We start from the raw sequence: 110,325 nt of genomic DNA, 5'->3' as shown, positions 1-110,325 counted from the left end.
GATCCGGTGGAGCTGGTTCATCTGATTCATTGTCTGAGTCGTTTTGATTCATGTCTATGCGTCACGTTGTCGCACTCAACCATGACCGGCCATGCGGGTCAAGTCTCCCATAACGCCTCGGTATGGCTCCCTGTAGGAGCTTCCGGAGAGTCGGTGATTTATTCTGATTCGCACACTTTCCGACCTTGGTGAGGCCTGTTGGGCACCGTGGGGTTTGTGTGGCTTGTGGGTGGGCCGGGCTCGATCATGCGTTGGTTACGCTCCGCATGTCCACTGTTTCCGAACGTATCCGGATGACTCCGGAGGGGTCGGGGTGGCCGTTCGGAGTCATCCGAGCGCTGCGCACTTTCGTCGCTCAGTTCGTGACCGCGTGCCGTACGACGGCTCCGGAGGAGCAGATCGAGCCGCCGTCGCGGGAGTATCTGCTCCGCGTCTTCGGCAGGAGCGGCATCCGGGTGCTGTTCGCGAGCGACGTACGCGATCCTCGCCACCGCATGCGCCTGGCCATGTTCTTCTACCGCCTCGCGGGCGACGGCGGGCACGTCGAGGGGCGAACCTCAGTGAACAAGCGCGCGTTGCTGCTGTCGGCCCCTGGAAACGACGAAGGGAGCCCCTTGTAATCAAGGAACTCCCTGGTCAAACTGTGCGCGGCCGACAGGAGTTGAACCCGTAACCTTCTGATCCGTAGTGAGAACACAATCATCTAGGACCGTCCGAACCCGTCTTCCAGGCCTGCTCGGCCAGGCTCTGTGAGGTCTCTCAATCCATGATCGTCCATAGCCGTGCAGACCTGTGGTTAGCATCCGCGTTAGCAAGACCACGCAAATGATGTCGGGTCAGGTCTGCGGCTGAGCGCGCTTCGCCCGGTCGCGCACCACTGCGGCGCCCAGCAAGCGGTCATAAAGAACCCGGCCATCTTGATCGAGGAGTATCCACAGCCCGCCCACGAGGAGACACCACAACCCGACGTCGGGGACGAAGGCGAGCAGAGGGAAGACCAGCACGCGGAGCGCGGTCCTGCCCGCGCCCAGCCGTCCGCCCGTCCGCGCGGCGATGATCCGAATGCCCAGCAGTCGCTTGCCCAGCGTTCGCCCCCACAGAGCGTGCTGCACCCAGGAGTAAAGGAACAACCCGGCCAAGATGGCCAATTCCGCGGGCCTCGGGCTGCTCCGGAACACGTACGCGTCGGCCCGCTCCAGAAGTCCAGCTCCCATATGGACTTTGAAGCCGACGTCGATCAAGGGCCAGGCCGCCCCCACGACAGCGCTGAGGACCGCAACAACGATCAGATAGTCGACCAGGGCCGCCACCGGCCGACGCCACACCATCCCGGCCTGTGATTCCTCCGACTCGTCCCCGGTGACGGACCGCATCACCCGCGACGCGGCGAACACCAGCACTGCGGCCACCACGAGACACAGCTGAGTGATCCCCCACCCGCCGGCCGCCTCCCTGAACCAGCCGGCGCTGAACAGAGAGATCGCCTCACCGCAGCCTCTCCGATAGCTGGACAACGAAGCGAGAGGTTCGATGACCGCAATCAGGACGAGGAGCCCCACCACCCGTCGGCCTATCACCCCAGGATCCCTACGGCCGAGACACGCGAGGAGCCCGAGAAGGACCACGAGAGCCGGAAACGCCCACCCCTCCGTGGTCTCCATGACCGCTTGGAGATCACGGCGCAGCGGAGCAAGCGGTGACAGCGTCGTTCCACCGTTGAACAGGCACACGAGCCCATAGATATCCCCAGAGGCTCCGATGGTCTCCTCACGATCGAGTGGCTCGCGCCCCAGTTCCCAGGTCGGCAAGACGGCGACGGCCGCACCCGCCACCCACACCAACAGTGCTGATCGCGATAACCGGGAGCACTGCGGCACGATGATCCTTTCGTCCTGGGAGCGTCACCCTACGATGCCCGGCACGCAGGACAGACCCGATGGCAAGATCTGGCACCGCACCAGGCGCTGAATCTAGCTGATGCCCTCGTAGATCTGGGTGATCTCCGATGCCATAGCACGCCACCTGGGAAACCGACTCGATCATGTAGCTGAGCAGGGATTACGCTTGCGAGCACTTCGCATTACTTGTCGCTGGTTCCGGTGCTCCCACGGAACAGCAACGGAACAGAGTAGGAGATCGCTTCATGGCGATTCACGAGAAGGGCTCAGGACTCACCGAGGTCGACAGCATCACCCACCGCTGGCACGTCCAAGCCCACCTACTCCCGAGGAAACAGTTGGGAGCCAATGACCTTAAGTGCTGCGGTCGCGACATTCACGCAAGATCAGCACGATCCACCCGTGAAACCCCGAGGTAAGACTCCAGTGCCTGCTTGATGACCTCGTACGGCGTGCAGGCGAGCTGTCGCGCGTGCTCATGGAGCCATGCTTCCAAGTCGAGAGGGAGGTACTTCGACCGGTTGTCGAGGTTCTCCAGCTTGGTAACCCAGCGGCAGTTGTCGGGCGAGTAGCCGAGATCATTGTCGATTCGGTCGAGCTCCTTGCCTTCGACATAGCCGTGCCTCATTGCCCAGTCCCGGAACTTCTCGAAGCTGTTGACCCACTCCGTGCAGACCGTGATCCCCCGTCCGGAGTAACGATGAGCTCCCCTGATGTTGGGGTTGGAGCAGCGCTGCTTCATAGCGGACCAGGCCCGGTAGAGCGGCGTCTCAGACTCACCGTGGGTGCGGCGCCTGGCCCGTCGGCTCTCGGCGTCGAGGCATCCGCAGCTTCGCGTGTTGCTGCTGCGCACGCTGCCCCATCGAAGCTCCTTTCGAGTCCGGTCATGGCAGGAGCATTCGACCAGGACCCAGCGCTCGTTCCCTCGCGCGAAGAGCGCCGGTCGGAGGTCCAGGACCTCCACGACCGTCAGGCGACCAGAGGTGAACCCGACCCTGGCACCACGGCCAGGGGGCGGAAACATCTCACTCCCGCCGGTCGGTGTCGCTGAGGTCGTCATGAGATTTGCTCCCTCTCGGCGCGCAGCGCTTCGAGGGCCACTCGAATCACGGAATAGGTATCGACATCATCTACGGCGGCACGTGCCTCCAGAGCCTCGTGGAGTGGCGTTGGGAGATACCTGGCGCGGTTCAGTAGGTTCTCTAAATCAGTGACCCATCGGCAGTTGCCCGGCTCGTACCCGCGGTCGTTGTTGATCCGGTCGATGGTAAGGCCGTCTGCGTAGCCGTTCTCCAGGGCCCATGCCTCGAACGCACGGAAGTTCTCCCAGCCTGGATCCACCGTTATTCCGCGGCCTCCGTAGCGCTTCCACTTCTCAGAGGTCGGGTTTGAGCATCGTTCGCGCATGTTTGCCCAGATTCTATGGAGACGGTCATAGGACTTCCCGTGATAGCGGTAGCGGTCGTACGTCTGCGGGCGACCCTTCCATACGCGCTCTACGTGAATCCTCGCCTCGGGGTCTACGTCGAGGCTGATGTAGCAGAAACCGCATGCTGCGGTCTTGCGCCGCTCCAGATCGTCCTCCCGGACATCATCTTCCCATTCGCAGTCAGGGCCCGTGCACCGCAGCCGCACGAAGTAACGGTTGCGCGTCTGGGATTGCCCGCTGCGCCCCGGCACCAGCAGGGGGAATGGAAGCGAGACGACCTCGAAGACCCCCAGCTGTGTACCTATCGGCAGAGGTATGCGGTTTCGCGCTGGCATCGGTCCGGTTCCTTGGACTTGGGGGCGGAGGAGATTCGCTGACGCTATCGGCCAGCTCCGACAATCTCTCCTCCTCCGATCGAAGATGCTGGAACCGGGGATTAGGTTCCGATCTCGCACCTAGCGACGCCGGACAAAGGTCTAGAGGTCCTGTTGCTCCGCGACAGTGGTGCGGCCGTGACGTTCACAAACATGAGCCTGATCCAGACACTTGCTCCCGCTTCCCTGACTCTCGCGTGAGCTACTGTCGGATGCTGTTCGACAAGCGTCGACCTTCCGCTTTTCAGGCGGACCGTTCACCCTGCTCGACTGATCGCCACCCTGGTCAGACGCGTGTAGAAGGTGGCTTGGATGCGTCGGCGTGTGGGGACGTTGCTGTCAGCCATGCTGTCACCTCGACAGCGATATCCGGTGGCAAGGCCCGACGAAGGAGGGCCGCGGCAGCCGATCGCCCCAGCTGTCTACGGCGAGGTCCGGAGTCGGCGATCGTCACGGCCCTGACCACTTGGATTCTATAGCCTGCCGCATCGGCGATGATCGTGACTCCGCGTTGACGTGCCCTTCTGACATCTCTAATCGATGTGGCCCGGCAACTGCTGCAATGTTCCGGGGAGATCACTAAGAGCATCTCCCCGGAATCACACTTTCGTTGCAGCTACCGCTTGCGTTTCTGGTAGCGAAGCATGAGCTCCAGAAGCTTCCATGCACGGGAGCGGCGACCTGGATTGTTGGAACCGACGTAAACACAGGCGCAGGCGGCGATCAGAAGGAAGATCAAGAGCGCAAGGAAGGTTGGACTCAGGGCCGTCATGGGCGTTGCCTTTTCGTGACGGGACTCCATCCGGACATCCATGCCAAAGAGGAAGCACGGAAGTTGGACGGGTCGGCGAGGACGGTTCTTATGGACCGGCCACAACTAGCTTCGCCCAGGCTGGAGCATCACTGACAGCTCACGAACGCTTCCGTACAGTACACAACGCATACATACATACCAATACAACCGCTGACGACTAGTTACACATAGCGAACGCGCACAGGCGATCAATTCGGGTGACTTTTACAATTTCTGACAGTGTGGCATGCTCGGATCACTATGAGCCATCAGCCTCCACTAGTGACCGCACTGCTTGATGATCTGCGCAAGCAACTCAAGCACCTGCACCGGCAGGCCGGAGAACCTAGCACCAGATCTATCGCCACTCGCACAAACAGACAGATCAGCCACACAACAGTTCATATGGTACTCCAATGCCGAAAACTTCCACGACGGGAGCAACTGGACCGCGTGGTGGAAGCTTTAGGCGGAGACGTCCAACCTTTCCGAGAACTGTGGGTAGCCATACGCGATGCACAAGACCCTGCAGCCGCTTCAGGAGCTCTACAGCAGGAATCGACAGGAACTCCACTGCAAGCAGCGCCACATCAAAGCGCAATGGATTTCGATCCCGTCCGCAATGACATCGTACTCCAGCCACTAGGTGGAATATTTTCGCCGTCCGCTGGATACGCACGACTAACGAAATCCGACTCAACCCATATCTCATACGCCGATATTGCTGAGATGGTATCCGCTGGAGACATGGAAGCGCACGATCTTGAATTTAGATCTCAAATCTATGATACAAGCGAAAGGAGCAAGCGCCATCTGGCTACGGACGTCGCCGCCTTCGCCAACGGTTCCGGTGGAGTAATCCTCGTAGGGATCGTTTCAGATAAACAGGGTCAAGCAACAGCTATGACAGATGTACATTTTGGCGATGAGAGCGTCGGCCGACTTCCGAGTATAATTAGTAGCTTAGTCTCTCCCGTTCCAGACTTCCGTATTTTTCCAATCGAAAATCCAGAGCGCTCCAGGTATGGCGTTCTACTAATCTTCGTATCAGGAAGCTCTTCAGCGCTCCATACCGTGAAGGCTGGCCAGGGGCTTTTGTTCCCGAAACGCTCAGGCTACAACATTCGCTTCCTCTCGGAGTCAGAGATTGCCGCCGCCTATAGGCAATCACCGTGACACGGTCTGAAACCGTGGGTATTCATAGTGTGTGGTCACGCTTCGCCGCAGCTCAGGCGGCGCTGGTCGCGACCGGCCGAAGAGCCGCAGCGCGGCCAGCGACCGCCCGGCGGGACGCCGCAGGCGGCACGCCCTTGATGACGTACAGATAAGTTGCTTTCGGATCTTGGTGCAGCTCCGTGATGTGAGCTTATGCCCGTTCTGCGTGAGGTTTTGCGGCGTCCCAGACTCGTTCGAAGCTGTTCAGGTAGGTCGCTGCGGCTGCCTGTGGTTCGGTGAGGCGCAGGTGGATGACTGGGGCTTGGGCTGCGGGCGTGCCGTAGGCGTGGGCATTGATGAGCAGGTCGTCGTCTGCGCGGTAGATGGAGTTGTACAGGACGGTCTCATGGAGGCGGATTTCCGCGTTGTCAGCGCCGATAAGGGGCTTGTACAGGGTGAGGGCGTTGGTGACGCGTGCGGCCATGACGGTCGGGCCGATGGCCTCGTCGATTCCGCGGGTTGCCACCTCAAGGGCGCCTGCGTCGCCGAGCAGGATGCGGACTCTCACGCCTGATCGGGCTTGTGCCGCGAGAAGGCGGATGATGCCGGTGTCCTCGGCGAGGAACAGGCCGCTGTAGGTGAGGATGCCGATCTCGCGTGCGGCTGACTGGAAGAGGTGTCGCCAGGTGGCTTGGGGGACGCTCCAGCGGTGCGGGTAGATGGCCTGGACCTCGTCGGAGATGGCGCGGTGTTGCTGGGCGAGTTCGGGCCAGAGGTCGGCTTCGTCGAGGTGAAGGAGGTCGGCGATGGCCCAGCGGTGGCGCGGGTAGGGGATGCGGCCCTTCAGCCATCGGTGCACGGTCTTGGGGTCGACGGCCAAGTGCGCGGCGACGTCCACGGGCTGGAGGCGGGCGTTGGTGAGCGCGTGGCGCAGGTTGTCGTTCAAGGGGCGCACCTTCCGCGAGGTCAGCCGTTCTGCCTGCGAAGCTAACACGAGACGTCCCTAGACGTCCCCGAGTTGCGGTGTAGAGGTTCCATCCGACGCGCGAATCTCGTCCTACACAACCGGTGACGGCGAAGGGACAGCCCGTTCATGAAGAGCATCAAGGAACAGCAGAACGCCTACGCTGAGCGGCTGCTGACAGCGCTACGGGACGAGCTCAGCAAGCAGGAGATCGCGGCGGTGCTCGTGATCGGCGAGGACGGGCGGCCCGGTCTCGATGTCACCGACAGCCGGTTCCGTGTCCGCCGCGTCTTCGCCCACCTGGCGTTCTGCTGGTTCTACTGGGGCGACCAGGGTGACGAGCGGGTCAGCTCGCTGCGTCTGCCGGTAGCGGTCGAACGGATCGTCCAGGCCGCGCGGGACGGCTGGAACGAGGGCGAGCAAGGCGAACTCGGCGTGGACCTGAACCGCATCGCCGACGCCTACCGCTCCTGACGGATGGACGAGCGATGTCCGACGGGCGCGCGTGGTTGACCGGCTGGCGCGTCTATACGCAGCTGGCCGACCGGCTTCGGGATCGCATCGTGGCCGGCGAGTACGCGGCGGGCAGTGTGCTGCCATCGGAGGCGAAGTTGTGCCGGGAGTTCGGCGTCGCCCGCAATACCGCGCGCCGCGGACTGGCCCTCCTGGAGGAGGAAGGGCTGATCGTGACGGTCCCGTCCAAGGGACGTGTCGTCACGGCAGGCGCCGCGACGCCCGATGGCGTCTACCGCTATCAACTGATCGCGGGCGACCTGCGCGAGCAGATCAGCCACGGCGAACTGGTCACAGGGTCGGCGTTGCCGAGCGAACTGGCCCTTCGGCGGCGGTATGGGGCCTCGCGCAACACCGTCCGGCAGGCGCTCGGGTTGCTGGAGCGTGAGGGGTTGGTGGTGGCCGAGCACGGCCGCGGGCGCTTTGTGCGGGGTGAGACGTCCTAGGACGTCCTGCGGGGCCTGCTGGCTCGATCCGGGCGACATGTGCCTATCGTGAACAGCGTGGGACAAGCTGAATGGGCTCATGACCTCGCCAAAGACCTGCTGGAGACGACCCTGCCCCGGCGCTGGGCGCACACTCAAGGGGTAGCCGCCCGCGCCCTGTCACTGGCATCCATCCTCGGCGACGAGGCAGACACCCTGACCGCCGCCGCATACCTGCACGACATTGGGTACGCGCCCAACCTGGTCGCGACGGGCTTCCACCCGCTAGATGGAGCACGCTATCTGCGCGACATCTACCAGGCCGACGACACGCTCTGCCGCCTGGTGGCGCACCACTCCTGCGCCGTCAACGAGGCGCTTGAACGCTCCCTGTTCACCGAACTCACGACAGAGTTCGACGAGGAACGCCCGGAACTGGTCCAGGCCCTGACCTACTGTGACATGACCACCGGCCCTGACGGGAGCCACCTCACCGCCGCTGACCGGCTGGCGGAGATCCACTCTCGATATGGCCCGGAACACCTGGTCAGTCGCTCGATCACCGCTTCGACGCCATGCATCCTGGCGGCGGTGCGGGCGGTGGAGGCGGCGCTAGCCGATGTACGGCAGGGCGGTACCGGCTAGATAGTGCTCGATCCGCATCCGCATTGAGCGGTCCATCCGCAAGGACCTGACCTGCTCGCGAGATATCCAGCGGACCTCGCGGGACTCGTCGCTCGGCGTCGGCTGACCGCTGACCGCCCGGCCCGTCAGGACGATCGAGAACTCCTGGCGGGCTTCGCCGTTGGAGGTGTAGAGGATCACGTGCCGGGGGTCGCTGTAGGTGCCGGCCAGGCCGGTGATCTCGCAGACAATCCCCGTCTCTTCGAGAGTCTCGCGTACGGCGGCCTGCGGGATCGACTCGCCCAGGTCGATGGCACCGCCGGGTACGGCCCAGTTGTCGTTGTCGGTACGCCGGATCATCAACACCTCACCTGAGGCGTTGATGACGATGACGTTCACGGACGGCACCAGGCTGTTGGGGACCGGGGCGTCGGGGTCGTCGTAGTAGTCGATCCGCTTGGCCATGGCTCAGGACCCTATCGGCCGGGCGCCGTCCCAGACCCGTTCGAAGCTGGTGGCGTAGGTGGTGACCATGTCCCCGCCGACCACTTTGCGCAGGTGGAAGACGGGCGCGTTGCCCGCGGGGACGCCGTACACGTGGGTGTTGACGAGGAACTGATCGTCGGCGCGGTAGATCGAGTTGTACAGCACGGTGGAGTGCAGGCGGAACTCGACGTTGGCGCGCTCCCGCAGTGATCGGTACAGGACGAGGACGTTGCGGATCTTGAAGGCCATGCCGTCGTCGATGCCCTCGTCCTTGCCGCGCTGGGCCACCTCCGCGCAGTCCGGATCGCCGAGCAGGATGCGCACACGTACGCCCGCGTCGGCCTTCTCGCCGAACATGCGCAGCATCCCGGCGTCGTCGGCGAGAAAAAGCCCGCTGTAGACGAGCACGCCGATCTCCTCGGAGGCTGCGGAGAACAGTCGTCCCCACACGTCCCGGGGGACGGCCCAGCGGTGCGGGTAGACGGTGACGATCTCGCTCTCGGATGCTGAGGCGACCTGGTCGCGGGTCAGCGCCTCCGGCCAGAGGTAGGTTTCCTCGGTATCGAGGTACGAAGCCACCGCAAAGCGATGCTTTCGGTATGGCGCGCGGGACTTGGTCACCCACCGTTCGACCGTTTTGGGGTCGACCGCTATGGCCTCCGCCAGTTCGACGATGCTCACGCCGCGCTGCAACAGGGCCGCTCGCAACCTCTCGTTCGCCATGTCACCTGCTCAGGAGGACGTCCGGGGACCTGCACATCGTAGGACGGACGTCTTGAACATGTCCCGTCGTGTAGTGATCTCGTCCTAACTCTCCGTCGCAATCTTGGTGTCACACGGCAACACCGGAGCGACCGGAAGGAGAGGTGATCACATGACTGAGCAGATCTACCCCGAGCCCGCCTGTGAGTGCAGCGCCGGCCTGGAGGAGGGCCAGACGCGGTGCCGCAAGTGCCGAGCCCGGGATCGCTGGATCAAGAAGCAGACGGCCAAGCGCCGGGAGGGCGTGCGGCGGGATGAGACTCGTCGTCCTCCGCGCGGTCCGCGTCGCATCGCCATGGCGGGGGTGACGTGGACGTGATCGCGCTGATCGTCGCCGGGCTGCTCGGCGTCATCCTGCTGGTCGGCTACGTAGCGGTCCTGGTCGGCATCCGCCGCGAGGACAAGGCGCTGAACCTGCGGCGCCGCCCGGACGGGGTCTCGGCCGTCCTGGCCCGGAAGGTTACCGGCTGCTACGTCCGGAACGGGGTTTCGTGGACGTAGCCAACTGCTCCTCGACCCGCGACAGCCGTACCGACAGCTCTTGTACGGCGGACCGCAGCTCGGCCACCTCGCCGGCCACGTCGTCGGCGGGGGAAGCCTCGCCGGGATCATTGACGAACACGCCCTTTCCCTGCTGGCCGATCACCAGGCCCTCGTTGCGCAGGATGCCGACGGCCATCTTCACCACCGACAGCGAGGCGTCGTACTGCTCGGCGAGCTGGGCGGTTGACGGCAGCGGAGTTCCGGGCGCGAGAGAGCCGCCGCGGATCTGCGCACGGAGATCATCGGCGATCTGCAGGTAGCCGGGGCGCCCGGTGTTCTTGACCATCACGTCCATCACACCACGAAACACCAACCAAGCCAACCGAGACCACGTTGACAACCGAGCCAACTAGGTTAACTATGTTGACTAGGACGAATAAGGAGGTCACAGCCCATGCGTACCGTCCCGATCCCTGTGGACACCAGCAAGCTCGCCATTACCTGCGTCAAGGCCCCACGCCCGCGGGTGCTCAACCGCGACACCGGCGAGATCAAGACCGACAAGAACGGCAACACCGTCTACGAAGTCACCGTCTCCGTCGAGGACGAGTTCGGCCGGATCGAACTCGTCAAGATCGGCATCACCGGCGAACCGCCCATCACCGTCGGCGACACCGTCAACCCGGTCGGCCTGCTCGGCTACGTCTGGGAGATCGCCGGCAAGTGGGGCATCGCCTACCGCGCCTCGGCACTGCTCCTCGCCCGGGAGGCCGCCGATGCGTGACGCGCTGGAGGTGCTCGCAGCCCTGGCCGCCACGGCGGCCGGGTTGTGGGCCTGGCGCCGCTGGCACCCCGCCACGTTCTGGCTGGTGATCGGCTTCCCGCTCGCCGCCGTGTCGGTCCGGGCGTCCTGGCGGCGGGTCGCCCTCGGCTGCGGGCTGACCAAGAAGCGGCAGCGCTGGTGGTTCACCACCGTGCCCGGCGCGATCGCCTCCACCGGCCTGGTCAAAGTCCGCCGCCGCTTCCAACGGGTCGCCGTCGACACCAAACCGTTCATGTGGCTACCCCTGCCGACCCAACACGGCTGGCGCGTCACCCTGCACACCCTGGAAGGCCAGACACCCGGCGACTACGCCGAAGCGGCCGAGTCACTCGCGCACTCCTGGGGTGTGCATGCCATCCGCGCCTCCTCACCTCGGCCCGGCCGCGTGGTGCTCCAGGCGACCATCCGCGATCCGCTGGTCAAGGTCGATCAGCTCCCGGCTTCGGATGAGCTGCTCAAGGTCACCGTGGGGCGGCTGGAGACGGGACGGCCTTGGACGATCGACTTCCGAACCGTGCCGCACTGGCTGAACGCGGGAGCCACCCAGTCCGGCAAGTCCAACCTCGCCAACGCCCTCATCGTCGGCCTCGCGCCGCAACCAGTCGCGCTGGTCGGCTTCGACCTCAAGGGCGGCGTGGAGTTCACCCCCTACAGCCCGCGTCTGTCCGCCCTGGCCACCTCACGCACCGAGTCCGTCGCGCTACTGGAGAACCTCGTGGCGCTGATGATCGACCGCATGGGCCTGTGCCGCCAGGCCGGGGCCCGCAACGTCTGGCAACTACCACCCGGCATCCGCCCGACGCCCGTCGTGGTCCTGGTGGACGAGCTTGCCGAGCTGTACCTGATGGCCGACAAGTCCGAGAAGGACGAGATCGCCAAGACCTCAACCGCACTCCTGCGGGTGGCGCAGCTCGGGCGGGCCTTCGGCATCTATCTGTTCTGCTGCGGCCAGCGCATCGGCTCCGACCTCGGCCTCGGCGTCACCGCCCTGCGGGCGCAGTGCTCCGGACGAATCTGCCACCGCGTCAACGACCCCGAGACCGCCACCATGACCCTCGGCGACCTCGACCCCGCCGCCCTGGTCTCCGCTCGCGCCATCGCCGCCGAGACCCCCGGCGTGGCCATCGTCGCCGGACAGGACGGCCAGTGGTACCGCGCCCGCTCCTTCTACGTCACCGAGCAAGCCGCCGAACACGCTGCCCGCACTCACGCCCACCTCACCCCGTCCTGGGACGAGATCACCGCCCACCTGCCCGACCCCATCACCGCCTGAACCCAAGGGAGGGAGAAACGATGCGACGCCTCGCCTGCTGGCTGCTCGACACCGGCCCGGTCCTCGTCCTGGCCGTCATCGCGGGTGCCGGATCGTTCACCCACATCCGCGACACCGCCAGCCAGCACGGCCAGACCGGCTGGATGTCCTGGGCCGTCGCCGTCTGCATCGACCTGACCTGCGTCATGGCCGCCCGCGAACGCCAACGCGACAAGAAGACCGGCAAAGGCCGGCGCTCGCTCTCCTGGCCCGTCCTCGTCCTGTCCGGCGGCATCATCCTGTCGCTGGCCGCCAACCTCGCCCAAGCCGCCCCGACCGTGTGGGGCTGGATCACCGCCGCCACCCCGGCCGCAGCGTTCCTCATCGCCGTCTCGATGCTCGAACGCCGCGCCACCCACCAGGAACCGCCCGCCGCCGCTTCTTCACCGGTCCCTGAGCTTGTCCCACACGCCGACGAGGAGGACAGCCAGGCCAGACAGGATGGCGACCTCGCGCCCGCCCTCGTCGACTACGCGCGCCGTGTCGCCGACGAACACCACACCAAGCACGGCAAGCCCATCACCCGCGACGCCCTACGCACCCACCTGGGCGTCTCCCACCAACTCGCCTCAGACCTGCTGCGCACCCTGCGCACCGCCTGACCCAGAAGGGAGATCACCGATGACCAGCAACCACCGCTCGGCGCTCATCAACGGCCTGCTCGACCTGGCCGCATTCCTGGAAGCCCATCCCGACCTGCCCGTCTCCTCCTGCGTCACCCTGCACCACTTCCCCAAGCAGGACGACGACGCCGGCCTGCGCGCCGAGATCGACCAGATCGCCGCCCGCATCGGCTCGGAGATCGACTTCGAGGACTCCCCGTACGGCCACTACGCCACCTCGGTCTTCTTCGGGCCGGTGGAGTACCGCGCCGTGGCAGTCCTGGCCGCTGCCCGCGCCCGCCACGACGCCGAAGCCAGCTACTACGGCTACATCCAGCCCGACCACACCTGAGGGAGGCCCATCGTGCGCATCCGCCTCGACGGCACCCGCGCCGAAATCGTCGACGCTCTGTTCCGCCTACGCCAGCACTTCACCGTGACCGGCGCCTCACGCGTCTACCCCGACCGGGGCCAAGCCCACCACTGGCGCATCTACCTCACCACCACCGCACGCGAACGGAAGTGACCACGTGCACGAGGTGATCCACTACCGCTGCTGCACCTGCAGCGGGACCGGTCTCGACGCCGACCACAACCGCTGCCGCGACTGCGACGGCACCGGCATCGACAACCACGGCGCATAAACGCGCAGCGCCCCCGGCCTGGCCGCACATCCGCCAAGACACACGCCAGGTCGAGGGCCATCCCTTCACCCGAACGAGCGAAAGGAGGACACCATCTTGCCCACAACCCACGCCACCGCGCACGCCAAAGCGGGCATGATTACCCGACTCAACCACCCCGACTTCGACCGCTGGGCCACCCAAGTCCGCAACACCGGCGGCTGCCGCCAACCCATCCACCTGCGCGGCAAGGTCGACCACTACGACCAAGCCACCGGCCAACTCCTGCACCGCTACGCCACCCGCCACGAACCCGACGGCATCCTGCGCCTGCCCTGCAAGACCCGCCGCGCCTCCCGCTGCCCGGCCTGCGCCGAGACCTACCGCGCCGACACCTACCAGCTCATCCGCGCCGGCCTGATCGGCGGCAAAGGCGTCCCCGAAACAGTCACAGGTCACCCGACCCTCTTCGTCACTCTCACCGCGCCAAGTTTTGGAACGGTCCATACGCGCCGTGAGAAGAACGGCAAGGTCCAGCCCTGCCACGCCCGCCGCAACACGCCCACCTGCCCGCACGGCCGCGCCATGACCTGCACCACCCGGCACAGCAAAGACGACCCGCGCCTCGGCGAACCGCTCTGCCCGGACTGCTACGACTACACCGGCTCCGTCCTGTTCAACGCCCTGGCCCCGCTGCTGTGGAAGCGCTTCGCCGACGCCGTACGCCGCCACCTCGCCAAACACGCCGGCCTCCCACTCAAAGAACTACGCCACCACCTCACCCTCTCCTTCGCCAAGGTCGCCGAATACCAACGCCGCGGCGTCGTCCACTTCCACGCCGTCATCCGCCTCGACAGCTCCGACGGACCAGCGTTCCCGCCTCCGGCCTGGGCCACCGCCGACGCCCTGACCCACGCCATCCAGCACGCGACCAAGGCCGTCTCGGCCACCGCCCCGGCCTACGAAGACCAGCCTGAGCGAGTCCTGCGCTGGGGCGCCCAGCTCGACGTCCGACCCATCACCCTGGACGGCGACCTGACTGAACAAGCCGTCGCCGGCTACATCGCCAAGTACGCCACCAAAGCCGCCGAATGCGTCGGCACCCTCGACCGCCGCATCAACCCCCTCGACGATCTCGACGCCTTCAACCTCCGCAACCACGCCCACCGCCTCATCGCCACCTGCATGCACCTCGGCACCCTGCCGGACCTGGCCGAACTCCGGCTCGCCGACTGGGCCCACATGCTCGGCTTCCGCGGCCACTTCTCCACTCGCTCCCGCCGCTACTCCACCACCCTCGGCGAGCTCCGAGCAGCCAGAGAACGCTTCGTTCAAACCGAAGAGATCACTCACGGACGCCTGCCGCTCTTCGACGAGGACACCATCCTCGTGATCAGCGAATGGGAGTACGCAGGCAAGGGCTATTCAGCGGGAGATCAACTCCTCGCCGCGGCTCTCACCAGAACACCAATGGCGATGCCGCAGCAAGCCGGAACGAACCGCCTATGACCCGGCTCCTTCTCACCGTGCCAGAAGCCGCCCAGGTCCTGGCCATCTCCCGCAGCAAGCTCTACCAACTGCTCGCCTCCGGCGCAGTCGGCTCCATCCGCATCGACGGATCCCGCCGCGTCCCCGTTACGGCGCTGACGGACTACATCACTCACCTGACCAGGAAGGAGGCCGCCGTATGACCAAGACCCTCGTCGGCGCACCAGACGAGCAGCCCCGCAAGAAGAAGGCACCCAGGTTGCGCGACGGTGTGATGAAGCGCGGTACTACCTGGTCGTACGTGATCAGGGTGCGAGACTCCGAAACGGGGGAGAGCAAGCCCCGATGGGTGGGCGGCTTCACCACCGAGGACGACGCCAAGGCGGCCCGAGACGAAGCACGGGTCAAAGCCCGACGCGGTGAGTACGTCGACCGCAACACGATCACCGTCCGCGAATACCTCGATGAGTGGATCGAGGCCCACGCCGTCGAGATCAAGCCCAAGACCCTCGCCGACTACCGGCACATCATCGACCGATACATCAAGCCCCACATCGGCACCCTGCGCCTACAGGCTGTTCGGGCCTCCACGATCACCAAGCTGTATCGGGATCTGCGGGCCGGCGGCGGCAAGAACGGACGACCGCTCTCCGCGCGCACGGTCGACTACGTCCACGCCGTGCTCCGAAAGGCATTCCGCGATGCTGTGAACGTCGACGAGATCCTGTCGTCCAGTCCGGTCGAGAAGGCCAAGCGCCCCCGTCGGGAGATCAGCGAGCCCGGCACCGTCTGGACTACGGACCAGCTCAAGACGTTCCTCCTCGCTGCTCGCGAGCACCGGCTATGGCCCTTCTTTCACGTCGCGGCCTACACCGGTGCCCGGCGCGGCGAACTCCTGCACCTTCGCTGGTCTGACGTCGATCTCGATGGCAAGCAGATCACCATTCGCGGCTCGGCCTCGTTCATCGACGGTAAGCGTGTCGAGGGAACCACCAAGAGTGGCCGTAAGCGCGTTGTGAGCCTCGACGCGCGTACGTCGCAGGTCTTCCGTACACAGCGCTCTCAGCAGGCCGCAGACAAGCTCCAGCTCGGTCCTGAGTGGCGCGGTACGGGCGATCACGTGTTCACCACCGGATGGGGCGAGCCCGTTCACCCCGACACGCTCAGCTCGCTCTTCCCGATCCTGACCAAGCGATACAACCAGGCAAACCCCCGCACGCCGTTGCCACACGCACGGCTTCACGACCTACGCCACATCCACGCGACGACTCTGCTCCTGGCCGGCGTCCCGGTCCATGTCGTCGCGGCCCGGCTCGGCCACGCCGACCCCTCGATCACCCTGCGGGTCTACGCCCACGTGGTCCGCGCCGCCGAAGCCTCAGCCGCCGACATCTTCGCCGAAGCGATCGGAGAGTGAGGGAGGACCCGTGTTAGCAGGGGTGTTAGCAAGATCGCGAAATTGTCCTGACAAACACTAAGGCCCGCTCCCAGGAACCCCTGGTAGCGGGCCTTTCTAGTGAGCGCGGCCGACAGGAGTTGAACCCGTAACCTTCTGATCCGTAGTCAGATGCTCTATCCATTGAGCTACGGCCGCTTGCTGCGTTACAAGCATAGCGGGTTCTGGGGAGTGCCTCGAACCGGATGGGGCAATCACGGACGCGTGGGTTCGGCCTTGCGGGGCCACAGGGTGTAGCTGACGGGCCAGAGTACGGCGATCAAGGGGACCTTGAGCAGGGCGTACATGAAGTCGATCAGGGCTTGGGTGCGGGGCTGGTCGTTGACGAGCCAGACCAGGGCCATTAGGAAAGCGCAGGCCAGGGCGTACGCGAGGACTATGCGGAGCCAGATCGCCCACTCGTGGCGGGCTCGGGCCAGGCCGCCGGACGGTGGTTTCCAGGGGGGCGGGCCGGCCGCGAAGCGGTGGTGGAAGTGGGCGTCCGCCCAGCGGATGGTGCGGTGGCCGAAGACGATCGAGTAGGCGAGGTACGCGGCGGCCAGGCCGTGCCGGAGGTCCGCCGTGGCGCCGCCGCGCATGTCGGCGACCGCGGCGATCAGGAGGATCACGTCCAGGAGGGGGACGGTGAGCAGCAGGGCCGTGCTGAGCCGGCGGCGGTGCCAGAGGTAACGGCTGGCCAGGCCGAGGCCGAGGAGCACCCAGAAGGCGACCTCGCAGCCTATGAGGATGGCGACGATCACGTGTACCAGTCTCGGAGAGTGTCGGGCTCCGCGCATCGTCAGGGGGCATGAGCCTGTGGATACATCGAAGGGTGTATCCACAGGCTGACTCCCGCAGGAGGAAAGCGCTGCCTGCGAGTGGTGGGATGGGGGACATGAACCGGGTGGCGTTGTGGGCCGGGCTGGCCTTCGCGATGGGCGTGATGCTCATCGCGGGTGGGGCCTATTCCCATCGCGGCGTGCCCGAGTGGTTGCTCGGCATTCCGCTGGCTCTGACCTGCGTCGGGGTGCTGGTGCGGCAGCGGGCGCCGCTGGTCTGCCTGGGGCTGGGGGTGGCGGGGATCGTGGCGGACGCGTTCGTGGGGCCGTCTCTGGGGACGGTGCTCATCTTCACCGACAATCTGTACGCCGCCGCCCTTTATGGCCCGGCCCGGCTCGCCCGGGTGCTGCTCGGCATCACCGCCGCGCTGGCGGTGGGGGGTGGGGCGGTGGCGGGGTTCATGGCGGAGGACTGGCGGGTGCTGGCGGTGATCGGGGTGCAGGCCGGGCTCGTGCTCGTCGTGCCCGTCACGACTGCCCTGGTGCTGCGGGAGCAGCGGGATCGGGCCGCCGCCGAGCGCGTACGTGCTGAGCAGGTGGCGCATCTCGCCGAGCTCGACCGGCAGGCCGCGATCGCGACCGAGCGTACGCGGATGGCTCGCGAGCTGCACGACATGATCGCGAACCACTTCAGCGCCATCGCCATCCAGTCCACCGCCGCGCTGTCCAGAAAGGATCTCGACCGGGCGACCGTGCGCAAGATCATGGAGTCCGTACGCGAGAACAGCGTGAAGGGGCTGGCCGAGATGCGGACCATGATCGGGCTGCTCCGCCATGAAGGCGACGAGGCGGAGGCCACCCGGCCACGGCTGGCCGACGCCGAGACGCTGGTCGACAGGGTGACGCGGGCAGGGCTTGAGGCGGATTTCCGGGTCGAGGGGGAGGCCCGGGAGGTGCCCGCTTCGGTCGATCTGGCGGGCTACCGGATTGTGCAGGAGGCGTTGACCAACGCGCTCAAGCACGGCGACTCGCCCGTTTCCGTGCTCATCTCGTACGAGGCTGGGCGGGTGCTGGTGCGGGTCGAGAACGCGGTCGGCGAGCGCGAGGCGCGGTTGCCCGGCGCCGGGGCCGGGCTCATCGGGATGCGGGAGCGGGCTTCGCTGGTCGGGGGGTCCTTCGAGGCCGGGCCTTCGGGGGGGGGGGGGTGGCGGGTGCTGGCCTCGCTGCCGACCTCTACTGACGCGGTGGCGCGGCCGGCTCAGGCGGGTGCGCCTGACGGCTCGGTTCGCGCTGGTGGTCCGGGGGATCGGACGGATGGTCCGAGGGGTCGGACGGGTGGTGCGGGGGATCGGACGGGTGGTGCGGGGGATCGGACGGATGGTCCGAGAGGTTGGGCGGGTGGTGCGGGGGGTCGGGCGTTGGGCGAGGAAGAGTCCTCGGGGGCGGAGCGATCTGCTGGTGAACGAACGTGAGTGTGCTGGAGGAGCGGTGACGGTCAGGGTTCTGGTGGCTGATGATCATGCGGCGGTGCGCGCCGGGATCGTGTTGATCCTCGATGGGGCGGACGATCTCGAGGTCGTGGGGGAGGCGGGCGATGGGGAGCAGGCGGTGGCCATGGCGCGCGAGCTGCGGCCCGATGTGGTGTTGATGGATGTGCGGATGCCCCGGCTCGATGGGATCTCGGCGACCAGGGAGCTGGCCGGAGTCTGCGACGTGCTGATTCTGACGACGTTCGATATTGATGAATATGTGTTCGGCGCTTTGCGGGCCGGTGCGGCCGGATTCCTGTTGAAGAACACCGAAGCCGAGTCCCTGGTCGAGGCCGTGCGGCTGGTGGCCAGAGGGGATGGGCTGATCTCGCCTGGGGTCACGCGGAGGCTGATCGCGGCCTTCGCCGAGCAGGCGCCGCGCCGGGAGCCGGTGGCCGACTCGGAGGGCCTGACGCCTCGGGAACGGGAGGTGCTGGCGTGCATCGGGCGCGGGCTTTCCAACGCTGAGATCGCCAGGGAGCTGGACATGGCGGAGGCCACGACCAAGACCCATGTGAGCCGGGTGCTGAACAAACTGGGGCTGAAGAGCCGGGTGCAGGCGGCGATCTATTACTCGGAGGGCCTAGAGCCGTAGGGTGAGCGCCGTGAGCGGGCTGTTGCTGATCGGTCTTGCTGCTTCGAGCGCGAAGGCGGTATCAGAAAGGCGTGCTGGGTGGTGTTGATCGGATGTCAACGGCCGGCTTCTAGTCTGATCACGACTAGGGGGTACGCCGAGATATGAGCACATCACCACCGTCGCAGCCGTCGTCGTCGGGAGATCCGGAGCGGCCCGAGCAGCCCGAAGAGGCCGGGAGCTCGGGAGGAGGTCCGGAGAGTCCCGAGGAGCGCAGGGGTGCGGAAGGTCCTGAGGGGCGCAGGGACGCGGAAGGTCCCGAAGGCTCGGAAGGTCCCGATGGCTCGAACGGTCCTGAGGGCCTGAGGAGTTCGGGGGCTTCTGGGGGCTCGGAAGGTCCCGAAGGCCTGGAAGGTCGCGAAGGGCCGCTGGGTTCCGGTAGGCCGGAGTTTGTGCCGCCGTCCGGTGGTTCCGCGACCATCCCGCCGCCGTCCGGTGCGCGACCGCTGCCCGAGCAGCCTCCGTCCGGGCCACCGTCGTTCAGCCCTCCGCCAGGGTCGCCACCGGGGCCGGCTTCGGGGCCAACCTCTGGGCCGACCTCTGGGGCGGCTCCGGGGCCGATGCCTGGGCAAACGCCGTCCTGGCAGCCCCCGCACGGGGAGCCGCCGCACGGTCAGCCGTCGTACGGGCAGCCCCCTCAGGGCCAGCCCTCGTACGGGCAGCCGCCGCACGGCCAGCTCCCTCACGGGCAGCCGTCGTACGGGCAGCAAGGATCCGGACAACAGGGATACGGGCAGCCCCCATACGGACAGCCGCACGGGCAACCGCATGGGCAGCAAGGGTATGGGCCGCCGCCCCAGCCCCCTCCCAGCAGTGGCTCCGTGGGCTCGCTCATCGCGCTGGTGTTCGCCGGCCTGACCCTCTACAGCGTCGTCAACGCACTGGTCGGCTTCTTCATCTTCGTCGTAGCCATGAACCAGGAAGGCAACGCCACCGCCTACATCGTGACCGCCGCGATCATCCTGGCGCTCTTCGGCCTGGGCCTGGGCGCGTGGCTGGTGTTCCTGCGCAAGCCCTGGTCCAAGGGCCTGGGCCTGGGGCTCATGATCGGCTGGGCGCTCTGGTCCATCCTGTCCGCCGGCCTCTGCACCGGCCTCAACCCGGGCCTGTACGGCTGACATGCCCTACCACGAGATCTTCGTCGGCCTCGGCGTGTTCGCGGCCTCCGTGGTCTTCGTCCTGGAGGCGAGGAGAAGGGGCGCGTTCAACGAGCAGTCGCTCGTCGCCGTCACCGGCGCGCTGGTCGGCGGCGCCATCGGGATGCGGCTGGCCGGCTGGCTGGAGACGCTCGCCCTCGAGGACCTCTGGCTGTACGGCTCCCGCAGCATCCTCGGCGGCCTGACCGGCGCGTACGTCGGAGTGCTGATCGCGAAGAAGGTCATCGGCTATCGGGAGCGGACCGGAGACCTGTTCGCCCCGGCCGTGGCGCTCGGCATGGCCGTCGGGAGGATCGGCTGCCATCTCACCGAGGCGCCGGGCCGCCCCACCGACCTGCCGTGGGGGGTGCACGCCCCGCCCTCGACGCCCGAATGCCCCGGCTGCCTCACCGGACAGGCCATGCACCCGTCGTTCGTCTACGAGATCATCTTCCAGCTCGTCGCGTTCGCCGTGCTCGTCTGGGCGCGCAAGCGGCTCACTCAGCCGGGCGAGCTGTTCACGCTGTACCTGGCCGGGTACGCCGCGTTCCGCTTCCTCGTCGAGTTCACCAGGGCGAACGAGACGGTCTGGCTCGACCTCACCCGACCCCAGTGGTTCCTGATCCCGGGCCTGCTGCTGCTCGGTCTCAGAGTCGGGTACGGCTGGCGGCGCGGCCACTACGATCCCCTTTTCCAGCGGAAGGTCATGACATGAGCACAGGGATGGGCCTGCGGGGAGACCGCATCCTCAGGTACGTCAACGCGTTCTGCCCCCACTGCCACGGCCAGGACCTCGACAAGGTCGAACGGCTGAGCGGCTATCTCGTCGCCCGCGACGGCAAGGTCTGGCTGGAGCGCGGCTGCCGCGAACACGGATTTATCCGCACTTTGTACGACGAAGACCCAGAAATCCTGGCGTACCTGGAGGAATGGACCGCCCCCACAAAGCAGCACATGCCGGATATGTCGGGGAACTTTCTCCCCATCCCCAGCGCCTACCTCCACGGCCTCCCCGAGATGCAGACCCAGCACACCTGCATCCTCCTCGAAGACATCGCCGAAGCCTGCAACCTGCGCTGCCCCACCTGCTTCGCCGACAGCTCACCCGACCTCACCGGCATCGTCCCCGTCCCCGACATCCTCGCGAACGTCGACCAGCGCCTCCAACGGGAGAACGGCAAGCTCGACGTCCTCATGCTCAGCGGCGGAGAGCCCACCCTCCACCCCGAGCTCAAGACCCTCCTCGCCGAGCTCGCGCAACGCCCGGTCACCCGCATCCTGATCAACACCAACGGCGTCCTCATCGCCAGGGACGACGCCCTGCTCGACCTCCTCACCGAGCACAGGGAGCGGGTCGAGGTCTACCTCCAGTACGACGGCAGCTCGGCGGAGGCCTCCAAGCACCACCGGGGCGGCGACCTGACCCGCCTGAAGGCGCAAGCCGTCCAGCGTCTGTCGGAGCGCGAGATCTTCACCACGCTCGTCATGACCGCCGCGCTGGGCGTCAACGACGGCGAGATCGGCGACGTCGTACGCCTCGCCCTCGACACCCCGTACGTCGGAGGCGTGTCGCTGCAACCCCAGTTCGGCTCCGGCAGGTCGGGCGCCATCGACCCCTCGGACCGGCTCACCCACACCGGCGTGCTCAGCCGCCTCGGCCCGCAGACCGGCGGCCTGGTGACCTGGCGTGACCTCACCGCCCTGCCCTGCTCACACCCCCACTGCTGCTCGGTCGGCTACCTCATCCGCGACGACGCCCGGCAGTGGCGCTCGCTCACCGCGCTGATCGGCCACGATCGCCTCAAGCAGAATCTCGGCCTGGTCTCCAACCGCATCGCCGACACCGAGCTGCCGCGCGAGCTGCGGCAGGCCGTCCAGGAGTCGCTGCTCGGCCTGCTGTCGGAGCAGTCGTCCCTGTCGCACCCGCAGATCGGCGACCTGTGGCGCGACATCTGCGAAAACTGCGACCTCGGCATCTCCACCCTGCTCACCCTCGCTTCCTCCGCGCTGCCGGGCCGGCGCAAGAAGCTGCGCAGAATGCTGGGGGAGCGGGTCGTGCGCATCACGGTCAAGCCGTTCATGGACATCTCGACCATGATCGAGGAACGGCTCACGCAGTGCTGCGTCCACGTGGGCACGCGGGCCGAGCAGGACCAGTGCGCGCCGTTCTGCGCCGTACAGGCGTGGCCGCAGCTGTCGCGGCAGCGGCTGTCCGCCGTGGCCTCGCGACCGCGCACGCCGTTCGAGGTGATCCTGTGAAGGAGCCGCACGATCCGCTCCGGTTGTGCGTGTACGCGACCGTCGCGCTGCTCGGCTGGCTGCTCGGGCCGTGGGCGGCGCTCGGGTTCGCGGCGCTGGGGTTCGCGGGCTACTGGAAGGCGCGGCGAGCCGGGCTGACCCGGAGCAAGTGCGTGCTCCGGGACACCCGGCTCGTCCTGGCCTATCTCGGGCTCATCGGCCTCGCTGCGATCGCGGCGATCGTGACGGTCATCGTGTGACGGCCGCCAGGTTCAGCACGGTGTACTCCTTGCCGCCACCGCGCGACTTGACCGCGCAGCCCGGTTTCCCGCACGTCTCGTAATACTGCAGATCGGCGTCCCAGGAGACCGTGGCGGACGGCGCGGAGGCGGAGGCGCCCGTACCCACGCCGCCGGAAACCGCCGTCCCTGCCGACCGCTCACCGAGCCCGGCCATCAGCCCGGTCGGCAGGTCGTACACCACGGCGAGCGGCACCCCGGTCCGGTTCCGATCCGGTTCGTACGGTCTGAGCACCGCATATCGGTCACCCAGCAGGAGCCGCATGCCGTTCGGCCGCAGGCTCTGAGGCAGGCTCTTGCGCTCGGAACCGTCGACGCGCTGTACGATCACGCGTTTGTTCAGCACGCCGACGCACCACTGCGCGTGGCACTGCATCGCCTGCACGCCTTCGGGCAGCGCGACGTCGGACGACTGGCCGGTCTCCAGGTTGACGACGCGGGTCTGGTTCGCGCCCGGCCGCTCGACGGCCCGGGCCACCGCCCACGGCCAGGCGGACAGGTGGAGCCCGGCACCGCCCGGCAGCGGTTCGGGGGCGCCGCCGGTCAGCGGCATGCGGTAGACGCCGCCCTTCTTCACCGACCACACGAGGGAGTCGCCGGTGACGGCGATCTCCTCGACGTCGGCCGCGACCTCGCCCACCCGCCGGGCCTTGCCGCCCTCCCTGGGCATGATCCAGAAATCCGCCCAGTCATCGCTGTCCTGGGGCGTCTCGCCGTACCAGGCGATGTACTCGGCGCCGACCGCGATGTGCTGCGCGTAGTACTTCTTCTTAGGGCTGGGGATGTCGCCGAGCACGCGGAGTGTCCGCGAGACCGAGTCGTACACCTCCAGACGCCCGCCCTTCTCGAACGCCGAGTTCGCGATCAGCAGCATCTCGGTCGCGCTCAGGCCGGTCACCGGGTACATCTTCCAGCCCTTGGCGTTCTTCGCCGGCACCTTGACGACGGCCTGCGGCCACAGCTCGGCGGCCGGCCTCGTCGCGGGGACGGACGTCTCGGGTGCGGACGGGGTGACCGACACGGCGGGCGGAGGCGGCTGACGGTCCGCGCCCGACAGCACCGCCGTCGTACCGCCCGCGATCGCCACCACCGCGACGGCCGCGAGCAGGACCTGCACCCGCTGCCTGGTACGCCTGGCGCGCCGCCGCGCGGCCACGCCCGCCGCGAGATCACGGCGCTCCACCTGGCCGGAAGCCGTTCGCATGGTCCGGATCAGATCTTGTTCGCCGCTCATCGTGCCTCCTGAAACACGCGCTTGATCCGGAGCTTGTCCAGGGCGCGGGACGCCTGGCTGCGCACGGTCCCGCGAGAGACGCCGAGGATCTCGGCGATCTCCTGGTCCGGCAGGTCCTCGTAGTAGCGCAGCACGAGCACGGCCCGCTGCTTGCGGGGCAGCTCCTGAAGGCCGGCCCAGAGGGCGGCGTCGCCGTACCGGTCGAACTCGCCGCGCTCGGGGACGGCGGCGACCAGGTCTTCGCGATGTCGCCGGCGCCACGACTTGATGTGCAGCCTGACCATGATCGTCCGCACGTACCCCTCGGGGTCGTGCTTCTTGCGGACGCGTGGCCAGGCGTCGCCCAGACGGGCCAGCGCCTCCTGTGCGAGATCGGCCGCGTCCTCGGAGTTGCCGGCCAGCACATAGCCGTACCGGAGGAGCGCGTCGCCCCGGGCTCGGACGAACTCGTCGAAATCTTCCACGAACCCAGGGATCGATGAGCGCGCGTTACTGTTGCACGAAATCAGCGGGTTACTGCGCGGGGACGTACAGGCTGAGGGTCTCGGCGATGCACGCGGGCCGCTTCTCGCCCTCGATCTCGATCGTCATCTTCAGGTTGGACAGGTAGCCGGCCGGCGTGCCCTTGACGTCGGTGAGCTCGCCCACGGCCCTGATCCGCGCGCCGACCAGCACGGGCCGGGGGAACCTGACCTTGTTCAGGCCGTAGTTGACGCCCATCGCGATGCCGTGTACCTCGACGATCTCGAACATGAACGACGGCAGCAGCGACAGGCTCAGGTAACCATGGGCGATCGTGCCGCCGAACGGCCCCTCCTTGGCCCGCTCCACGTCCACGTGGATCCACTGGTGGTCGCTGGTGGCGTCGGCGAAGAGATTGACCTGTTCCTGAGTGACCGTGCGCCACTCGGTCGGCCCGAACGTCTCGCCGACGGCCGCCTTGAGCTCCTGAACATTCGCGAAGGTCCGCATGGTCGAGAACGCTATTGCGCGGGCGGGACGGCTGCCAAGTTCAGCACCTTGAACGTGCCGGGCTCGCCGTTCCAGTAGGCGATCGTGCTCGGCTCGGAGGACGTGCCGGTGCCGTACATCTTGCTGCCCTGCCCGATCCCGATCTCGGCCAGCTTGCCGGTGGCGCTGTCGTAGATGGTCGCCCCCGCGTTCAGGAACCGGTCGAGGATCGGGAACTCGACCATCCGGAATGTGAACCTATCGGTGAGACGGATCGTCCCGGTGCCGTCAAGTCTCTGCGCGAAGGGGCCCTGCTCGCCGTCTCCGGCGCACCAGGAAATACCGCAGCGCAGGCTTTTCGCCGCCGGGGGTGCGGTGATCACGGTGGTCTGGCCGCTCGCCAGGTCGACGAGCTTGCTCTGGTTGCGGTCGGGATCTTCAGGGCTGGCCACGTCCACGGCGTACGGCCATTTGAGCAGGTGCAGCCCGTCACTGCCGGGCACCTGCGCCGCCGCGCCGCCGGTGACGGGGATGCGCCAGACGCCGCCGGACCGTTCCGACCAGTAGACGTGCTCGCCGTCGACCCCGATGGCGTCCATCTGCGCGTGCTCGCCGGTGAACGTCCCGAGCAGCTCGGGCTCGCCGCCGGCCAGCGGGACCGCCCAGATCTCCCGTACAGGGACGTCGTCCTTCTCGCCGTACGCGAACCAGGTGAGCGTCCGGCCGTCGGTGCCGGCGGTCTGGGGGATGTAGCCGTCGAGGCCGGGCGTCCGCGGGACCGTGGTGACCACGCGCGACGTGCCCGTCGACGAGTCGTACACCTCGAACTTCCCGGGCTTCTCGAACGACGAATCGGCGCTGAGCAGCACCTCCGTGGCGCTGATGCTGGTGACGGGGCGGTAGCGCCAGCCGTCGGCGTTCTTGGCGGGCATCGTGAAGACCGCCTCCGGCCAGAGCTCGGCCGCGGCCACGCCCTGTTCGCCCGCCCGCGGGACGAGTGTCCTGGTCGTGGCGGGGCTCGGGGACAGCACGGCGGCGGTGGCCGTGCTGTCGCCGCTGGGCGGGGCGGCCACTCTGCCGCTGGGCGGGGCGGCCACTCTGCCGCCGTCCGCGCCGGAGAACACGCCCCTCACCCCCGCCGCGCCCACGCTGATGACCACCACGGCCGCGACGGCCAGCGCCTGCGCACGCCGCCGGCTCCTGCGGCGTCTGCGCCGCGCGATGTCCGCCAGCAGGTCGCCCTCCTCCGGGGCGCGCGTGGCCGCCGACTGCAGTGCACCGATCAGTTCGTCCTCTGACCTCACAACTGTCCCCTTTCGAGCATCGCCGGCTTGACCCGTAGCGTGTGAAGCGCCCGGAACGCCTGGCTGCGCACGGTTCCCCGGGAGATTCCGAGAATCTCGGCTATTTCCTGATCCGACAGGTCCTCGTAGTAGCGCAGCACCAGGACGGCCCGCTGCCTGCGCGGCAGCGTGGCCAGCTCCTTCCACAGCTCGCCGAAGGAGTGGCTGTCGAGATGGGAGCCCTCTGGTACGTCGTCCGTCAGCAGCTCTCTGCGCCGCCTGCGCCACCAGCTGATGTGCTGGCGAGCCATGATCGTCCGTACGTACGACTCTGGATTGTCCTTGTTGCGGACCTTGCGCCAGCCGTTGCTCAGTTTCAGCAAGGCCTCCTGCACCAGATCGTCGGCGTCGTCGGCGTTGCCGGTGAGCACGTAGCCGTATCTGAGCAGGGCCGAGCCGCGCGCCCGGACGAAATCCTCGAACTCCACACCTACACAGACGCCCCGCGAGCGGAGCCTGTTGCAAAGATCTTTACTCGAAACCATCGCATAGGTGTTCGAGTGCGCGCTACAGTTCTAGGTATCGAAATCGAACAAGGGTTCGGCCTGGTGAGAGGGGGTGTGTCCGATGACGCTGCTCGCGCCCGCCCCTGCTCGGACACGCCGTAGCACTTTCTTCCCAAATCTAAGACGGCCGCTATATCCGGCAATAAAGTCCGAGAGCGTGGACCCTGTGCGAAACCCCTACGCCCCCGGCGCCGGGCAGCGTCCGCCGGAGCTGGCCGGGCGCGACCGTGAGCTGCAGCAGTTCGAGGTCGTGCTGGAGCGAGTGGCCCGCGGCCGTCCCGAGCGCAGCATGGTCGTCACCGGCCTGCGCGGGGTGGGCAAGACCGTCCTGCTCAACACGTTCAAATCCATGGCCATGCAGCGGCTGTGGGGCACGGGCAAGATCGAGGCCCGCCCCGACCAGTCGATCAGGCGGCCGGTGGCCGCGGCGCTGCACATGGCGATCCGCGAGCTTGCCCCGCGGCACCGCGCGCCCGAGCGCATCGAGGAGTTCCTCGGCGTGCTCAAGGCGTTCGCCATGCGCGATCCGGCGGCGGCCAAGGGCACCTCACACTGGTCGCCCGGCATCGAGGTGCCTGCCAGCCGCGGGCGCGCCGATTCGGGCGACCTGGAGATCGACCTCACCGAGCTGTTCGTCGACGCCGCCAGCGTGGCCACCGACCTGGCCGTCGGCATCGCGCTGTTCATCGACGAGATGCAGGACGTGCAGGCCGCCGACGTCTCCGCGCTCTGCGCCGCCTGCCACGAGCTCTCGCAGTCCGGCGGGCCGCTGATCGTGGTGGGGGCCGGGCTGCCGCACCTGCCGAGCGTGCTGTCGGCCAGCAAGAGCTATTCGGAGCGGCTCTTCCGCTATGCCCGCATCGACAAGCTCGACCGGGACGCGGCCGATCTCGCGCTGATCCTGCCGGCCCGCGAAGAAGAGGTCGAGTTCACCCAGGAGGCGCTCGACGCCCTCTATGAGGCGGCCGACGGCTACCCCTACTTCGTGCAGGCCTACGGCAAGGTCGCCTGGGACCTGGCGCCGCGCACCCCGATCACCATCGAAGACGTCAAGGTCTCCGCGCCGGAGGCTGAGGAGGAGCTCGCGGTCGGGTTCTTCGGCAGCCGCTACGAGCGGGCCACTCCGGCCGAGCGCGACTACATGCACGCCATGGCGCAGATCGGCGACGAGCCGGTCGCCACCTCGGAGGTGGCCGACGCCCTCGGGCGAAAGCCGTCCAGCCTCTCACCCGCTCGCGACAGCCTCATCAAGAAAGGGCTCATCTACAGCGCCGAGCGCGGCCTGATCGCGTTCACGGTGCCGCATTTCGGCAGGTTCCTGCGCGCTCAGCCGATCTGAGCGACGCCCCTAGACCTCTATTGGGCTGTCTAGTGGGGAAGCTAGACAGCCCAATAGAGCTATATCAGCCTGCCTGTCGAGCGAAATCTAGCGCTCTCTAGCGTCAGGCCGATACTGGCGTATATTCCGTCAGAGACCCGCTGTCCTCACCGCTGACCACCGCCATCCGCACCGCCGGGCGCCGCCCGCTCAGGTAGACGGCGAAGACGACGTCGTCCTGGTCGTGGTTCTGGAAGGCGAAGAAGCGCCAGCACAGCTCGCGCCAGCTGTCGTACGGCTCGGCCGAGGTCAGCTCGCCCTGGTGGGCCCGCCAGGTGCCGCTCGACCTGAGCCTGGACAGCGTGACCGACTCGGCGGGGCCGCGCCGCTGCTCGCAGGGAGCGCGATACCGTACGCGGTCGATCAGCTCCTCGATCTCGGGCGACAGCACGGCCAGCAGGGCCACTCCCGCGGCCGTCAGCCACGACGGCTGACCGAACGCCTCCCAGCCGGCGACCGGCGCCCACACCGACACGCCAGCCATGCCGGTCAACGTCACGGTCCGGCCGATCGAGCGCAGTCCGACCGGCGCCGAGCTCACCTCGCCGAAGCAGCCGCACCCCGCGTCCGGCCGTCGCCTGCGCAGCTCCAGCAGGACGTACGTGGACAGGGCGAAGAAGGCGACCGTACCCCACCTGAAGATCGGATGGGTGGTGAGCAGCAGCCCCGCGGCCAGCATGACCTCACCGCCGGCGCAGACCAGCAGCGCCGGGACCTGCATGCGGCCGGGAACCAGCACCGCGGGCCCCAGCCTGGCCAGCGCGCCCGGCTCACCTCCTGACCGCACCGTGATGACCTTGGCCACCGTACCCATGCAGAGGAGCACGATCAGCAGCGGGACCTGCGATTCCAGCACGCGCGTCACCCCAATCCGAGCTGAGCGTTGAAGCACCCTTTGACCAAGTCGCCGCCCAGCTCTACATAGGAGAACGGCGAGAGCTCCGTGATACGCCCGCGCGGTGAGGTGTCGCATTCGACGCAGCGGTCGCAGAAGCGCCCGGCCAGGCACCCGCAGGCGACCACTGGCACGTTGGCGGAGCGGTTGGAGCACAGGTTCCTGACCTGCAGCAACGACCCGACGGCGAGGTACGGCAGGCCCGCGCACGAGATCCCGGCGTCGGGGCAGCCGGTGTCAGAACGTTCCAGCATCGGGTACGCCGCGCCGCGCTCTTCCTCGTCGAACGTGTCCGACCAGGTGGCCGGGCCGGAGATGCGCGACTGGATCCCCGCGTACGCGGGCGGCGGGTCGGGCACCGCGCGCGCCGGGTAGGGCGGCTGCGAGGTCGCGGGTAACAGCGCCAGGCCGGCCCCGTCGCGTCTGATCCCGATCGCGTCGAACAGGTAGCCGGGCTCGAACTTCGGGTGCCGCACCTGCAGCCGCCCGGTCGCCCGGTAGGGGATGACGATCGACCGGTGCCCTCGATGCGGGCCGCAGTCCAGCTCGACCGTCAGTTCTTTACGTCCGGTGATCGACAGGATCGTTCCCGTGATGCGCGTGGTGTCGGCCCAGATCCGCTCGATCACTCGTCCGTCGCGCAGGGCCCGCATCATGACCATGGAACCCACGGGGAGATCGGAAGGACGGACGTCGGAGCCGTGCCAGGCGGTGGCCCAGGGCGCGATCACGAGGCGTTCCTCGGCGCCGGAGGGGGTCTCGATGATGATGAGATGCGGGCTGATGTCAAGGATCTCACCGGCGACGGCGCGTAAAGGCTCGCCGTCGCCCGGGTCAGGGCCGGGGACGCCGGACTCGCGGCCGAGCGCGGCCGCGGCGAGCGCCCGTCGGCGCTCAACGCTCGGATATCCCATCCGCCCTCCCTCGTCGGGTACTAGATTCACACGACTTCGGAGTGGCTCACACCGTAGCGCCGCAGAACGGTGCAAAATACGCATCCCCCAGGAAGGGACTTCACCCCCGGCGTCGTAGAAACCGCCACCGACCTTGAACTACCTTTATCGTCGGCGGGCCGAAACCTGAATTCTGGTTCAGGCTGAATAGGGCATCTGGCTGCGATTCTGGCCACGATGCAGACCACCGGCTGGGAAGATGAGTTCCGCGAGTACGTCACGACGCGCGGGCCGGCTCTGCTGCGCGCGGCGCACCAGCTGACCGGGCATCCGCTGGACGCGGAGGACCTGCTGCAGAACGCGCTCGCCAAGACGTACCAGGCCTGGGACCGCATCGAGGACCGGGGCGCGCTGGACGGCTATGTCCGGCGGGCCATGGTGAACATCAACATCTCGCAGTGGCGGCGGCGCAAGCTGGAGGAGTATCCCTCGGACGAGCTGCCGGAGGTGGTCACGCACGAGGCGGTGAGCTGCGGCGACGTGCACGAGCTGCTCGAGCAGGCGCTGGAGGAGCTTCCTGAGCGGATGCGGGCGGCGATCGTGCTGCGTTATTACGAGGACATGACCGAACCGGAGATCGCCAGGACCTTGGGGATCAGCGTCGGCACGGTCAAGAGCACGGTGTCGCGGGCGATGGCCAAGCTCAGGGGCGCACTGGGCCTTCCGTCCCAACCGCCGCAGCCGTAGCTCAGGCGGTGCCTTGAGCTCGCAGCTCAGGGGCGGGCCGGAACTCCCGCTTCGACGGCACCGACCGTCGCGCAGGGGCGTACGACTTCTCGGATCTTGCGCAGACTGCCCAGGAACGACTCCAGCTCGCTCTCGTCCAGCAGCCCGGTGAAGCAGTCGTCGATGTCCTGCAGATGCTGGGGCAGCACGCCCTCCAGCCGCTCACGCCCGGCGTCGGTGAGCACGGCGTAGGAGGCCCGGCGGTCGCTGGCGCACGATTCCCGCCGCACCAGCCCTTCGCGTTCGAGCCGGTCGACGACCCTGGTCACCCCGCTCGTCGACAACCCGGTCTGGGCGGCGAGGTCGCTCATCCGCAGCCGCTGCTGGGGCGAGCGGGCCAGCCGGATGACGGTCTCAAAATCGATCTCCGACAACCCGGACGAGCTCAGGACCGGCAGGAACCTGCCCATCAGTCCGGAATGCACCTCGGTCAGCAGCCCGATGGCCGTCAGCCGCGGGTCGTCAAAGTTCATCACGCTCATACCCTAACCGACGATAGTTGACGTGCGGAATATTCCTCGTGTAGAAATTTGTTGCCGCAGACATCCGCACCGCAACCTCTTCAAGGAGAACCCCGATGAGCACTCGTACGTGGGAGTCCCTGACCCTCCCCGCCGCCGGCACCTACAACCTTGACGTCGCCCACACCCGGATCGGTTTCGTGGTCAAGCACATGATGGTCAGCAAGGTCCGCGGCCACTTCGACACCTTCGCCGGCTCGGTCACGGTCGCCGAGAACCCGCTGGAGTCGAGCGCCGAGCTCACGATCCAGGCGGCCAGCATCACGACCGGCGTGGGCGACCGCGACGGCCACCTGCGCGGCGACGACTTCCTGTCGGTGGAGAAGTTCCCGGAGATCACCTTCAAGAGCACCCGCGTCGTGGGCCACTCGGGCGACGACTTCACCGTCGCCGGGAACCTGACGGTCCGCGAGGTCACCAAGGAGATCGAGCTGACGGTCGAGTACGGGGGCGCCGGCACGAATCCCTGGGGCCAGCCGGTCTGGGGCTTCTCGATCAGCACGGAGTTCGACCGCGAGGAGTTCGGCCTGACCTGGAACCAGGCTCTGGAGACGGGTGGCGTCCTCGTGGGCAAGAAGATCAAGATCGAGATCGAGGGCGAGGCGAACCCGGCCTAGGTTGCCGCCGCCGCCGCGCCGGGCCTTGTGGTCGCCACCAGGGCTCGCCTGGTCTCGGGGAAGTTATCCACAGCCCTAAAGCCCGCCCATGCTCTGGGCGGGCTTCATCCACAGGTAGTTACCCACAGGCTGTTGATAACTCTTGGTGAAGGCTGGGTGGTCAATCGCTTTGCCGCCTCGCCAGAAGGCCGGTACGCTGTGCTGAGCCGCGGTGGCTTCCGGGAGGATTCGCCTAGTCAGGTCTATGGCGCCGCACTGCTAATGCGGTTTGGTGGCAACACCATCCGGGGTTCAAATCCCCGATCCTCCGCAGGTGAAAGGCCCTCGCCCCAGTTTTGGGGTGAGGGCCTTTCGATCTTCGAGGGCGTCATAGTTGCAACGGCTCGTGCTGTGACCGGCCGGCAGAGTCGTGGACAGCAGAAATGCGATGGCCCGGGATATTTGTCCCGGGGGATGCTGTACCGGTGTCGTCGCCGCTGACCGCTGTGGAGTATGAACGTACGGCTGCCGTGTTGCGAGGCAGGCGTATCCACAGGGTCGTCTATTACCCCTTGATGGGCGGGGAGGACGGTTGCGACGTCGAGGAGTGGGACTTCGGGACGTGGCACCAGCCCACCATGGGGGTGGAGCTGTCCACCGACGACGGCGCTTGTTTCTCGGCTGTGTGGGGCAGCAGCTTCGACCATTTCGGGCTTGAAGTCTTCCCTGAGCCGATGACCGCTCACCTGCGGATGATCGGGGAGCCCGCCGGGTCGGCGGCGGTGGACGTGACAGATCACTCACGCTGGTCGAGCCTGGTCGGCAGAAAACTCACCTGCGTCGATATCGCCTGGTCCCAAGATCCTGAGAGCGACCTCCGGACGCCGAACGCGATCAGATTGTGCTCGCGGGAGAAGGCCGTGTGGATAGCCGTCGGGAGCCCGGCGGAATGGCCGCCAACCGAGGTCTACCACCTGGGCACCGACGATGTCATGGTCGTCTTCACCGCCGAGTTCGCGGCCAAGATAGGCATTCCCTCTGTCGGCTAACCGGCCGGGGGCTGGCTGGCCACTGGTCCCCGCGAACACATCCCACCTGATCTTTTCCGGTCACATTACTGGGGATTGCCCAGAGAGCGGAGGCGAGCCGCTCCCCCCGCATCGCGCATCAGGGGTGTGGATACGTGGGTGTAGCGCTCGGTGCGGCCTGGGGGCCGGTCCCGGACGGTGCGGGACTACGGGCCGGGCGCGCCGCACGCCGGCCGCGCCGTACTGACCGAACGCACCGACCAGGATTGCCGCGCCGCCGCTTAGAACTCTGCGATCAGTGACGACGGAAAATGCAGGTCATCAGCGGGAAGGCATCCCCAATCAGGTTCTCCGACATATGACTGAGTTGCCACCCTTGGCGCTCGACGCCCTCAATCAGGTCGGCTGCATCCGGCACAGCCCATGCACGCATGTTCTCGGGCTTTACTCGAAGACGAGACACGAAGATCTCATGACCCTCTTGATAGGCCCGCCGAGCCTCCGCAATGGTTTGCCCGATGTCCTGCTCATCATTCCGAAGCCATGCCATAGACCGTCGGTCTCTCCCGCCGAAGTTGATGCGACCAGCCGTCGGGGGGAGTAACAATCTTGCGATTGGAAGGGTTCCATGAACAAACGATGCCTCCGGCGGGGGCACTCTGGCTCCGGGATGATCTTCGTGCCGTGCACGAGCCCGTAAATGGCTGAGGTGGAAGCCTGATCATCCCGCCCGCTTCCGCAGCTCGGCTGCGTCCGCCCGGCACAATGGCACCGCGCCGATCCCGCTCTGGAGCGGGGAACGACGACCGTCATCGACTCAACCGTGGCGGCAACCGGCAGCTCAACACCACCACCTTGCACCGCATCGCCATCACCCAAGCTCGCTGCCACGAAGGCGCCCGAGCCCTGCTGCAACGACACCAGGAAACCGCCCGAGACACCACCAAAGGCAGCTTCCGCGTCCTGAAACGGCACCTGTCAGACGGGATCTACCGGGCCCTCATCGCCGACCACCACGCCTGCAACAACGGGACATCGACAGGCCCCCAGTAGCTTGGCACCCGTGGAGGAAGAACATCCAGGCGAACAGCCGGTGCAGTGGCCAGGACGACGCAAGGACGTGCTCGAGGCACTACGAGCCCTGAGTGACCGCGACTACCAGGACCAACACTGGCGATCCGAGAAAGGACGGCCTGACCTCACGGCTGCCGTGCACTGGCTCATCGACGACACCTTCATCGACGAACATGGCGCACAAGCACTGATCTCCTACCTTTTCCTTGATCAACGAGAAGCCGACCTCGTGCAGCTGGTCGTTGACACCCTCTTGCGCGTCCTCGATGACCTTGGCCCCGTTGCTCCAGACAACGCCTACCTCGACCATCCTGGATGGATCAACGTTCTGCATGCGGCCGGCACCGCCCACGCAGCTATGTCGTCCGACAAAGAGGACGTTTGACCACGGCTCCAAGACGCCCCAGAGCCACAACGGAGCGTCAGTCAGGGGTGGTGTGCGCCGGGTGCTCCCCTTGCCTGCCGACGCCGAGGCAAGCCACCACGCGTGATGCGTCGGGAGAGAGGAAGAGCTGAAAGCGATAATCGGACTGGGTGTTCTTGACGATGCCGAGGATGAGGTGCTGAAGTCCACAGGTGCCGAGCTGCGTGACCGCCTCGTCAAAGCCGAGGGAGGGAATGTCCTTCCGGTGGGTAAGGCGCGCGCGACGCCGGTAGATCATGGTCAGGAGGAGCACCTCGACCGGTTCCGGCCATACCTCGACGTACGCTCCAGCCATGAGTGCCTGACGGGGACGCGCTCAAGGAGGCGGACGAGGTAGGGAGCTTCGCCGGTTCCATGCGCACCAACATGATCTCCATGCTGAATGGGATCGGGCTTCAGACCGCACTTGGGGTCAGCAGCACTGCCCAGCTCTTTGCCGAGCGGTCTGACCTCCTGGCGAGCACATCTGCCATTTGCCACGCCGTGTTCATCCAGGGAGCGAATTACTCCGGGTCGCCTGCGGTCGATCGTCATCCAGTACTGACCGCATTTGCCCGACAGGTCCTCAAAGAGAACCTCGAAATGGTCCCTGACGCGCTCGTCATCCCTCTGGGCAAGGCTGCCAGCAAGGCCGTCGAGCTCACGAACATCTCGCCCGATCGAGTTCTGTCTGGATTCCCGCACCCGTCCGGCGCCAACGGGCATCGGGCACGTCTGTACGCCGAAGCACGTGAGGCGATGACGCAGCGAGTCCGTACGTGGACCAGATCTTCCTGATTGAGCCCTTCTCGAAGAGCTCGGTGATGCGGGTTCAAATCCCCGATCCTCCGCAGGTGAAGGCTCTCTGCCGATCTTCGGTAGAGGGCCTTTTTGATCTCTGAGAGCCTCAGGGCTGCAGTTGCCGTCAGGGCACGCCCCAAAGGTCCATACGGTCCGCTCTATGAACAGGGTCGCGGCGTGCTGGTCGTGCCGTGCCCACCGAACGGTCCGACCTCACGCCGTACATCTTGGGTATGACGCTTTCGGCGTTATTGGGGTTCGGCCGGCGGGAGTGGCTGGTGCTGCGTACCCCAGTCCCATAGTGCTTGCAGGACGGGGCCGAGGCGGCGCCCGTGCGGGGTGAGTGTGTAGTGGACCCGGGGCGGCCAGCCGGGGTGGCGGCGGCGATCGAGCACGCCTGCTTCCGTGAGGTGCGCCAGCCGATCGGACAGGACCTTGTCCGACAGCGCGGGCAGGGCACGGCGGAGTTCGGTGAAGGTGCGGTCGCCTTGCAGGAATTCGCGGATCACCAGGGTTGTCCAGCGGCCGTGCAGGGCCGCGAGGGTGATCTCCACCGGACAGGAGGGGGTGGGTTCGGTGACGTTTGCGCGAGGGTCGTCGGGCAGACCTGGCCGGGCTGGGTGGCCAACCGTTTGGTGAGTCACGAGAGCGCCTCCTAGCGTTGCCGTGCCTGACTGATTTCTACCTGCTGGAAGGACCTGCATCGATGACGCGGCAGCTTGCTGAACGGCCTGAGGACGTGCCGACGGTGTTCGCTGAACGGTTCAACACCGGTGATGCGGAGGCGGTGGCGGAAGTTTATGAGAGTGGGATGGTGTTCGTCCCGGAGCCGGGCTCACCGCTGACCGGGCAGGAGGCCCATGCTGCCAATGAGCGATTCTTGAGTCTTGGGCTGCCGATCACTGTTCGGCCGCGGCACGTCTACTCCACGGGCGACATCGCCTTGCTGATCGTCGACTGGGTCATCGACGGGACGGGTCGTGATGGCCGCTCTGTGCACATCGAGGGCACCGCCACCGATGTCGCCCGGCGCGGGCAGGATGGGCGCTGGCGATATGCCATCGACAACCCGTTCGGCGTAAAACCGGGTATCGGTGGCCGGCAATGATCTGTGTCGATCATGTGGCGCTGGGGCAACGCCGTCCGGTTCAAATTCCCGATCCTCCGCAGGTGAAAGCCATCGCCTCAGTCTTTCTTGCACAATGAGGAGCGTCGCGGACCCGTACGTTCGGAACCGTGCCGTGGTCAGCTCGATCGGGTTGCGGTGAGTACGGCGATGTCGCGGTCGAAGCACACGACGATGTGGCCTTGCGGGGTGGCGGCGACGGCATTGACCAAGCCGGGGAATTCGAGGTCAGGGCTGATCTTGTCGAAGGTGGCGAGACTCCATGCCGATACCGTTGTGTGGCTGGCGGCAATGGCGATGGGGTGGCCGTCGACCGTGATGGCGGCTAGTGCGCTCACGGTTCCCGCGGAGAGCTGGCCGATCTGCTGAGCGGTGGCGACGTCCCATACCTTCAGCGGTGGGTCGCGCCAGTCGTCGTTCGTGGTGATGGCGATGGGTCGTCCGTCCGCGATGGTGGCGGCCACGAGGCGTACCGGTTTGCCGTTGCTTCCGGTGGTCTGGAATCCGGTGTCGCGGTTGGTGGTGAGGTCACGGACTCGGAAGCCGCCGCCCCACCGTCCGAGCAGGGCGACGGGCTGGTCGTCGAGCCTGGTGGTGGCGAGGCCGTGTACCCATCGATGGTCGCTCTTGCGGGGATTGCCGGTCTCTTCGCCGGTGCGGAGATTCCATACCCGGATGGTCTTGTCGTCGCCGGCGATGATGGCCCGGGGCGGGTCGCCTGTGTCGTCGGCCGCGATGGCGGTTATCGGGCGGAGGTGGGTGGTCAACGGTGATCCGGCCGCTTTCCCCAATGCGAGGTCCCAGAGCAGGACATTGCCGTCCTTGCCTCCGGTGATCGCCACCGCGCGACCGTCCATTTGGGTCGCGGCCACAGCAGTGACGGCGCCGGTGGTGTCTGGGAGTGGCCGGCACACCTGGTCGCCGGTGTCCAGATCCCATACGCGTAGGGTTTCGTCATCGCCGGCGGTGACCGCCACCGGCCGGCCGGCCACTGAGGTGGTGGTCACCGCCGTGATCGCGGCGTCGTGGCGAACTGGTTTGCCCGCCGGTTCGCCGACGACCAGATCGGACACGCGGATCGACCCGCCGTCGCAACTCGACACCACCACCTGCCGGCCGTCCACCACGGCCGTCGCCACCGCATGCACCGTGCGGGGATGCTGCGGGAACAGCTCACCGACCAGATCGGCCGTTTTCAGGTCCCACACCTGGATGGTCGGCTCGTTGGAGTTGCAGGTGATCGCCACCAGCCGGCCGTCCACGACCGTGGTCGTCACGGCCTCCAGGTCCGCGGATCCGGGAAGGTCGCCGACCGGAAGTCCGGTGGCCAGGTCCGACACGCGGGTGGTCGTCTGATAGCCACCAGAGACGACCACCAGATGGCCGGCGGTCAGCTCCGCGACCGCGACCGCGCTCACGTGTCCGCTATGGCCGGTGAACGGCTTACCCACCGGATCACCGGTATCCAGGTCCCATACCCGGACCGTTCGGTCGCCGCCCGTGACCGCTACCCAGCGGCCGTCCAGCACGGCGGTCGCCACCGCGTACACCGGGCCGGTGTGGCCGCGGAACGGCGCCATCACTTCCTGCCGCGTTTCCAGATCCCATACTCGTACGGTCGTGTCGTAGCAACCGGTGACCACCACCCGGCGGCCATGGCGTTCCGCGATCGCGAGGGCCTCCACATTGTCAGCCTGAAGGTGGAACGGCCCACCCACCGGACTGCCGGACGCGAGGTCCCACACCCGTACGGTGTCGTCGTCACCGCCGCTGACCACGACAGGGCGGCCGTCCAGAACCGACATCGCCAGCGCTCGCACCGCGTTCGTGTGACCCGCCCATGGGGCGCCGACCCGCTCGCCGGTCGACAGATCCCAGACCCTTACGGTGTTGTCGCCGCCTCCGGTGACGGCTACGGCACGGCCGTCGACGACCGTGGTCATCACCGATGCCACCCAACTGGTGCGACCGTCGGTGGTGCCTAACGGCGGGCATGACGCCACACCCTTCGGCAGCAGACTGGACCACGACTGCCGCACACGCCAGGCAGCAGGACGAACAACCGGGGTCTCATGACGGGACAGTGACGACATGCCGCGCATAGTAGTTGCCGGCACTGGGACGCGTCTCCGAGAACCCGAAGTGATCGTCTTCCCGGATGGCCGGAGCCGGCCTGCTTGCGGCCTTCGACGGTCCGGAGCTTCATGTAGGAGGGCCGCGCCGTACAGTGCGGTCATGGAGGAGCTGCCTCGTACCGCAGACGACCAGCCCTCTGCCTGTCCCGCATGCGGAGCCGGACCCGAGCAGTCCACCGACCCAGACCGCATGTGGACCGGCGTCTGCTACTGCGGGCATCCGAGGTTCTACGACGACAGGCATCGCGACGGCACATGCCCGTGCATCGCGGGCCCCTGAATTGAACGCCTCCGGTTGACGGGCTGCTCCTATTTCCAGGCAAGGATCCAACCGCTAATCTGTCGCCAGTTCGGCAGAAGCAATATCCGACGTCGAGGATCCGGGTGGGCGTTTTCTACGACTACTTCCGCGCCGCGGACAGGCATGCCGCAGTAGCCAAGCCGGATTACCCCCGAGCTGTCGAGAAACCTCTTCTTGGCATCCCGGCCTTCGACGCCGTAGAGACCAAATGGCTGGCTCCCTGGGGCTCGCTGGCAGACCTGATCGCGCTGATCAGAAACGTGCCCTGCACCCATGACCTCGTACAAACGGTTGACCTCTATCCACCTCCGGAAGACGCGCCCAAGACCGATGAGGAGTGGGATGCGCTTCCTGAAGATTCGCCGTACTTTGCGGGGCCAGGTATCGAAGAGCTGTCAGCGGATGTCCGCGATTCGCTCGCGGATGTGCCCGACGAACGGCTCATCGAGCTTGGCAGGCAATGGGCAGCGGATGACGACTCTGATCCCCGGCAGCTATCCAGGCTGATCGCGGAGCTGCGAGATCTGGCCCGCCGCGCCCGTAGCGAAGAGCAGTTGCTCTATTGCTGGAGCTTTGGCGGTTAGCGGCGATGCGAGTCACAGGGATTTGCTTTGGGAGCTGTGCAACGTAGACGGGCTGATCAGGGGTCCTAGCGGGGTCAACCGCATGGCGTCCTGAAACCGGACTGCGCCAGGACAGGCCACATCGTGAAGACCAGGTCATGATCGGCCCGCGGTTATGCCGCCCCCGCCTTCCCGACGGGCGAAGGCTCGGGGAGGCGGGGCCCTTGGCGTCTCGTGCCGCGGGCCCCGGCCAGAGCTGCTGCCGCGGTCCGGAGGGTTGCTGCTGCAGGAAACCCGTTCAGAGCAGGTCAGGAGGGTTACTCCTGCAGGACCGACAGGACGTTTCCCGCCGGGTCCGTGAACCACGCGATCAGCGGGCCGCCGCCGCGGAAGATGGCCCGCTCGTCCGCCTGCATCCCCTCATACCGCTCGAACCGCACCCCGCGCGCCACCAGCTCGTCCACCGTCTTCTCGATGTCCTCCACCGGGAAGTTGAGGATGGTGAAGGTGGCGGGCGTGTGGTTCTCCTTCGGATAGACCAGGACGGTGGTGCCGCCCGCTAGGTGGAGCGTGAGCATCCCGTGGTCCTCGGTGACCCGGAGTCCGAGGGTCTCGCCGTAGAACCGCTTCGCGGCCTCGATGTCGTCGACCGAAAAGCCGCTGTACGCCTTCGTCTCGCTGAACATGATCGCCTCCCCGTCTCACATGGCCTGGCGATGGGCTTCGCTGAGCTGGATGATCTGCACGTAGTTGCCGTCCGGGTCGATCGCGGTGGCGAACAGGCTGCCGTCACGGTCCTCGATCTCCGCCAGCCACGAGACGCCCGCGCTCTCCATGCGGGCCGCCACGCCGCGGGCGTCGGGGACGTCGAAGTTCAGTATCGTCCTGCCGGGCTCCGGATTCTTGTCGCTCACGTCCGCCCGCGTGTCGATGAACAGGTAGAAGTCGCCGAACTTGAGCACCCGGTACCCGTTGACGTCGGTGTTCTCCTCGGGGTCGAGCGTGTCGGCGTACCAGGCGCGCAGGCGTTCGGGGTCGGTGCTGGCCAGCAGCAGGCTGCCCAGGACGGGTCGCTTCATCGCGAGCTCCTCTGTCGTCGGAATGTCGTCGGAATGTCGTCGGAATCGTTGACGGGTGTTCCGGAAGACAGACAAGGCGGCGGCTCAGAACTCATCGCCGAGGGCGGAGCGATCGGGAAAAGGGGGGCGCAGCGTGCCCGGCCGGTGGGCACGCTGCGCTGGCTAGGGGATGGGTGGTCAGCCGGTGACGAGCGTGAGTCCGTACACGCCCAGGGCCTCATTGACCGGCTGGTGGTACGTCGTGCCGCCGACCGAGCAGTTGCCCGAGCCGCCGGACGTGGTGCCCTGCGCCTGGCTGCCCGAGATGAACGAGCCGCCGGAGTCGCCGGGCTCGGCGCACGCGCTGGTGCGGGTCAGGCCGGAGACGGTGCCCTGCGGGTACGTGACGCTGGCGTTGTGCTGCCTGATGAGGCCGCAGCGCCAGCCGGTGGTCGAACCGGAGCGGCAGATCGACGCGTTGACAGCGGCCTGGGTGGAGCCGCGGACGATCACGTTCGCGCCGCCGGAGCCGCGGACGTAGGGCGTGACGGTGTTGCCGGGAGCGGCGACCCAGGCGTAGTCGTTGCCGGGGAAGGACGAGCCCTGGAAGGTGCCCGTCGGGCTGGTGGTCCTGGAGCCGGGCCGGCCGCAGTGACCGGCGGTGACGAAGCCGGGCGTGGTGCCTCGCGTGACGGAGAAGCCCACGCTGCAGCGGCTGCCGCCGATGAAGTAGGCGGCACCGCCGATGATGTTGATGAACGTCGTCGGCCGCTCGGCCGTGGCAGAGACGGTGACCGCGCTCCTGTCCACGCCCGCGGCGGTGGCGAGGGCTTCAGCGGCCTCCAGCGTGGGCGCCTGGACGGAGACGCTGTTGGTCGTGACGTCCACGAACCAGAGTGCGGCCGCGGCCCTGGCCCGCCTCGGGGCCTGGTCGAGCCGCTGGATGATCGAGTTGAGCTGGGCGAGCGTGCGCGTCACGATGACGGGCTGCGCGCCCTGCGACTCGATGGTGGCCGTGGTCGCGGGGTCGGTGGTGGCGACCATGAGCTTGGAGGCGTCGTCGTTCAGCCAGGCGCCGCCGTAGGACGCGCCGAGCTGGTTGGTCAGCGAGGACTCCACGGCTGCGGCGCGTTCCTCGTTGGCCAGCCGGGTGACGACCTGCGACTCGGACAGGCCGAGGTCGCGTTCGAGGGCGTCGATCATGGCGGGAGGTGCGGGGGAGGCGGATTGAGGTGCCGGGTCAGCTGATGCTGGGCTGAGAGGGGTGGCCAGGCAGGCGGCCAGGATGATGGCGCCTGTCAGCGCACAGCGTTTACTCAACATGTGCACTCCTCGGGTGGGGGTGCTGTCAAGTTAACGGCTGGTACGAATCCTGTTAGATACCAAAGAGGCCCTATTTCGGTGTTATGGCCGCTTTTTGGCTACGGACCGAATAGGAAATTTCATGCCTTAAAGGCAAAACGCCGTGGTAGGCCGGTAAGGTGCCGTTGCTGGAGGTGTTCTCTGTGCGTAATGGTGTTCGTCATCTGATCGGCGCCGGAGCAGGGGTGCTGGCCGTCCCGTTGATCGGGACCGGCCTGGCCTACGGCGACGCCGAGCGCTTCAACACCGCGCCGCAGATCAGCGTCGACGTGATAGCGATGGCCGCGTTCGCGGGCGCCCTGGTCCTGATCGGCGTGCTGGCCGGGTCGAGGGTGTCGCCGATGGCCTCGTTGCTGCCGGGGCTCGTCTTCACCGGAGCCGCGGGAGCGGTGATCGGGCGCGTGTACACGTACGGCGACATGAGGTTGTGGAACGAGCTGGTGCCGCCCGGGTACCTGCCCTACTACGAGCCGTTCCTGGCCAGATGGGCACTCGTGGCCGGGCTAGTGCTGCTCGTCGCCTCGCTCTTCCCGTCACGATGGCGGGCCAGGCCGGCGAGGTCCACGCCGCCGCCCCCGCCCGAGGAGGAGGCGGTCGACGAGGAGACCCCTGAGCCGCCGCCGCTCCCCAAGCGCATCCCCTCCCGTTACTGAGCCTGCCGGGCGATCATGAGGGCGATGAGCGCGTACGGCAGGACCAGGAGCGCGAACGTCACGCCGTGCGACAGCTGCCCGGAGGCCGTCGCGTAGACGGTGTAGACGGCGAGCGTGACCAGGTTCGTGCCCAGGCCGGCCACTGAGGTCACGGTGGCCCTGGCCGGGCCGCTGATCCGGGCCTGGAGCCGGGCGTCGGCCACCACGCCGGCCAGCTGGAACGCCCCGAAGGCCAGGGCGATCAGCAGGAACCCGGCCGGGTGGCCGCTGAGCGCCCCGGCGGCCATGGCGAGGGCCGCCAGGGCGACGGTGATCGCGTACGCGCGGGCGGGCATGCGCTCGGCGGCGCCCGACAGCAGGCCGCCCGCCGTGGCGCCGATCCAGACCAGCAGGATCAGCAGGGGGACGGTGGCCTTGGCGACGCCCACCTCGGTCGCCAGGAACGGGACGTACTCCTCCAGCGCTCCCCAGATCGCCGTCACGAACGAGACCAGCAGCAACGCGTGCAGGACCCGGCGATCGGTGCGGGCCTGCGCGACCCCGGCCCGCAAGGTCGCCAGGTAGCCACCGTCCGCGCCCGCGCCGCGCGTCCTGTGCTCGGGCAGCGTCAGCGCGGCGGCCGCGCACAGGACGCAGGCCAGCACGCTCGCCGCGCCCACGGCCGGGTAGCCGCCGGCCGCGAAGACGGGCACGGCCAGGCCGATCGCCGCCGCGTCCGCGACGAGGCCGACGGAGGTGGCCCGCCCCATGACGGTGGCGTAGCGGCCCGCCTGGCCGCGCCGCTCCAGCTCCTCGTACGCGAGGGCCTCGTACGCGCCCGAGACGAGCGCGCCCTCGGCGCCCCAGAGCACGAACCCCAGGGCGAACGCCCAGTAGGACGGGAACAGGACCCACAGCGCGAACCCCAGAGCGGCCAGGAGCGGCCCCAGGCAGAGGATCAGCCGCCTGGAGACCGCGTCGGCCCAGGCGCCCGACGGAACCTCCAGCACCATGCCGGTCACCGACCAGATGACGAACAGGGACGAGGTCTCCGCGACCGATAACCCGGCGTCGGTGAACAGCAATGTGTAAACCGGATAGAGCAGGATGAACTCGCCGAGAAACGCGTAAATGTACAGCTTTGTGACAAGCATGGGGGGCCTTCCGGGGGATGAGCAGGACTCCGAGTGCTTGCCGCCTCGGAGGCCCGCGCGTCCCGCGCCGGCCCCTGGTTATGCATCAATGTCGCCAGGTCATGCCGAAACTCTAGTCGCCGCGAACGAGTCTCTCACCGCATTTTTCCCGCGCCCCGGCGGCGCGTCCGTGCGCCTCGATCCGCTCGCGGAACGGCCGGCGTTCCAGCGCCTCCAGCGTGGCCCGCAGCACGTCGGCCAGGGGCACGGGCAGCTCGGCGTCCAGCTCGCGCACGGCCTGCTCCGTGGCCGCCCACTCGGCCTCGATCACCGGGAGCGCGGCGCGGGCCTGCTCGGTGAGGTGGACGATGCGGTGGCGGGCGTCGGCGCCCTTCTCCATGGTGACCCAGCCGTGCCGGCGCATCTGGATCACGGTCTGGCTGGCGGCGGAATGCGTCACGCCGATCGCCCTGGCGAGGTCGCGGATGGCCATCGGGCCGCGCGAGACGAGCGTGCGCACGATGGGGGAGTAGCGCGGGCGGTAGTCGGGCAGGCCCAGCTCCGCGTACGTGCCGGCGTAGGCGTCCGCGATGGCGCCGTCCATCAGCTCATGGACGTGGCGCAGCAACGTCCCCAGTCCGGTCACGGGCACCAAACTACGCGGACTGCGCCTCGGGCAGCGGGATCCACTTGTGCGACCAGGTCACGAGTTCGTCGAGCACGGGACGCAGCTCCCGGCCCATCTCGGTCAGGTGGTATTCGACCCGCACCGGTGAGGTGGGCAGCACGCGGCGCTCGATGAGCCCGGCGGACTCCAGCTCGCGCAGGCGGCGGGCCAGCATCGTGTCGTTGATGCCGGGGATGGCCGCTTTGAGGTCGGCGTAGCGGTGCGCGCCCTTGAAGATCATGTGGATCAGGGCTCCCGACCACCGGGCGCCGATCAGCTCTAACGCGGTGTGGAAGCGGACGCAGACGGATGAGGCGCTCACGGTTCTGATCCTAGCATTTGCTTTGGAATGTGTAGTTACTCAATAATGTTGAGTATTCAACTTCCCAGCTCAAGGAGCCGTTCATGGACAAGCCCGTTCTGCAGATCGTCGTGGCCAGCACCCGCCCGGGCCGCTCGGGGCGCGCTGTCGCCGACTGGTTCCACGGCAAGGCCGTGGCCGACGGCCGTTTCGAGGTGGAGCTGGTCGATCTGGCCGAGGTCGGGCTGCCGTTCCTGGACGAGCCGAACCACCCCAGGCTCAAGCAGTACGTGAACGCGCACACCAAGGAGTGGAGCGCCACCGTGGAGCGGGGCGACGCCTACGTGTTCGTGACGCCCGAGTACAACCACAGCTTCAACGCCGTGCTGAAGAACGCGCTCGACTACCTGCACCACGAGTGGCAGTACAAGGCGGCCGGATTCGTCAGCTACGGCGGGATCTCCGGCGGCACGCGTGCGGTGAACGGCCTGCGCCAGGTCGTCAGCATGCTGAAGATGGTCCCGGTGGTGGAGGCGGTCAACATCGCGTTCTTCCCGCAGTTCCTGGACGAGAGCGGCACGCTGCGGCCGAACGACGTGATGGACGCCGCCGGCGGCGCCATGCTCGCCGAGCTGGCCAAGCTGACCGGCGCGCTGCGTCCCATGCGGCTGCCGGAGGCCTGAGCTACGCTGCCGGACGTGGCGCCGGCAGTGAGTGTGGTGGTCAGGTCGCTGAGCGGCGGGCGCGGCCTGCACGTCGCGGGCGGGGGTGCACGCCACCGCCGATGCGGCTGCAGGCAGGCCGAGCACGCGGCGCGGCTGGCCGAGACGGCCAGGGCCTACCCGCGCAGGACCCGCCGCCGCCGCACCGGCTAGCCGCCCTGCCGCCGCACCGGGCTAACGGCCGTCGTCCGGTCGTACGGGCACGTCGTCCGGTCGTACGGGCACGTCGTCCGGTCGTACGGGCACGTCGTCCGGTCGTACGGGCTCGGCGTCCGGTGACGCGGGCCCGGGCTCGCCGTCCGGCCGCGCGGAGTCGTGCTCGTCGGCGAGCTCGTTGAGCTCGTCGAGGTCCTGCCATACCGAGCCTTCGCCGGGCTCGTCCGGTCGCACGGGACCGTCGTCGTCCAGCACGTGCAGGACGCGCTCGAACGCGTCGCTGACGGGACGCAGCGCCTGGGCGAACGCGTTGGCGAGCGGACCGAAGATCTCGGTCACCTCGGCCATGAAGTCGGGACTCTTGTGCTCGGGAGGCGCCCAGCGCATGGCATCGGCGCTCATCGTCTCCCACTCGTCGACGATGCCGTCGATGGCGTCGAGCACGTGATCAGGATCGCTTGGCATGACCGCTCTCCGTGGGAAGTCGGCCACGGAGCCCCGGAGGAGGTCCGTGGGAGAAAGAGCCGGATACTTCCCACGGTAACTCAGACCGGGATGGACACGCCCACGCCGCCGCGGGTCTGTGCGCCGTACCGCTCCTTGTCGGCGGTCAGGTCGAGCGGGCGGATGCTCGACCGCGCGGCCAGGGTCTCGTCGGTGAGCAGCGCGGCCGGCACCAGCCACGAGACCTCGAACTCCAGCCCGTCCGGGTCCTTCGCGTACAGCGCCTTGGTCGTGCCGTGGTCGGAGGCCCCGACGAGCGCGCCGAGATCGCCCAGCGTGGCGGCGATGAGCTCCAGCTCGGCGAGGGTGTCGACCTCCCAGGCCAGGTGGTAGAGGCCGACCGAGGTGCGCCCGGCCGTCGAGGAGCCCGCGCTCTCGCCGATCTCGAACAGGCCCAGGTCGTGGTCGTTCGACGAGCCGGGGGCCTGGAGGAAGGCCGCCCCTCGCATGCCCATCACGACCTCGAAGCCGAGGGCCGCGCGATAGAACGCGACGCTGCGTTCGACGTCGCGGACGTAGAGGACCGCGTGGTTGAGCCGCTGGACCGGCATGGTGTTTCCCCTTTCGGCAAAGTCCCGGAGCAAGTATATGAGAGTTCAAGTAAATTGAGAGAGTGACCAGATGGCTAGATGAGGACGAACAACGCACCTGGCGGAACTTCCTGGCCGCGACCCAGCTCATCAACGAGGCGCTCGACCGTCAGCTCCAGCGGGACGCGAGCATGCCGCACACGTACTACGTGATCCTCGTGGCGCTCTCCGAGGCTCCTGAGCGGTCGATGCGGATGAGCGAGCTGGCCGCCAGGGCCCAGAGCTCCCAGAGCCGCCTGTCCCACGCGGTGGCGCGCCTGGAGGAGCGCGGGTGGGTCCGCCGCGAGCGCTGCCCCGCCGACCGCCGCGGCAACCTCGCCGTGCTCACCGGCGACGGCTTCGCGGCGCTGGCCGCCGCCGCGCCCGGCCACGTCGAAGAGGTACGGCGAAGCCTGTTCGACGCGCTCACCCAGGAGCAGGTGCGCCGGCTCGACGAGATTTGCTCCGCGGTCAGGAACACGCTGGAGGGGTAGCGCGCGAACTGTCGTCCCGAGGCCGTACCGTTCTCCGGGTACCCGAACGAGGAGAGGCCGATGCACGACACAGAAGAGGCGCTGTTCAGGACGGTTCACGGGATCGCGGGCCGGTTCGCGGGCCAGCCTGTGCCCGTGGTGATGGACGCGTTGCTGCGCCACCTCCCCAAGGCTCCCGGCCTTGAGGTGACGGAGATCCGCAAGATCGCCGAGGAGATCAGCGTCGGGCGTGACCCCTCGGGCTTGTGAACAACTGATCACAGGGGGAGCATCGAAGCATGTACGAGCCAACCCCTGATGATCGATTCACTTTCGGTCTGTGGACGGTCGGCTGGCAGGCGCGCGATCCGTTCGGGGACGCCGCCCGGGCGCCCCTCGACCCCGTAGAGAGCGTGCATCGGCTGGCCGAGCTGGGGGCCTACGGCGTCACCTTCCACGACGACGACCTGCTCGCTGTCGAACGCGATAGGGACCGAGCGATCGCGGCCTTTCGGAAAGCGCTTGCCGAGACCGGCATGAAAGTGCCCATGGCCACCACGAACCTGTTCACCCACCCCGTCTTCCGTGACGGCGCGTTCACCAGCAACGACCGTGACGTGCGGCGATATGCCCTGCGCAAGGTGATGCGCAACCTCGACCTGGCCGCCTCGCTCGGCGCCACCACCTACGTGTGCTGGGGCGGCAGGGAGGGCGCGGAGTCCGACGCGGCGAAAGACGTGCGCTCGGCGCTCGGCCGCTACAAGGAGGCCATCGACCTGCTCTGCGGCTACGTGCGCGAGCGCGGTTACGCCCTCCGCTTCGCGCTGGAGCCCAAGCCCAACGAGCCGCGCGGCGACATCCTGCTGCCGACGATCGGGCACGCGCTGGCGTTCATCGGCGCGCTGGAGCATCCGGAGATGGTCGGGCTCAACCCCGAGGTGGGGCACGAGCAGATGGCCGGCCTCAACTTCGTGCACGGCATCGCCCAGACGCTGTGGCACGGCAAGCTCTTCCACATCGACCTGAACGGCCAGCACGGGCCCAGGTTCGACCAGGACCTGGTGTTCGGGCACGGCGACGTGATGAGCGCCTTCTTCCTCGTCGATCTGCTGGAGCACGGCGGCTACGACGGCCCGCGGCACTTCGACTACAAGCCGTCGCGCACGGAGGACCCGGCGGATGTGTGGGAGTCAGCAGCCGCAAATATGCGGACATACCTGATACTGCGGGATAAGGCCCGAAACTTCAGGGCGGACCCCGACGTACGGGAGGCGTTGCGGGCCTCCCGCGTCGACGAGCTCGGCCTCCCAACGCTCAACCGCGGTGAGACCCTGGCCGACCTGGCCGGCGACGACTTCGATCCTGAGGTGGCGGCCCGCCGGGGCTACCATTTCACCCATCTCAACCAGCTTGCGCTGGAGCATCTGTTAGGAGTTCGTGGGTGACGCTGGTCGCTGGGGTTGATTCCTCGACGCAGAGCTGCAAGGTCGTCATTAGGGACGCGGAGACGGGAGCGCTGGTGCGGCAGGGCCGCGCGCCGCACCCGGGTGGCACCGAGGTGCACCCCTCCCACTGGTGGGCCGCGTTACTGCAGGCCGTCGAGGAGGCCGGTGGGCTGGACGACGTGGCGGCCATCAGTGTCGCGGGGCAGCAGCATGGCATGGTCTGCCTGGACGAGTCCGGAAATGTCGTGCGCGACGCCCTCCTCTGGAACGACACCCGCTCCGCCCAGGCCGCCGTCGACCTGGTGGCCGAGCTGGGCGGGCCGCAGGCGTGGGCGGACGCGGTGGGCTCGGTGCCCGTCGCCTCGTTCACGGTGACCAAGCTGCGCTGGCTGGCCGAGCACGAGCCGGACAGCGTGCGGCGCACGGCCGCGGTGTGCCTGCCGCACGACTGGCTCACGTGGCGGCTGGCGGGCGCGCTCGGCGCCGGGGGCTTCGACGCGGCGGCCTGGCAGGACGCGCCGCCGCCCGCCCTCGACCGGCTCACGACCGACCGGGGCGACGCCTCCGGCACGGGCTACTGGTCGCCCGCGACCGGCGCCTACCGTACGGACCTGCTGAAGGCCGCCTTCGGCGCGACGCCCCTGCTGCCCCGCGTGCTCGGCCCGGCGGATGAGGTCACCGCAGGCGGGATGCTGATCGCGCCCGGGACGGGTGACAACATGGCGGCGGCGCTCGGCGTGGGCGCGGGGCCCGGTGACGTGGTGGTCTCGCTCGGGACGTCGGGCACGGTGTTCGCGGTCACGGAGTCGCCCAGCGCCGACGCCTCGGGGACGGTCGCCGGGTTCGCCGACGCCACGGGACGCTTCCTGCCGCTGGTGTGCACGCTCAACGCCGCCAGGGTCATGGACGCCGCCGCCCGCATCGCCGGGGTCGGCCTCGACGAACTGAGCGACCTCGCGCTCCAGGCGCCTCCGGGGGCGGACGGGCTCACGCTGGTGCCGTACCTGGAGGGGGAGCGCACCCCCAACCGCCCGACCGCGACGGGCTCGATCCTCGGACTGAGCCTGGCCACCTCGACCCCCGCGCACCTGGCCCGCGCGGCCATCGAGGGCATGCTCTGCGGCCTCGCCGACGCCCTGGACGCGCTGCGCATGCGGCCCGAGCGGGTGCTGCTGATCGGCGGTGCGGCCCGCTCCGAGGCGGTCCGGCGGATCGCCCCGACCGTCTTCGGGGTCCCGATCACGGTGCCGCCCCCGGCCGAGTACGTCGCCGACGGCGCCGCCCACCAGGCCGCCACGCTCGTCACCGATCCCGACTGGCGCTCGGCGGACACCGAGACGTACGCGGGGGAGGCGATCCCGGCGATCCGCGAGCGCTACGCCCGCGCGACGTCCCACGTGCTCGACTGACCCGAAGACACGGCTGAGCCGAAGACACGGCTGAGCCGAAGACACGGCTGAGCCGAAGACACGGCTGAGCCGAAGGCTCACGCCACGCGCGTGAACGGCCCGACCCTGAGGAACCCCTGAGGAGTCCCACCATCCTCAGGGGTTCGCTCATGCGGTGCCCAGACGCCCTGGAGAGGCTTACCGGACGCCGTGACGGCGGGCCGGCCGTGCGGCCGGTAAGCGTCTCCCTGGAGGGCCGGTCACCGGCGGCGGCGGGAGGCGCCCACCGTGCGCAGCCGTAAAGGATGGGCCTTCATCTCGGGGTCGGGTCAGGGACGACTAGGGGGTGAGGCCGGATGTCGGCGAGGGGGCCCGAGCGGGACAGTGGTCCCATGACCGCAGCAAAGAGGCTTTTCCCCCTGATCGCCTGTGGCTCGATCATGTTCGCGGTGGTGGCGGTCGTGGTCGGGCAACTGGTACCCGACCCGTACCTCGACCCCATGAACATCACCGTCAGCGAATACGCCGTGGCCGACCGCGGGGGCGTCACGGAGGTCGCGATGGCGGTGCTCGGCATCGGGTCTTTGGCGTTGCTGGCGGGGCTGCGGTCAGCGGGGGCGCCCGTGCGGGGGATGCCCGGGCGGTTGCTGATGGTGTGGTCGGGAGCGCTGATCGTGGCGGCGATCATCCCGACCACACCCATCGGCCACGACCTCGACCTGGCGGCCCAGATCCACCGGTACGTGTCCGTGGCGGCGTTCGTGAGCCTCCCGGCCGCCGGGCTGCTGATGGTCCCCAGGCTGAACGCGGACCCCGACTGGAAGCCCGTGGCGCGGGTGGTGGAGTGGGTGACCCTGGCCGGCGGGTTCGGGCTGCTGGCGATCACCTACGTGGCCCTGCCGGGCGACCGGGTGCTGATCGGTCTGGTCGAGCGGCTGCTGCTGGGCGCCGAGGTGGCGCTGCTGGCGGTCCTGGCGGGCTGGCTGGTCCGGCTGGCGTGGCGACGCCGCGCCGTCGAAGCCGCAAATTTCCCGACATATCACAGAATTCTCGCTAGTCGATCTTAAAACCATCTGTTTCGGTGCTATTCTCTCCCGCGATCTTCTATCCGGGAGCGGGTGTCATGGCATCGGGCAGATCCATCAGATTCAAGATCTCGACGCTGCTCGTCATCCCCTTGATCTCCCTGATCGCGCTCTGGGGCTTCGCTGCGAGCACCACGTCGGGGGAGGCTCTCAACCTGCTCAAGGTCGAGACCATCTGGACAGGGGTCATCAACAACGCCGACGGACTGGTCTCCAACCTGCAGGCCGAGCGACTGGCCTCCGCCGAGCTGCTTGCGGGCACGGTCACGGACCAGGACGCCCTGGCCAAGGCGCGGGCGAAGGTCGACAACAACCGGAAGGTGCTGCGCCAGCGCGGGATGTCCGAGGACACGCAGTCGGCGCTCACCCAGGACATGAAGACCCAGCTCCAGACCGTGTTCGCGGCGGCCGACCGGCTGCCGGACCTCAGGCGGAAGGTGGATGAGCGCAAGCTCACCCCTGGCGGGCTGGTCACCGAGTTTGCGAAGATCTCCGACGAGATCCACCTGCTGTACTCCCGGCTGACGGTCAGCACCGACCTGGAGCTCGCTCTCCAGGCGCAGGGCCTGATCGCCGCCGACGAGACGCGCGAGCTGCTGAGCAGGGAGCACGCCCTGATCATCGCCTCGAACGGCCGGGCGAGCATGCACGACGTGCACCTGCTGGCGGGCATCGACGGCACCAGGACGCACCTGTTCCCCAAGGCGCTGGCCAACCTCGACACCGAGCTGCGCACGCCGTTCGAGAAGATGTACTTCTCCCCCCGGTACGTCACCATGGAGAACCTGCTGGAGGGCTACGTCAATGGCCAGCCGGTGGACATCGACCTCTGGCGGGGCATCGTCGAGCAGGTCCAGAAGGAATACACCCAGGCCACCTGGCGCACCGGCGACAAGCTGCTGGCCAGGATGGAGCCCGCGGGCGTGGTCATCGTCGTGCGGGCCGCCGTCGCCGGCGCGCTCGGGCTGATCGCGGTCGTGTTCTCCGTCTTCATCTCGATCAGGTTCGCCCGCCGGATCACCAGGGAGATGGCGACGCTCCGGCGTACCGCGCTGGACCTGGCCGAGATCCGGCTGCCCGACGTCGTCGCGAAGCTCCGCAAGGGCGAGAGCGTCGACATCGAGACGGAGGCGCCGCCCATCAAGGTGAGCGGCAACGCGACCAGCGAGGTCAGCGACCTGGCCTCGGCGTTCGACAGCGTGCAGAGCACGGCCGTGGACGCGGCCGTCGAGCAGGCCAGGCTGCGCGAGGGCGTGTCCGAGGCGCTGCGCAACCTGGCCAGGCGCAGCCAGTCGCTGCTGCAGCGCCAGCTCAGGCTGCTGGATGAGATGCAGCGCCAGACGGAGGAGCCCGAGGCGCTTGAGCGCCTGTTCAAGCTCGACCACCTGACCACCCGCATGCGCCGCCACGCCGAGGGCCTGGTGCTGCTCTCGGGCGGCGCGGCGGGCCGCAGGTGGCGCGGCGTCATCCCGATCGAGGACGTGCTGAGCGGCGCGGCGGCCCAGGTCGAGGAGTACACCCGGGTACGCGTCTACCCCATGCACGAGTGCGGCGTCTCCGGCGGGGCGGTGGCCGACCTCATGCACCTGTTCGCCGAGCTGATCGAGAACGCCACCTCCTTCTCCTCGCCCAGCAACGAGGTCTCCGTACGCGGCGAGATGGTCGGCAGGGGCTTCGCGGTCGAGATCGAGGACCGCGGCCTGGGCATGGACGAGCAGACCCGCAGGACCATCAACGAGCGGCTGTCCAGCCCGCCGGAGTTCGATCCCTCGCAGACCGAGCGGCTCGGGTTCGCGGTGGTCGGCATGCTCGCGGCCAGGCACGGCGTCAAGGTCACGCTCAAGCCGTCCCCCTACGGCGGCACCACCGCGATCGTGCTCGTGCCCGGGTCCCTGGTGGAGCCCATGGTCACCCCGGTGCAGCAACTGGAGTTCGAGTCGGTCTCGGTGTCGGTCGTCCGTGAGGAGCCGACCGGGCCCGGCGAGCTGCCGCGCCGCGTCCGTACGAGCAGGCGCGCCACCTCCGCCCCGGCGCTGGCGGAGCAGGAGTCCGGGACGCCCCACGGCGAGCGGCCCGTGGAGCTGGCGCAGCGGGCGGTGGACCAGGCACAGCGCCCCGTGGACCTGCCGCGGCGCGAGCGGCAGGTGGATCACCGGCCGCAGCACGAGCGGCCGCCGACGGAGCTTCCGCAGCGCGAACGGGGCCTGCCGCAGCGCGAGCGGACCACCGGCCTGCCGCAGCGTGAACGGCAGGCCGGCCTGCCGCAGCGGCTCAAGCAGGCGCCGCCCCCCGTACCACCGGCCGAGGAGCGCTCGCCCGAAGAGACCAGGGCGTTGCTCTCCTCACTCCAGTCCGGCTGGCAGCGCGGGCGGCAGGACAGCGACCAAGATGGGGGATCTGAATCGTGAGCCGCGAGCACGAGTGGGTCGACGAGGAGGCGGGGCCAGTCGTGCGGCCGTACGCGGTCGCACGCGGGCGTACCAGGTCCACCTCCACCGCGGTCGACCTGCTGGCGACCGTCGTCTCCACCGGCCTGCCCGCGCCGGCCAAGGCCGAGCTGAGCGTGCAGCACCGGCGCCTGATGAGCTGTGTGGCGGGACAGGCCAGGCCCGTCGCCGAGGTCGCCTCGGAGCTGGGCCTGCCGGTCGGCGTGATCAGGGTGCTCCTGGGGGACCTGCTGGAGCACGGCCTGGTCACGGTGCGCCCGCCACAGGACAAGGCCGCCACGCCGTCGGAGAGCCTGCTCCGCGAAGTGATCAGCGGCCTCCGAGCGCTCTAGAGGCGGCGGTCACCCCAGGGGCCCCAGCGGCTCTCTGAGCGCCGCGCCGGACGCCTGCCACAGCGCCGTCCCGGGCAGCCGTCCCGGGCAGCCGTCCCGCGCGCCGCCGAGGCCGGAATCGCCGGCGGGCGGCGCGGGTGGCTAGTTGGCGGAGGTCAGTGTGCGCAGCGAGTGCTCGACCAGCGCGATCATGACCTCCTTGGCCGAGGTCCGCCGCCGTACGTCGCACAGGAGCACCGGAACGTCGTCGTCCAGGTCCAGCGCGACGCGCACCTCCTCGACGCTGTGCCGGGACGCGCCGTCGAAGCAGTTGACGGCCACCACGAACGGCGTGCCGCGCTGCTCGAAGTAGTCCACGGACGGGAAGCAGTCGGTCAGCCGCCGGGTGTCGGCGATCACGACCGCGCCCAGCGCGCCGTAGGACAGCTCGTCCCACATGAACCAGAACCGCTCCTGCCCGGGCGTGCCGAACAGGTACACGACGAGCCCGTCGCGGATCGTGATGCGGCCGAAGTCCATCGCCACGGTCGTGGTGGTCTTGGTCTCCACGCCGTCGATGTCGTCGACGCCGACCCCTCGGTCGGAGAGCACCTCCTCCGTGCGCAGCGGCTTGATCTCGCTGACCGCGCCGACCAGTGTGGTCTTGCCGACGCCGAACCCCCCGGCGATGAGAATCTTCAGCGCGACGGGGTCCTCAGAGAGCACGGAGTCCATTGATCACTTCCTTGAGAATGCGCTCATTCGAGCGCGACCCTCCGGCGGAGGGCGACGTCACCGAGATGAGGCCGTGGTCACGCATGTCGCCGAGTAAGACCCGGATGACGCCGACGGGCAGATCGAGCTCGACGGCCAGGTCGGCCACCGAGATCGGGCTTCGAGCCGCCCGCAGGATGAGCTGCTGTTCTGGACCGGACTCGCCCGGCGGGTCGCCGATCGCGCGCACGGTAGCCACGAGGTCGAACGCGTCCCCTGAGGAATGCGTGCGACCGCGGATGAGAGCATAAGGCCGGACGACCGGTCCCGCCTCCTCATCGAACCACTGCGGGCCTTCGCTCATGACGCTCCAGCGCGCGGGTTCGTGGTGATGTGCTGGCCCACCCGCTTGACCAGCATCGCCATCTCGTAGGCGATATGACCGACGTCCACGTTCGCGTCGGCGATCACGGCCAGGCAGGTGCCCTGCCCCGCCGCGGTGACGAACAGGAACGCCGACTCCATCTCCACGATGGTCTGGCGCACGTCGCCGCCGCCGAAGTGGCGTCCGGTGCCTCGGGCCAGGCTCTGGAACCCGGCGGCCACCGCCGCCAGGTGCTCGGCGTCCTCACGGACCAAGCCCTTGGAATAGCCGATCGCAAGGCCGTCGGTGGACAGGATGACCGCCTGGCGCACGGCGGCGACCCGGGTGGCCAGGTCGTCCAGCAGCCAGTTCAGCTCACCGGTGTTGGTGGTCGGCACAGTCATGCATCCCCCTTACTCATGGCCCCTCCTCAGAGGCGTCTTCTCGGGCGCGTTGCGTTCCCCGCTGAAAAGCGGAGAACAGGTCGCGTACCTCTTCGGGAGAGCGTTCGGCTTGCTGCTCCGGCTCGGGCGGCGCTTCTTTGAGCTGCGGCGCCAGATGGGCCTGGCGCACTCGCCTGGGCAGTCCGGCGTGGGTGCCCGAGGTGACCACCGCGAGCGCTTTCTTCCTCGTACGGCTCGGCAGCGCGGCCTTGTCGTCGCCGTCGCCCGCCTCCAGCGCGGCCTGCTCGGTCACCAGCGCGCGCGGCACGAGCACGATGGCCGTCGTGCCGCCGAAGGGCGAGTGCCGCAGCAGCACCTTGACGCCGTGCCGCTCGGCCAGCCTGGCCACCACGAACAGGCCCAGCCTGTCGCTGTCGGCCAGGTCGAACTCGGGCGGCGCGGCCAGCAGGGCGTTGTACGTGGCGTACTCGCCGACGGTCAGCCCGAGCCCTCTGTCCTCCACCTCGATGGCGTAGCCGTTGCTCACCTGGTCGCCGCGCACCTGGACCATGGTGTCCGGCGGCGAGTAGATGGTGGCGTTCTCGACCAGCTCGGCGACCAGGTGGGTGAGGTCGGCCGCGGCGGTCCCGTCGAACGCGCTGACCGGCATCGTCTCGACCGCGACCCTGGTGAAGTCCTCGACCTCGGCGACCGCGGCCCGCACGATGTCGATCACCGGCACCGGCTTGCGCCAGGCCCGGCCGGGCGCGGAGCCGGACAGGATCATCAGGCTCTCCGCGTGCCGCCGCATGCGGGTGGTCAGGTGGTCCAGGCGGAAGAGCTCCTCCAGCCTGTCGGGGTCGTGCGTGCGGCGCTGCATGCCGTCGAGCAGCGCGAGCTGGCGGTGCAGCAGGCCCTGCTTGCGCCGGGCGAGATTGAGGAAGACCTGGCCGACGCCGTGGCGCAGCGCGGCCTGGCCGACCGCCGCCGTCACGGCGGTGCGCTGCACGGAGCCGAACGCCCTGGCCACGTCGATGATCTCGGCGGAACCGCTCACCTTGATCGCCTTGGCCTCCTTCCGCACGTCGACGTCCTCGCCTCGGCGAAGCCGCTCGACGATGCTGGGCAGCCGCTCCTGCGACAGCTCGACCGCGGCGGACCTCAGCCCGGCCAGCTCCGCGGCCAGGCGACGACCGAAGCGTACAGAAATGATGATCGATGCGAGCACCGCGATCAAGCCGAGGCCGCCCGCGACGGCGATCTTGACGACGGTGGCGGTGGCGGCTTCGGACGTCCGCCCGGCCAGGACCTCGGAGGACGCCAGGCCGACCTTGTCGAGCTGGGAGGTGAGCTTGTCGACTGCTTCGTTCCAGTCTTCGGCGACGACGGGAGGCGCGCCGGTCTTGGTGATCCGCCCCTCCATGGTGGCGAAGGTCAGGAACGGCTCGCTCGCGAAGACCTGCTCGTACGGCCTGCGCAGCCCCACGTCGAGCCCCGCGAACCCGCGCGAGTGCAGGAACTTCCTGGAGGCGGCGTACTCGGTGAAGGCCGCCGTCTCCGGCTCGGTGAGCCGCTGGTCGGCCATGGCCCCGATGACGAGGGCGTGCTCCCTGGCGATGTACTCCCTGGCCATGCCCATCGCCTGCAGCGAGGAGGCCTGCTGGAAGATCGTGAGGTCGGAGACCGAGACCAGGTGGTCGTAGAGCATGAAGATCGAGTCGAGGATGCGGTTGTACTCGTTCAGCCCGGACAGGCGTGAGCTGAGGCCGCGGTCGATGTCGGCCCTGATCGAGCCGAGCCTGTCGAGGCCGGCGGTCAAGGTGCCGAGCGGGCCGAGCAGCTCGCCGCCGGCGGCGTCGCCGGCCTCCGTGACGGCCCGCTTGAAGTCGCCGACCGACTGGTCCGTGCGGGCGCGCTGGCCGCCGAGAACTTCGTTGAGTTCACGCGTAGTGAGCGCCTCCGCGGAGCGCACTCGTTCGGCCTGCAACTGTAATCCCAGGTCGGTGGAGGTGACGCCGAGAGTCCGGTAGAGGGTGTTCGCACGGAGTAATGACTGAGCGTCGCCCATGGTGAGGTTGAGGACGAAACCCCAGAGCGCGCTCAGAGACAGGAGGGGTAGCAGCAACAATAGAAAGATCTTGAACCGAATTGACCGGTTTCGCGAGCCCATGTCCCAACCTCGAGTCGGGGGCATTTCCACACCTTGTGTAAATACACCTCCGGAAGATCGCACAGGAGACTAGCACCGTTTATGCTTCCGGCGCAGTGGGAGGAACACGTTCATTACCGTGATTATTGGGACAAGATCTCGTCATCGCGGCGGGCGGAACCAGTGGTCGTCCACAGCCAGGCGAGCGCGACCAGCGAGATCACGACGAGACCCGCCCAGTTCAGCAGCGTGTACATGTGGACCTGCCACTCGCTCACGTGCGGCACCCGGCCGATCCGCAGCAGCTCGAACTGCCACGGCCGCCCGGTCAGGACCAGCGTGATCGCGATCGCGATGGCGGACATCGAGTCCCACAGGGCGTGCAGGAGCGAGACGCCGAGGTAGGTCAGCAGGACCGGGCCCGTCAGCCGTCCGGCCGCGGCGAACAGGGCTCCACCGGCGATCGCCGTCCACAGGCCGTGCCCGACGGGCGTCAGGATGCCGCGCAGCACCTCCGTCTCGACGAGCTGGGCCAGCGACAGCCCGTCGGCGGTGAAGAGCGCGTTGAAGGCGTATCCGGCGCTCTCGAAGGCGGCGAAGCCGAAGCCGACGGTCGCGCCCAGCACGACGCCGTCCATGGCCGAGCGCCTGACCATCTTCCTGGTGACGAACATGAGGGCGGCCAGCTTCACGCCCTCCTCGATGAGGCCGACGAGCACGTACATCGAGATCGACGGCCTGATGAGCCAGCTCTCCAGCAGCGAGGCGCCCAGCACGCCGAGGACGCCGCCCACCACGAACGCCATGAACAGCAGCTCGACCGTCACCCGCGGCGAGTGGTCCCGCCCGTGCGCCCAGACCACGAACGTCACCGGCACCAGGAAGCTGCCGAACAGCACCACGGTCGGCACCAGGTTGGAGTTGCCCGTCCAGGCCGTGACGAGGACGGTGGCCAGCCACAGGCCGAACCCGATGAGGAAGACGCGCAGCCACGGCCTCATCGCGCCGCCTCCCCCGGGGACAGCTCCGCCACGGCGAGGGCCGCGGCGGCCCCGGCGGCGTCGTCGCGGGCGCCGGGCACCGCGTCGGAGCCCGCGATCGCGATCCTGCCGAAGCGCCGGCGCGCGACGTCCGCGGGGAACGGGCCGTCCGGATAGAAGGTGTGCCACGGCCGGCAGTACTCGGGCGTGTTCGCGTGCCCCCACCTGTCGATCGTCAGCTCCTCGATGTCTCTGGCCGGGTCGAAGCCGACCGGCCCGAGCAGCCGGGCGAGCTGGTCGCGGACGGTGTGCTCCAGCCGCCCGTACGGCGTCCCGGCCAGCTCGCGCCGCCCCGCCACGGAGCCCGACTCCGGCCCCAGCTCCGACCGGCACGGCGTGGCCAGCAGGCGCACCTCGCCACCGCCGGCGTCAGGCCCCGGCGGCTCGAAGGAGGTCAGGCACCAGTACGCCCCGGTCCACCGGACCCTGCGCACCCCGGCCCGCCGCGACACGTCCCCGTCGCGCAGTCGTACGGTGGCGTGCAGCACCGGCACCCTGACGGCCTGGCTCAGCGCCTGCCGCTGCGCCGCGGGCAGGTCGGGCACCAGGTGCGGGATGACGGCGCTCCAGCAGGCCAGGATCACCGCTCCGGCCTCCACGGTCATGACCCGGTCGCCGTCGAAGTAGCCCACGGTGGCGGACTCGGCCCCGTCGCGTACGGACACGACCGGGCTGCCCAGCCGCACGGGGATCGCGGGGCCGTCCTCGGCGGGGGGAGCGGCGGCGGACCAGGCGCGCCGCACGCTGGGCGAGTTGAACCTGGACGGCTCCGCCCGGTCGAGCCCCAGGCCGCCGAACCCGGGATAGCCGCCGGCCCACGCGTCGATCGCCCCGAACGCCCGGGTGTCGTAGGCCCACTCGCCGCTGGACATGGTCCGGCAGAACCGCTCGGCGTCCGGGTGCACCCCGCACACCTCCAGCAGGAACCGCGAGTAGGTCAGCTCCGCCAGCCGCTCCTGCTTGGCCCGCGCGCCGAGCCCGGGGAACCAGTCGGGCGGCGAATCGTGGAGCATGCGCAGGTCGCGCCTGGCCCGCCAGGCGATCGGCAGCCGCGCGACCCAGTCGGAGGTCATCCTGACCAGGGTGTCGGTCCCGAAGGTCTCCTCGTCGCACATCACGCTGTCGGGCGGCCCCGCGCGGAACGCCTCCCGCCGCGCCCGCCCGCCGATCTCGTCGTGGTTGTCCAGGACGAGCACGCGGGCGCCGGGATCGCGCCGGAGCCATTCGCGTGCCGCGCTCCGGCCGCTCGTCCCGCCGCCGACCACCACGAGGTCGTAGGTCTCCCCGGTGGGTTCCGGTGGGCCCGCCAGTTTCCAGAAGCGGCCGTCCCGTAGCGCGTGCGGCACGCTGAGCGCCTGAGCCGTGTCGCCCCGCCAGACACTCGGCTCCGTCGCGAACGCGGTGCCCTGCGGCGCCTCAGCCTTCCCCGCGGTGCCCAGCACGACCGTGCTCCCCAAAGCCCCCACGGCGATGCCGTCGAAGAAGTCGCGGCGGGAAATAGGCCGGTTCATCCCTAGGTCGCATGAAGGCAGGCTCATGGCGCGATCATCAGGAGTGCGGCGAAAGGCGGCGCAGGGGCGCGCAGGTCCCCGGGCAACATTTTGCGTGGCCTATTACGGCGAATGCCCGTTTGGAGTAGCGTCCGGAATATCTGGCGGCGGGGGGAGTCCGGTGGTCGGCAAGCAGGGCAGGGTCACCGGAAGGATCGGCCCTGGGCTCGTCGGCGAGGTCATGATCTCGATCAGGGGCGGCGTGGAGGCGTTCTACGCGCATCCCAGCGTGCCCGACGAGGAGTTCGTCGCGGGCACCATCGTGATCGTCGTGGAGTACTTCCCCCCGAGGACCGTGTACGTGGCCAGAGCACTCGTCTAGGGAGGTCCCGGATGTCCCCCGAGCTCTATCTCGCGGCCGGCGCCATCGTCGTCGCGGCCGTCGTCCTCATCCTGCTGTTCAAGGCCGTGTGGCGGGTCGCGGAGCCCAACGAGGCCCTGATCATCTCCGGTCTGGGCGCCGCCCGCCGCAGGAGCGAGGGCATCGACAGCCTCGGCTTCAAGATCATCACCGGTAAGGGCACGGCGGTGCTGCCGGGGTTCCAGGCGGCCAGGCGCCTGCGGCTGGACACCAGGGCCGCCAACCTCCAGGTCTCCTGCGTCACCCAGCAGGGCATCCCCGTGCACATCCGCGGCGTGGTGATCTACAAGGTCGGCGACGACCTGTCCTCGATCGCGAACGCCGCCCGCCGCTTCCTCGACCAGCAGGACTTCATGACGAGCGCGATCCACGAGCTGTTCACCGGGCACCTGCGCTCGATCATCGGCAACCTCACCATCGAGGACCTCATCCTCAACCGCGAGCGCCTGACCAGCGAGACCAGGGCCTCGGCGGCCGACGAGATGAGCAAGCTGGGCCTGATCGTGGACTCGCTGCAGATCCAGGAGATCGACGACGAGACCGGCTACATCGTCAACCTCGGCAAGCCGCACGCCGCCAAGGTCGCCGCCACTGCCCGCATCGCGCAGGCGCAGCGCGACCAGGAGGCCACCGAGGCCGAGCAGATCGCCGCGGCCCACATGGCCGCCGCGCGGCGCGACTCCCGCATCAAGGAGGCCTCCTACCAGGCCGAGATCGACCGGGCCCAGGCGACCGCGCGCCAGGCGGGGCCGCTGTCGGAGGCGACCGCCCGCCAGGAGGTGGTCGTCCAGGAGACCAGGGCCGCCGAGCTGGAGGCCCAGCTCGCCGAGCAACGACTGCAGTCGCAGGTGCGCAAGCCCGCCGACGCCAAGGCGTATGAGACCGTGACGCTCTCCCAGGCCGAGCGGGACGCCCGCATCGCGCAGGCGGAGGCCGACGCCAGGGAGACGGAGCTGCGCGCCGCCGCGCAGGCCAGCCAGGTCAAGCAGGCCGCCGCGGCCGACGCCGAGTCCGTACGGCTGCGCGGCGAGGCGGCCGGCGCGGCCACGAGGTTCGCCGGAGCCGCCGAGGCCGAGGCGGCACAGGCCCGCGGGCTGGCGACCGCCGCCGCGGCTCAGGCGCTGGGCCTGGCGGAGGCCGAGGCGGCGCAGGCCAAGGGCCTGGCGGAGGCCAAGGCGATCAGCGCGCGGGCCCAGGCGCTGAAGGAGAACCAGGAGGCGGTCATCGCCCAGCAGCTCGCCGAGCGCTGGCCCGAGGTCGTCGAGGCGGGCGCGAAGGCGTTCGGGAACGTGGACCACATGGTGGTGCTGAACGGCGCGCAGGGCGTCGAGGAGCTGCTGGCCAAGGCGCTCACGCTGGGCGGCACCGGGCTCGGGCTGGCCAGGGCGCTGCTCAACGGCGGCGCTGCCACGACGCCGAACGGCGCCGAACCGGAGATCTCTAGCAAGACGCCCTGAATCGGCGTACCGTCACAAGCAGGGCGAGCCGGGAAGTCTGGTCGGCACTTCATACGACCACGTCCCCGGGGAGCAGCCATGGACCTCCTTCTGACAGGCATCATCGCCGCCATCGCCCTCGTCTGCGTAGTGGTGTTCAAGCTGATCTGGCGGGTCGCCGAGCCCAACGAGGCGATCCTCATCTCCGGGCTCGGCGCGCGCGGCAGGGAGACGCTCGGCTTCAAGATCGTCACGGGCAAGGGCGCGCTGGTCGTGCCCGGGTTCCAGACCGCGCGCCGCATGTCGCTCGACAGCCGGGTCTCCCAGCTCGAGGTCAAGTGCGTGACCAAGCAGGGCATCCCGGTGCACGTGCGCGGCGTGGTGATCTACAAGGTGGGCGACGACTTCGTCTCCATCGCCAACGCCGCCCGGCGCTTCCTCGACCAGCAGAAGACCGTGGACGACAAGACGCACCAGCTCTTCTCCGGCCACCTCCGCTCGATCATCGGCAACCTCACGGTCGAGGACCTGATCGTCAACCGCGACGCGCTCACCAACGAGATCCGCACGTCGTCGGCCGACGAGATGAGCAAGCTCGGCCTGAACGTGGACTCGCTGCAGATCCAGGAGATCGACGACGCCACCGGCTACATCACCAACCTGGGCCGCCCGCACGCCGCCGCCGTGGCCTCGCTGGCGCGGATCGCCGAGGCGCACCGCGACCAGGAGGCCAACGCCGCCGAGCAGGGGGCCACCATCAAGAAGGCGGCCGCCATCCGCGAGGCCCGCATCCAGCAGGCGGGCTACCAGGCCGAGATCGACCGGGCCTCGGCCCTGGCCAAGCAGGCCGGGCCGCTGTCGGAGGCCACCGCCCGCCAGGAGGTCGTGGTCCAGCAGACCACCGCCGCCGAGCGGGAGGCCCAGCTCGCGGAGAAGCGACTCGAAGGCGAGGTGCGCAGGCCCGCGGACGCCAGGGCGTACGAGCAGGTCACGCTGGCGGAGGCGGCGCGGCGGGCGTCCGTCGCCCAGGCGCAGGCCGAGGCGGAGGGCATCAGGCTGCGCGGCGAGGCGGAAGCCGAGGCGACCAGGCTGCGCGGCATGGCGGAGGCGGACGCGGCGCGGGCCAAGGGCCTGGCGCAGGCCGAGGCCATCAAGGCCCGCGCGGACGCGCTGGCGAGCAACCAGGAGGCGGTCGTCGCCCAGCAGCTCGCCGAGCATTGGCCGGAGATCGTCGAAGCGGGCGCGAAGGCGTTCGGAAACGTCGACCACATGGTGGTGCTGAACGGCGCGCAAGGCGTCGAGGAAATGCTCGCCAAGGCGCTCACGTTAGGTGGCGCGGGACTCGGCCTGGCCAGGGCGCTGCTCAACGGCGGAGCTGCCACGACGCCGAATGGCGCCGAACCGGAAATCACTCGTAAAGCCACTGAATCCCGCGAATAGCGACGTTACTCAGCTCCTTACTCTTCACTTCCTCTAGCGTTTTCCATAATGCCGCCTGAGTGAATTGAGGAGTCCATGCTGAAAGCCATTTCCGGAATATCCCTGAGCATGATGGTCTTCGCCGGATGCTCGTCCGGCGAGGAGGCCGTGCCGTCCGCCGCGGCGTCCGCGCCGGCGTCGCAGCCGGCCCAGTCCGCCGAGTCGGCGCGGCTGCGTGCCGCCCTGCTGCCGGTGCCGAAGGGCATGAGCATCGCGTACGGTCCCGAGCTGGGCGCGTTCGGCTCGCTCAAGTCCATCCAGCAGGGCCTGGAGGCCATCCGCCAGGCCAAGCTCCAGCGACCTGAGTGCGCGGGGGCCGCTCAGCTCGACGCCGCGGAGCCCGACGTCGCCGCGGCGCCCGCGGCCGTGATCGCCTTCTCCGCCGCCCGCGGCTCGATCACGCAGGCCGTCGTGTCGATGCCGGCGCAGGCCTTCCCCGAGCCGCTGCCGAAGCAGTGCGCCGCCTACACCGCCGACGTGGCCGGCACGCAGGTCACGTACAAGACCAAGACCCTGGAGATGCCCGCCAAGGGCGATCAGTCGCGCGCCTACCTCACCACGGCGGCGGGCGGCGAGAAGAACGCCCAGATCGGCTCCGTCATGATCAGGCGTGGCACGTTGATCATGAGCATGCTCGTGGTCGGCCAGCGGGTGAAGCCGCAGGGGCTCTACGAGCTCGCCCGTCTCGCCGACCAGAATCTGGCGCGGGTCACCAGATAGCACTCCCGGCGGCGGGCTTCAGAAGGTGAACAGGCTCACCAGGGCCGCGGCGCGCTGGGTCCGCTGAACGTAGATCTCCCGCCCGTCCCGGTGCCGCGAGATGAGCCCGGCGGACTCCAGGCGGTTGCAGTGGTAGGTGACCACGTTCGGGGCGTAGCCGACGCGCCTGGCCAGGACGCCCATCGTGAGCGGGCGCTCCAGGCCGGCCAGGATGGCCGAGCGCACGTCGCCGACGAGGAAGCCGAGGCGGTCGGTGCCGCTCGCGGGGGCGGGTCCCGAGTCCACACCGGGCAGCGGGTAGCCGATCCAGACCGCGTCGGGGCCGTCGAGGCGGGTGATGAGCGCGTTCGGGCCGGCCAGCATGGGCATCAGGACCAGCCCGCGCGACCCGATGGCGAACCTGTCGGGCTCGAAGTCGGGGAAGCTCAGCGTGCCGTCGGCGAAGCTGCAGTTGGCGTGCAGGTTGTTGAGCACCAGGTCGAGCGAGCCGCGGGCGGCGGCGACCGCCACCCGCTCGACCTCCCTGTCGAACTGGGGGCGCGCCTGCTCCCACACCTCGCGCATCGCGGCCCACGCCTCCTCGACGAGGTCGGCGTAGCCGTGCAGCCAGCGGTGCGGGTTGCGCAGCGCGGGATGCCACTGAGGCGGCGGGCGGCCGTCGGTGATCAGCTCCAGCTCCAGGAGCAACGCGTCCACGGGCAGGTCGCGCAGCATCTCGATCTGCGTCGGCACGTCCAGGTCCCGGGTGAACTCACCGGGCAGCACCACGTCGGGGAGCACGCTGAACCCAGGCGTCGCCAGCGACCGCAGCACCATCGCGTCCGGCCCCTTGGCGGCCGCGCGCACACGCCGGCGCCAGGGCTCGGGGGCGCCCCTCGTCCGGCCGGACAGCGCGTCGGTGATCAGCGCGAGCATCGACAGGCCGGGGGTCAGCGTCACGGATACCGGAACCCGATCAAGTCGTTCGATGACCAGGCGGGTGTGCATGGGTGTTCCTCGGGTGTTCCTTCGGGGGCCGTCAGATGAGGACGTGCGCGTCCGGGCGGCCGACGAAGGAGAACTGGGCGTTGCGGGTCAGCTTGATGTGGTCCGCCTGCCAGGTGTGCATCGAGGCGTCCGCGCTGCGCCAGTAGACGAAGTTGAAGCGGTCCGCCGAGTAGATCTTGACGGAGTCCTCCTTCAGCCGCCGTACGAGGTGGGTGTCCTCGCCGCGGGTGATGTCCGCGAAGCCGTACGAGCGGAACATGTCCGCCTTGCCGAGGAACGTGCCGCCCTGGACCAGGAAGGAGTAGCGGTGCTCCAGGCCGGGCAGGCGCAGCATGGTCGTGTTGCTGCCCTCGAAGTACGCGTAGTGCGCGCCCTTGCCGACCAGCTCGGCGTCGGAGTAGTCGAACGCGCGGACCAGGTCCGACAGGTAGTGCTCGCCGTACAGGTTGTCGTCGTCCATCTTGGCGATCAGGTCGCCCTCGGCGGCCGAGATGCCCAGGTTCATGCAGGCGCCGAGGGAGAGCTCGGCGGAGGCGGGCAGGACGACGACGTCCGAGATGCCGGCCATGCGGGCCTTGTCGGCCACCACCACCGGGTCGATGTCCAGGCCGTGCAGCACCATGACGAGCTGCAGCGGGCGGTGGAGCTGCTTGGCCACCGAGGAGATCGCGTGCTCGATCTGCGAGGCGCGGTTGGTGGGCAGCACGACCGAGATCGAGCGCGACCGCGGCTGCACCTGGTGCCCGAGGTCCTGGAGTATCTGGTCCACGCGGTGTGAGAACAGGTGCTTGTCGAAGACCTCGCGCATCGCCAGATGGCCCATCCTGGCGCGCAGCTCGGGGCTGTTGATGAGGTGCAGGACCTGGTTGTAGGACTCGATCGGCTCCCGCGCGATGGGCAGCAGGTCGCCGAAGGTCTCCTCGATCGCCCGCGACCACCCCGACACGACGGGGGTCGAGCAGGCCGACAGCTCGAAGACGCGGCGGGCGCACATGGTCGGCGAGTCGAGCACCGAGTTGACGTTCAGGAAGACCTTGTACATCCGGTACGCGGCCAGCATCTGGTCGTAGGGCAGCTCGCCCGCGATGTGCGGCCGGTACTTCTCCGGCCAGGCGTACTTGTCGTCCACCTCGCCGTTGCGCGCGAAGATGTGCAGGCCCAGCTCCCTGATCGGGTCGAGCACGGTCTCCATCTGCTCGCGGCGCTCGGGGTGCTTGTCGCGGAAGTACATCCCGGCGAAGACCACGTCGTGCAGGCGGCCCTTGGTCTGCTGGATCGGGTTGTGGACGCGGGGCTGGGCGGCGAACTGCAGCACGTCCACCCGATCGTGTCCCAAAATTTCGCGATATTTCGGCAGCATGTCACCGTCGCAGGTGAACACGTAGTCGAACAGCTTGGCCGTGTCGATGAAGAAGTCGAAGTTCGGCGGGTCCTCCTTGTTCCAGAAGACCGTCGGAATGCCCTCCTGCTTGCACCAGGCCACCAGGTCGCGCAGGGGATCCTTGGGGGCGTTCGTGCCGGTCATCTGGTAGCGCCAGCGGCCCTGGTTCCCGTGCCACGCCGACTCGCAGAACAGCAGGTCGGGACGCTTCTCCGCGAAGATCTCCGGCCAGTCCTTGAGCCCGAACTCGATCTGGTCCCACTCGTAGCGGAAGGCCATCCTGGAGAAGTCGTCCAGGATCACCGCGACCTTCAGGTCCGGCCTGGCCACCGGGCCGAGCGGCCACTTCACCGCGGGGACCTCGACCAGCGGCGGCCGATGGTTGGCGGTCTCGACCGCCTCGGTGACGGGGACGGGCGGCTTCGGCGCCTTCTCCTTCGACCGGACCGCCTCGACGATCTTCCCCGGGCTCTTCGAGCCGAGGGCCTCACCCAGCTTGAACGTCCGCTTGGCCTGGGTGGCCTCCAGCTTCCAGCTCGCGTACGCGGCCTTGGCCTCGGCGATCTCCAGCCGCCGCCGCAGCTCCCTGACCTCGGCCTCGTACCGCTCGACGAGCTTGCGCTCCTCGGGCAGCCAGTTCACGGGGCCGAGTCGCTGGTACGTGGGCTCTTCGGGGGTATCGGCCATGAGGGTTCTCGCCAATCACTTCGCGCGGAGGTATGTCATGTTACGGCGGAAGCGCCCGTTATTCAGGGCGTTTGCCCTGAGAGGCAGGCGCGAGGTTGTCCCCCTTGAGCCAGGCGGAGATCACCGTCGCGATCCGCGGACCGGCCTGGCCGTCCCACAGCACGGGCAGCTCGCCGGCGGGCGTCGCGGCGCCGTCGGCCAGCGCCTTCTCCGCGGCGGCCGGCAGGAGGGCGGGCGTGACCAGGCGGTTCGTGCCGTGCGTGATCGTGATCGGCCGCTCGGTGTTGGGCCGGACGGTCAGGCAGGGGACGCCCAGCATGGTGGTCTCCTCCTGCACGCCGCCGGAGTCCGTGACGACCAGCGCGGCGCCGCGTACGAGTGAGAGGAAGTCCACATAACCCAGCGGGTCGACGACCCTGATCGACTCCCCGTCGACCAGTCCGGCCTCGGCCAGCCGTACGCGTCCGCGCGGGTGGATCGGCACCACGATCGGGATCCGGGAGGCGACCGCCAGCACCGCGTCGACCAGCTCCTTGGCGGCCTCCGGAGTGTCCACGTTCGCGGGCCTGTGCAGGGTCGCGACGGCGTAGCGCTCAGGCAGGCCGAGCCGGGTCACCACGGGCGCCGGGTCCAGCTTCGGCAGCGCCGAGAACAGGCTGTCGATCATGGGGTTGCCCACCAGGTGCACCTTGGACGCGGGCACGCCCTCCGACGCCAGGTAGGACAGGGCTTCCGGCGAGGTGGCGAAGAGCAGGTCGGCCAGCGCGTCGGTGACGACCCTGTTGACCTCCTCGGGCATGCCCCGGTCGAACGAGCGCAGCCCCGCCTCCACGTGCGCGGTGGGCACGCCCAGCTTGGCGCAGACCAGGATCGCGGCCAGCGTGGAGTTCACGTCGCCGTAGACCACGACGAGGTCGGGCTCCTGCTCGGTGACCACTTCTTCGAGGCCGACGAGCAGAGCCGCGGTCTGCTTGGCGTGGGAGCCGGAGCCGACCCCCAGGTTCGCCACCGGGTCGGGCAGGCCGAGATCGGCGAAGAAGACGTCCGACATCAGTGCGTCGTAGTGCTGACCAGTGTGGATGATGCCCTGCCGCACGCCGAGTTCACCGAGTGCCCGCACCACCGGGGCCGCTTTCACGAAATTGGGACGAGCACCCAAAACGTGGAGGACCAGGGGGTTCTCCCTCATTGACCTCGCCTTTCATAGCGGAAGGGAAAAAACGCTGCCTATGGTACGGTCCCACCGTGGCATCCGACGCCAGTCGTCAAGACTCCTCAAAGGTTTCCGCGAAGTCCGCCCGTGCCGGCGTCGGGGGACTTCTCAAGGGTTTCGTCCAGCACCCCATCATCGTTTCGCGCGTCGTCGTGACGAAGGTCAAGTCCGACCCCGTCCGCGTGGCACAGGCCGCCGCCGACGCGCTCCCGCCCCGGATGCGCCCCATCGTGGGCAGCGTCGCCTGGCCGGTCGCCCGCAGGGCCCGGCGCGCGGTGCGCAAGTTCGGCATGCGCGTGATCAGGGGGCCGTGGAACGAGGCGAAAGAGCACTGGGACGCCGGCCGGGTCACCGAGGCCGCCGCCGTGCTCGAAGCCCACACCAAATACCCCTTCGTCAAGCGCAGGGCCGCCTACTACCGGGGCGAGCTGGCCGCGATCAGCCCGGGCCCGATCCCGCCCGGCCCCAAGGTCGCGATCACGGACCGGGTCGGGGGCCGGGTGCTGCACCTGGTCACGAACGCGCTCCCGTACACACAGGCCGGCTACACCGTGCGCACCCACCGCATCGTCAGCTCGCAGAAGGTCGCGGGGCTCGACCCGCACGTGGCCACGAGCTGGGGCTGGCCGATGCTGCAGGGCCACGCGGACGCGCCGCCGTTCGAGGAGATCGACGGCATCCCCTACTACCGGCTGCTGCCGGACGGGCACGGCGAGATGCCGTTCGAGATGCGCGGGCGCATGGTCAAGGGCGCCGACGCGGTCACCAAGCTCGTCACCCAGCTCAAGCCGCAGGTGCTGCACGCCGCCACCGACCACCGCAACGGCTCTGTCGCGCACGCCGTGCGCGACAGGACGGGCACGCCGTTCGTCTACGAGGTACGCGGCTTCCTGGAGGAGACCTGGGCCTCCCGCGACCCGATCCGCGTCGGCAGCCAGCGGCACGTGCTCCAGCGCGAGCGCGAGGCGTTCCTGATGAACGAGGCCGACGCGGTCGTCACGCTGGCCGAGACGATGGCCACCGAGATCGTCGAGCGGGGTGTGCCCAGGGAGCGGATCCACCTGGCGCCCAACGCGGTGGACGACACGCTGCTGACCGCCCACTACGACGGCGCCGCGTTCAGGGACGCCTACGGCATCGCGCCCGGCGAGATCGTGGTCGGGTCCGTGTCCAGCATCGTGGCCTACGAGGGGTTCGCCACCCTGCTGCGGGCCGCCGCGCTGCTGCGTGACGACGCCACCCCCGTGCGGGTGCTCATCGTCGGCGACGGCGCCGAGCGCGAGAACCTTCTGGAGATCGTCGAGGAGCTGGGGCTCGGCGACGCGATCCTGCCGGGCAGGGTCGGCCCCGACGAGGCCCTCCAGGCGCAGGACGCCATCGACATCTTCGCCTGCCCGCGAGAGGACCTGCGGGTGTGCCGGCTCGTCACGCCGCTGAAGCCCGTCGAGGCGATGGCGCTGGGCAAGCCGGTGGTGCTCAGCGACCTGCCCGCGCTGTCCGAGCTCGTCGGCTCCGACGGCGCCGGGATGCTGGTCGCGCCGGGCGATCCGGCCGCGCTGGCCAAGGCGATCGCCGGGCTGAGAGAGGACCCTGCCAGGCGCGCCGAGATGGGCGAGGCGGGCCGGGCGGAGGTGGCGGCGAAGCGGACTTGGAGCCGCGTTGCCGAGACTTATCAAGCTCTATACCGGTCTCTTGCCGAATGATGACCTTCAAGTTGGCTGTCTCTTCTGACGGGTTCGCTCGCATTAGGCGTGAGCTAGGTGGACTTGAGATAACCTTTGCCACCATGAAGTGTTGTTTCCGGCTCTCTAAGGCACAGCTGTGACAGAAATCGACTTGGCTGTCATCGGCCTGGGCTACGTCGGCATGCCACTCGCCAAAGAGGCGGTGGCCGCCGGCCTGCGGGTCGTCGGCGTGGACGTCGACTCCCGGAAGGTCGACGCGCTCAACGCCGGTCAGTCCTACATCGATGACCTGACCGACGCCGACCTCGAGCACATGCTGAACAACGGTTTCAGCGCCACGCTCGACGAGTCCGTGCTGGCCAGAAGCAACACCATCGTCATCTGCGTCCCGACCCCGCTGGACGAGGACCACCGCCCGGACCTGTCCGCGGTGGAGGGCGCGACCAAGGCCGTCGCCCGCAACCTCAGCGACGGCACGCTCGTCGTGCTGGAGTCCACCACGTGGCCGGGCACCACCGACGAGGTGGCCAGGCCGCTGCTGGAGAGCAACGGGATGGTCGCCGGCGTGGACTTCCACCTCGCCTTCTCGCCCGAGCGGATCGACCCGGGCAACCCCAAGTTCGGCCTGCGGAACACGCCCAAGGTCGTGGGCGGCTACACGCCGACCTGCCGCGACCGCGCGACGGCGTTCTACAAGCTGTTCGTCGAGCAGGTGGTGCCGGTGAGCGGCACCCGCGAGGCCGAGATGGCCAAGCTGCTGGAGAACACCTACCGGCACGTCAACATCGCCCTCGTCAACGAGATGGCGATCTTCTGTGACGAGCTCGGGATCAACCTGTGGGAGTCGATCGAGGCCGCGGCCACCAAGCCGTTCGGCTTCCAGAAGTTCCTGCCCGGGCCGGGGGTGGGCGGGCACTGCATCCCCGTCGATCCGTCGTACCTGTCGTACACGGTGCGCAAGCTCGGCTACCCGTTCCGGTTCGTGGAGCTGGCGCAGGAGATCAACGAGCGGATGCCGTCCTACGTGGTGGCTCGCGTCCAGAGACTGCTGAACAGGCATAAGAAGCCCGTGAACGGGTCGAGAGTGGTTATGCTCGGCGTCACCTACAAACCGGATATCGCCGACGATCGCGAGACCCCGGCTCTGCCTGTGGCGCGTGCGCTGCTGGAGCTGGGCGCCGAGCTCTCGTTCGTGGATCCGTACGTCAAGGAGTGGTCCGTCGACGGCACACCCGTGCCGCGAGAAGATGATCTGGCCGAAGCGGTGGTCAACGCCGACGTGACGCTGCTCATGCAGCAGCACTCAGCGTTCGACCTCGTCATGGTCGAGGCTAACGCCAAGCTCGTGCTCGACACCCGAGGCGTTCTCGCCGAGGGTGAACGCGTCGAGCGGCTGTAGCGACGGAGGGCTGCGCGCAGTGCACGTGCTCGTCATGACGGTGGTGCATAACCCCGAGGACGCGAGGATCCTGCATAGGCAGATCCGTGCCCTTGTGGATGCCGGTCATGAGGTCACGTACGCCGCCTCATTCACCGCGCACGGCGTCGTCCCCAGGCCTTGGGTCACCGGCGTCGATCTTCCGCGGGCCGCGCAACGCAAGCGCATGTCCGCGACGTGGGCCGCCCGCCAGCTCTTCAAGCGCATGCGGAACAAGGTCGACCTCGTCGTCATCCACGACCCCGAGCTGCTGTTCGCGGTGTGGGGCGTGCGCAACGCGCCGCCCGTGGTGTGGGACGTGCACGAGGACACCCCCGCGACGCTCTCGCTCAAGCCGTGGCTGCCGTCGTTCCTGCGGCCGCCGGTGCGCTTCTTCGCCCGCATGCTCGAAGGCACCGCCGAGCGGTACCTGCACCTGCTGCTGGCCGAGACGGCGTACGCGGGCCGGTTCAAGCACGCCCACCTGATCGTGCCGAACGAGACCTGGGTGCCCGACTCCGTGACGCCGCCCGGCGACGACCGCGTGGTCTACCTGGGCTGGCTGTCCAGGGCCAGGGGCGTGACCGAGGCGGTCGAGGTGGCGAAGCTGCTGCAGCCGTACCGGGTGGCCGTGGAGCTGATCGGGTACGCCGACCCGCAGAGCCGTCCTGTGCTCAACCAGGCCGTCACCGAGGGCCTGCTGGAGTGGCGCGACTTCATGCCCAACGACGAGGCGCTCAAGCGGCTCGACGGGGCCCTGGCCGGCCTGTCGCTGCTGCACGACGAGCCGAACTACCGGCACTCGATGCCCACCAAGATCGTCGAATACATGGCCCACGGCATCCCGGTCATCACGACCCCGTCGCCGCGCGCCGTCGAGCTCGTGGAGCGCTACGACAGCGGCATCGTGGTGCCGTGGGAGGACCCGAAGGCGGTCGCGCAGGCCGTGCTGACGCTGCGGGACGACGTCCGGGAGCGGCGCGCGCAGGGTGCCCGCGGCTACGCGGCGGCCCGCGCCAACCATCACTGGCCCAACTCGGCCAAGAGGTTCGTGTCCCAGTTGGAGTCGTGGGCCGGGGTCACGCGATAACGGTTCTTAGTCGAGGGCGGGTAGGTTCCTGAACGTGCGCTGGCTCTTTCTGGTCGTGGGCGCAGCTGTCCTGGCAGTGGTCGCGGCCGTGGTCATCGTGCTGCCGCAGTCGTCCGGCGAGCCGGTCGCCTCGGTCAGCCCGCCGGCCAAGCCCAAGCCGACCACGACCGAGCCGACACCGCAGGTGAGCGAGGTCACCGACCGTTGTGGAACGTTCGAGACCAAGACCCGCGCCTCCTACGCGGTCACCGGCTACTGGATCACGCCCAAGTCGAACCGCTGCACGTGGCGCAGCCAGCTGGAGGAGATCCACAGCGTCGGCGGGAACACGATCATCAGGATCGGCTACGGCCTGCAGTTCCGCACGGTCTCGGACGAGGGCCAGATCCTGGCCAAGGACGGCACGGTCGACTCGCTCTACAAGCCGTGCGAGGAAGACGGGCTGAGCTGTAGTGAGGCGGCCCTGCGCGACCTCAAGGAGGCCAACCCGGGCAACCGGATCGGCCGCACGTACGTCTACAGGACCGACGAGTCGTTCGGCAAGGACCTGTTCCGCTGCCCGGGGATGGAACGCAGCATCGAGGTGGGCAACCGGATCTACTACCGGCTCGTCACCCAGGCCGACGGCTCCGACGACGCCACGTGCGACTTCAGCCGCAAGGCCACGTCGTACGACATGATCCTGGTGGCCGGCTCGGACAAGGACAGCCTGACCGAGCTGCTGGACCTGGCCGACCAGTTCGGGATGCAGGTCTTCCCCGCGCTGCCGCTCGCGCCGCGCGACTCGAAGACGCCGATCAGGGCCGAGACGCGGCACCTCGGCACGCTGACCACGCTGACGCGGCGCATCCTCCAGGACTACGGCGCCCGCTTCGACAACCGTGACTCGCTGGGCGGGGTGTACCAGCCGTTCGAGGTCCAGATGGCCGCCACCCTGGCCACGAACCCGACGCTGGAGGTCTACGCCGACCAGCACACGATCGTCGAGCAGGAGCTGCACAAACCCATCCTGATCAGCCCCTACCTGGACGCGCGCAAGCGGGTGGCCTTCGGGCAGACCCCCAAGCAGGTCGCCGAGGCGTTCAAGGCGCTGGCGAAGACCGGGGTCGGCATCATCGCGCCGCAGGACAGCCGGGGCACGGGCAAGGTGGGCCTGTTCTGGCCGGACGAGCGCGACAGCGAGGTGGACGAGCGGCTGCGGCCGGTGGTGGGCGAGTCGACGTACGAGACCGCGTACCACGGGTCCACGCGCGACTACTACCGGGAGATGGCGGCGGCCCGCGAGGAGATGATCCAGGCCGGTTACCAGGTGCAGCTCTGGGCGAACGTGGAGGCGTTCGAGCCGTCGGGCAAGGAGCCGTGCGCGCCGCAGGGCACGCGCGGCAAGACCGACAAGAAGCGCCTGGACCAGGCCGTGGCGATGGCCGGCCGCTACGTGCAGAAGATCGTCTCCTACATGTGGAGCGACTTCATGACCTGCGGCCAGCCCTCGCTGGAGAAGGAGATCACCGCGGACTGGCAGCGCCCGATCGCGGTGGACGCGATCAGGCGGGCGCGCGACGTCCAGGACGGTCTTGAGGTGCGCGGCTACAACCTCAAGGACGGCACGGTCACCGTCGAATGGTCGGGCGGGACCAAGGACCTCGTGGTGTCCGCGGTGGGCTGGCTGGACGAGGACCCGCTGGAGGAGCTGCCCGAGGGGATGTCGACGGCCTGGGTGCCGTTCGACTGGAGCCAGGTGCCGGCGGGGGAGTGGGTCAAGATCGGCGTGAAACTGCCGTCGGGCCAGGCCGCGACCGAGCCCTTACACGTGCGCATCGTCACCTGACCCCGGCCCTCGCGTGCACCGTTCGCTAGCCGCGCACGACTGCGTGTAACGTGCCGTCCATGGTCCCGAGCGTCCCGGTCAGCGTCGACCTGGTGGTGCTCACCGTGCGCAATCACGCGCTGAGCGCCCTGGTGTGGCGCCGCGACAACCCGCCGTTCCTGCGGCGCTGGTCGCTGCCCGGCGGCTTCATCCAGCTCGACGAGGACCTCCCGGCCGCCGCCCACCGCATCCTGGGCGAGCGGGCCGGCCTCCCGGGGGCGCCGGTGCACCTGGAGCAGCTCCAGACGTACGGCTACCCCGACCGCGACCCCCGCCAGCGCGTCCTCAGCGTCGCCTACCTGGGCCTGGCCCCCGACCTGCCCGCCTCGGAAAAGGCCCACATGAGCTGGCAGCCGGTCGACGCCCTCACGGCCATGGCCTTCGACCACCGCCGCATCATGGTGGACGGCATCGAGCGGGCCCGGGCCAAGCTGGAGTACACCTCGCTGGGCGCGGCCTTCAGCCCGTCCGAGTTCACGGTGGCCGACCTGCGGCGCGTCTACGAGATCGTCTGGGGCCGCACCCTCGACCCGCGCAACTTCCACCGCAAGGTCACCAAGGCGGAGGGCTTCCTGCTGGAGACCGGCGCCACCACGACCAGGGACGGCGGCCGGCCGGCCAAGCTCTACCGCCGCGGCCCGGCCGAGCTGCTCCACCCGCCCATGCTCCGCAGCCTCAAGGAATGACCGTGGCAGGATGACGCTCCCGGTGGCACTCTTGGTCAGTGACCCCTGGGAGCCGCGCGCAGCTCGGTCCGTTAGCCGTCCTGCTGCTCGCTTTGCTGATCGTGGCGTTCGGCGCCCTCGCGTTCTTCTCCCTTGAGGCAGAGCCCGTCGCGGAGGCCGGCGAGGCGGCCATGGTGCCCATCGGCCCCCGGCCCAACGCGCTCGGCACCGTGCCGTGGACCCAGGGCGTCGATCCCCTGCTGCCGCACACGCTCGTGGTCGGCGTGGACATCGAGCCGGGGACCTACACCACGCGGGGCGCGGCCCCGGACGGCAATCCCAATATGCAGTGCACCTGGGCCAGGTTGCGCGGGCTGTCGGGCGCGGCCAGCGACGTGATCGAGACGAGTGCGGCCTGGAGGGGGTTGTCCGTCACCATCCTGCCCACGGACAAGGGTTTCGTGACCGGCGGCTGCGCCGAGTGGGTGCGAACGTCCTAGAAGGGCAGGCCATCTCAAAGAGTGACCTATGATCACGAATCGATGATGTTCGCCCGCCATTCCTCGTACTATCGGATCTGCCCTGCCCGCCGGTGACATCGACAGGAGGCGACCGGATGGCCGGAGAGCCAGAGACGCCCTCGGCGGCGCGGTGACGCTGCTCGCGAGCCGCTATCGGCTGCTGTCCGAGCTCGGTCAGGGCGGCATGGGCACGGTCTGGCGGGCGATGGACGAGCTCCTCCGCCAAGAGGTGGCGATCAAGGAGGTACGCCTCCCATCCGCCCTCGACGAGGCGGCGCGCGCCGAGATGACCGATCGCACGCTGCGCGAGGCGCGGGCCGCGGCGACGCTGCGCTCCCACCCGTCCATCGTCACCGTGCACGACGTGGTCCTCGACGACGGGCGGCCGTGGATCGTCATGGAGCTGGTCCGCGGCCGGTCACTCGACCGGGTCCTGCGCGATGAGGGCCCGCTGCCCGCGCACCGGGTGGCCGAGATCGGCCTGCGGATGATCGAGGCGCTCTCGGCCGCGCACGGCTCGGGCATCCTGCATCGCGACGTCAAACCCGCCAACGTCATGCTCACCGAGGACGGGCGGGTGCTGCTGACCGACTTCGGCATCGCGACCATCGCTGGCGACACCGCGCTCACGCAGACCGGGTTCCTGAGTGGCTCGCCCGGCTACATCGCCCCGGAACGCCTGCGCGGCGAGGCGGACGGCCCGCTCGCCGACCTGTGGTCGCTCGGCGCCACGCTCTTCGCGGCGGTGGAGGGCGGCCCGCCCTTCGCCCGCCAGAACGAGGCCGCCGTGCTGGCGGCCGTGCTGATGCAGGAGCCCGCCCCCTTCCGGCTGGCCGGCCCGCTCGCACCTGTGCTGGCCGCGATGCTGGAGAAGGACCCGGCCGGCCGCTGCTCCCCGCAGGAGGCGGCCGGCTGGCTGGGGGAGATCACGCGCGGCGCGCCCATCACGGCCCCGATGGTGCGGAACAAGCGGCGTGGGCGCCGGCGGGTCGTCGCGGGCGCCGTGCTCGCCGTGGTGCTGACCGTGGCGGCGGGGGTGGCGGTCACGGTGCAGATGTTCCCGAGCCTGGCGTTCGCGATCGTCGGGGCGTTCTCTCCCCGGCCCTCCTTCCGTACTCTGCCGTCGGTCTCCAGCACGCCCGCGCCCGATCCCGAGCCGCTGATCGGCGACGGCTTCGAGGCGTGCGGCCTGCTGACCGGCGCGCAGGTGCGCTCGCTGCTCGGCGGCACGGCCCGCCGCCAGTACCTGACCGACTCCGCGTGCATGTGGTACGGGCCGGACGGCACCCATCTGACCCTCATGACGATCCGCTCGCCGACCATGTCGGGGGCCACCTTCTCCTACAAGTACATGGCCGACTCCATGAAGGACGAGCCGAAGCGCGTCGCGGGCACCAAGCTGCGCAAGGGGCCGGACAGGGGTGACGAGGCCTACAGCTACACGAAACCGGCGGCCGGCTGGCAGCGCACCACCTACAACACGAAGGTCCTCTTCCGCATGTCGAACGTCGTCGTGACCGTCGACGTGACGGTCAAGCGCTCCGGGTTCGCCGCCGCCGACCGGGCGGCCAAGCTGGTCGAGACGGCACTCGGCAAACGACGCGAGCCTTCCTGAAGACGGGCGCACCGGATGATGCCGCACCCCGGCGGGCCTTCTAAAGTTAGGCCATGCCTCGTTTCCGCCAGATCCTGGACACAATGCCCGCCTACAAGCCGGGGAAGGCCGTCGTGGCTCCGGACGGCAGGTCGTACAAGCTGTCTTCCAACGAGTCGCCGTACGGCCCGCTCCCGTCCGTGGTCGAGGCGATCGCCGAGGGGGCGCGGCAGGTCCACCGCTACCCCGACCCCGGCGCGGTCCGGCTGACCGAGGCCATCGCCGCCCGCTACGCGGTCCCGCCGGAGCACATCGCGCTCGGCGCCGGCTCCGTCACGGTGGCGCAGCAGCTCTTCGAGACGGTGGGCGAGCCCGGCGTCGAGGTGGTCTACGCGTGGCGCTCGTTCGAGGCCTATCCGCTGCTGGCCGATCTGTCCGGGGTGACGTCGGTCCAGGTGCCGCTGGCGGGCGAGGACCACGACCTGGACGCCATGGCGGCGGCGATCGGCGACCGTACGCGCATGGTGCTCGTGTGCAACCCGAACAACCCCACGGGCACCGCCATCCGCCGCGGCGCCCTGGAGGCGTTCCTCGACCGGGTGCCCGAGAATGTGCTGGTGGTGCTGGACGAGGCCTACCGCGAATACATCCGCGACGAGGACGTCCCCGACGGGATCACGCTCTACCGCGACCGGCCGAACGTGTGCGTGCTGCGCACGTTCTCCAAGGCGTACGGGCTGGCGGGGCTGCGGGTCGGCTACTTGATCGCGCACGAGCCGGTGGCGACGGCCGTGCGCAAGACGATCATCCCGTTCGCCGTCAACCACCTGGCGCAGGTCGCCGCCATCGCGTCGCTGCAGGCCGAGGACGAGCTGCTGGAGCGGGTCGATCAGGTGGTGAAGGAGCGCACCCGGGTCCGCGAGGCGCTCATCGCCCAGGGCTGGACGGTGCCGCCCACCGAGGCGAACTTCGTCTGGCTCCGGCTCGGTGAGCGCACCCTCGACTTCGCCGCGGCCTGCGCCGTGGAGGGCGTGGCGGTGCGGCCGTTCGCGGGGGAAGGCGCCCGCGTGTCGATCGGCGATCCGGAGGCCAACGACGCCTTCCTCGCCGCGGCGCGCGCCTTCCGCGGGTGAGCTACTTGCGGGCCTGCCAGTTGAGGTAGGCGACCGACAGCAGCGTGGAGCCGTACCCGGGCTGGACGGCGTGGTCGTCGTAGACGGCCCGCGCGTGCGTGAACAGCGCGCCGTCCCACGGGGCCACCGGCATGAAGCGCGGCGCCTGGAGATACTGCCCGGCGGCGGCCAGGCCGCCGGTGCCGTCCACTCTCAGGAAGGTCGTCGCGACGCCGTTGTCGGTGGTGGCCAGATTCTTGGTGTAGGTGCGGGCGAATCGGCCCATGTCGCGCCCGGTGAAGCCGAGGCCCCACCGGTGCGCGACGGCGGCGAACTCGACGTCGATCCCGCCGTGGCTGAGGTCCTCGCCCTGCTGGGCGCCCTTGGGCGGCGAGCCGTAGGACGGGGTCCACTCGGAGACGCCGTCGGCCTTGGTGTAGCCGCTGTAGAGCTTGCCGAAGCCGGGCCAGTACGGCCAATAGTAGGCGTCCTTGTCGTTGACCTTGAGGTCGCGGGCGAACGTGGCGGCCAGCCGGCGGGTGCGGTCGCGGAAGAGCCGTTCGCCGGTGGCCGCGGCCAGCTCCGCGTAGGTCTGGCCGAGTGCGACGCTCTGGTTGATGGGCTGCTCGACGCCGTCGTAGGGGACGGGCATGCCCTTGGGCCAGATGTAGTAGCCGTCGGCCACCCATTCAGGGTCGTGCGCGGCGGCGGCGGCCCGGCAGGCCTCGATGTATTGGGCGGCCTTGGCGCGGTAGCGGGCGTTGGCGCGCAGGCGCGGGTCCTGGTGGACGATCCGGGCGAAGGACGCCATCGGGTAGGTGATCATGCCGGTGTGCACCGCGAAGATCACCGGCTCGGGGGCCAGCTTGAACGTCCCCAGCGCCGGCGTCGCCGCACCCGAGGGCGCGGAGCGCAGGTCCTTGGCCGTCACCATGGTCGGCGACGGGTAGGCGTCGAAGATCCGCTTCACGGCGTAGTCGGGGCTGCCGGGGTCCATCGTCAGGTCGGCGAAGGTGGACACCTTGGCCTTGACGGGGTTGTTCACCTCCAGCGTGAACCGGCCTTCCGAGGTGCCCGCGCGTACGATCGCCACCGCGTCGCTGACGTTGGTCAGCGCGCTGCGCACCTCCAGGAGCGGCTGCCCCGAGGCGTCGAGCAGGCGCACGCCGCCCGCGCTGTAGGTGAGGCTGCGCCAGGCGGGCAGCGACTGGCCGCGGTAGTCGGTGACGCCGCGCTCGGAGTCGCGGCCGGCCAGCACGAGGTCGGCGTTGTGGATGAGCCGGTCCAGGTAACGGGTGTCGCGGTAGGCCTCGTACATCCTGACGTAGGCGGCCAGCACGTAGGAGGCGCCCCAGCCGAGACCGCCGGCCTCGTTGGTGTCCGTGGGCTGCCCGGACGTGCCGCTCTCGTGGAAGAGCTTGTCGAACAGATCGAACGTCTGTCGTGAGGTGTAGTCGTACGGCTCACTGGAAGCGGCGGCGAGGGCGCCGGTCGCGAGCACGCCGAGGCCGAACTGTCTGCGGGTCAACATCTGAGGTTTCACCTTTCCCGGCGGCGTCAGCTCTTGACCGCGCCGCGCATGCCTTCCAGGACGTGGCGTTGCATGATCATGAAGAAGATGACGACGGGCAGGATGGAGATGATCGTCCCGGCCGCGAGGCTGCGGACGTCGGTGCCGGTGATCCCGGCGAGGTAGGCGATCCCCAGCGAGATGGGATAGAGGGAGGAGTCCTTCAGCACGACCATCGGCCAGATGAAGCTGTTCCAGACCGAGATGAAACCGAAGACGCCGAGGATGGCCAGTGTGGGGCGGGCGGCGGGCAGCATGACGTGCCAGAAGATGCGCAGCTCGTGGCATCCGTCGGTCCTGGCGGCGTCGACCACCTCGCGCGGCACCCCGGCGAAGGTCTGCCGGAGCAGGAAGATCCCGAACGCGGAGAGCAGTCCGGGCAGGATCACGCCCAGGTAGCTGTCGGCCATCCCGATCTGGGAGACCACCAGGAACCTCGGCAGCAACATGACCTCGCCCGGCATGAACATGGTGGCGAGGATCGCGAAGAAGATCAGGCTCCGGCCGCGGAAGACCATCTGCGCCAGCGGGTACGCGCACAGGGCCGACACCAGGATGTACAGCGGCACCATCACCGCGACGAGGAGCACCGAGTTGAGCAGGTAGCGCGGGAACGGGATCGCCGTCCACGCCTCCTTGGCCCAGGTGAGCACGGGGGGCCGGGGGATGATGTCCGGCGGGAAGGAGAAGACGGCCTGGCCCGACGGTTTCAGCGCCGCCGACAGCAGGATGAGGAAGGGGCCGACGAAGACCAGGGCGATCGCGGTCAGCAGCACGTACATGCCGACGCGGCGGGTCCACCAGGCGAGCCTGTGACTCAACGCTCGTCCTTCTTTCCGCTGGTGAGCCGGTAGTTGAGCAGGGCCATCACGATCAGCAGGATCCACAGGACGAGGCCGACGGCGCTGGCGTAGCCCATGTCGTACTTCTCGAACGCCTCGGACCAGATGTAGTAGCCGAGCATCAGGGTGGCGTCCTGCGGGCCGCCTTGGGTCATGACGAAGACGGTGGTGAACGCCTGCATCGCGTCGAGCATGGCCATCGTGATGGCGACCGCGATGTAGGGGACCATGAGCGGGACGGTGATGCGCCGCATCCGGTGCCAGGCGTTCGCGCCGTCGATCTTGGCGGCCTCGTAGAGGTCCGACGGGATCGTCTGGAGGCCCGCGAGGTAGATCATCATGTAGACGCCCATGTTCTTCCAGCCCTCGACCAGGATCAGCGCGGGCAGCGCCCAGACGGGGTCGAGGAGATACTGGATGGGCTCGTCCAGGACGCCGAAGCCGGTGAGCAGCCAGTTGACGACGCCCTGCTGGTGGAAGACGTAGTTCCAGGCCACCGCGACCGCGACCATCGAGGTCACGACCGGCAGGTAGTAGAGCATCCGGAACGTCTTGATGCCGGGCAGCTTCTGGTTGATCAGCACGGCCAGCGGCAGCGGGATCACGACGAGCAGGGGGAACAACCCCACGAGGAACACCAGCGAGTTGCGCAGGGCGGTCCAGAACCGGTCGTCGCCGACGATCTTGGCGAAGTTGTCGAAGCCGGTGAAGACAGGCGGGCTGACGCCGTCGTAGTCCGTGAACGAAAGCTGGAGCGCGGTCACCGCCGGCCAGGCGAAGAACACCCCGAACAGCACCAGAGCCGGTATCGGGAAGAGGTACGGCGTGTACCAGCGCTGCCCTGGGATCCGGCTCACGGCCACTGACTTCACATCCTTCGGGGGTTTAATAGTGATGTCCATAGCCCTGATAAAGACTGGCCAGAATGTGAGGCGAAGCTTATAGACGGTGAATCTTGACCGTCAAGACTCTGTTGAGCAGGGACCCTTGACGCGTCCCCGGGCGAAGTGACAAGGTGCCGAAAGAATCATTAGGGACGGCCATAATTCGCTGGAGGGTTTCCGGTGCTGAAGAGAAGAGCCTTAGGGGCGAGCGTGCTCGCGCTGGCTCTCATGTCGTCCGGCTGCGTCGCCGGAACCTCGGGAGGCACGTCCGCCGCAGCGGACGACCAGCCGTTCGAGGGCGAGGTCGAGTTCTGGACGATCAACCTGAAGAAGAACTTCGGCGCCTACGTCGAAGGGCTGATCGCCCAGTACCAGAAGGAACACCCCAAGGTCACCGTCAAGTGGGTCGACGTGCCGGGCCAGGACATCGCGACCAAGCTCCTCGCGGCGGTGGCCAGCGGCGACGTGCCCGACGCGGTCAACATCGCCTCCACCGATCTCGGCAGGTTCGCTCCCTCGCTGGCCCCGCTCGACGACCTGATCAAGCCCGCCGACCTCACCGACTTCCAGCCGAACCTGGTCGAGCCCCTGCGCGTGGACGGCAAGCTGTACGCCGTGCCGTGGTACAACGGCGGCTCCCCCGTGGGCATCTACCGCAAGTCCGTCGTCACCAAGGCGGGCTTCGACGAGAAGGCCCCGCCGAAGTCCTACGCCGAGGCGCTCGCCCTGGCGGACAAGGTCTACGCCGAGACCAAGGTCTACGGCAGCAACGACATCCCCGGCCTCAACGCGGCCTCGGTGCTGCGCTACTACGGCGTCGAGCTGCTCGGCGCCGACAAGAAGAAGGCGGCGTTCAACACGCCGGAGACCGTCACGTTGCTGGAGTCGTTCAAGCAGAGCTACGACAAGCACGGCATCGCGCCAGGCGCGGTCTCCAAGGACGTCAGGAACTACCCGCAGAGCCTGGAGAACGGCCAGCTCGCGATGGTGGCGAGCGCGGCGGCGGCGACGCTGGTCAACGTGCAGAAGAACGCGCCCGACGTCTACCAGGACCTGGTCATCACCGAGCCCGTCCAGACCAAGACCGGCGGCTACCTGCTGCTCGCCCAGCAGACCGTGGCCATCCCCAAGGCGTCGAAGCATCAGCGGGCGGCGGCCGAGTTCGTCAAGTTCTTCACCAACGGCGCCAACCAGCTCGCCTTCTGCAAGCTGGTGCCGATCTACCCCTCGACGATCTCCTCCACCAAGGACGCCTACTTCGCCGACGTCAGCGGTGACGAGCCGGTGGACGTGGCCCGCCGGGTGATCGTCAAGGGCCTGCCGAAGCTGGAGTACGTCCCCCTGGGCACGCCCAAGGACACCGAGCTGGCCGAGTCGCTGGCCGAGGAGATCAGGGCCTTCTTCCAGGGATCCAAGAGCGCCAAGGAGGCGCTCGACGCCGCAGAGAAACAATGGAATGACGCACTTGCCTAAGCTCAGAGTAGGGATCGTCGGGGCCGGGATCATGGGTCGCGGCCACGCCGAGGTCCTGTCCGCCCACCCGGACGCCGAGATCACCGCCGTCGCGCGGCGTCCGCTCGACGCCGCTCCGCGGGCGGCCGTCTACCCCGGCTACCGCGAACTGCTCGACTCCGGCACCGTCGACGCCGTGTCGATCACCACGCCCGACCACCTGCACGCGGACGTGATGGTGGCGGCGGCGGAGGCCGGCGTGCACATCCTGGTGGAGAAGCCGTTCACGACCACGGTCGAGGACGCCGACCGCTCCGTGGCCGCGATCCGGCAGGCGGGCGTGACCGCGATGTGCCTGTTCAACCACCGCTGGGTGCCCGCGTACGCGCAGGCCAAGCAGCAGATGGAGCTGGTCGGCGAGCCGGTCGTGGGCTACGCCCGCAAGGACGACACGATCCACGTGCCCACCGAGATGATCGGCTGGGCCGACCGGACGACCTGCGCCTGGTTCCTGTCCAGCCACGACATCGACCTGGTCACCTGGCTCTACGACGACCACGTGGTCGAGGTGTTCGCCACCGCCCGCCACGGCAAGCTGCGCGGGATGGGCATCGACACCCCGGACGCGATGCAGATCCAGGCCCGCTTCAGCAGGGGCGCGGTGGCCACGTTCGAGTCGGCCTGGATCTACCCGAACACCTTCCCCACCATGGTCGACAGCTACATCACCGTGGCCGGCGAGTCGGGCGTCATCCAGCTCGACAGGCAGAAGGAGAACATCCAGCTCGCCACCGAGAAGTCCTACACCTACCCGCGCAACATGCTCCAGCGGGTCGTGCACGGCATCCCGGCGGGCGCCTACCGCGACGCGATCCACCACTTCGTGGACTGCGTGCGCACCGGTGCCGAGCCGCTGGTCAGCGTGGAGAGCTCGCGGCACGTGACCGCCGTGCTCGCCGCCGCGCACGAGTCCGCCCGTACGGGACGACCGGTGCCATGTTCGTAGAGAAGGCGCCGCACGTGCATCCCACGCGCATGCGGCACATCACCGACGAGGCGCTGCTCGACGCGATCGGCGCCCGCGACGTGGCCGCGGCCAGGGCCTGGCGGTGGCGGCGGCCGGTCCCCGCGGCGCTCGCCGCGGCGGGCGCGGACGCCCTGCTCGGGATCGAGGCCGACTTCCTGGACAAGGGCCACGGCAGATCCTTGCTGTACGGCTTCCACTACCTGCGCTGGATGACCCCGCTGATCACGGCCTACGCCGAGACTGGGGACCCGCGCTACGCGGCCGAATGGGACCGCCTGTTCAGCCAGTGGTACGCCGACCGCGACCGGGTCGAAGGCGACTGGCCGGGACTCGACGTGGTCTGGTACTCGCTCGGCGTCCGCGCCCGCGCCATGTACGTCACCGAGGCACTGGCCGTCTTCGCCGGCGAGCCCGCGCTGAGCGACGCGTGCTGGCTGCGGATGATGAAGACGGTCGTCGGCGGCGCCCGATGGTCGGCCGAGGAGCACGACGAGTTCCGCCACGGCAACTGGCAGTTCGTCAACGCGTGCGAGCTGCTGCACACCGCCAGGGTGTTCGCCGACCTCCCCGAGGCGGCGGAGTGGGCCGAGGTCGCCCTGGCCAGGATCCTGGAGCACCTGGAACGCGACGTGCGCGCCGACGGCGGCCACCACGAGCGCTCGCCCAGCTACCACCTCATGTGCCTGGACAACCTCGAACGGGCCGTGGCCGTGGAGCCGGCGCTCGGCGAGCACCCGCGCCACCAGGCCATGCACCGCTGGCTGGCCGTCCTCGCCACCTCGGGCGGCTGGGTGCCGCACCTCCAGGACAGCGGCCTCATCTGGCCCGAGGGCGTGCGGCCGGTCGAAGGCTCGCACAACCTGGAGGCCAGCGGCTACGCGACCTTCCGCCACGATCACTTCCACACGGTCGTCAACTACGGCCCGTACGTCGGGCACGAGCTGGAGCCGCACAGCCACCACGCGGCGCTCGACTTCGTGCTGACGGGCTGGGGCGTGCCGCTGGCCTGGGAAGGAGGCGGCCCGCCGTCCTACGACGACCCGGGCTACTACGACTGGTACCAGGCGACCAGGGCGCACAACACGCTGCTCGTGCCGGGCGAGGACTACACCGAGGACCGCCGCGCCGCCTGCGACCTGTTCTCCGTCTCCGCGCGGGCCGACGTGTTCGCCGGGCATCACCACGGCTACAGCGCGCGCCACGACCGCAGGATCGTCTTCGTCAAGGGCGACGAGCCGTACTGGGTCGTCACCGACACGATCGACGCGGACGCGGTCTGGCAGATCCACGGCCTGTCGCCGTGGGTGGCGCGCGACGGCGGGTTCGCCGGCACCAAGGGTCCGGGCATTCTCGTGGTGCCCTTGGAGCCGCCCGACGCGGTGCTGCACGGCACGGGTCCCGCCAGGATCCCCGACCCCGCCACCAGGACGGCCGAGTACGGCGAGATCCACTCGCTCGGCCTGCGACGCGCCGACGGCAGATTCACCGTCGGCATTTTTCCCTACCGGGACGAGCCCCCCTCGATTCCCCAGGATTGGACGGTTCATGCTGATCGACGCTGACGCGATGCTCGGCCGCCACCCCCGCAGGGACGTGGGCACGGGCTCGATCACGGAGGCGCTGGACAGGATGGACCGCTTCGGCATCGCGGAGGCGGTGGTCAGCCACACCCAGTCCTGGCTGCACGATCCGGCGACGGGCAACAGAGAGCTGCTCGGCCTGGTCGCCGGCCGGCCCAGGCTGCGTCCCTGCTGGGTGATGCTGCCCTCCACCTGCGGCGAGACCGGCACGCCCGCCGAGTTCGTGACCGCCGCGCTGGCGAGCGGGGTGTGCGCCGTCCGCGCCTACCCCGCCGACCACGGCTACGATCTCGCGGGCCGCGACTGCGCCGCCATGCTCGCCGCCATCGCCGAAGCCGGGCTGCCGCTGCTCGTGGACGCGGCCCAGACCGGCTGGCCGGCCGTGGAGTCGGTCGCCACCGCGCACCCGGAGCTGCGGGTCGTGGTCGGCGCGCTCGGCTACCGCCAGCTCAGGCAGGTGGCCGGGGTGCTCTCGCGCACCGGCAACGTGTACGTGGGGCTGGCCAACCTGTCCTCGCACTGCGGGCTCGAATGGCTCGTCGAGCGGTACGGCGCGCGCCGCCTCGTCTTCGGCACGGGCGCGCCGGTCAGGGACCCGGCCGAGGCGGTCACCCGGTTGCTGTGGGCGGAGCTCGACGACGGCGTCGTGGCCACCATCGGCGCCGGCACGCTGCTGGGCCTGCTGCCCGTGGGGGCGGCATGAACGCGATCACGTCCGCGCTGTGGCAGCGGCGCCCGCAGAGCAGCGTCAGGATCGTCGACGCGCACGCCCACTCCGGCCCCTACAGCCTGTTCTTCATCCCCGAGTCGTCCCCGGGCGCGATGGTCAGGGTGATGGACAGGTGCGGCGTGGCGCACGCCGTCCTCTCCAGCCACCTGGCGATCCAGCTTGACGCGTCGGCGGGGAACGCGGCCACCGCCGAGGCCGTCGATCGCGCGCCTGACCGCTTCACCGGCTACCTGACGGTCAACCCCTGGCAGGACCCCGCCGGCGAGCTGGAGAAGTGGGGTGCGGATCCGCGGTTCGGCGGCATCAAGATCCACCCCGACCTGCACGACTACCCGCTCACCGGCAGGCGGTACGCCCGCGTGTGGGAGTTCGCGCAGCGTACCGGCTGTCCGGTGCTCACCCACACCTACGACGGGTCCGCCTACAACGACCTGGACGAGGTGGACGCGGTCGCGTCGGAACACCCCGACGTGGTGATCATCGCGGGGCACGCGGGCGCGACGCCGCTCGGGTTCGAGAAGGCCATCGAGGTGGCGCAGCGGCGTCCAGGAGTGATCCTGGAGGTGTGCGGGTCCTTCAACACCGGCACGGACATCGCGAGAATGGTGCGGGAGCTGGGGACCGGCCGGGTGGTCTACGGGTCCGACTTCCCGTTCATCGATCTTCGGATCTCGCTGGGGAGGGTAATCTTCAGTGGCCTCGCAGAGAGGGACCAGGCCGAGGTGCTCGGTGCGACGATGACCCGCCTGCTTCAGTGGAGATCCGGACTGGGGTGATCAAGATCATGGATCGGCTGCGTTCCGAGTCGCGGTCGAGGGTGGCGATCGGGGTCGTCGGACCACACGATCTCGTCGAACAGATCATGATGATCGGCGCCGACCTGCCGGCCGCGGCGGACTGGCGGCTGGTCGGCGCGCCGCATGCCGAGGAGCACGAGACCTTCGAGAAGTTCTCGCGGATCGCCGACAACATCGACGTGGTCCTGTTCACCGGGCCGCTCCAGCACGACCTGGCCAGGCAGGCCGGCGAGCTGCCGGTCCCGGCCACGTACGTGCCGATGAGCGGGGCCAGCCTGTACGCCAGCCTGCTGCGCGGCGTGCTCACCCACGGGATCGACCCGGCCAGGGTGAGCATCGACTCGCTGCCTGCCGCCGACGTGGACGAGGCGTACGGCGAGATCGGCGTGAGCACCGCGGGCGTGCACCTCTCCGAGTACGACCGGCCGGAGTCGGCGCGCGGCTTCAGCGCCTTCCACGAGCACCTTCACCGCCAGGGCCAGACCACCGCGGCGCTCACCACGATAAGGAGTGTCGCCAACAAGCTGACCGCCGCCGGCGTGCCCGTGCTGCGCCTGCTGCCGACCTCCCACACGCTGCGCCTGGCACTCAACACCGCCGCCCTGCTCGGCACCGGCAGCAGGCTGGAGGAGGCGCAGATCGCCATCGTGGTCGTCGAGCTCGCCGCGGCGGCCAAGCCCAGCTATTCCGGGCCGGGCAACTACTGGCAGCAGGAGCTGAAGCTGTCGCTGCACCGGTCGCTGCTGGCCGACGCGCGGCTGATGGGCGCCACCGTGGTCCCGCGCGACGAGAACAGCTACGTCGTCACCGCCACCGTCGGCGCGCTCGGCCAGGCCACCGACGGGTTCAGGGTGGCGCCGTTCATGGACCGGATCAGCTCGGACGCGGGCGTTCCCGTCGAGGTCGGCATCGGGCTCGGCAGCACGGCCCGCGACGCCGACGCCAACGCGCTGGCGGCCGTCGAGAAGGCGCGCAACGCGGGGGCCGCCGCCGCGTACCTGGTCGGGGGCGACGGGACCGTCCTGTCGCTGCCGGTGCGCCGGCGCCGGCGGCAGGAGAGCGAGCCCGTCGTCGCCAGCAAGGCGGCCAAGCTGCTCGACCGCCTGGTCGAGCGGCTCCAGGACGGCGAGACCATGGTGGTGGACGCCGAGATGGTCGCCGACGTGCTGTCGGTCTCGCCGCGCAGCGCGCGCCGGGTCCTGCAGAGCCTCGCGGAGGAGGGCCTGGCCTGGCCGATGCCCCCGGTCAAGGGCGCCCAGGCCGGCCGGCCGCGCCAGCTCTACCGCCTCGTACGAGGTTAGGCACTGACCAAACGGGACCAGGCGTCGGTCAGGCGTCGCCGAGGCGGACGCGCGGGCCGTAGCTCGCCAGCAACCGGGCGTTGTGCTCGTCCCCGCCAGGGGTGTTGGCCGACTGGAAGACGGGCGGCGGCTCGCCGGCCGCGATGAAGCGGCCGGCCACCTCGGCGACCAGGAGTTGTGCGGCCAGCACGCCGGTGAGGGTCGAGACGCCGCCGGTCGTGCCGCCGCCCGGCAGCGCCATCGCGGCGTCACCGTACGGCGCGCCGTTGTCGATGACCACGTGGGCCAGGTCCGCCAGCCGCTCCTCGACGGTCAGCGTGGCGGTGTGCGCGCGGGAGGTGATGGCGATCACCTGGTGCCCGCGCCGCACCGCGAGCCGGGCCATCTCGACGATCGCCGCGTTGCCGCCGGAGTTCGAGATGATCACGAAGACGTCCCCGGGCCGGATGTCGGCCAGCTCCCACACGCGGGCGGCCAGGCCGGGCTCGCGCTCGATCTTGGGGTCGAGGAGGTCACGCGGCGCGGTTTCGCCGTAGTAGGCGAGGTCGCGCAGGCCGAGCTGGTTGACCGGCACCAGGCCGCCGGCCCGGCCGGTGAGCTCCAGCGCGACGGACCTCGAATGGCCGGTGCCGAACGCCTGGAGCACCCCGCCCGCCCGCAACGAGGCGAAGACCAGCGCGCCGGCTCGTTCGATGGCGTCGCGTTCCTCGGTGAGCAGCCGGTCCACGGCCGATCTGGCGATGGGCGCGTACGCGCTCTGGTCGATCACGAATCCTCCAGCAGATCACGTGCGGTTTCAGGGGATGAGCTCGGACGGCCGGCGCCCGGCTCGGCGGTATTCCGTGGGGGAGCAGCCGACGTGCCGCCGGAACGCGCCGCGCAGGGCCTTCGCGGTCGGGTAGCCGGTGTGCGCGGCGATCACGTCCATCGGCAGCGCCGAGGTGGCGAGCAGCCGGCGGGCGTGCCGCAGCCGCAGCCCGGTCAGGTGGCGCAGGAACGTCGTCCGCCGCTCCTCGGCGAACAGGTGCGAGATGTAGTACGGGCTCGCGCTCACCGCCGCCGCCACGGTCGCCAGCCGCAGCCCCGGATCGGTGTAGTGCTCCGCCAGATAGGCCTCGGCCAGCGCGAGCACATCACGCCGTGGCGTGGGCGGCATCAGCCGGCCCAGCGTCTCCCGCAGCCAGATGTGCAGGTAGGAGCGCTCGTGGATGTCGCCGACCATGACGATGTCCTCGATCGGCAGCCCGGCGCAGACCTCCACCCAGTCCGTCGACCCGTCGGCCAGCCTGGCCCGGTTGGCCACGTCCACCACGAACAGGAGCTGGCCGATCAGCCAGTTGCGCAGCGTGCGCGGATCGACTCCCGGCTCCTGCGCGCACCTGTCGACCCAGCCGGCCAGCAGCCCCGCCGCGCCGTTGCGGTCACCGGCGCGGACCCGCCTGGTCAGCTGCTGCTCGATGCGCACCGGAGGCGTCAGCCGGCCCGGCCGTAGGTCGGCCTGGTCGCCGTACGGCCAGTGCGCGACCGTCGCGTTCCCCCGCCCGACCGTCTGGCTCCCCTGCCTGACCGTCGTGCTCTCCTGCGCGGGCGGCGCGATCACCCGGTCGCCGCCGAGCACGAGCTTGTAGTCGTTGACCCGCCGGGCCTCCCGCTCGGCCGCGCCGGAGCCGAGGCTGGGCGCGCCCAGGCTGACCGTGGCCGTCCACGCCGTCTCGCGGACGATCCTCGCCCGCAACTCCTCGGCCAGCGCCCGCGCGTCGGACATCAGCGCGCCGGGGTCCGCTCCGGTCAGCACGACCAGCCACTCCTCCGGCGGCAGGGAGTGGCACGTCGCGTCGAGGCGGGTGCTCGTGGCGGCACGCACGGCCTGGTCGGCGTTCCGGAGCTGGTGGCGTGCCCAGTTCTGGCCCCGAGCCTGCTCGGAGGCCATGAAGTCGTCGATGTCCACCAGGGCGGCCACAGCGTAGGTCATGCCCCTACTTTAGGCGGACCGAAATTTGACCGTATTTACCAGTGTGCCGATTCCCGCCACCGTGGCCCGCATGGTGTCGCCGTCCTTGAGCGGGGCGATCCCGGCGATGGTGCCGGTCGCGATGAGGTCGCCCGGCATGAGCGTCATGCCGTCGGACAGGTCGGCGATGAGCCGGGGCAGGCCGAAGACCATCTGCCTGGTGTTGGCCCGCTGCCTGATCTGGCCGTCCACCTCCAGCGTCAGCTCCAGCTCCTGCGGGTCCCGCACCTCGTCCACCGTCGCCAGGTACGGGCCCGCGGGCGCGAAGGTGTCGAATCCCTTCGACTGGTCCCACGGCACGTTGCGGGCGATGTTGGCCAGTTGCAGATCCCTGGCCGTCATGTCGTTGATCACGGTGTAGCCGGCGACGGCCTCGCGCCACCGCTCGGCCGGCAGGTCCCTGGTCACCTTGCCGATGACCACGGCCAGCTCCACCTCGTGCTCCAGGTGGCGGGTACGGGCGGGGGCGACGACCGGCTGGTTGTGGCCCACGAGCGCGGACGGCGGCTTGAAGAACAGCACCGGCTCAGGCGGCACCTCCAGGCCGCTCTCGTCGGCGTGCTCCTGGTAGTTCAGCGCCAGGCAGCAGATCTTCGTGCAGGTGGCCACGGGCGGCTCGAAGACCACCGAGCTCTCGTCCAGCGTCGGGCCGTCGATCCCGGCTGCCAGCTCGGTCAGGCGGTCGAGCCCGTACGAGTCCAGCGCCGCCACGGGGTCCGCCTCCAGGTGCGCGCCGAGACCGGCCAGGCTCACCAGCTCGCCGGCCGACCGCCGGGCCACCAGCTCGACCGGGCTGCCAGGGGTGCGCCGAATGCGTCCAAGAAACATGTCCGTAAGCCCATCAAGGCCCGCAGACCTCCACAAGCACCGAAATTTGCGCTTACGACCCGCTTCTTGCGCTCTTTCTTGTCGCCGGGGGACGCGTCCCCGTTTGATGGTCGGCATGACCCGGACTCTGGACGTCAGCCGCGACCTCTACACCACCGCCCAGCGTTACATCGCAGGTGGCGTCTCCAGCGACGCCCGCCGTACCGCGGGCGTGCCGCTCTACGTGGACCGGGCGTCAGGCGCCAGGCTCTGGGACGTCGACGGCAACTCCTACCTCGACTACGTGCTCGGCCAGGGCCCCGCGCTGCTCGGCCACTGCCCGCCCGCCGTGGTGGCGGCCGTCACCGAGCAGGTGGCCAGGGGCATCGTCTACTCCGCCCAGCACGCCGCCGAGGCGCGCGTCGCCGAGCGGTTGTGCGCGATGGTGCCGGCGGCGGAGCGCGTGCGCTTCAACACCGTCGGCTCCGAGGCCGCGCACGCCGCCTGGCGCCTGGCCCGCGGTTTCACGGGACGTCCCAAGATCCTCAAGTTCGAGGGCCACTACCACGGCTGGCTCGACCCGGTCCTCTACAGCGTGCACCCGTCCCTGGACGACGCGGGGCCGCAGGACCACCCGCGGGCCGTCCCCGGCACCGCCGGCCAGCCGCCCGCCGCCGACCTGGTGATCTGCCCCTGGAACGACCTGGACGCGCTCACCCGTCTCATGGACGAGCACGCGGGGCAGATCGCGGCCGTGGTCACCGAGCCGGTGCTGTGCAACACCGGCGCCATCGAGCCGGACCCCGGGTACCTTCAGGCGGTGCGCGAGTTGTGCGACCGCCACGGCAGCCTGCTGATCTTCGACGAGATCATCACGGGCTTCCGGCTCGCCCCAGGAGGCGCGCAGGAGTACCTCGGGGTCAGTCCCGACCTGTCGGTCTTCGGCAAGGCGATGGCGGGCGGCATGCAGGTGTCCGCGCTGGCGGGACGGGCGGCCGTGATGGACGCGATCTCCTCGGGCAAGGTGGCGCACGCGGGGACGTTCAACTCCCAGCCGGTGGGCATCGCCGCCGCCGAGGCCACCCTGCGCATCCTGGACGAGCAGCGTGAAGAGGTCTACGGCACCCTCTACGCGCGGGGCCGGCAGCTCATGACCGGCCTGCGCGCGGCGGCGGCCAAGGCGGGAGTGCCGATGCTGGTGGACGGGCCTGGGCCGGTCTTCCAGACGTACTTCACCGACGCGCCCGCGGTGCGCGACTACCGCGACTTCGCCAGGACCGACCGCGCCATGATGGCCCGCCTACACACCGCGCTGCTCGACCGCGGGGTCAACATGGTGCCGCGCGGGCTGTGGTTCCTGTCCACCGCTCACACCGAGGCCGACGTCGCCGCCACCGTCGAGGTCTTCGAGGACGCGCTTCGGTCCCTTCCGCTCGGTTGAGATCACCAGCGCCACGCCGGCCAGGATGACGAGGCCGCCGACGATCACCTGGGTCGTGATCGGCTCGTTCAGCACGAGAGCGCCGAGCGCGACGGCCACGGCCGGGTTGACGTAGGCGTAGGTGGACACCAGCGAGATGGGGGCGTTGCCGAGCAGCCACGAGAACGCGGTGAACCCGATCAGGGACCCCACCAGGATCAGGTAGACCAGCGCCACCCAGGACCTGGTGGTGATGGCGGAGAGGTCGAGCCGCTCGCCGTAGCCGGTGCCGAGTACCAGCAGCCCGGCGCCGCCGACGAACATCTCGATCGCGCTGGTGGCGAGCGCGTTGGCGGGCATCTCGATCCTGCTCGACAGGAACGAGCCCACGGCCCACGACACCGAGGCGAACAGCACCACCACGATCCCGACGCTGCTGCCGCCCTCGGCGCCGGTCAGCGACAGGGCCGCGACCCCGACGAGCCCGACCAGCACGCCCGCGAGTGTGAGGGTCTTGGGCCGATCGCGCACCACGAACCTGAACACGACCAGCCACAGCGGCACCGAGGCCACGAGGAGCGCGGCCAGGCCGGTGGAGATGTACTGCTCGGCCACCGCCAGCAGCCCGTTGCCCGTGGTCAGCAGCAGCACGCCCACGACGGCCGCACCGAGGAACTGCTTGCGCGACAGTTTGAAGGCCGCCGGCCCCGACCGCACCAGCAGGAAGCCGGAGAGCAGCGCGGCGGCGGTGATGAACCGCATGGCGGCGCTGAGCATCGGCGGTATCGACTCGATCGCGATCCCGATCCCGAGATACGTCGAGCCCCACACCACATAGACGATCGCCAACGCGCTCCAGACCAGGAGCGGAGCGCGGGTGTCAGTAGTGTTTGCCCTCATGGCTAATGGACGATACAGGCTGCGTCCGACGAAAACCGGCGGGTATCGGACTCTGGACAGCTATCGGCCCGTTGGCGGGATATTGACGATAGTGGGCTTTCACGCCACTTTCCGGGTTTCGGGGCGATTGGCAGGGTCTGTCATGTCACCGAACCAGACAGGAGCAGCACGCCGATGCCCACAACCCCGCCACCCGCAGCCGCTGTAGCCGAACCGACAGGCGCGGTCACGGCCGTCCCCGCCGCCGGGAACGCCGCCGCGCTGGCCCACTTCGCCGCCCGGCTGTCCTTCGAGACCGACGTCTCGGACGTGGCCGCCGACCTGGCCGCCGCCGCCCCCGGCGTCGTCGTGATCGACTCGCGCAGCCGGGAGAGCTGGGACCGGGGCCACATCGAGGGCGCGCTGCACCTGCCGACCGCCGAGATCGCGGCCAGGGCCGCCGCCCTGATCCCGGAGGAGGCCACGGTCGTGACGTACTGCTGGGGACCCGGCTGCAACGGCGCGACCCGGGCGGCGCTCGAGTTCGCCAGGCTCGGCTACCGGGTCAAGGAGATGATCGGCGGCTTCGAGTACTGGGCCAGGGAGGGCTTCCCGGTGGAGACCGCCGCCGGAGTCAGCCGCCATCCGGTGGACGCCCTCACGGCGCCGGTGTCCGGCATCGCCTGCGCCTGCTGACTCCTGGCCCCACGATCACCCTGCGAACGCCTTCAGCACCCCCTGCAGCCCCGCGCAGACCCCTTCCAAAACGGAGGAACAAACATCAAGCCCGCAATAGTGGTGTGGATCAGCCCTAAACCCGCTCAATCGCTACCAGGAAAGCCCTGTCCCACCCTCCGGGCCGAGGCCCAATGATGCTGATCGGGCGCCCGGACCCTGGGGGTGGAGGGGCAATCGACGGCGCTGGCGTCTCAACGCGACCGAGCGGAAGTCCGGCGCCGGAAATTTTGGTGCCCCCGTCCGAATCCCGTCGATCGGGGGCGTGGGAGAACATACCCGTATCTACACGGGTCAACCAATAAGTTCACAAGAGTCAATGCCCTAGTTCGCAAAGTTGACAGCGCCCGTCAATGCCCACGCCCTCCACAGGTCACGCAAATCCCCCGAAGCCCCTCGGGCACCACCCAGCAGGCCCACCGGGCGCCGTTGCGGCGGCCGGCCCTGTGCGGGTCAGCGAGCGTCTCCCTGGAGGCCGCCGGCCACGTGCGGCGGGCGGCGCCGGCTCGGCTCCGCCGTACCGGACGAATGCAGGTCTTTTGTTGTGGCCCGCCGCCCTGAAAGGGGAAGAGAGGGCGGCGGGCCAGCACATGGGGCCGGTGTCAGCGTGGACCCAGCTTCTCCACGATCAGCCGGTACAGCTGCCGTGGCCGCCCGGGCTGCGGCGTGCGGTTCGGCGGAAGCGGCCACGCGAGTCCCTCGTCAACCAGCGTGCGCAGCAATCGCCGAGCCGTACGGGGCGTCACCCCGAGCATCTTTCCCGCTCCCTCCGCGTCGACCACCGTGTCGCCGCCTTCGAGTTTGGCCGCCAACCTGGCCAGCACCTCCACGCCCTTGGGCTTGAGCGCGGTGGAGCCCGTCGGCGGCATGCGCGGGGCCGGGATGAGTGCCCGCCCCTCGCGATCCACCGCGAACCCCTGCGCCTGCTTGCCCGCCTGCGTGCGGGCCAGCGCGGCACGGGCGTGCGACTCAGCGTCGTGCGTCGTCCGCCCCATCCCCACGCCGACCTCGACCGCCAGCCCCAGCTCGTCCCTGATCCTGGCCGCGAACGGCAACACCCTGAATCCGTCCGTGGCCGCCGTGATCGAGCCCCTGGTCGCGGTGACCAGATAGCTGTGATCGTCGATCGGCCAGACGGTGGCGTTGATCCGATTCGCCTCCTGGACCAGCAGCCGGTGCAGCGACAGCCGCAGCTCGTCGCGCCAGTAGCGGGGCGCGGCGCGGCGCACGGGTTCGCGCAGCGTCGGCACCTCCACCAGCACCACGGTGAGCTGTGACTCCTCCAGCCGGTGATGCGCCCCGAGCAGCGCCGCGGTGTGCAGCGCCGTACGGACCGCCGCTGAGGTCGGCCTGATCCTGATGACCGAAACGCCCGCCGCGTGCAGGCGTTCGGCCACCGCGGGCAGGCACGTCAGTGCTCCCGTGGTCGCGCCCTGCCGAGCGAGGCGTTCATGGTAGGCCGCGATCGTGCCGGTTGCTCCCGGCTCGTCGCGGCTGTGCACATCCGTGGCCGGGATGCCGAGGTCGGTGTAAGCCTCCTCGACATCGGCCCTGCTGACCACGTCGATGCTGACCCTCTGGGGGTCCATGCGGGTGTCGAGCGCGGCCTTGGCCAGCGCTGCGACTAATGCTGCTCCACCGAGTTGGACGTATGTCGCGGGCATCGTCAGCACACCTGAACGCCTGGCCAGGTCATAAGGGACCGGGCTGGCGAAAAGGCATGCGTCGACACCGGGACCGAGCCGGGTCACCTTGTCCGGCGCCTCTTGCTCGTCACGATAGGCCGCCGCCACCAGGCGACACGGCAGCGGCGCCGCCGCATGACCCATCAGCATGACTCGCTCGACCAGATCGTGTGGTCCGACCACGCCGATGGTGAGGTCCGGTGTCATAGCGCCCGGGCGTGACACTCGGGGAGTTTCTTCGGCCCTCTCGACCAATGTTCGTCCCATCCTGCCGTCCGTTGCAGTGCTCTCTTTTGGAACGATCGCTCGCGGGGGCCGTAATGTCACGCCCGACTTTTCCGGAAAGCCGTTCTGGTTGACCGCCCGACAAGATGTCCTAGCAGCTCAACGAGGTTTTTCCAGCGTTTTTTAGTGCTCAGAAATCTCTCGTGTAATGTCCGCGCCGAGCGCGCGCATTCGCGCCGCGAGATGTGCGTGACCGCGATCGATCAGGTATCCCGACTCGATCACGGTCTCTCCCTCGGCGGCCAGACCGGCGAGAACGAGTGCGATTCCGGAGCGCAGATCATGCGCGGTCACCTGGGTCCCGGTCAGCGGGGTCCGGCCGCGTACGACCGCGCGGTTGCCGTCGACCTCCACGTTCGCGCCCATCTTGTTGAGCTCTCCGGCCAGCGCGAAGCGGCCGTCGAAAATGCGCTCGTGAATGTAACTGGTGCCGTCCGCCAGCGCGGCGACCGTCATGATCGGCGACTGCAGGTCGGTGGCGAAGCCGGGGTAGGTGTCGGTGATGATGTTGATCGGCCGCAGCGTGCGCTCGCAGCGGACACTCAGCACCGCGCCCTGCGGGGCGAACTCCACACCCATCTGCTCCAGCTTGTAGCGGACGACGCCCAGGTCGAGCCCGGTGCCGACGAGGTTGAGGTCGCCGCCGGTGATCGCCGACGCCATCGCGAACACGCCCGCGTCCAGCCGGTCGGGCATCACCGTGTGTTCCACGGCGTGCAGCTCGTCCACGCCTTCGACGGTGATGAATCCCGTGCCGCCGCCGCGGATCCGCGCGCCCATCTTGGTGAGCAGGTCGATGACGTCGAGCACCTCGGGCTCCAGCGCCGCGTTCTCGATCACCGTGGTGCCCTTGGCCAGGGAGGCGGCCATGATGAGGTTCTCGGTGCCGGTGTGGGACGGGGTGTCGAGGTAGAGGGTGGCGCCGGTCAGCCCCGACGCCTTGACGTGGATGACGGTCTCGCCCTCGTCCACGACCGCGCCGAGGCGCTTGTAACCCAGGTAGTGGAAGTCGAGGTTGCGGCTGCCCAGATTGCAGCCGCCGACCCCTTCCACGATGGCCTCGCCCAGCCGGTGCAGCAGCGCGGGGGTGAACAGGACCGAGCCCCTGAACCGCCGCGCGATCTCGGCCGGCAGCACGGCGCTCGTCAGCCGCGAGGCGTCGATGACCAGCGTGCGCTCCGACTCGTGCAGCTCGACGTAGGCGCCGACCGACTCGGCCAGCTCGACTGCCCGGCGAACGTCCTCGATGATCGGCACGTTACGCAGGACGGTACGGCCTTTGGCGGCGAGCAGAGCCGCACCGATCATCGGCAACACGGCGTTTTTCGCGCCCTGGATGAACGCGGTTCCACGCAGTGCGTTGCCACCGCGCACGCGGTAACGGACCATTCGTGCGGCTCCTTGAAATCAACGGTGAGGCTCGATCGGGCCAACAGTAGTCGGTAACACCACATGACCCAGCCGAATCATCCGCTAAAGGAAGCCCCCGTGACGCGCTCATACGCTTCTAGGTATCGCTCCCGTGTGCGTTCGACGATGTCGTCGGGAAGCCGAGGTGGGGGGTTTCCTGAGTCTTTGTCCCATCCTGATTCGGGTGATAGCAGCCAATCGCGCACAAATTGCTTGTCAAACGAGAGTTGCGTACGTCCAGGTTGCCACTCGTCGGCAGGCCAGAAACGCGACGAGTCGGACGTCAGCACCTCATCACCCAGCGTCAGCACGCCGTCGGCGTCCCAGCCCAGCTCGATCTTGGTGTCGGCCACGATGATGCCTCGCTCGCGGGCGATCTCCGCTCCGCGCGTGTAGACGGCCAGCGTGATCCGCCGCAGCTCCGCGGCCGTCTCCTCGCCGACGTCCGCGACGACCTGCTCGTAGGAGATCGGCTCGTCGTGCTCGCCGATCGGCGCCTTGGTGGACGGCGTGAAGATCGGCTCGGGCAGCCGCGAGCCGTCCACCAGCCCTTCGGGCAGTCGTACGCCGGAGACGGCCCCGTCGCGCCGGTAGTCGACCAGCCCAGAGCCGGTCAGATAGCCCCGGGCCACGCACTCGACCGGCACCATCTTCAGCGGCCTGCACAGCACGCTGCGCGCGTCGTCGCCCTTCGCCACGATGTGGTTGGGCACGACGTCCTTGAGCTGGTCGAACCACCACAGCGACATTTGCGTGAGCATCGCCCCCTTGCCGGGGATGCCGGGCTCCAGCACGTGGTCGAAGGCGGAGATCCGGTCGGAGGCGACCATCAGCAGCAGGCCGTCGTCGGTCTCGTAGAGGTCGCGTACTTTGCCGGAGTGCAGGTGCTTCATGGGGCGATGTCCGTCCTGTGGAAGGAGCCGCGCAGCTCGATCAGCTCCACCAGCTCGTACGCGTTGCGCCGCGCGGTGTCCTGGTCGGGGCCGCTGCCGACCACGTTCAGCACCCGGCCGCCGTTCGAGACGACGTCGCCGCCGGCCCGCTTCGTGCCGGCGTGCAGCACGTACGCGTGCTCGTTCTGCGTCAGCCCGGTGATCACGTCACCCTTGACGGGCGCCTCGGGATAGCCCTCCGCCGCGATCACCACTGTCACGGCCGAGCCCTCCCTGAACACCGGGTCGAGCCCCAGCTCCCCGGTCGCGCTCGCCATCAGCAGCCCGCCGAGCGGCGTCTCCAGCCGGTCGAGCAGCACCTGCGTCTCCGGGTCGCCGAAGCGGGCGTTGAACTCCACCACCTTCGGCCCCTTCGAGGTCAGCGCCAGCCCCACGTAGAGCACGCCCTGGTACGGCAGCCCACGCCGCGACAGCTCCGCGATCGTCGGGTGCACGACCTCGCGCATGACCTGCTCGGTGAGCTTCTCCGGAGCCCACGGCAGCGGCGTGTAGGCGCCCATGCCGCCGGTGTTGGGCCCCGCGTCGCCGTCGTAGGCGCGCTTGAAGTCCTGCGCGAGCTGCAGCGGCACGGCGGTGCTGCCGTCGCACAGCGCGAACAGCGACACCTCGGGCCCGTCCAGGAACTCCTCGATCACCACGCGCTCGCAGGCCAGGGCGTGGGCGAGCGCCAGGTCCCGGTCCTCGGTGACGACGACGCCCTTGCCCGCGGCCAGCCCGTCGTCCTTGACCACGTAGGGGGCCCCGAACTCGTCGAGCGCCGCCGCGGCCTCCCGCTCGGTGACGCAGGCCCTGGCCCGCGCGGTGGGCACGCCGGCCGCCTTCATGATCTCCTTGGCGAAGGCCTTGGAGCCCTCGATCATGGCCGCCTGGCCGGACGGGCCGAAGCAGGCGATGCCCGCCTCCCGCACGGCGTCGGCCACGCCCGCCACCAGCGGAGCCTCGGGCCCCACCACGACGAGATCGACCCGCAGCCGTCCGGCCAGCTCGGCCACCTGCTCGGGATCGACGGGATCGACGGGATGGACGGTCGCGACCGCCTCGATGCCCGGGTTGCCAGGAGCACAGTGGAGCTCGCTGACCTGGGGATCGAGCTTGAGAGAACGGCACAGGGCGTGCTCACGCCCTCCGGAACCAATGACTAGAACGCGCACGCGCCCCATTGTCGCAGGCCCGCGGCCGCGCGCACGCTGCCGGTCACCCGGCCCACCGGTCGCCGGAAGCCGGATGCCGGAATACGGCGTGATGTTTGTGGAGTTCTACCTGAGCTGACCGGCCCGCGGCGAGTATCGTCAGATGAGTTCAGCCGCCTGTGGTAGGTTGAGGCGGCTTTGCGGCTTCCCGTGTGATTGGAGGTGGTCCGGGATGATTCCTGGTGAACCCAGCAGTACGTGCTTCCCCACGTACAGCTCGCGTACCCCCGACCACTCCAATCCGGCAGCCTGATCGTGCCTCCACGCATTTGTGTCGATTGAGGTGACTTTTCATCGCGCGTGGAGCGTGCCAGGTCGGGCGGAAAGGGACTGCCATGCGCTCGTCCACGCTTTTCCGTCGCATCAACCGTCACCCTGCAGTACCGACTCGTCTCGCGCATTCGTCCCAGAAGACGGTGCGTGAGGTCTGCGTGCCTCCTGTGGACTCCATTGTCGAGTTCGGCGCGTATGTTCACGGTAAGAAGGTCTCCGCCAGGGGCATCGTCGAGGCACTCGACCTCGTACGCGAGCACAACAAGACCTCCGACGCCGCCGGCGCGTTCCTCTGGGTCGGGCTGCACGAGCCCGAGGCGCCCGAGGTGGAGTGGCTGTCCGAGGCGTTCGGGCTGCACCCGCTGGCCGTCGAGGACGCCGTCAAGGCACACCAGCGGCCCAAGGTGGAGCGCTACGGCGAGTCGTTGTTCATGGTGCTGAAGACCATCGCCTACCTCGACCACGACGAGCTGACCGCCACCAGCGAGATCATCGCGACCGGCGAGATCATGGTGTTCCTCGGCGTGGACTTCGTGGTGACGGTGCGGCACGGCGGGCACTGCCCGCTCACGCTGGTCCGTGAGCGCCTGGAGGACAAGCCCAAGCTGATGAACCGCGGGCCCGCGGGCGTCCTGCACGCGATCTCCGACCACGTGGTCGACCAGTACCTCCAGGTGGCCGACCTCATGCAGCTGGAGCTGGAAGAGGTCGAGGCGACGGTGTTCGCCGACGTCAGCTCCCGTGACATCAACCGCATCTACCAGCTCAAGAGGGAGATGCTGGAGATGAAGCGGGCCATCACCCCGCTGCGGGCGCCGCTGTCCGCGCTGCCCCAGCGCCGCGTGATCCCGTCGGAGATGCGCGAATACTTCCGCGACGTCGGCGACCACCTCTCCCGCGTGTGCGAGCAGGTGGAGTCCTCGAACGAGCTGTGCAGCTCGATCCTGCAGGCCGCGCTCGCCCGCTCGAACGCCCTGGCCAACGAGGACATGCGCAAGATCTCCTCCTGGGTGGCGATCCTGGCGGTGCCCACGATGATCGCCGGCATCTACGGCATGAACTTCGACTTCATGCCGGAGACCAAGCAGGTCTGGGGCTATCCGGCGGTGGTGGCCGTCATGATCACCGCCTGTGTGCTGCTGCATCGCGGCTTCCGCCGCAACGGCTGGCTCTGACCGCGCTAGACCCCTACGGGCTTGAGCGGACCTACGGGGTCGGGCAGCTCAAGCCCTCGCTCCCGCCACACCTCGCGCATCCGATCGGGATAGTCCGTCACGATCCCGGCCACCCCCAGGTCCAGCATCCGCCCGGCCAGAGCGGCCTCGTTGACCGTCCACACCGCCACGTCGAGCTCGGCCGCCGCGGCCTGGGTCATCAGCGCCTCGTCCACCATGATGTGCTCGGGCGAGAGCGTGGTGGCGCCCGCGTCGCGTGCCGCGGCCGGCACGTCGTCGCCCAGGTCGTCGTGCCAGTGCAGGGTGTCCAGCTCGATCAGCGCGAACCGGCGCGCGCCCGGCGCCAGCCCGGCGGCGTGCGCGATGATCCGCCAGTCGAAGCTCAGCACGGCCGCGTTGCCGAGCCGCCCGTGCCGGTCGAGCTCCTCGACGACCAGCTCGGTGAACATCTCGGGGTCGGACGTCAGCTCGGGCCTGGTCGGGTCGGACTTCAGCTCGATGTGCAGGCGTACGTCCTCCGCCTCGTAGGCGTTGACCAGCCCCAGCACCGCGCCGAGCGTCGGCATCCTGGTCTCGGGCATGGCGACCTGCGTGAGCGCGAAGGGGTCGTCGGGATGCCGCGGCAGCCGCACGCCGACGTCCAGCATGCGGAGCTGCGCCAGGGTCAGTGAGTTGATCGGCTTTCCGACGTACGGGAAGAGCGGATCACCGGCATGGACCGGCCGCCTGTCGGCGCTGGTCACCGCCGAGACCGTGAGGTCGTGCGTGAGCACGAGGCGCCGATCGGCGGTGAGCGCGACGTCGAGCTCGAGCGCATGCACGCCGAGCTCCATCGTGCGGCTCATCCCCGGCAGGGTGTTCTCCGGCCAGAGGCCACGAGCTCCCCGGTGACCATGAATCTCAACGCGCACAATCGGGACCCTACCTGGCCGGGGCCGTGACGAGGCAGTGCCACGCCGTGTCCTTTTTATCCTGCTACGCCCGTTCGCTGGTCGAAGCCGCGTTACCTATTGTGTGCGGACCTTATTGACGCTAAATGCAACTATCTTGCAATAAGCTGGACATCATGACGGAGGCTCTCAAAACGGTCCATCCGGCAACAGTTCGGGCATGGGTCGACGGCTGGGTGATCTCCCGCCAGACTCCCGCCCCCGTACGCGAACCCTGGGGTCTGCGGGTGGACGTGGGCCTGCCCGGCCACGTGGCCAGGCACATCGTCCCCGACCCGACGCCGGTCACCATCGAGCGCCTGACCGGAGTGCTCACCATCCCAGGCACCTGGCTCAAGCTTTGCGCACCGGCGGCGGCGGTGGCCCCGTTGCTGCCGGAGCGGTGGTCCGTCAAGGACCTGGAGTTCATGATGACCACGTCCCTGGCCATCGGCGCCACCGCGCGCACGGCCCCCGCGTCCCGCGCCTACGCGCACCAGCGGCCCGAGCCGCCGGCCGGCTACACGCTCGCCGTCACCACGAGGGCCGGCGTCACGGTGGCCCGCCTCCTGACGGCCGCGGGCGAGGTCGCGGCCAGGGGCCAGTACGCGATGGCGGGCCGCACGGCGGTCGTGGACAAGGTGGAGACCGCGAGCGGCCACCGCCGCCGCGGCCTCGGCACGGTCATCATGCGAACGCTCACGACGACGGCCGCCGCCGCGGGCGCGCACACGGGCGTCCTGGTGGCGACCGCCGAGGGCCAGGCCCTGTACGAGACGCTCGGCTGGACGCTGCACACCCCGGTGACGGCAGCGGTCCTGACGCACTGACCCCGCACCCCCGGCCGTGCCGGATGAGTGCGGGGTCGTGGTCCTGCCTTCAAAAGTGAGGCGTCAGACGAGCGGCCTGACCACCACGGTCTGGTCGCGTCCCGGGCCCACCCCGATGGCCGAGATCTGGGCGCCGCTCATCTCCTCCAGCGTCCGCACGTACGCCTGCGCGTTCGGCGGCAGGTCCTCGAACGACTTGGCGCTGGTGATGTCCTCCCGCCACCCCGGGAACTCCTCGTAGACCGGCACCGCGTGGTGGAAGTCGGTCTGCGTCATGGGGATCTCGTCGTGCCGCACCCCGTCCACCTCGTAGGCCACGCACACCGGGATCCGCTCCAGCCCCGACAGCACGTCGAGCTTGGTGAGGAAGTAGTCGGTGATCCCGTTGATCCGGGTGGCGTACCGGGCGATGACCGCGTCGAACCAGCCGCAGCGGCGGTCGCGGCCGGTGGTGACGCCGTACTCGCCGCCCGTGGTCCGCAGCCAGTCGCCCATCTCGTCGGTCAGCTCCGTCGGGAAGGGGCCGGAGCCCACCCGGGTCGTGTACGCCTTGAGGATGCCGATGATCGAGGTGAGCCGGTTCGGCGGGATGCCCGCGCCCGCGCACGCGCCGCCCGAGGTGGGCGAGGAGGAGGTGACGAACGGGTAGGTGCCGTGGTCGATGTCCAGCAGCGTCCCCTGGCCGCCCTCCAGCAGCACGAACTTGCCCGCGTCCAGCGCCTTGGACAGCACCAGCGAGGTGTCCGCGATGTGCGGCTTGAGGCGCTCGGCGTAGGCGAGGTACTCCTCCAGCACCGCCTCCGGGTCGATCCCGCGCCGGTTGTAGACCTTGGTCAGCACCTGGTTCTTCTCGGTCAGCGCGACCTCGATCTTCTTCGCGAGGATGCCCGGATCGAGCAGGTCCTGGACGCGGACGCCCATCCGGGCGATCTTGTCGCCGTACGCGGGCCCGATGCCGCGTCCCGTGGTGCCGATCTTGGCTTTGCCCAGGTAACGTTCGGTCACCTTGTCCAGAGCCTTGTGGTGCGGCATGATCAAATGCGCGTTCGAGGAGATCAGCAGCCGTTCGGCGGAGATGCCCCGCGCGACGAGGCCGTCGATCTCGCTCAGCAGGACCCCCGGGTCGATGACGACGCCGTTGCCGATCACCGGCACGACGTCGGGCGACAGGATCCCTGTGGGTAGCAGGTGCAACGCATATTTCTGGTCCCCGATGACCACGGTGTGACCCGCGTTGTTGCCACCTTGGTAGCGGACGACGTAGTCGACGTCGCCACCGAGCAGGTCGGTGGCCTTGCCCTTGCCCTCATCGCCCCACTGGGCACCAACGAGAACGGCAGCCGGCATGGTTCAGTCTCCCGAGCACAAAACGAAAACCCCTGGCGCAAGCGCGACAGGGGCTCTTGCGTAGAGAGACTACCCGAACGTTCCTATTCGTCCCAAGGGCTATCCCTTGGTCAGCGCGTCGTACCCGGTCTCCGTGCTGTCTTTGAGGAACTGAGCGCACCGCTCGGCCTCGTCCTTCTCGCCGATCGCCTGGGCCGCCCTGGACAGCGCGTACAGGCAGCGCAGGAAGCCGCGGTTGGGCTCATGCTCCCAGGGGATGGGCCCGTGTCCCTTCCAGCCGCTGCGTCGTAGCTGGTCCAGGCCACGGTGGTAGCCCGTGCGAGCGAAGGCGTAGGAGGTGACGGCGTGCCCCTGAGCGAAGTATTCCTCCGCGAGCGCGGCCCAGGCCGCCGGGTGGGCGGGGAACCGGGCGGCCACGTCGGATGCCTTGACACCCGCTTCGAGCGCCTCCCGAGCCTCGGGCAGGTCCGGCAGGTGAGTCGGGGGCGGCCCGGCGAGAAGGTTATCCATAGGACAAGTCATACCCGCCGGGCCACCGAAGTGGCTACTGATGAGACATCTGCGTAGTTGGCCGTCGTCAAGGTCCCGGCCGGACGGGCCGGTTACCCGTCAGGCGGAGAGCTTCGTCCCGGCGCTCTTCAGGCTCTGGCACGCCTCGGCGACGCGGGCCGCCATCCCGGACTCCGCGGCCTTGCCGTACGCGCGCGGGTCGTAGGCCTTCTTGTTGCCCACGTCGCCGTCCACCTTGAGCACGCCGTCGTAGTTGCGGAACATGTGGTCCGCGATCGGCCTGGTGAAGGCGTACTGGGTGTCGGTGTCGACGTTCATCTTGACGACGCCGTACGAGATGGCCTCGTGGATCTCCTCCAGCAGCGAGCCGGAGCCGCCGTGGAAGACCAGGTCGAACGGCTTCTCCTTGCCGTACTTGGCGCCGACCGCGTCCTGGATCTCCTTCAGCACGCTCGGGCGCAGCTTGACGTGGCCCGGCTTGTAGACGCCGTGCACGTTGCCGAAGGTCGCGGCGAGCATGTAGCGGCCCTTGTCACCGATGCCGACGGCCTCGGCGGTGGCCAGCGCGTCCTCCGCGGTCGTGTACAGCTTCTCGTTGATCTCGCCGACGACGCCGTCCTCCTCGCCGCCGACGACGCCGATCTCCATCTCCATGATGATCCGCGCCCTGGCGCACTTGTCCAGGAGCTCCTTGGCGATCTCGAGGTTCTCGTCGAGCAGCACGGCGGAGCCGTCCCACATGTGCGACTGGAACAGCGGGTCGAGGCCCTTGGCCACCCGCTCCAGGGAGATGTCGATCAGGGGCCGCATGAAGCCGTCGAGCTTGTCCTTGGGGCAGTGGTCGGTGTGCAGCGCCACCGTCACGGGGTATTTGGCGGCCACCACCCGTGCGTACTCGGCCAGTGCCGTCGCGCCCGTGACCATGTCCTTGACCGTCGCGCCCGAGAGGAACTCGGCGCCGCCGGTGGAGACCTGGACGATGCCGTCGCTCTCCGCCTCGGCGAAACCGCGCAGGGCGGCGTTCAGCGTCTGCGAGGAGGTCACGTTGATCGCCGGGTAGGCGAATCCGCCGGCCTTGGCCCGGTCGAGCATCTCAGCGTAGACCTCTGGAGTCGCAATAGGCATGATTCATCTCCCTGAGAAGTTACGGCTTCGCGCCAGGGCCCAGTATCCCGGCTCACTACCCCGTGGGGTAGAGACGACGCGTGGTTGTTGACATGTCCCGCAGCTCCGCTACGGGTAGGCTCTCGGCGTGGACTGGCTTTGGAATCTCCTCGACCCGACGTGGTGGCTCACGATTCTCGGCGCTTTCGCCACGGTCGGTGTTCTCGCCATCATCTTCGCCGAAACGGGTCTGCTGCTCGGGTTCTTCTTGCCCGGTGACTCGCTGCTGGTGGCCGCGGGGATTTTCAGCTCGGTGTCGGTGGCGCAGGGAATGAACATCGAGCCGCTCTCGCTCCCGGTGCTCTTGATCGGCACACCCCTGTGCGCGATCGCGGGCGCCCAGCTCGGCCATTTCCTCGGGGCGCGATTCGGGCGCAAACTCTTCGAGAAACCGGATTCGCGGTTGTTCAAGCGCGAGCACGTGGTGCGGGCGGAGGAGTTCTTCGAGAAGTTCGGTCCCGCCAAGGCGGTGATTCTGGCCAGGTTCGTGCCCATCGTGCGGACGTTCATGAATCCCGTCGCGGGCGTGCTGGAGATGCCGGCCAAGCGTTTCTTCCTCTGGAACGTCATCGGCGGCGTCGTGTGGGTCGAGGGCCTGCTGCTGCTCGGACACTTCCTCGGCAGCAAGGTCGAGCCCAAGCAGATCGACAGGTACATCCTGCCGGGCGTCTTCCTCATCGTGCTGATCTCGCTGATCCCGATCTTCGCCGAGTTCGTCAAGGGCCGCAGGGCCGCCAAGGCCGTCGCCGTGCCCAGCGGCAAGCACCACCGAGTGCCGTAACCTGCGCGTCCGCCGGCCGCTCGGATCGGCGGCCGTCACGGAGGGGAACACGCGATCACCAAAGGGTACGCTGCCCCCTGTGGGACGCCACAGGTCAGATCCGATGGGCCTCGCCCGCCTGGCGCTCGCCGTGGTGGCTGTCGGGGCCGTGGTGACGCTTCTGGTCATCGGCGGGCGCGCGCTGCTCGGCTCGTTCGGCGCGCAGCCGCCCGAGCGGGAGCGCGCCTCCGCCGCCGCTGACGCCGCCGCCACTGCGACGGTCACCGCCACTGGTGCCACCGCGCAGGTGCCGACCGTGCGCATCGAGTGCGTGGCCGAAACCTGCCCGCTGGTCACCGTACGCGTGCCGGGCGGCGACGTGCTGCAGTATCGCGAGATGAGCAGGGGCGAAGAGGTCAGCTACTTCGAGCCCGAGCTCGACGTCGTGCTCAGCGACGCGGGCACGGTCCGCGTCACCGAGAACGGCAAACCGCGCGAGCAGGGCAAGTCCGGCGCCCGCGAGGCCTTCACCGCCAAGGGCGCCGGCTGACCCGCGACCGGGCTACAGCCGGAGGCTGACCCGCGACCGGGCTACAGGCCGAGGTCGGTGAGGGTGAAGGCCGTGCGGTAGTCGAGGCCCTCGGCGGTGATCCGGTCCCTGGCGCCCCTGTCGACGATCGTGGCCACGGCCACCACCTCGGCCCCCGCCTCCTTCAACGCCTCCACGGCCGTCAGCGGCGAGGAGCCGGTCGTGGAGGTGTCCTCGACCGCGAGCACCCGCCGGCCCTTCACCTCCGGCCCCTCGATCCTGCGCTGCATGCCATGCGCCTTCTGCGCCTTGCGCACCACGAACGCGTCGAGCGTGCGCCCGCGCGCCGCCGCCGCGTGCAGCATCGCCACCGCCACGGGGTCGGCCCCGAGCGTGAGCCCGCCCACCGCGTCGTAGTCGAGGTCGGCCGTCAGGTCGAGCATCACCCGGCCGATGATGGGGGCGGCCACGCCGTCGAGCGTGATCCGGCGCAGGTCGAGATAGAAGTCGGCCTCCAGACCGGAGGAAAGGGTGACCTTGCCGTGGACGACGGCCTTGGTCTTGATCTCGGCCAGCAGATTGTCGCGATCCGTCATGCGTCCAAGCTTAGGGTCCTGATCAGGGCGAGAGCCTGCCCGTACGCCCTCGGCAGCGGACGCACCCGCACCCGGGGACGCCGGCCGTACAGGATGTCCGAGGACCGCAGCCGCGCCACCTTGCCGGGCAGCCCGTCGTCGGCCCTGGCCAGCACCCCCACCCGGGCGGGAGCGAGCAGCGCGAGCGTCTCGTCGCCAGGGAAGGCCCTGCGCAGCGCGGTGGCCAGGTTCAGTGCCGTGGCCAGCCGCTCCGCCAGCTCCTCCGCCCGCGCGGACGGCTCGGCCACCACCAGGCACGCGCCCGCCGCCGACCCCCGGTAGAGCTGCGCCAGACGGGTACGCAGATACGCCACCGTGACCAGCCCCGTCAGCGGATCCTCGCACTGGAGCTCCGCCATCGGCGCGAAGCTCTGCTCCGCCCACCCCGAGGCGAACGACCGGACCGCCTCGAACGTCGGCTCGCCCAGCCCCGACACGGCGAACAGCGCCGCCAGATCGTCCAGGCCCTCCGCGACGCCGACCCCGGCGCGCGCCCGCGCCAGCCCGAGCGCCCAGCACGCGCGCGGCAGGTCGCGGCCCTCGCGCACGGCCTTGATCGCGGGCTCCACCTCGGGCGTCCACCAGTCGTCGGCCAGCGACCATCCCGCCTCCATGCTCGCGCAGCGCCAACGTGTCACCATGTCGTCCCCGTCCTCCTTCTCCCCCATGACCCCTCCATCGCGGCCCGTTCGATCCAGGCCCCCAGAGGTAAAGACGCGGCTGCGGTTTAGTCATGACGGCGAATGCGGAATGATTGCGCGAGGCAACCCCGCGTAATCATGAGGTCACTATGGGTGTCGAATCGCCGCAAAGCGATGCAGATCTTCTTCAAGCGGCAAGAGAAGGCAACGCCGCGGCGTACGGGCAGCTCTACGAGCGCCACGTCGCGGCTGCGCGTGCGCTGGCCAGGCAGCTCGTCCGCGGCGCCGAGGCGGAGGACGTGGTCGCCGAGTCGTTCACGAAGATCCTCGACCTGGTGGGCAGGGGCGGCGGTCCCGACTCCGGGTTCCGCACCTACCTGCTGACCGTGGTGCGGCGCACCGTCTACGACCGCTCCAGGGTCGAGAGCCGGCAGGTGACCACGGGGGAGATCGAGCAGTACGACCCGGGCGTGCCCTTCGTCGATCCCGCGCTCGTCGGGCTGGAGAAGTCGCTGATCGCCAGGGCGTTCCTGTCGCTGCCCGAGCGGTGGCGGGCGGTGCTGTGGCACACCGAGGTGGAGCGGAGCAAGCCGGCCGACGTGGCGCCCCTGCTGGGCCTGTCGGCCAACGGCGTGGCCGCGCTCGCCTACCGGGCCAGGGAGGGGCTGCGGCAGGCGTACCTGCAGATGCATCTGGGCGTGCCGCCGCAGCACGACTGCCGTCCCGTGCTCGGCAAGATGGGCGCCTACGTGCGGGGCGGGCTGGCCAGGCGCGACTCCAAGGTCGTGGACGAGCACGTGAGCGGCTGCGAGGAGTGCCATGGGGTGCTGCTTGAGCTGACCGACGTCAACCGCGGCCTGCGCGTCATGGTCGGGCCGCTGATCGCCGGGCCGCTGTTCGGCGGCTACGCGGCGGCGCTGGCCAAGTCGGCCGCGGCCGGCGGCGGTGCGGGCGGCCTGCTGCGGTTTTTCTGGTGGCTGCGGCGGGCGCCGAAGTCCCAGCAGGGCGCGATGGCGGGTGGGGTGGCCGTCGCGGTGGCCGCGGTGGTGGCGCTCGTGCTGGTCTCCACGGACGAGCCGATCAGGAAGCCGCCGCCGCCACAGCCGGTCGCCCAGCCGACCGCGTCGGTGCGCCCCGTGCCCGTGCCGCTGCCGCTCCCGACCGAGCCGCCCGCCCGGGTTCCGCCACCGGTCAAGGAGCGGAAACCGGGCAAGGCCCGGCTGCGCGCGACGATCGACGCGCTCGGTGCCCTCGTACGCGCCCAGCCCGGCATCGTCGGCCTGCGTCTGCGCAACTACGGCGACGGGCCGAGCGAGGAGCTGGCCGCGTTCGTGGATCTTCCGGCCGGGGTGACGCTCATCCCGCCCATGCGGCGCGGTCACAGTGCCGCCGTGCTCGACCCCGTGGGCACCGTGGACGGCTGGGCGTGCCGGCCGTCGGGTCACGGCGCCCGCTGCGCCAGGCAGCCGCTGGAGGCCGGCCAGGGGACCGCGGTGTTCCTGCGCGTACGGGTGGCGGAGGAGGCGCCGGAGGGCGCCGGGCCCGCCGTACGCGTGGACGCCGGCTCGCTGCACCTCAAGGCGCGGGCCGAGCAGGGCGTGCGGACCGTGGGAGCGTCCGCCAGGTTCGCCACCGATGGGAAGGTGACCGTCAGGGCGATCGGCAACGCGCTGCTGAGCTGCCCTGAAGAGCGTGCGGGCTGCCTGGAGGCCAGGCGCCGCCAGGGCGACCAGCGTGACAACGACCTGTGGCCGATGGCCGCGCTCGACCAGGACGACAGCGCGGCCACCAAGGTCTCCAGCAGCGCCGAGCTGTCGCTCCCGAAGGGCAGCCAGGTCGTGTGGGCCGGCCTCTACTGGTCGGCGAGCGGCGAGCACCCGGGGCCCATCAAGATCCGGCCACCGGGGCGGCGCAAATATCTGACCGTCCGCCCCAGTGAGGTGACGATGCGCGAGCTCCCCCTGGGCT

118 protein-coding genes, 2 tRNA genes and 1 pseudogene (1 of these 121 only partly in view) are annotated in these 110,325 nt (G+C 69.0%); 66 read left to right on the top strand and 55 right to left on the bottom strand.

Annotated elements, in window-relative coordinates:
- Positions 1–293: 293 nt before the first annotated feature.
- A complete protein-coding gene (locus ABEA43_RS28860) occupies positions 294–620 on the top strand; it encodes a hypothetical protein (RefSeq protein WP_345566638.1) in 327 nt (108 codons plus the stop codon).
- Between the two features lie 216 nt (positions 621–836).
- Here the strand turns inward: ABEA43_RS28860 and ABEA43_RS28855 are convergent, their stop codons facing one another.
- The 3 genes from ABEA43_RS28855 to ABEA43_RS28845 all read right to left on the bottom strand — a co-directional run bounded on the left by ABEA43_RS28855 (position 837) and on the right by ABEA43_RS28845 (position 3,662).
- Positions 837–1,832, bottom strand: coding sequence for an RDD family protein (locus tag ABEA43_RS28855; protein WP_345566637.1), 996 nt, complete (start codon positions 1,830–1,832; stop codon positions 837–839).
- A gap of 442 nt (positions 1,833–2,274) precedes the next feature.
- Positions 2,275–2,751, bottom strand: a complete 477-nt coding sequence (locus ABEA43_RS28850) for a hypothetical protein (RefSeq protein ID WP_345566635.1) — start codon at positions 2,749–2,751, stop codon at positions 2,275–2,277.
- A 203-nt stretch (positions 2,752–2,954) separates the two neighbouring features.
- On the bottom strand, positions 2,955–3,662 hold the full coding sequence (locus ABEA43_RS28845) for a hypothetical protein (RefSeq protein WP_345566633.1): 708 nt from the start codon (positions 3,660–3,662) through the stop codon (positions 2,955–2,957).
- Between the two features lie 1,114 nt (positions 3,663–4,776).
- Here ABEA43_RS28845 and ABEA43_RS28840 point away from each other — a divergent pair.
- Positions 4,777–5,670, top strand: a complete 894-nt coding sequence (locus tag ABEA43_RS28840) for an AlbA family DNA-binding domain-containing protein (protein WP_345566632.1) — start codon at positions 4,777–4,779, stop codon at positions 5,668–5,670.
- 190 nt (positions 5,671–5,860) lie between these two features.
- Here ABEA43_RS28840 and ABEA43_RS28835 read toward each other — a convergent pair whose 3' ends face one another.
- Positions 5,861–6,604 (bottom strand): phospholipase D-like domain-containing protein, encoded by a 744-nt coding sequence (locus ABEA43_RS28835; protein WP_345566630.1) that lies wholly within the window; start codon positions 6,602–6,604, stop codon positions 5,861–5,863.
- Positions 6,605–6,742: 138 nt separating this feature from the next.
- On the opposite strand from ABEA43_RS28835, the gene ABEA43_RS28830 reads away from it, so the two are divergent.
- The 3 genes from ABEA43_RS28830 to ABEA43_RS28820 are packed head-to-tail and all read left to right on the top strand — an operon-like array spanning position 6,743 to position 8,196.
- Complete coding sequence (locus ABEA43_RS28830; RefSeq protein ID WP_345566629.1) at positions 6,743–7,087, top strand: hypothetical protein; 345 nt, start codon at positions 6,743–6,745, stop codon at positions 7,085–7,087.
- A 14-nt stretch (positions 7,088–7,101) separates the two neighbouring features.
- Positions 7,102–7,572: a GntR family transcriptional regulator gene (locus tag ABEA43_RS28825; protein ID WP_345566627.1), complete on the top strand. Its 471-nt coding sequence runs from the start codon at positions 7,102–7,104 to the stop codon at positions 7,570–7,572.
- A 57-nt stretch (positions 7,573–7,629) separates the two neighbouring features.
- Positions 7,630–8,196 (top strand): HD domain-containing protein, encoded by a 567-nt coding sequence (locus ABEA43_RS28820; protein ID WP_345566626.1) that lies wholly within the window; start codon positions 7,630–7,632, stop codon positions 8,194–8,196.
- On the opposite strand, the gene ABEA43_RS28815 is transcribed toward ABEA43_RS28820, so the two are convergent.
- Together ABEA43_RS28815 and ABEA43_RS28810 are read right to left on the bottom strand one after the other, a co-directional pair.
- Positions 8,164–8,640, bottom strand: a complete 477-nt coding sequence (locus tag ABEA43_RS28815; RefSeq protein WP_345566624.1) for an NUDIX hydrolase — start codon at positions 8,638–8,640, stop codon at positions 8,164–8,166. The two genes, ABEA43_RS28820 and ABEA43_RS28815, sit on opposite strands and share 33 nt — an antisense overlap.
- A gap of 3 nt (positions 8,641–8,643) precedes the next feature.
- Entirely contained in the window at positions 8,644–9,384 is a 741-nt protein-coding gene (locus tag ABEA43_RS28810; RefSeq protein WP_345566622.1) for a helix-turn-helix domain-containing protein, read from the bottom strand.
- 151 nt (positions 9,385–9,535) lie between these two features.
- Here ABEA43_RS28810 and ABEA43_RS28805 point away from each other — a divergent pair, with 151 nt between their 5' ends.
- Together ABEA43_RS28805 and ABEA43_RS28800 are read left to right on the top strand one after the other, a co-directional pair.
- Positions 9,536–9,742: a hypothetical protein gene (locus ABEA43_RS28805; RefSeq protein WP_345566620.1), complete on the top strand. Its 207-nt coding sequence runs from the start codon at positions 9,536–9,538 to the stop codon at positions 9,740–9,742.
- The gene (locus ABEA43_RS28800) at positions 9,733–9,924 is read left to right on the top strand and encodes a hypothetical protein (protein ID WP_425570375.1); all 192 of its coding nucleotides are present in this window, start codon (positions 9,733–9,735) and stop codon (positions 9,922–9,924) included. The genes ABEA43_RS28805 and ABEA43_RS28800 overlap by 10 nt, the downstream gene beginning before the upstream one ends.
- Here ABEA43_RS28800 and ABEA43_RS28795 read toward each other — a convergent pair.
- The gene (locus ABEA43_RS28795; RefSeq protein ID WP_345566619.1) at positions 9,884–10,261 is read right to left on the bottom strand and encodes a GntR family transcriptional regulator; all 378 of its coding nucleotides are present in this window, start codon (positions 10,259–10,261) and stop codon (positions 9,884–9,886) included. The genes ABEA43_RS28800 and ABEA43_RS28795 overlap by 41 nt on opposite strands.
- Before the next feature lie 99 nt (positions 10,262–10,360).
- Here ABEA43_RS28795 and ABEA43_RS28790 point away from each other — a divergent pair, with 99 nt between their 5' ends.
- The 8 genes from ABEA43_RS28790 (at position 10,361) to ABEA43_RS28755 (ending at position 16,171) form a co-directional block, all read left to right on the top strand.
- Entirely contained in the window at positions 10,361–10,690 is a 330-nt protein-coding gene (locus tag ABEA43_RS28790; protein ID WP_345566618.1) for an SCO3933 family regulatory protein, read from the top strand.
- Entirely contained in the window at positions 10,683–12,002 is a 1,320-nt protein-coding gene (locus ABEA43_RS28785; RefSeq protein ID WP_345566616.1) for an FtsK/SpoIIIE domain-containing protein, read from the top strand. The genes ABEA43_RS28790 and ABEA43_RS28785 overlap by 8 nt, the downstream gene beginning before the upstream one ends.
- A gap of 20 nt (positions 12,003–12,022) precedes the next feature.
- Complete coding sequence (locus ABEA43_RS28780; RefSeq protein ID WP_345566614.1) at positions 12,023–12,643, top strand: DUF2637 domain-containing protein; 621 nt, start codon at positions 12,023–12,025, stop codon at positions 12,641–12,643.
- Positions 12,644–12,662: 19 nt separating this feature from the next.
- On the top strand, positions 12,663–12,995 hold the full coding sequence (locus ABEA43_RS28775) for a hypothetical protein (protein ID WP_345566612.1): 333 nt from the start codon (positions 12,663–12,665) through the stop codon (positions 12,993–12,995).
- Positions 12,996–13,007: 12 nt separating this feature from the next.
- Entirely contained in the window at positions 13,008–13,169 is a 162-nt protein-coding gene (locus ABEA43_RS28770; RefSeq protein ID WP_345566610.1) for a DUF3970 family protein, read from the top strand.
- 253 nt (positions 13,170–13,422) lie between these two features.
- Positions 13,423–14,775 (top strand): replication initiator, encoded by a 1,353-nt coding sequence (locus tag ABEA43_RS28765; protein ID WP_425570379.1) that lies wholly within the window; start codon positions 13,423–13,425, stop codon positions 14,773–14,775.
- On the top strand, positions 14,772–14,957 hold the full coding sequence (locus ABEA43_RS28760; RefSeq protein WP_345566607.1) for a helix-turn-helix domain-containing protein: 186 nt from the start codon (positions 14,772–14,774) through the stop codon (positions 14,955–14,957). The genes ABEA43_RS28765 and ABEA43_RS28760 overlap by 4 nt, the downstream gene beginning before the upstream one ends.
- The gene (locus tag ABEA43_RS28755; RefSeq protein WP_345566605.1) at positions 14,954–16,171 is read left to right on the top strand and encodes a tyrosine-type recombinase/integrase; all 1,218 of its coding nucleotides are present in this window, start codon (positions 14,954–14,956) and stop codon (positions 16,169–16,171) included. The genes ABEA43_RS28760 and ABEA43_RS28755 overlap by 4 nt, the downstream gene beginning before the upstream one ends.
- A 104-nt stretch (positions 16,172–16,275) precedes the next feature.
- Here the strand turns inward: ABEA43_RS28755 and ABEA43_RS28750 are convergent.
- Together ABEA43_RS28750 and ABEA43_RS28745 are read right to left on the bottom strand one after the other, a co-directional pair.
- Positions 16,276–16,348: transfer RNA gene (locus ABEA43_RS28750), tRNA-Arg, on the bottom strand.
- 56 nt (positions 16,349–16,404) lie between these two features.
- Positions 16,405–16,950: a hypothetical protein gene (locus tag ABEA43_RS28745; RefSeq protein WP_345566604.1), complete on the bottom strand. Its 546-nt coding sequence runs from the start codon at positions 16,948–16,950 to the stop codon at positions 16,405–16,407.
- Between the two features lie 125 nt (positions 16,951–17,075).
- Here ABEA43_RS28745 and ABEA43_RS28740 point away from each other — a divergent pair, with 125 nt between their 5' ends.
- The 6 genes from ABEA43_RS28740 to ABEA43_RS28715 all read left to right on the top strand — a co-directional run bounded on the left by ABEA43_RS28740 (position 17,076) and on the right by ABEA43_RS28715 (position 22,765).
- Positions 17,076–18,440: a sensor histidine kinase gene (locus tag ABEA43_RS28740; protein ID WP_345566603.1), complete on the top strand. Its 1,365-nt coding sequence runs from the start codon at positions 17,076–17,078 to the stop codon at positions 18,438–18,440.
- 16 nt (positions 18,441–18,456) lie between these two features.
- Complete coding sequence (locus tag ABEA43_RS28735; RefSeq protein ID WP_345566602.1) at positions 18,457–19,092, top strand: response regulator; 636 nt, start codon at positions 18,457–18,459, stop codon at positions 19,090–19,092.
- A gap of 860 nt (positions 19,093–19,952) precedes the next feature.
- Complete coding sequence (locus tag ABEA43_RS28730; RefSeq protein WP_345566600.1) at positions 19,953–20,249, top strand: hypothetical protein; 297 nt, start codon at positions 19,953–19,955, stop codon at positions 20,247–20,249.
- 1 nt (position 20,250) lies between these two features.
- Positions 20,251–20,982, top strand: coding sequence for a prolipoprotein diacylglyceryl transferase (locus ABEA43_RS28725; protein ID WP_345566598.1), 732 nt, complete (start codon positions 20,251–20,253; stop codon positions 20,980–20,982).
- A complete protein-coding gene (locus tag ABEA43_RS28720; RefSeq protein WP_345566596.1) occupies positions 20,979–22,526 on the top strand; it encodes a radical SAM protein in 1,548 nt (515 codons plus the stop codon). Before ABEA43_RS28725 ends, ABEA43_RS28720 begins: the two co-directional genes overlap by 4 nt.
- Entirely contained in the window at positions 22,523–22,765 is a 243-nt protein-coding gene (locus tag ABEA43_RS28715; RefSeq protein WP_345566595.1) for a hypothetical protein, read from the top strand. Before ABEA43_RS28720 ends, ABEA43_RS28715 begins: the two co-directional genes overlap by 4 nt.
- Here ABEA43_RS28715 and ABEA43_RS28710 read toward each other — a convergent pair.
- From ABEA43_RS28710 to ABEA43_RS28690, 5 genes are read right to left on the bottom strand one after another with little or no spacing between them, the layout of a single operon-like run.
- Positions 22,755–24,008 carry a TolB-like translocation protein gene (locus ABEA43_RS28710; protein ID WP_345566594.1) on the bottom strand — a complete coding sequence of 418 codons (1,254 nt, stop codon included), beginning with the start codon at positions 24,006–24,008 and terminating at the stop codon, positions 22,755–22,757. The genes ABEA43_RS28715 and ABEA43_RS28710 overlap by 11 nt on opposite strands.
- A gap of 26 nt (positions 24,009–24,034) precedes the next feature.
- Positions 24,035–24,502, bottom strand: coding sequence for a SigE family RNA polymerase sigma factor (locus ABEA43_RS28705; protein WP_345566592.1), 468 nt, complete (start codon positions 24,500–24,502; stop codon positions 24,035–24,037).
- Positions 24,503–24,551: 49 nt separating this feature from the next.
- Entirely contained in the window at positions 24,552–25,010 is a 459-nt protein-coding gene (locus tag ABEA43_RS28700) for a MaoC family dehydratase (protein ID WP_345566590.1), read from the bottom strand.
- Between the two features lie 11 nt (positions 25,011–25,021).
- Entirely contained in the window at positions 25,022–26,293 is a 1,272-nt protein-coding gene (locus ABEA43_RS28695; protein ID WP_345566588.1) for a TolB-like translocation protein, read from the bottom strand.
- The gene (locus ABEA43_RS28690; RefSeq protein ID WP_345566586.1) at positions 26,290–26,760 is read right to left on the bottom strand and encodes a SigE family RNA polymerase sigma factor; all 471 of its coding nucleotides are present in this window, start codon (positions 26,758–26,760) and stop codon (positions 26,290–26,292) included. The genes ABEA43_RS28695 and ABEA43_RS28690 overlap by 4 nt, the downstream gene beginning before the upstream one ends.
- A 235-nt stretch (positions 26,761–26,995) precedes the next feature.
- Here ABEA43_RS28690 and ABEA43_RS28685 point away from each other — a divergent pair, with 235 nt between their 5' ends.
- A complete protein-coding gene (locus ABEA43_RS28685) occupies positions 26,996–28,177 on the top strand; it encodes an AAA family ATPase (protein ID WP_345566584.1) in 1,182 nt (393 codons plus the stop codon).
- 103 nt (positions 28,178–28,280) lie between these two features.
- Here the strand turns inward: ABEA43_RS28685 and ABEA43_RS28680 are convergent, their stop codons facing one another.
- Both ABEA43_RS28680 and ABEA43_RS28675 read right to left on the bottom strand, forming a co-directional pair.
- Positions 28,281–29,072 carry a MauE/DoxX family redox-associated membrane protein gene (locus ABEA43_RS28680; RefSeq protein WP_345566582.1) on the bottom strand — a complete coding sequence of 264 codons (792 nt, stop codon included), beginning with the start codon at positions 29,070–29,072 and terminating at the stop codon, positions 28,281–28,283.
- A gap of 5 nt (positions 29,073–29,077) precedes the next feature.
- A complete protein-coding gene (locus tag ABEA43_RS28675; protein WP_345566580.1) occupies positions 29,078–30,025 on the bottom strand; it encodes a hypothetical protein in 948 nt (315 codons plus the stop codon).
- Positions 30,026–30,241: 216 nt separating this feature from the next.
- On the opposite strand from ABEA43_RS28675, the gene ABEA43_RS28670 reads away from it, so the two are divergent.
- Positions 30,242–30,751 (top strand): SigE family RNA polymerase sigma factor, encoded by a 510-nt coding sequence (locus tag ABEA43_RS28670; RefSeq protein WP_345566578.1) that lies wholly within the window; start codon positions 30,242–30,244, stop codon positions 30,749–30,751.
- 26 nt (positions 30,752–30,777) lie between these two features.
- On the opposite strand, the gene ABEA43_RS28665 is transcribed toward ABEA43_RS28670, so the two are convergent.
- Positions 30,778–31,263: a MarR family winged helix-turn-helix transcriptional regulator gene (locus ABEA43_RS28665; protein WP_345566818.1), complete on the bottom strand. Its 486-nt coding sequence runs from the start codon at positions 31,261–31,263 to the stop codon at positions 30,778–30,780.
- Positions 31,264–31,367: 104 nt separating this feature from the next.
- Between ABEA43_RS28665 and ABEA43_RS28660 the strand changes: the two genes are divergently transcribed.
- The 3 genes from ABEA43_RS28660 (at position 31,368) to ABEA43_RS28650 (ending at position 32,956) form a co-directional block, all read left to right on the top strand.
- Entirely contained in the window at positions 31,368–31,928 is a 561-nt protein-coding gene (locus ABEA43_RS28660; protein ID WP_345566576.1) for a YceI family protein, read from the top strand.
- Between the two features lie 221 nt (positions 31,929–32,149).
- Positions 32,150–32,238 (top strand) — tRNA-Ser (locus ABEA43_RS28655).
- 154 nt (positions 32,239–32,392) lie between these two features.
- On the top strand, positions 32,393–32,956 hold the full coding sequence (locus tag ABEA43_RS28650) for a hypothetical protein (protein ID WP_345566575.1): 564 nt from the start codon (positions 32,393–32,395) through the stop codon (positions 32,954–32,956).
- 274 nt (positions 32,957–33,230) lie between these two features.
- Here the strand turns inward: ABEA43_RS28650 and ABEA43_RS28645 are convergent, their stop codons facing one another.
- Positions 33,231–33,485 (bottom strand): hypothetical protein, encoded by a 255-nt coding sequence (locus ABEA43_RS28645; RefSeq protein ID WP_345566574.1) that lies wholly within the window; start codon positions 33,483–33,485, stop codon positions 33,231–33,233.
- A gap of 215 nt (positions 33,486–33,700) precedes the next feature.
- Here ABEA43_RS28645 and ABEA43_RS68230 point away from each other — a divergent pair, with 215 nt between their 5' ends.
- Positions 33,701–33,988 carry a transposase gene (locus tag ABEA43_RS68230; RefSeq protein ID WP_425570374.1) on the top strand — a complete coding sequence of 96 codons (288 nt, stop codon included), beginning with the start codon at positions 33,701–33,703 and terminating at the stop codon, positions 33,986–33,988.
- 10 nt (positions 33,989–33,998) lie between these two features.
- Complete coding sequence (locus ABEA43_RS28640; protein WP_345566573.1) at positions 33,999–34,394, top strand: SCO4402 family protein; 396 nt, start codon at positions 33,999–34,001, stop codon at positions 34,392–34,394.
- Positions 34,395–34,431: 37 nt separating this feature from the next.
- On the opposite strand, the gene ABEA43_RS28635 is transcribed toward ABEA43_RS28640, so the two are convergent.
- Positions 34,432–34,671, bottom strand: a complete 240-nt coding sequence (locus tag ABEA43_RS28635; RefSeq protein ID WP_345566571.1) for a hypothetical protein — start codon at positions 34,669–34,671, stop codon at positions 34,432–34,434.
- A gap of 116 nt (positions 34,672–34,787) precedes the next feature.
- On the opposite strand from ABEA43_RS28635, the gene ABEA43_RS28630 reads away from it, so the two are divergent.
- Complete coding sequence (locus ABEA43_RS28630; RefSeq protein ID WP_345566569.1) at positions 34,788–35,210, top strand: hypothetical protein; 423 nt, start codon at positions 34,788–34,790, stop codon at positions 35,208–35,210.
- A 251-nt stretch (positions 35,211–35,461) separates the two neighbouring features.
- Here ABEA43_RS28630 and ABEA43_RS28625 read toward each other — a convergent pair whose 3' ends face one another.
- Positions 35,462–35,767, bottom strand: a complete 306-nt coding sequence (locus tag ABEA43_RS28625; RefSeq protein WP_345566567.1) for a winged helix-turn-helix transcriptional regulator — start codon at positions 35,765–35,767, stop codon at positions 35,462–35,464.
- Positions 35,768–35,919: 152 nt separating this feature from the next.
- Between ABEA43_RS28625 and ABEA43_RS28620 the strand changes: the two genes are divergently transcribed.
- Positions 35,920–36,321, top strand: a complete 402-nt coding sequence (locus tag ABEA43_RS28620) for a YybH family protein (protein ID WP_345566566.1) — start codon at positions 35,920–35,922, stop codon at positions 36,319–36,321.
- A gap of 137 nt (positions 36,322–36,458) precedes the next feature.
- Here the strand turns inward: ABEA43_RS28620 and ABEA43_RS28615 are convergent, their stop codons facing one another.
- Positions 36,459–38,432, bottom strand: a complete 1,974-nt coding sequence (locus tag ABEA43_RS28615) for a WD40 repeat domain-containing protein (protein WP_345566564.1) — start codon at positions 38,430–38,432, stop codon at positions 36,459–36,461.
- Positions 38,433–38,858: 426 nt separating this feature from the next.
- Between ABEA43_RS28615 and ABEA43_RS28610 the strand changes: the two genes are divergently transcribed.
- Positions 38,859–39,359 carry a hypothetical protein gene (locus ABEA43_RS28610; RefSeq protein WP_345566562.1) on the top strand — a complete coding sequence of 167 codons (501 nt, stop codon included), beginning with the start codon at positions 38,859–38,861 and terminating at the stop codon, positions 39,357–39,359.
- Between the two features lie 296 nt (positions 39,360–39,655).
- Here the strand turns inward: ABEA43_RS28610 and ABEA43_RS28605 are convergent, their stop codons facing one another.
- From ABEA43_RS28605 to ABEA43_RS28595, 3 genes are all read right to left on the bottom strand, one after another.
- Positions 39,656–40,024 carry a VOC family protein gene (locus tag ABEA43_RS28605; protein WP_345566560.1) on the bottom strand — a complete coding sequence of 123 codons (369 nt, stop codon included), beginning with the start codon at positions 40,022–40,024 and terminating at the stop codon, positions 39,656–39,658.
- Positions 40,025–40,039: 15 nt separating this feature from the next.
- On the bottom strand, positions 40,040–40,417 hold the full coding sequence (locus ABEA43_RS28600) for a VOC family protein (protein WP_345566558.1): 378 nt from the start codon (positions 40,415–40,417) through the stop codon (positions 40,040–40,042).
- Between the two features lie 177 nt (positions 40,418–40,594).
- Positions 40,595–41,599 (bottom strand): S1 family peptidase, encoded by a 1,005-nt coding sequence (locus ABEA43_RS28595; protein ID WP_345566556.1) that lies wholly within the window; start codon positions 41,597–41,599, stop codon positions 40,595–40,597.
- A 302-nt stretch (positions 41,600–41,901) separates the two neighbouring features.
- Here ABEA43_RS28595 and ABEA43_RS28590 point away from each other — a divergent pair, with 302 nt between their 5' ends.
- Entirely contained in the window at positions 41,902–42,411 is a 510-nt protein-coding gene (locus ABEA43_RS28590; protein WP_345566554.1) for a hypothetical protein, read from the top strand.
- On the opposite strand, the gene ABEA43_RS28585 is transcribed toward ABEA43_RS28590, so the two are convergent.
- The 3 genes from ABEA43_RS28585 to ABEA43_RS28575 form a co-directional block, all read right to left on the bottom strand.
- Complete coding sequence (locus tag ABEA43_RS28585; RefSeq protein ID WP_345566552.1) at positions 42,405–43,544, bottom strand: MFS transporter; 1,140 nt, start codon at positions 43,542–43,544, stop codon at positions 42,405–42,407. The two genes, ABEA43_RS28590 and ABEA43_RS28585, sit on opposite strands and share 7 nt — an antisense overlap.
- A 112-nt stretch (positions 43,545–43,656) precedes the next feature.
- A complete protein-coding gene (locus ABEA43_RS28580) occupies positions 43,657–44,169 on the bottom strand; it encodes a MarR family winged helix-turn-helix transcriptional regulator (RefSeq protein WP_345566551.1) in 513 nt (170 codons plus the stop codon).
- A gap of 10 nt (positions 44,170–44,179) precedes the next feature.
- The gene (locus ABEA43_RS28575; RefSeq protein WP_345566550.1) at positions 44,180–44,512 is read right to left on the bottom strand and encodes a winged helix-turn-helix transcriptional regulator; all 333 of its coding nucleotides are present in this window, start codon (positions 44,510–44,512) and stop codon (positions 44,180–44,182) included.
- Between the two features lie 83 nt (positions 44,513–44,595).
- Here ABEA43_RS28575 and ABEA43_RS28570 point away from each other — a divergent pair, with 83 nt between their 5' ends.
- Together ABEA43_RS28570 and ABEA43_RS28565 are read left to right on the top strand one after the other, a co-directional pair.
- Positions 44,596–45,174, top strand: coding sequence for an NADPH-dependent FMN reductase (locus tag ABEA43_RS28570; protein WP_345566548.1), 579 nt, complete (start codon positions 44,596–44,598; stop codon positions 45,172–45,174).
- 15 nt (positions 45,175–45,189) lie between these two features.
- Entirely contained in the window at positions 45,190–45,366 is a 177-nt protein-coding gene (locus ABEA43_RS28565; protein WP_345566546.1) for a hypothetical protein, read from the top strand.
- Positions 45,367–45,387: 21 nt separating this feature from the next.
- On the opposite strand, the gene ABEA43_RS28560 is transcribed toward ABEA43_RS28565, so the two are convergent.
- Positions 45,388–45,834 (bottom strand): hypothetical protein, encoded by a 447-nt coding sequence (locus ABEA43_RS28560; protein ID WP_345566544.1) that lies wholly within the window; start codon positions 45,832–45,834, stop codon positions 45,388–45,390.
- An 80-nt stretch (positions 45,835–45,914) separates the two neighbouring features.
- Entirely contained in the window at positions 45,915–46,424 is a 510-nt protein-coding gene (locus tag ABEA43_RS28555; protein WP_345566543.1) for a VOC family protein, read from the bottom strand.
- A 62-nt stretch (positions 46,425–46,486) separates the two neighbouring features.
- Between ABEA43_RS28555 and ABEA43_RS28550 the strand changes: the two genes are divergently transcribed.
- The 7 genes from ABEA43_RS28550 (at position 46,487) to ABEA43_RS28520 (ending at position 53,612) form a co-directional block, all read left to right on the top strand.
- On the top strand, positions 46,487–46,936 hold the full coding sequence (locus tag ABEA43_RS28550) for a MarR family winged helix-turn-helix transcriptional regulator (protein WP_345566542.1): 450 nt from the start codon (positions 46,487–46,489) through the stop codon (positions 46,934–46,936).
- A 60-nt stretch (positions 46,937–46,996) separates the two neighbouring features.
- Complete coding sequence (locus ABEA43_RS28545) at positions 46,997–47,185, top strand: hypothetical protein (protein WP_345566540.1); 189 nt, start codon at positions 46,997–46,999, stop codon at positions 47,183–47,185.
- Between the two features lie 29 nt (positions 47,186–47,214).
- On the top strand, positions 47,215–48,360 hold the full coding sequence (xylA, locus tag ABEA43_RS28540) for a xylose isomerase (RefSeq protein ID WP_345566538.1): 1,146 nt from the start codon (positions 47,215–47,217) through the stop codon (positions 48,358–48,360).
- On the top strand, positions 48,357–49,769 hold the full coding sequence (locus tag ABEA43_RS28535) for a xylulokinase (protein ID WP_345566536.1): 1,413 nt from the start codon (positions 48,357–48,359) through the stop codon (positions 49,767–49,769). Before xylA ends, ABEA43_RS28535 begins: the two co-directional genes overlap by 4 nt.
- Before the next feature lie 371 nt (positions 49,770–50,140).
- Complete coding sequence (locus tag ABEA43_RS28530) at positions 50,141–50,815, top strand: DUF998 domain-containing protein (protein ID WP_345566535.1); 675 nt, start codon at positions 50,141–50,143, stop codon at positions 50,813–50,815.
- 56 nt (positions 50,816–50,871) lie between these two features.
- Entirely contained in the window at positions 50,872–53,241 is a 2,370-nt protein-coding gene (locus tag ABEA43_RS28525) for a sensor histidine kinase (protein WP_345566534.1), read from the top strand.
- On the top strand, positions 53,238–53,612 hold the full coding sequence (locus ABEA43_RS28520; RefSeq protein ID WP_345566532.1) for a DUF742 domain-containing protein: 375 nt from the start codon (positions 53,238–53,240) through the stop codon (positions 53,610–53,612). The genes ABEA43_RS28525 and ABEA43_RS28520 overlap by 4 nt, the downstream gene beginning before the upstream one ends.
- Positions 53,613–53,753: 141 nt before the next feature.
- On the opposite strand, the gene ABEA43_RS28515 is transcribed toward ABEA43_RS28520, so the two are convergent.
- The 6 genes from ABEA43_RS28515 to ABEA43_RS28490 all read right to left on the bottom strand — a co-directional run bounded on the left by ABEA43_RS28515 (position 53,754) and on the right by ABEA43_RS28490 (position 59,779).
- Positions 53,754–54,326 carry a GTP-binding protein gene (locus tag ABEA43_RS28515; RefSeq protein ID WP_345566530.1) on the bottom strand — a complete coding sequence of 191 codons (573 nt, stop codon included), beginning with the start codon at positions 54,324–54,326 and terminating at the stop codon, positions 53,754–53,756.
- The gene (locus ABEA43_RS28510) at positions 54,307–54,669 is read right to left on the bottom strand and encodes a DUF742 domain-containing protein (protein WP_345566528.1); all 363 of its coding nucleotides are present in this window, start codon (positions 54,667–54,669) and stop codon (positions 54,307–54,309) included. Before ABEA43_RS28510 ends, ABEA43_RS28515 begins: the two co-directional genes overlap by 20 nt.
- On the bottom strand, positions 54,666–55,073 hold the full coding sequence (locus tag ABEA43_RS28505) for a roadblock/LC7 domain-containing protein (protein ID WP_345566527.1): 408 nt from the start codon (positions 55,071–55,073) through the stop codon (positions 54,666–54,668). Before ABEA43_RS28505 ends, ABEA43_RS28510 begins: the two co-directional genes overlap by 4 nt.
- A gap of 13 nt (positions 55,074–55,086) precedes the next feature.
- Positions 55,087–57,177, bottom strand: coding sequence for a sensor histidine kinase (locus ABEA43_RS28500; protein ID WP_345566525.1), 2,091 nt, complete (start codon positions 57,175–57,177; stop codon positions 55,087–55,089).
- Positions 57,178–57,344: 167 nt separating this feature from the next.
- Complete coding sequence (locus tag ABEA43_RS28495) at positions 57,345–58,202, bottom strand: PrsW family intramembrane metalloprotease (RefSeq protein ID WP_345566523.1); 858 nt, start codon at positions 58,200–58,202, stop codon at positions 57,345–57,347.
- Positions 58,199–59,779, bottom strand: coding sequence for an FAD-dependent oxidoreductase (locus tag ABEA43_RS28490; protein WP_345566521.1), 1,581 nt, complete (start codon positions 59,777–59,779; stop codon positions 58,199–58,201). The genes ABEA43_RS28495 and ABEA43_RS28490 overlap by 4 nt, the downstream gene beginning before the upstream one ends.
- 133 nt (positions 59,780–59,912) lie before the next feature.
- Here ABEA43_RS28490 and ABEA43_RS28485 point away from each other — a divergent pair, with 133 nt between their 5' ends.
- From ABEA43_RS28485 to ABEA43_RS28470, 4 genes are all read left to right on the top strand, one after another.
- Positions 59,913–60,113 (top strand): hypothetical protein, encoded by a 201-nt coding sequence (locus ABEA43_RS28485; protein WP_345566519.1) that lies wholly within the window; start codon positions 59,913–59,915, stop codon positions 60,111–60,113.
- Between the two features lie 11 nt (positions 60,114–60,124).
- The gene (locus ABEA43_RS28480) at positions 60,125–61,609 is read left to right on the top strand and encodes an SPFH domain-containing protein (protein WP_345566517.1); all 1,485 of its coding nucleotides are present in this window, start codon (positions 60,125–60,127) and stop codon (positions 61,607–61,609) included.
- A 78-nt stretch (positions 61,610–61,687) separates the two neighbouring features.
- The gene (locus tag ABEA43_RS28475; RefSeq protein ID WP_345566515.1) at positions 61,688–63,028 is read left to right on the top strand and encodes a flotillin family protein; all 1,341 of its coding nucleotides are present in this window, start codon (positions 61,688–61,690) and stop codon (positions 63,026–63,028) included.
- A 75-nt stretch (positions 63,029–63,103) separates the two neighbouring features.
- Complete coding sequence (locus ABEA43_RS28470) at positions 63,104–63,787, top strand: hypothetical protein (RefSeq protein ID WP_345566513.1); 684 nt, start codon at positions 63,104–63,106, stop codon at positions 63,785–63,787.
- Positions 63,788–63,805: 18 nt separating this feature from the next.
- Here the strand turns inward: ABEA43_RS28470 and ABEA43_RS28465 are convergent, their stop codons facing one another.
- The 3 genes from ABEA43_RS28465 to wecB are packed head-to-tail and all read right to left on the bottom strand — an operon-like array spanning position 63,806 to position 68,031.
- On the bottom strand, positions 63,806–64,774 hold the full coding sequence (locus ABEA43_RS28465; RefSeq protein WP_345566511.1) for a winged helix-turn-helix domain-containing protein: 969 nt from the start codon (positions 64,772–64,774) through the stop codon (positions 63,806–63,808).
- A gap of 31 nt (positions 64,775–64,805) precedes the next feature.
- Positions 64,806–66,842 carry a glycosyltransferase family protein gene (locus ABEA43_RS28460; protein ID WP_345566509.1) on the bottom strand — a complete coding sequence of 679 codons (2,037 nt, stop codon included), beginning with the start codon at positions 66,840–66,842 and terminating at the stop codon, positions 64,806–64,808.
- Between the two features lie 58 nt (positions 66,843–66,900).
- Positions 66,901–68,031, bottom strand: coding sequence for a non-hydrolyzing UDP-N-acetylglucosamine 2-epimerase (gene wecB, locus ABEA43_RS28455; protein WP_345566508.1), 1,131 nt, complete (start codon positions 68,029–68,031; stop codon positions 66,901–66,903).
- A 176-nt stretch (positions 68,032–68,207) separates the two neighbouring features.
- Here wecB and ABEA43_RS28450 point away from each other — a divergent pair, with 176 nt between their 5' ends.
- The 8 genes from ABEA43_RS28450 (at position 68,208) to hisC (ending at position 78,027) form a co-directional block, all read left to right on the top strand.
- A complete protein-coding gene (locus ABEA43_RS28450) occupies positions 68,208–69,758 on the top strand; it encodes a glycosyltransferase family 4 protein (RefSeq protein ID WP_345566507.1) in 1,551 nt (516 codons plus the stop codon).
- A 118-nt stretch (positions 69,759–69,876) separates the two neighbouring features.
- Complete coding sequence (locus tag ABEA43_RS28445; protein WP_345566505.1) at positions 69,877–71,139, top strand: nucleotide sugar dehydrogenase; 1,263 nt, start codon at positions 69,877–69,879, stop codon at positions 71,137–71,139.
- Positions 71,140–71,158: 19 nt separating this feature from the next.
- Complete coding sequence (locus ABEA43_RS28440; RefSeq protein ID WP_345566503.1) at positions 71,159–72,247, top strand: glycosyltransferase; 1,089 nt, start codon at positions 71,159–71,161, stop codon at positions 72,245–72,247.
- A 34-nt stretch (positions 72,248–72,281) separates the two neighbouring features.
- Entirely contained in the window at positions 72,282–74,075 is a 1,794-nt protein-coding gene (locus ABEA43_RS28435) for a DUF4434 domain-containing protein (protein WP_345566502.1), read from the top strand.
- Positions 74,076–74,134: 59 nt separating this feature from the next.
- On the top strand, positions 74,135–74,800 hold the full coding sequence (locus ABEA43_RS28430) for an NUDIX hydrolase (protein ID WP_345566501.1): 666 nt from the start codon (positions 74,135–74,137) through the stop codon (positions 74,798–74,800).
- Between the two features lie 38 nt (positions 74,801–74,838).
- Entirely contained in the window at positions 74,839–75,279 is a 441-nt protein-coding gene (locus tag ABEA43_RS28425) for an Rv1352/Rv1906c domain-containing protein (RefSeq protein ID WP_345566499.1), read from the top strand.
- A 151-nt stretch (positions 75,280–75,430) separates the two neighbouring features.
- A complete protein-coding gene (locus ABEA43_RS28420) occupies positions 75,431–76,915 on the top strand; it encodes a serine/threonine-protein kinase (protein ID WP_345566497.1) in 1,485 nt (494 codons plus the stop codon).
- 53 nt (positions 76,916–76,968) lie between these two features.
- A complete protein-coding gene (gene hisC / locus ABEA43_RS28415) occupies positions 76,969–78,027 on the top strand; it encodes a histidinol-phosphate transaminase (RefSeq protein ID WP_345566495.1) in 1,059 nt (352 codons plus the stop codon).
- A gap of 1 nt (position 78,028) precedes the next feature.
- Here hisC and ABEA43_RS28410 read toward each other — a convergent pair whose 3' ends face one another.
- From ABEA43_RS28410 to ABEA43_RS28400, 3 genes are read right to left on the bottom strand one after another with little or no spacing between them, the layout of a single operon-like run.
- The gene (locus ABEA43_RS28410) at positions 78,029–79,537 is read right to left on the bottom strand and encodes a hypothetical protein (RefSeq protein ID WP_345566493.1); all 1,509 of its coding nucleotides are present in this window, start codon (positions 79,535–79,537) and stop codon (positions 78,029–78,031) included.
- A 26-nt stretch (positions 79,538–79,563) separates the two neighbouring features.
- On the bottom strand, positions 79,564–80,397 hold the full coding sequence (locus ABEA43_RS28405) for a carbohydrate ABC transporter permease (protein WP_345566491.1): 834 nt from the start codon (positions 80,395–80,397) through the stop codon (positions 79,564–79,566).
- Positions 80,394–81,275 (bottom strand): carbohydrate ABC transporter permease, encoded by an 882-nt coding sequence (locus tag ABEA43_RS28400; protein ID WP_345566490.1) that lies wholly within the window; start codon positions 81,273–81,275, stop codon positions 80,394–80,396. The genes ABEA43_RS28405 and ABEA43_RS28400 overlap by 4 nt, the downstream gene beginning before the upstream one ends.
- Before the next feature lie 207 nt (positions 81,276–81,482).
- Between ABEA43_RS28400 and ABEA43_RS28395 the strand changes: the two genes are divergently transcribed.
- The 6 genes from ABEA43_RS28395 to ABEA43_RS28370 are packed head-to-tail and all read left to right on the top strand — an operon-like array spanning position 81,483 to position 88,189.
- Positions 81,483–82,775, top strand: a complete 1,293-nt coding sequence (locus ABEA43_RS28395; RefSeq protein WP_345566489.1) for an ABC transporter substrate-binding protein — start codon at positions 81,483–81,485, stop codon at positions 82,773–82,775.
- Positions 82,759–83,760, top strand: a complete 1,002-nt coding sequence (locus ABEA43_RS28390; protein ID WP_345566488.1) for a Gfo/Idh/MocA family protein — start codon at positions 82,759–82,761, stop codon at positions 83,758–83,760. Before ABEA43_RS28395 ends, ABEA43_RS28390 begins: the two co-directional genes overlap by 17 nt.
- On the top strand, positions 83,751–85,343 hold the full coding sequence (locus tag ABEA43_RS28385) for a heparinase II/III family protein (RefSeq protein WP_345566487.1): 1,593 nt from the start codon (positions 83,751–83,753) through the stop codon (positions 85,341–85,343). Before ABEA43_RS28390 ends, ABEA43_RS28385 begins: the two co-directional genes overlap by 10 nt.
- The gene (locus tag ABEA43_RS28380) at positions 85,327–86,064 is read left to right on the top strand and encodes an amidohydrolase family protein (protein WP_345566486.1); all 738 of its coding nucleotides are present in this window, start codon (positions 85,327–85,329) and stop codon (positions 86,062–86,064) included. Before ABEA43_RS28385 ends, ABEA43_RS28380 begins: the two co-directional genes overlap by 17 nt.
- Positions 86,061–86,867, top strand: a complete 807-nt coding sequence (locus tag ABEA43_RS28375) for an amidohydrolase family protein (protein ID WP_345566485.1) — start codon at positions 86,061–86,063, stop codon at positions 86,865–86,867. The genes ABEA43_RS28380 and ABEA43_RS28375 overlap by 4 nt, the downstream gene beginning before the upstream one ends.
- Complete coding sequence (locus ABEA43_RS28370) at positions 86,864–88,189, top strand: transcriptional regulator (RefSeq protein WP_345566484.1); 1,326 nt, start codon at positions 86,864–86,866, stop codon at positions 88,187–88,189. Before ABEA43_RS28375 ends, ABEA43_RS28370 begins: the two co-directional genes overlap by 4 nt.
- A gap of 28 nt (positions 88,190–88,217) precedes the next feature.
- On the opposite strand, the gene ABEA43_RS28365 is transcribed toward ABEA43_RS28370, so the two are convergent.
- The 3 genes from ABEA43_RS28365 to ABEA43_RS28355 are packed head-to-tail and all read right to left on the bottom strand — an operon-like array spanning position 88,218 to position 91,028.
- Positions 88,218–88,958, bottom strand: a complete 741-nt coding sequence (locus ABEA43_RS28365) for a sugar isomerase domain-containing protein (RefSeq protein WP_345566483.1) — start codon at positions 88,956–88,958, stop codon at positions 88,218–88,220.
- Between the two features lie 27 nt (positions 88,959–88,985).
- A complete protein-coding gene (locus ABEA43_RS28360; protein ID WP_345566482.1) occupies positions 88,986–90,161 on the bottom strand; it encodes a helix-turn-helix domain-containing protein in 1,176 nt (391 codons plus the stop codon).
- A gap of 9 nt (positions 90,162–90,170) precedes the next feature.
- Positions 90,171–91,028, bottom strand: coding sequence for a fumarylacetoacetate hydrolase family protein (locus tag ABEA43_RS28355; protein WP_345566481.1), 858 nt, complete (start codon positions 91,026–91,028; stop codon positions 90,171–90,173).
- Between ABEA43_RS28355 and ABEA43_RS28350 the strand changes: the two are divergent.
- A pseudogene (locus ABEA43_RS28350) lies at positions 91,012–92,373 on the top strand (aspartate aminotransferase family protein); the annotation flags it as partial. The gene ABEA43_RS28355 and the pseudogene ABEA43_RS28350 sit on opposite strands and share 17 nt — an antisense overlap.
- Here the strand turns inward: ABEA43_RS28350 and ABEA43_RS28345 are convergent.
- Complete coding sequence (locus ABEA43_RS28345; protein WP_345566480.1) at positions 92,308–93,327, bottom strand: EamA family transporter; 1,020 nt, start codon at positions 93,325–93,327, stop codon at positions 92,308–92,310. The pseudogene ABEA43_RS28350 and the gene ABEA43_RS28345 overlap by 66 nt on opposite strands.
- A gap of 174 nt (positions 93,328–93,501) precedes the next feature.
- Between ABEA43_RS28345 and ABEA43_RS28340 the strand changes: the two genes are divergently transcribed.
- On the top strand, positions 93,502–94,002 hold the full coding sequence (locus ABEA43_RS28340; protein ID WP_345566479.1) for a rhodanese-like domain-containing protein: 501 nt from the start codon (positions 93,502–93,504) through the stop codon (positions 94,000–94,002).
- A 641-nt stretch (positions 94,003–94,643) separates the two neighbouring features.
- On the opposite strand, the gene ABEA43_RS28335 is transcribed toward ABEA43_RS28340, so the two are convergent.
- The 4 genes from ABEA43_RS28335 to purD all read right to left on the bottom strand — a co-directional run bounded on the left by ABEA43_RS28335 (position 94,644) and on the right by purD (position 99,525).
- A complete protein-coding gene (locus ABEA43_RS28335; RefSeq protein ID WP_345566478.1) occupies positions 94,644–95,933 on the bottom strand; it encodes a GTP cyclohydrolase IIa in 1,290 nt (429 codons plus the stop codon).
- A 201-nt stretch (positions 95,934–96,134) separates the two neighbouring features.
- Positions 96,135–97,400: a UDP-N-acetylglucosamine 1-carboxyvinyltransferase gene (gene murA, locus ABEA43_RS28330; protein ID WP_345566477.1), complete on the bottom strand. Its 1,266-nt coding sequence runs from the start codon at positions 97,398–97,400 to the stop codon at positions 96,135–96,137.
- Between the two features lie 77 nt (positions 97,401–97,477).
- Positions 97,478–98,314 carry a phosphoribosylaminoimidazolesuccinocarboxamide synthase gene (locus ABEA43_RS28325; RefSeq protein WP_345566476.1) on the bottom strand — a complete coding sequence of 279 codons (837 nt, stop codon included), beginning with the start codon at positions 98,312–98,314 and terminating at the stop codon, positions 97,478–97,480.
- Positions 98,311–99,525, bottom strand: coding sequence for a phosphoribosylamine--glycine ligase (gene purD / locus ABEA43_RS28320; protein WP_345566475.1), 1,215 nt, complete (start codon positions 99,523–99,525; stop codon positions 98,311–98,313). Before purD ends, ABEA43_RS28325 begins: the two co-directional genes overlap by 4 nt.
- A 479-nt stretch (positions 99,526–100,004) precedes the next feature.
- Between purD and corA the strand changes: the two genes are divergently transcribed.
- Positions 100,005–101,012 carry a magnesium/cobalt transporter CorA gene (corA, locus tag ABEA43_RS28315; protein WP_345566474.1) on the top strand — a complete coding sequence of 336 codons (1,008 nt, stop codon included), beginning with the start codon at positions 100,005–100,007 and terminating at the stop codon, positions 101,010–101,012.
- A gap of 5 nt (positions 101,013–101,017) precedes the next feature.
- Here corA and ABEA43_RS28310 read toward each other — a convergent pair whose 3' ends face one another.
- Complete coding sequence (locus ABEA43_RS28310) at positions 101,018–101,923, bottom strand: glycerophosphodiester phosphodiesterase family protein (protein WP_345566472.1); 906 nt, start codon at positions 101,921–101,923, stop codon at positions 101,018–101,020.
- 155 nt (positions 101,924–102,078) lie between these two features.
- On the opposite strand from ABEA43_RS28310, the gene ABEA43_RS28305 reads away from it, so the two are divergent.
- Positions 102,079–102,771: a GNAT family N-acetyltransferase gene (locus tag ABEA43_RS28305; RefSeq protein WP_345566471.1), complete on the top strand. Its 693-nt coding sequence runs from the start codon at positions 102,079–102,081 to the stop codon at positions 102,769–102,771.
- A 63-nt stretch (positions 102,772–102,834) separates the two neighbouring features.
- On the opposite strand, the gene ABEA43_RS28300 is transcribed toward ABEA43_RS28305, so the two are convergent.
- The 3 genes from ABEA43_RS28300 to fbaA form a co-directional block, all read right to left on the bottom strand.
- Positions 102,835–104,118, bottom strand: coding sequence for an adenylosuccinate synthase (locus tag ABEA43_RS28300; RefSeq protein WP_345566470.1), 1,284 nt, complete (start codon positions 104,116–104,118; stop codon positions 102,835–102,837).
- Positions 104,119–104,217: 99 nt separating this feature from the next.
- Positions 104,218–104,628: a DUF3151 domain-containing protein gene (locus ABEA43_RS28295; RefSeq protein ID WP_345566469.1), complete on the bottom strand. Its 411-nt coding sequence runs from the start codon at positions 104,626–104,628 to the stop codon at positions 104,218–104,220.
- Positions 104,629–104,727: 99 nt separating this feature from the next.
- A complete protein-coding gene (gene fbaA, locus ABEA43_RS28290) occupies positions 104,728–105,753 on the bottom strand; it encodes a class II fructose-bisphosphate aldolase (RefSeq protein WP_345566468.1) in 1,026 nt (341 codons plus the stop codon).
- A gap of 127 nt (positions 105,754–105,880) precedes the next feature.
- On the opposite strand from fbaA, the gene ABEA43_RS28285 reads away from it, so the two are divergent.
- A complete protein-coding gene (locus ABEA43_RS28285; RefSeq protein ID WP_345566467.1) occupies positions 105,881–106,573 on the top strand; it encodes a DedA family protein in 693 nt (230 codons plus the stop codon).
- A gap of 103 nt (positions 106,574–106,676) precedes the next feature.
- Entirely contained in the window at positions 106,677–107,102 is a 426-nt protein-coding gene (locus tag ABEA43_RS28280) for a hypothetical protein (RefSeq protein ID WP_345566466.1), read from the top strand.
- 41 nt (positions 107,103–107,143) lie between these two features.
- Here ABEA43_RS28280 and pyrE read toward each other — a convergent pair whose 3' ends face one another.
- Both pyrE and ABEA43_RS28270 read right to left on the bottom strand, forming a co-directional pair.
- Positions 107,144–107,677 carry an orotate phosphoribosyltransferase gene (gene pyrE, locus ABEA43_RS28275; RefSeq protein WP_345566465.1) on the bottom strand — a complete coding sequence of 178 codons (534 nt, stop codon included), beginning with the start codon at positions 107,675–107,677 and terminating at the stop codon, positions 107,144–107,146.
- A complete protein-coding gene (locus tag ABEA43_RS28270; protein ID WP_345566464.1) occupies positions 107,674–108,384 on the bottom strand; it encodes a hypothetical protein in 711 nt (236 codons plus the stop codon). The genes pyrE and ABEA43_RS28270 overlap by 4 nt, the downstream gene beginning before the upstream one ends.
- 122 nt (positions 108,385–108,506) lie before the next feature.
- Here ABEA43_RS28270 and ABEA43_RS28265 point away from each other — a divergent pair, with 122 nt between their 5' ends.
- Positions 108,507–110,325 carry the 5' portion of a sigma-70 family RNA polymerase sigma factor gene (locus ABEA43_RS28265; protein ID WP_345566462.1) on the top strand. The gene runs 524 nt beyond the window's last position, so the window shows 1,819 of its 2,343 coding nt (coding positions 1–1,819); its start codon is at positions 108,507–108,509; the stop codon falls past the right edge of the window.

The sequence above is a fragment of the Nonomuraea rosea genome, assembly GCF_039539705.1.
Taxonomy (GTDB): Bacteria; Actinomycetota; Actinomycetes; order Streptosporangiales; family Streptosporangiaceae; genus Nonomuraea; species Nonomuraea rosea.
Note: the sequence above shows the minus strand (reverse complement) of the source record. Positions and strands in the feature narration are given on the sequence as shown.

Coding starts and splice junctions, on each gene's coding strand:
- ABEA43_RS28720 (WP_345566596.1), top strand. CDS start 20,979: ATGAGCACAGGGATGGGCCTGCGGGGAGACCGCATCCTCAGGTACGTC.
- ABEA43_RS28825 (WP_345566627.1), top strand. CDS start 7,102: ATGTCCGACGGGCGCGCGTGGTTGACCGGCTGGCGCGTCTATACGCAG.
- ABEA43_RS28545 (WP_345566540.1), top strand. CDS start 46,997: ATGCACGACACAGAAGAGGCGCTGTTCAGGACGGTTCACGGGATCGCG.
- ABEA43_RS28790 (WP_345566618.1), top strand. CDS start 10,361: ATGCGTACCGTCCCGATCCCTGTGGACACCAGCAAGCTCGCCATTACC.
- ABEA43_RS28585 (WP_345566552.1), bottom strand. CDS start 43,544: ATGCTTGTCACAAAGCTGTACATTTACGCGTTTCTCGGCGAGTTCATC.
- ABEA43_RS28810 (WP_345566622.1), bottom strand. CDS start 9,384: ATGGCGAACGAGAGGTTGCGAGCGGCCCTGTTGCAGCGCGGCGTGAGC.
- ABEA43_RS28385 (WP_345566487.1), top strand. CDS start 83,751: ATGTTCGTAGAGAAGGCGCCGCACGTGCATCCCACGCGCATGCGGCAC.
- pyrE (WP_345566465.1), bottom strand. CDS start 107,677: ATGACGGATCGCGACAATCTGCTGGCCGAGATCAAGACCAAGGCCGTC.
- wecB (WP_345566508.1), bottom strand. CDS start 68,031: ATGAGGGAGAACCCCCTGGTCCTCCACGTTTTGGGTGCTCGTCCCAAT.
- ABEA43_RS28755 (WP_345566605.1), top strand. CDS start 14,954: ATGACCAAGACCCTCGTCGGCGCACCAGACGAGCAGCCCCGCAAGAAG.
- ABEA43_RS28630 (WP_345566569.1), top strand. CDS start 34,788: ATGCGCACCAACATGATCTCCATGCTGAATGGGATCGGGCTTCAGACC.
- ABEA43_RS28375 (WP_345566485.1), top strand. CDS start 86,061: ATGAACGCGATCACGTCCGCGCTGTGGCAGCGGCGCCCGCAGAGCAGC.
- ABEA43_RS28860 (WP_345566638.1), top strand. CDS start 294: ATGACTCCGGAGGGGTCGGGGTGGCCGTTCGGAGTCATCCGAGCGCTG.
- ABEA43_RS28740 (WP_345566603.1), top strand. CDS start 17,076: ATGGGGGACATGAACCGGGTGGCGTTGTGGGCCGGGCTGGCCTTCGCG.
- ABEA43_RS28710 (WP_345566594.1), bottom strand. CDS start 24,008: ATGCGAACGGCTTCCGGCCAGGTGGAGCGCCGTGATCTCGCGGCGGGC.
- ABEA43_RS28525 (WP_345566534.1), top strand. CDS start 50,872: ATGGCATCGGGCAGATCCATCAGATTCAAGATCTCGACGCTGCTCGTC.
- fbaA (WP_345566468.1), bottom strand. CDS start 105,753: ATGCCTATTGCGACTCCAGAGGTCTACGCTGAGATGCTCGACCGGGCC.
- hisC (WP_345566495.1), top strand. CDS start 76,969: ATGCCTCGTTTCCGCCAGATCCTGGACACAATGCCCGCCTACAAGCCG.
- ABEA43_RS28815 (WP_345566624.1), bottom strand. CDS start 8,640: ATGGCCAAGCGGATCGACTACTACGACGACCCCGACGCCCCGGTCCCC.
- ABEA43_RS28325 (WP_345566476.1), bottom strand. CDS start 98,314: ATGAAGCACCTGCACTCCGGCAAAGTACGCGACCTCTACGAGACCGAC.
- ABEA43_RS28505 (WP_345566527.1), bottom strand. CDS start 55,073: ATGACTGTGCCGACCACCAACACCGGTGAGCTGAACTGGCTGCTGGAC.
- ABEA43_RS28780 (WP_345566614.1), top strand. CDS start 12,023: ATGCGACGCCTCGCCTGCTGGCTGCTCGACACCGGCCCGGTCCTCGTC.
- ABEA43_RS28480 (WP_345566517.1), top strand. CDS start 60,125: ATGTCCCCCGAGCTCTATCTCGCGGCCGGCGCCATCGTCGTCGCGGCC.
- ABEA43_RS28760 (WP_345566607.1), top strand. CDS start 14,772: ATGACCCGGCTCCTTCTCACCGTGCCAGAAGCCGCCCAGGTCCTGGCC.
- ABEA43_RS28660 (WP_345566576.1), top strand. CDS start 31,368: ATGAGCACTCGTACGTGGGAGTCCCTGACCCTCCCCGCCGCCGGCACC.
- ABEA43_RS28340 (WP_345566479.1), top strand. CDS start 93,502: ATGCCCACAACCCCGCCACCCGCAGCCGCTGTAGCCGAACCGACAGGC.
- ABEA43_RS28460 (WP_345566509.1), bottom strand. CDS start 66,842: ATGGCCGATACCCCCGAAGAGCCCACGTACCAGCGACTCGGCCCCGTG.
- ABEA43_RS28410 (WP_345566493.1), bottom strand. CDS start 79,537: ATGTTGACCCGCAGACAGTTCGGCCTCGGCGTGCTCGCGACCGGCGCC.
- ABEA43_RS28635 (WP_345566571.1), bottom strand. CDS start 34,671: ATGATCTACCGGCGTCGCGCGCGCCTTACCCACCGGAAGGACATTCCC.
- ABEA43_RS28305 (WP_345566471.1), top strand. CDS start 102,079: ATGACGGAGGCTCTCAAAACGGTCCATCCGGCAACAGTTCGGGCATGG.
- ABEA43_RS28615 (WP_345566564.1), bottom strand. CDS start 38,432: ATGTCGTCACTGTCCCGTCATGAGACCCCGGTTGTTCGTCCTGCTGCC.
- ABEA43_RS28495 (WP_345566523.1), bottom strand. CDS start 58,202: ATGAGGCCGTGGCTGCGCGTCTTCCTCATCGGGTTCGGCCTGTGGCTG.
- ABEA43_RS28345 (WP_345566480.1), bottom strand. CDS start 93,327: ATGAGGGCAAACACTACTGACACCCGCGCTCCGCTCCTGGTCTGGAGC.
- ABEA43_RS28465 (WP_345566511.1), bottom strand. CDS start 64,774: ATGCACACCCGCCTGGTCATCGAACGACTTGATCGGGTTCCGGTATCC.
- ABEA43_RS28605 (WP_345566560.1), bottom strand. CDS start 40,024: ATGTTCAGCGAGACGAAGGCGTACAGCGGCTTTTCGGTCGACGACATC.
- ABEA43_RS28490 (WP_345566521.1), bottom strand. CDS start 59,779: ATGAGCCTGCCTTCATGCGACCTAGGGATGAACCGGCCTATTTCCCGC.
- ABEA43_RS68230 (WP_425570374.1), top strand. CDS start 33,701: ATGGCACCGCGCCGATCCCGCTCTGGAGCGGGGAACGACGACCGTCAT.
- ABEA43_RS28620 (WP_345566566.1), top strand. CDS start 35,920: ATGACGCGGCAGCTTGCTGAACGGCCTGAGGACGTGCCGACGGTGTTC.
- ABEA43_RS28595 (WP_345566556.1), bottom strand. CDS start 41,599: ATGATCGACGCCCTCGAACGCGACCTCGGCCTGTCCGAGTCGCAGGTC.
- ABEA43_RS28295 (WP_345566469.1), bottom strand. CDS start 104,628: ATGGATAACCTTCTCGCCGGGCCGCCCCCGACTCACCTGCCGGACCTG.
- ABEA43_RS28380 (WP_345566486.1), top strand. CDS start 85,327: ATGCTGATCGACGCTGACGCGATGCTCGGCCGCCACCCCCGCAGGGAC.
- ABEA43_RS28355 (WP_345566481.1), bottom strand. CDS start 91,028: ATGTTTCTTGGACGCATTCGGCGCACCCCTGGCAGCCCGGTCGAGCTG.
- ABEA43_RS28785 (WP_345566616.1), top strand. CDS start 10,683: ATGCGTGACGCGCTGGAGGTGCTCGCAGCCCTGGCCGCCACGGCGGCC.
- ABEA43_RS28570 (WP_345566548.1), top strand. CDS start 44,596: ATGGACAAGCCCGTTCTGCAGATCGTCGTGGCCAGCACCCGCCCGGGC.
- xylA (WP_345566538.1), top strand. CDS start 47,215: ATGTACGAGCCAACCCCTGATGATCGATTCACTTTCGGTCTGTGGACG.
- ABEA43_RS28645 (WP_345566574.1), bottom strand. CDS start 33,485: ATGGCATGGCTTCGGAATGATGAGCAGGACATCGGGCAAACCATTGCG.
- ABEA43_RS28430 (WP_345566501.1), top strand. CDS start 74,135: ATGGTCCCGAGCGTCCCGGTCAGCGTCGACCTGGTGGTGCTCACCGTG.
- ABEA43_RS28300 (WP_345566470.1), bottom strand. CDS start 104,118: ATGCCGGCTGCCGTTCTCGTTGGTGCCCAGTGGGGCGATGAGGGCAAG.
- ABEA43_RS28510 (WP_345566528.1), bottom strand. CDS start 54,669: ATGAGCGAAGGCCCGCAGTGGTTCGATGAGGAGGCGGGACCGGTCGTC.
- ABEA43_RS28600 (WP_345566558.1), bottom strand. CDS start 40,417: ATGAAGCGACCCGTCCTGGGCAGCCTGCTGCTGGCCAGCACCGACCCC.
- ABEA43_RS28830 (WP_345566629.1), top strand. CDS start 6,743: ATGAAGAGCATCAAGGAACAGCAGAACGCCTACGCTGAGCGGCTGCTG.
- ABEA43_RS28335 (WP_345566478.1), bottom strand. CDS start 95,933: ATGACACCGGACCTCACCATCGGCGTGGTCGGACCACACGATCTGGTC.
- murA (WP_345566477.1), bottom strand. CDS start 97,400: ATGGTCCGTTACCGCGTGCGCGGTGGCAACGCACTGCGTGGAACCGCG.
- ABEA43_RS28560 (WP_345566544.1), bottom strand. CDS start 45,834: ATGCCAAGCGATCCTGATCACGTGCTCGACGCCATCGACGGCATCGTC.
- ABEA43_RS28555 (WP_345566543.1), bottom strand. CDS start 46,424: ATGCCGGTCCAGCGGCTCAACCACGCGGTCCTCTACGTCCGCGACGTC.
- ABEA43_RS28845 (WP_345566633.1), bottom strand. CDS start 3,662: ATGCCAGCGCGAAACCGCATACCTCTGCCGATAGGTACACAGCTGGGG.
- ABEA43_RS28475 (WP_345566515.1), top strand. CDS start 61,688: ATGGACCTCCTTCTGACAGGCATCATCGCCGCCATCGCCCTCGTCTGC.
- ABEA43_RS28795 (WP_345566619.1), bottom strand. CDS start 10,261: ATGGACGTGATGGTCAAGAACACCGGGCGCCCCGGCTACCTGCAGATC.
- ABEA43_RS28725 (WP_345566598.1), top strand. CDS start 20,251: ATGCCCTACCACGAGATCTTCGTCGGCCTCGGCGTGTTCGCGGCCTCC.
- ABEA43_RS28470 (WP_345566513.1), top strand. CDS start 63,104: ATGCTGAAAGCCATTTCCGGAATATCCCTGAGCATGATGGTCTTCGCC.
- ABEA43_RS28270 (WP_345566464.1), bottom strand. CDS start 108,384: ATGGGGGAGAAGGAGGACGGGGACGACATGGTGACACGTTGGCGCTGC.
- ABEA43_RS28280 (WP_345566466.1), top strand. CDS start 106,677: ATGGGCCTCGCCCGCCTGGCGCTCGCCGTGGTGGCTGTCGGGGCCGTG.
- ABEA43_RS28700 (WP_345566590.1), bottom strand. CDS start 25,010: ATGCGGACCTTCGCGAATGTTCAGGAGCTCAAGGCGGCCGTCGGCGAG.
- ABEA43_RS28775 (WP_345566612.1), top strand. CDS start 12,663: ATGACCAGCAACCACCGCTCGGCGCTCATCAACGGCCTGCTCGACCTG.
- ABEA43_RS28665 (WP_345566818.1), bottom strand. CDS start 31,263: ATGAACTTTGACGACCCGCGGCTGACGGCCATCGGGCTGCTGACCGAG.
- ABEA43_RS28360 (WP_345566482.1), bottom strand. CDS start 90,161: ATGACCTACGCTGTGGCCGCCCTGGTGGACATCGACGACTTCATGGCC.
- ABEA43_RS28675 (WP_345566580.1), bottom strand. CDS start 30,025: ATGGGATATCCGAGCGTTGAGCGCCGACGGGCGCTCGCCGCGGCCGCG.
- ABEA43_RS28765 (WP_425570379.1), top strand. CDS start 13,423: ATGATTACCCGACTCAACCACCCCGACTTCGACCGCTGGGCCACCCAA.
- ABEA43_RS28530 (WP_345566535.1), top strand. CDS start 50,141: ATGACCGCAGCAAAGAGGCTTTTCCCCCTGATCGCCTGTGGCTCGATC.
- ABEA43_RS28805 (WP_345566620.1), top strand. CDS start 9,536: ATGACTGAGCAGATCTACCCCGAGCCCGCCTGTGAGTGCAGCGCCGGC.
- ABEA43_RS28670 (WP_345566578.1), top strand. CDS start 30,242: ATGCAGACCACCGGCTGGGAAGATGAGTTCCGCGAGTACGTCACGACG.
- ABEA43_RS28515 (WP_345566530.1), bottom strand. CDS start 54,326: ATGGACTCCGTGCTCTCTGAGGACCCCGTCGCGCTGAAGATTCTCATC.
- ABEA43_RS28390 (WP_345566488.1), top strand. CDS start 82,759: ATGACGCACTTGCCTAAGCTCAGAGTAGGGATCGTCGGGGCCGGGATC.